Annotated in this window: 99 protein-coding genes, 2 rRNA genes and 1 riboswitch (2 of these 102 cut by a window edge); of the genes, 65 read left to right on the plus strand and 36 right to left on the minus strand. The window is 60.7% G+C overall.

What is annotated here, in order from left to right; genetic code table 11:
• The 5 genes from KP004_RS03435 to KP004_RS03455 form a co-directional block, all read left to right on the plus strand.
• A 23S ribosomal RNA gene (locus KP004_RS03435) occupies positions 1-2,599 on the plus strand; it begins 360 nt to the left of the window's first position.
• A gap of 123 nt (positions 2,600-2,722) precedes the next feature.
• Positions 2,723-2,839: ribosomal RNA gene (gene rrf / locus KP004_RS03440) — 5S ribosomal RNA — on the plus strand.
• Positions 2,840-3,124: 285 nt separating this feature from the next.
• Positions 3,125-4,816: a methyl-accepting chemotaxis protein gene (locus KP004_RS03445; protein ID WP_216800989.1), complete on the plus strand. Its 1,692-nt coding sequence runs from the start codon at positions 3,125-3,127 to the stop codon at positions 4,814-4,816.
• Positions 4,817-5,166: 350 nt separating this feature from the next.
• Positions 5,167-6,822, plus strand: a complete 1,656-nt coding sequence (locus KP004_RS03450; protein WP_216800990.1) for a DUF3943 domain-containing protein — start codon at positions 5,167-5,169, stop codon at positions 6,820-6,822.
• Positions 6,823-6,934: 112 nt separating this feature from the next.
• On the plus strand, positions 6,935-8,389 hold the full coding sequence (locus KP004_RS03455; protein WP_216800991.1) for an aminoacyl-histidine dipeptidase: 1,455 nt from the start codon (positions 6,935-6,937) through the stop codon (positions 8,387-8,389).
• A gap of 3 nt (positions 8,390-8,392) precedes the next feature.
• Here the strand turns inward: KP004_RS03455 and KP004_RS03460 are convergent, their stop codons facing one another.
• A complete protein-coding gene (locus KP004_RS03460) occupies positions 8,393-8,635 on the minus strand; it encodes a hypothetical protein (RefSeq protein ID WP_216800992.1) in 243 nt (80 codons plus the stop codon).
• Between the two features lie 110 nt (positions 8,636-8,745).
• A complete protein-coding gene (locus KP004_RS03465) occupies positions 8,746-10,422 on the minus strand; it encodes a B12-binding domain-containing radical SAM protein (RefSeq protein WP_216800993.1) in 1,677 nt (558 codons plus the stop codon).
• Between the two features lie 472 nt (positions 10,423-10,894).
• Between KP004_RS03465 and KP004_RS03470 the strand changes: the two genes are divergently transcribed.
• Complete coding sequence (locus tag KP004_RS03470) at positions 10,895-12,220, plus strand: radical SAM family protein (protein ID WP_216800994.1); 1,326 nt, start codon at positions 10,895-10,897, stop codon at positions 12,218-12,220.
• A 154-nt stretch (positions 12,221-12,374) separates the two neighbouring features.
• Here the strand turns inward: KP004_RS03470 and KP004_RS03475 are convergent, their stop codons facing one another.
• From KP004_RS03475 to proC, 3 genes are read right to left on the minus strand one after another with little or no spacing between them, the layout of a single operon-like run.
• Positions 12,375-12,878, minus strand: a complete 504-nt coding sequence (locus KP004_RS03475) for a DsbC family protein (RefSeq protein WP_216800995.1) — start codon at positions 12,876-12,878, stop codon at positions 12,375-12,377.
• Between the two features lie 2 nt (positions 12,879-12,880).
• Positions 12,881-13,156, minus strand: coding sequence for an acylphosphatase (locus KP004_RS03480; protein ID WP_216800996.1), 276 nt, complete (start codon positions 13,154-13,156; stop codon positions 12,881-12,883).
• The gene (gene proC, locus KP004_RS03485; RefSeq protein ID WP_216800997.1) at positions 13,153-13,956 is read right to left on the minus strand and encodes a pyrroline-5-carboxylate reductase; all 804 of its coding nucleotides are present in this window, start codon (positions 13,954-13,956) and stop codon (positions 13,153-13,155) included. Before proC ends, KP004_RS03480 begins: the two co-directional genes overlap by 4 nt.
• Positions 13,957-14,117: 161 nt before the next feature.
• On the opposite strand from proC, the gene KP004_RS03490 reads away from it, so the two are divergent.
• The 10 genes from KP004_RS03490 to KP004_RS03535 all read left to right on the plus strand — a co-directional run bounded on the left by KP004_RS03490 (position 14,118) and on the right by KP004_RS03535 (position 28,304).
• Positions 14,118-15,302, plus strand: coding sequence for an MFS transporter (locus KP004_RS03490; protein WP_216800998.1), 1,185 nt, complete (start codon positions 14,118-14,120; stop codon positions 15,300-15,302).
• An 899-nt stretch (positions 15,303-16,201) separates the two neighbouring features.
• On the plus strand, positions 16,202-17,536 hold the full coding sequence (locus tag KP004_RS03495; protein ID WP_216800999.1) for a hypothetical protein: 1,335 nt from the start codon (positions 16,202-16,204) through the stop codon (positions 17,534-17,536).
• Entirely contained in the window at positions 17,526-17,963 is a 438-nt protein-coding gene (locus KP004_RS03500; protein ID WP_216801000.1) for a cytochrome C, read from the plus strand. The genes KP004_RS03495 and KP004_RS03500 overlap by 11 nt, the downstream gene beginning before the upstream one ends.
• Entirely contained in the window at positions 17,951-18,598 is a 648-nt protein-coding gene (locus KP004_RS03505) for a hypothetical protein (protein WP_216801001.1), read from the plus strand. Before KP004_RS03500 ends, KP004_RS03505 begins: the two co-directional genes overlap by 13 nt.
• A gap of 51 nt (positions 18,599-18,649) precedes the next feature.
• Positions 18,650-20,143: a rhamnogalacturonan endolyase family protein gene (locus KP004_RS03510; protein ID WP_216801002.1), complete on the plus strand. Its 1,494-nt coding sequence runs from the start codon at positions 18,650-18,652 to the stop codon at positions 20,141-20,143.
• A 91-nt stretch (positions 20,144-20,234) separates the two neighbouring features.
• Positions 20,235-23,318 (plus strand): OmcA/MtrC family decaheme c-type cytochrome, encoded by a 3,084-nt coding sequence (locus KP004_RS03515; protein WP_216801003.1) that lies wholly within the window; start codon positions 20,235-20,237, stop codon positions 23,316-23,318.
• A gap of 129 nt (positions 23,319-23,447) precedes the next feature.
• Positions 23,448-24,068 (plus strand): hypothetical protein, encoded by a 621-nt coding sequence (locus KP004_RS03520; protein ID WP_216801004.1) that lies wholly within the window; start codon positions 23,448-23,450, stop codon positions 24,066-24,068.
• Positions 24,069-24,313: 245 nt separating this feature from the next.
• Positions 24,314-24,916, plus strand: coding sequence for a hypothetical protein (locus tag KP004_RS03525; RefSeq protein WP_216801005.1), 603 nt, complete (start codon positions 24,314-24,316; stop codon positions 24,914-24,916).
• A 93-nt stretch (positions 24,917-25,009) separates the two neighbouring features.
• The gene (gene glpK / locus KP004_RS03530) at positions 25,010-26,488 is read left to right on the plus strand and encodes a glycerol kinase GlpK (protein WP_216801006.1); all 1,479 of its coding nucleotides are present in this window, start codon (positions 25,010-25,012) and stop codon (positions 26,486-26,488) included.
• A 202-nt stretch (positions 26,489-26,690) separates the two neighbouring features.
• A complete protein-coding gene (locus KP004_RS03535; RefSeq protein WP_216801007.1) occupies positions 26,691-28,304 on the plus strand; it encodes a glycerol-3-phosphate dehydrogenase/oxidase in 1,614 nt (537 codons plus the stop codon).
• A 220-nt stretch (positions 28,305-28,524) separates the two neighbouring features.
• Here KP004_RS03535 and KP004_RS03540 read toward each other — a convergent pair whose 3' ends face one another.
• The 4 genes from KP004_RS03540 to KP004_RS03555 form a co-directional block, all read right to left on the minus strand.
• Positions 28,525-29,373, minus strand: coding sequence for a cytochrome C (locus tag KP004_RS03540; protein WP_216801008.1), 849 nt, complete (start codon positions 29,371-29,373; stop codon positions 28,525-28,527).
• Positions 29,361-29,795 (minus strand): cytochrome C, encoded by a 435-nt coding sequence (locus KP004_RS03545; RefSeq protein ID WP_216801009.1) that lies wholly within the window; start codon positions 29,793-29,795, stop codon positions 29,361-29,363. Before KP004_RS03545 ends, KP004_RS03540 begins: the two co-directional genes overlap by 13 nt.
• Positions 29,792-31,096 carry a porin family protein gene (locus KP004_RS03550; protein WP_216801010.1) on the minus strand — a complete coding sequence of 435 codons (1,305 nt, stop codon included), beginning with the start codon at positions 31,094-31,096 and terminating at the stop codon, positions 29,792-29,794. Before KP004_RS03550 ends, KP004_RS03545 begins: the two co-directional genes overlap by 4 nt.
• Positions 31,097-31,197: 101 nt before the next feature.
• Positions 31,198-33,945, minus strand: a complete 2,748-nt coding sequence (locus tag KP004_RS03555) for an OmcA/MtrC family decaheme c-type cytochrome (protein ID WP_216801011.1) — start codon at positions 33,943-33,945, stop codon at positions 31,198-31,200.
• A gap of 427 nt (positions 33,946-34,372) precedes the next feature.
• On the opposite strand from KP004_RS03555, the gene KP004_RS03560 reads away from it, so the two are divergent.
• Positions 34,373-34,588 (plus strand): GSU3473 family protein, encoded by a 216-nt coding sequence (locus KP004_RS03560; protein ID WP_216801012.1) that lies wholly within the window; start codon positions 34,373-34,375, stop codon positions 34,586-34,588.
• 7 nt (positions 34,589-34,595) lie between these two features.
• On the opposite strand, the gene KP004_RS03565 is transcribed toward KP004_RS03560, so the two are convergent.
• On the minus strand, positions 34,596-36,731 hold the full coding sequence (locus KP004_RS03565) for a coiled-coil domain-containing protein (RefSeq protein WP_216801013.1): 2,136 nt from the start codon (positions 36,729-36,731) through the stop codon (positions 34,596-34,598).
• Positions 36,732-36,794: 63 nt separating this feature from the next.
• Positions 36,795-36,871, minus strand: a riboswitch (cyclic di-GMP riboswitch).
• A 364-nt stretch (positions 36,872-37,235) separates the two neighbouring features.
• Between KP004_RS03565 and KP004_RS03570 the strand changes: the two genes are divergently transcribed.
• On the plus strand, positions 37,236-37,442 hold the full coding sequence (locus KP004_RS03570; protein WP_216801014.1) for a hypothetical protein: 207 nt from the start codon (positions 37,236-37,238) through the stop codon (positions 37,440-37,442).
• Between the two features lie 272 nt (positions 37,443-37,714).
• Positions 37,715-38,461, plus strand: coding sequence for a C40 family peptidase (locus tag KP004_RS03575; RefSeq protein ID WP_216801015.1), 747 nt, complete (start codon positions 37,715-37,717; stop codon positions 38,459-38,461).
• A 48-nt stretch (positions 38,462-38,509) separates the two neighbouring features.
• On the opposite strand, the gene KP004_RS03580 is transcribed toward KP004_RS03575, so the two are convergent.
• The 4 genes from KP004_RS03580 to KP004_RS03595 all read right to left on the minus strand — a co-directional run bounded on the left by KP004_RS03580 (position 38,510) and on the right by KP004_RS03595 (position 42,177).
• Complete coding sequence (locus KP004_RS03580; protein WP_239026921.1) at positions 38,510-39,085, minus strand: CHAP domain-containing protein; 576 nt, start codon at positions 39,083-39,085, stop codon at positions 38,510-38,512.
• A 751-nt stretch (positions 39,086-39,836) separates the two neighbouring features.
• Positions 39,837-40,391: an NADPH-dependent FMN reductase gene (locus KP004_RS03585; RefSeq protein ID WP_216801016.1), complete on the minus strand. Its 555-nt coding sequence runs from the start codon at positions 40,389-40,391 to the stop codon at positions 39,837-39,839.
• A gap of 144 nt (positions 40,392-40,535) precedes the next feature.
• Complete coding sequence (locus KP004_RS03590) at positions 40,536-41,657, minus strand: sensor histidine kinase (protein ID WP_216801017.1); 1,122 nt, start codon at positions 41,655-41,657, stop codon at positions 40,536-40,538.
• Positions 41,658-41,865: 208 nt separating this feature from the next.
• Positions 41,866-42,177, minus strand: a complete 312-nt coding sequence (locus KP004_RS03595) for an MGMT family protein (RefSeq protein ID WP_239026922.1) — start codon at positions 42,175-42,177, stop codon at positions 41,866-41,868.
• 212 nt (positions 42,178-42,389) lie between these two features.
• On the opposite strand from KP004_RS03595, the gene KP004_RS03600 reads away from it, so the two are divergent.
• Positions 42,390-42,740 carry a hypothetical protein gene (locus tag KP004_RS03600; RefSeq protein WP_239026923.1) on the plus strand — a complete coding sequence of 117 codons (351 nt, stop codon included), beginning with the start codon at positions 42,390-42,392 and terminating at the stop codon, positions 42,738-42,740.
• Between the two features lie 90 nt (positions 42,741-42,830).
• On the opposite strand, the gene KP004_RS21555 is transcribed toward KP004_RS03600, so the two are convergent.
• Positions 42,831-43,451: a DUF6944 family repetitive protein gene (locus tag KP004_RS21555; RefSeq protein WP_437178145.1), complete on the minus strand. Its 621-nt coding sequence runs from the start codon at positions 43,449-43,451 to the stop codon at positions 42,831-42,833.
• 174 nt (positions 43,452-43,625) lie between these two features.
• On the opposite strand from KP004_RS21555, the gene KP004_RS03610 reads away from it, so the two are divergent.
• The 3 genes from KP004_RS03610 (at position 43,626) to KP004_RS03620 (ending at position 45,506) form a co-directional block, all read left to right on the plus strand.
• Complete coding sequence (locus KP004_RS03610) at positions 43,626-44,042, plus strand: hypothetical protein (protein ID WP_239026924.1); 417 nt, start codon at positions 43,626-43,628, stop codon at positions 44,040-44,042.
• A 20-nt stretch (positions 44,043-44,062) separates the two neighbouring features.
• Positions 44,063-44,458, plus strand: coding sequence for a hypothetical protein (locus tag KP004_RS03615; RefSeq protein WP_216801022.1), 396 nt, complete (start codon positions 44,063-44,065; stop codon positions 44,456-44,458).
• A 130-nt stretch (positions 44,459-44,588) separates the two neighbouring features.
• The gene (locus KP004_RS03620) at positions 44,589-45,506 is read left to right on the plus strand and encodes an RDD family protein (protein ID WP_216801023.1); all 918 of its coding nucleotides are present in this window, start codon (positions 44,589-44,591) and stop codon (positions 45,504-45,506) included.
• 155 nt (positions 45,507-45,661) lie between these two features.
• Here the strand turns inward: KP004_RS03620 and KP004_RS03625 are convergent, their stop codons facing one another.
• The 3 genes from KP004_RS03625 to pdxR form a co-directional block, all read right to left on the minus strand.
• Entirely contained in the window at positions 45,662-46,018 is a 357-nt protein-coding gene (locus tag KP004_RS03625) for a helix-turn-helix domain-containing protein (protein ID WP_216801024.1), read from the minus strand.
• Entirely contained in the window at positions 45,987-46,331 is a 345-nt protein-coding gene (locus KP004_RS03630) for a type II toxin-antitoxin system RelE family toxin (protein WP_239026925.1), read from the minus strand. Before KP004_RS03630 ends, KP004_RS03625 begins: the two co-directional genes overlap by 32 nt.
• A gap of 150 nt (positions 46,332-46,481) precedes the next feature.
• Positions 46,482-47,873 carry a MocR-like pyridoxine biosynthesis transcription factor PdxR gene (gene pdxR / locus KP004_RS03635; RefSeq protein ID WP_216801025.1) on the minus strand — a complete coding sequence of 464 codons (1,392 nt, stop codon included), beginning with the start codon at positions 47,871-47,873 and terminating at the stop codon, positions 46,482-46,484.
• Between the two features lie 225 nt (positions 47,874-48,098).
• Between pdxR and KP004_RS03640 the strand changes: the two genes are divergently transcribed.
• Positions 48,099-49,280 (plus strand): hypothetical protein, encoded by a 1,182-nt coding sequence (locus KP004_RS03640; RefSeq protein WP_216801026.1) that lies wholly within the window; start codon positions 48,099-48,101, stop codon positions 49,278-49,280.
• Positions 49,281-49,615: 335 nt separating this feature from the next.
• Here the strand turns inward: KP004_RS03640 and KP004_RS03645 are convergent, their stop codons facing one another.
• Entirely contained in the window at positions 49,616-49,831 is a 216-nt protein-coding gene (locus KP004_RS03645; protein WP_216801027.1) for a hypothetical protein, read from the minus strand.
• A 265-nt stretch (positions 49,832-50,096) separates the two neighbouring features.
• Here KP004_RS03645 and KP004_RS03650 point away from each other — a divergent pair, with 265 nt between their 5' ends.
• From KP004_RS03650 to KP004_RS03700, 11 genes are all read left to right on the plus strand, one after another.
• Positions 50,097-50,324, plus strand: a complete 228-nt coding sequence (locus tag KP004_RS03650) for a hypothetical protein (RefSeq protein WP_239026926.1) — start codon at positions 50,097-50,099, stop codon at positions 50,322-50,324.
• A gap of 185 nt (positions 50,325-50,509) precedes the next feature.
• On the plus strand, positions 50,510-50,941 hold the full coding sequence (locus tag KP004_RS03655) for a hypothetical protein (protein ID WP_216801028.1): 432 nt from the start codon (positions 50,510-50,512) through the stop codon (positions 50,939-50,941).
• A 468-nt stretch (positions 50,942-51,409) separates the two neighbouring features.
• Positions 51,410-51,937 (plus strand): DUF3916 domain-containing protein, encoded by a 528-nt coding sequence (locus tag KP004_RS03660; protein WP_216801030.1) that lies wholly within the window; start codon positions 51,410-51,412, stop codon positions 51,935-51,937.
• 722 nt (positions 51,938-52,659) lie between these two features.
• Positions 52,660-53,004, plus strand: a complete 345-nt coding sequence (locus KP004_RS03665) for a hypothetical protein (RefSeq protein WP_216801031.1) — start codon at positions 52,660-52,662, stop codon at positions 53,002-53,004.
• 1,032 nt (positions 53,005-54,036) lie between these two features.
• Positions 54,037-54,555 carry a hypothetical protein gene (locus KP004_RS03670; protein ID WP_216801032.1) on the plus strand — a complete coding sequence of 173 codons (519 nt, stop codon included), beginning with the start codon at positions 54,037-54,039 and terminating at the stop codon, positions 54,553-54,555.
• Between the two features lie 152 nt (positions 54,556-54,707).
• The gene (locus KP004_RS03675; protein WP_216801033.1) at positions 54,708-55,064 is read left to right on the plus strand and encodes a hypothetical protein; all 357 of its coding nucleotides are present in this window, start codon (positions 54,708-54,710) and stop codon (positions 55,062-55,064) included.
• A 115-nt stretch (positions 55,065-55,179) separates the two neighbouring features.
• Complete coding sequence (locus tag KP004_RS03680; protein ID WP_216801035.1) at positions 55,180-55,488, plus strand: hypothetical protein; 309 nt, start codon at positions 55,180-55,182, stop codon at positions 55,486-55,488.
• A 169-nt stretch (positions 55,489-55,657) separates the two neighbouring features.
• Positions 55,658-56,095, plus strand: coding sequence for a DUF4826 family protein (locus KP004_RS03685; protein ID WP_216801036.1), 438 nt, complete (start codon positions 55,658-55,660; stop codon positions 56,093-56,095).
• Positions 56,096-56,129: 34 nt separating this feature from the next.
• Entirely contained in the window at positions 56,130-56,516 is a 387-nt protein-coding gene (locus KP004_RS03690; protein ID WP_216801038.1) for a hypothetical protein, read from the plus strand.
• Positions 56,517-56,804: 288 nt separating this feature from the next.
• Complete coding sequence (locus KP004_RS03695; protein ID WP_216801040.1) at positions 56,805-57,659, plus strand: hypothetical protein; 855 nt, start codon at positions 56,805-56,807, stop codon at positions 57,657-57,659.
• A 500-nt stretch (positions 57,660-58,159) separates the two neighbouring features.
• Positions 58,160-58,678 (plus strand): hypothetical protein, encoded by a 519-nt coding sequence (locus KP004_RS03700; protein WP_216801041.1) that lies wholly within the window; start codon positions 58,160-58,162, stop codon positions 58,676-58,678.
• 443 nt (positions 58,679-59,121) lie between these two features.
• On the opposite strand, the gene KP004_RS03705 is transcribed toward KP004_RS03700, so the two are convergent.
• The 5 genes from KP004_RS03705 to shc all read right to left on the minus strand — a co-directional run bounded on the left by KP004_RS03705 (position 59,122) and on the right by shc (position 65,725).
• Positions 59,122-59,352: a hypothetical protein gene (locus tag KP004_RS03705; RefSeq protein WP_216801042.1), complete on the minus strand. Its 231-nt coding sequence runs from the start codon at positions 59,350-59,352 to the stop codon at positions 59,122-59,124.
• 157 nt (positions 59,353-59,509) lie between these two features.
• Entirely contained in the window at positions 59,510-60,508 is a 999-nt protein-coding gene (hpnH, locus tag KP004_RS03710; protein ID WP_216801043.1) for an adenosyl-hopene transferase HpnH, read from the minus strand.
• Between the two features lie 121 nt (positions 60,509-60,629).
• On the minus strand, positions 60,630-62,537 hold the full coding sequence (gene dxs, locus KP004_RS03715; RefSeq protein ID WP_216801044.1) for a 1-deoxy-D-xylulose-5-phosphate synthase: 1,908 nt from the start codon (positions 62,535-62,537) through the stop codon (positions 60,630-60,632).
• Positions 62,538-62,734: 197 nt separating this feature from the next.
• Positions 62,735-63,727, minus strand: a complete 993-nt coding sequence (gene hpnA / locus KP004_RS03720) for a hopanoid-associated sugar epimerase (protein ID WP_216801045.1) — start codon at positions 63,725-63,727, stop codon at positions 62,735-62,737.
• A gap of 9 nt (positions 63,728-63,736) precedes the next feature.
• Positions 63,737-65,725, minus strand: a complete 1,989-nt coding sequence (shc, locus tag KP004_RS03725) for a squalene--hopene cyclase (RefSeq protein ID WP_239026928.1) — start codon at positions 65,723-65,725, stop codon at positions 63,737-63,739.
• A gap of 286 nt (positions 65,726-66,011) precedes the next feature.
• On the opposite strand from shc, the gene KP004_RS03730 reads away from it, so the two are divergent.
• From KP004_RS03730 to hpnI, 3 genes are all read left to right on the plus strand, one after another.
• Positions 66,012-68,663 (plus strand): MMPL family transporter, encoded by a 2,652-nt coding sequence (locus tag KP004_RS03730; protein ID WP_216801047.1) that lies wholly within the window; start codon positions 66,012-66,014, stop codon positions 68,661-68,663.
• Between the two features lie 197 nt (positions 68,664-68,860).
• Positions 68,861-69,448 (plus strand): tRNA 5-(aminomethyl)-2-thiouridylate-methyltransferase MnmM, encoded by a 588-nt coding sequence (mnmM, locus tag KP004_RS03735; RefSeq protein ID WP_216801049.1) that lies wholly within the window; start codon positions 68,861-68,863, stop codon positions 69,446-69,448.
• Positions 69,448-70,611 (plus strand): bacteriohopanetetrol glucosamine biosynthesis glycosyltransferase HpnI, encoded by a 1,164-nt coding sequence (hpnI, locus tag KP004_RS03740; protein ID WP_216801051.1) that lies wholly within the window; start codon positions 69,448-69,450, stop codon positions 70,609-70,611. Before mnmM ends, hpnI begins: the two co-directional genes overlap by 1 nt.
• A gap of 334 nt (positions 70,612-70,945) precedes the next feature.
• Here the strand turns inward: hpnI and KP004_RS03745 are convergent, their stop codons facing one another.
• The 3 genes from KP004_RS03745 to KP004_RS21245 all read right to left on the minus strand — a co-directional run bounded on the left by KP004_RS03745 (position 70,946) and on the right by KP004_RS21245 (position 73,773).
• Positions 70,946-71,158 (minus strand): DUF2905 domain-containing protein, encoded by a 213-nt coding sequence (locus KP004_RS03745; RefSeq protein ID WP_216801052.1) that lies wholly within the window; start codon positions 71,156-71,158, stop codon positions 70,946-70,948.
• Between the two features lie 236 nt (positions 71,159-71,394).
• Positions 71,395-71,925 (minus strand): epoxyqueuosine reductase QueH, encoded by a 531-nt coding sequence (locus KP004_RS03750; RefSeq protein ID WP_216801053.1) that lies wholly within the window; start codon positions 71,923-71,925, stop codon positions 71,395-71,397.
• A 9-nt stretch (positions 71,926-71,934) separates the two neighbouring features.
• Positions 71,935-73,773: a cytochrome c3 family protein gene (locus KP004_RS21245; RefSeq protein ID WP_216801054.1), complete on the minus strand. Its 1,839-nt coding sequence runs from the start codon at positions 73,771-73,773 to the stop codon at positions 71,935-71,937.
• 245 nt (positions 73,774-74,018) lie between these two features.
• Between KP004_RS21245 and KP004_RS03760 the strand changes: the two genes are divergently transcribed.
• The 16 genes from KP004_RS03760 to murJ all read left to right on the plus strand — a co-directional run bounded on the left by KP004_RS03760 (position 74,019) and on the right by murJ (position 94,270).
• On the plus strand, positions 74,019-75,323 hold the full coding sequence (locus tag KP004_RS03760; protein ID WP_216801055.1) for a cytochrome C: 1,305 nt from the start codon (positions 74,019-74,021) through the stop codon (positions 75,321-75,323).
• Positions 75,324-75,390: 67 nt separating this feature from the next.
• Positions 75,391-75,750, plus strand: a complete 360-nt coding sequence (locus KP004_RS03765) for a cytochrome C (protein ID WP_216801057.1) — start codon at positions 75,391-75,393, stop codon at positions 75,748-75,750.
• A gap of 5 nt (positions 75,751-75,755) precedes the next feature.
• Positions 75,756-77,960 carry a methyl-accepting chemotaxis protein gene (locus KP004_RS03770; protein ID WP_216801058.1) on the plus strand — a complete coding sequence of 735 codons (2,205 nt, stop codon included), beginning with the start codon at positions 75,756-75,758 and terminating at the stop codon, positions 77,958-77,960.
• A gap of 334 nt (positions 77,961-78,294) precedes the next feature.
• Positions 78,295-79,101 (plus strand): tryptophan synthase subunit alpha, encoded by an 807-nt coding sequence (gene trpA, locus KP004_RS03775; protein ID WP_216801060.1) that lies wholly within the window; start codon positions 78,295-78,297, stop codon positions 79,099-79,101.
• A gap of 134 nt (positions 79,102-79,235) precedes the next feature.
• A complete protein-coding gene (gene accD, locus KP004_RS03780) occupies positions 79,236-80,084 on the plus strand; it encodes an acetyl-CoA carboxylase, carboxyltransferase subunit beta (protein ID WP_216801061.1) in 849 nt (282 codons plus the stop codon).
• Between the two features lie 162 nt (positions 80,085-80,246).
• On the plus strand, positions 80,247-80,873 hold the full coding sequence (locus tag KP004_RS03785; RefSeq protein ID WP_216801063.1) for a LysE family translocator: 627 nt from the start codon (positions 80,247-80,249) through the stop codon (positions 80,871-80,873).
• 61 nt (positions 80,874-80,934) lie between these two features.
• Positions 80,935-82,209, plus strand: coding sequence for a bifunctional folylpolyglutamate synthase/dihydrofolate synthase (locus tag KP004_RS03790; RefSeq protein ID WP_216801065.1), 1,275 nt, complete (start codon positions 80,935-80,937; stop codon positions 82,207-82,209).
• Positions 82,210-82,354: 145 nt separating this feature from the next.
• Positions 82,355-84,484 (plus strand): LPS-assembly protein LptD, encoded by a 2,130-nt coding sequence (locus KP004_RS03795; protein WP_216801066.1) that lies wholly within the window; start codon positions 82,355-82,357, stop codon positions 84,482-84,484.
• A gap of 132 nt (positions 84,485-84,616) precedes the next feature.
• Positions 84,617-85,687, plus strand: coding sequence for a dTDP-glucose 4,6-dehydratase (gene rfbB, locus KP004_RS03800; RefSeq protein ID WP_216801067.1), 1,071 nt, complete (start codon positions 84,617-84,619; stop codon positions 85,685-85,687).
• Between the two features lie 190 nt (positions 85,688-85,877).
• Positions 85,878-86,711: a dTDP-4-dehydrorhamnose reductase gene (rfbD, locus tag KP004_RS03805; protein WP_216801068.1), complete on the plus strand. Its 834-nt coding sequence runs from the start codon at positions 85,878-85,880 to the stop codon at positions 86,709-86,711.
• A gap of 110 nt (positions 86,712-86,821) precedes the next feature.
• Positions 86,822-87,214 carry a phosphomannose isomerase type II C-terminal cupin domain gene (locus KP004_RS03810; RefSeq protein WP_216801069.1) on the plus strand — a complete coding sequence of 131 codons (393 nt, stop codon included), beginning with the start codon at positions 86,822-86,824 and terminating at the stop codon, positions 87,212-87,214.
• A complete protein-coding gene (locus KP004_RS03815) occupies positions 87,215-88,366 on the plus strand; it encodes a Na+/H+ antiporter NhaA (RefSeq protein ID WP_216801070.1) in 1,152 nt (383 codons plus the stop codon). It abuts the gene before it with no gap.
• Positions 88,367-88,390: 24 nt separating this feature from the next.
• On the plus strand, positions 88,391-89,464 hold the full coding sequence (locus tag KP004_RS03820; RefSeq protein WP_216801071.1) for a mannose-1-phosphate guanylyltransferase: 1,074 nt from the start codon (positions 88,391-88,393) through the stop codon (positions 89,462-89,464).
• 188 nt (positions 89,465-89,652) lie between these two features.
• Positions 89,653-91,392 carry an aldehyde ferredoxin oxidoreductase family protein gene (locus KP004_RS03825; protein ID WP_216801072.1) on the plus strand — a complete coding sequence of 580 codons (1,740 nt, stop codon included), beginning with the start codon at positions 89,653-89,655 and terminating at the stop codon, positions 91,390-91,392.
• A gap of 1 nt (position 91,393) precedes the next feature.
• Positions 91,394-92,563 carry a class II aldolase/adducin family protein gene (locus KP004_RS03830; protein ID WP_216801073.1) on the plus strand — a complete coding sequence of 390 codons (1,170 nt, stop codon included), beginning with the start codon at positions 91,394-91,396 and terminating at the stop codon, positions 92,561-92,563.
• 138 nt (positions 92,564-92,701) lie between these two features.
• Entirely contained in the window at positions 92,702-94,270 is a 1,569-nt protein-coding gene (gene murJ, locus KP004_RS03835) for a murein biosynthesis integral membrane protein MurJ (protein ID WP_216801074.1), read from the plus strand.
• Positions 94,271-94,651: 381 nt separating this feature from the next.
• On the opposite strand, the gene mazG is transcribed toward murJ, so the two are convergent.
• From mazG to tgt, 3 genes are all read right to left on the minus strand, one after another.
• Positions 94,652-95,452 (minus strand): nucleoside triphosphate pyrophosphohydrolase, encoded by an 801-nt coding sequence (gene mazG / locus KP004_RS03840; RefSeq protein ID WP_216801075.1) that lies wholly within the window; start codon positions 95,450-95,452, stop codon positions 94,652-94,654.
• 137 nt (positions 95,453-95,589) lie between these two features.
• Positions 95,590-95,946, minus strand: a complete 357-nt coding sequence (locus tag KP004_RS03845) for a c-type cytochrome (RefSeq protein ID WP_239026930.1) — start codon at positions 95,944-95,946, stop codon at positions 95,590-95,592.
• Positions 95,943-97,052: a tRNA guanosine(34) transglycosylase Tgt gene (tgt, locus tag KP004_RS03850; protein ID WP_199388936.1), complete on the minus strand. Its 1,110-nt coding sequence runs from the start codon at positions 97,050-97,052 to the stop codon at positions 95,943-95,945. The genes KP004_RS03845 and tgt overlap by 4 nt, the downstream gene beginning before the upstream one ends.
• A gap of 436 nt (positions 97,053-97,488) precedes the next feature.
• Here tgt and KP004_RS03855 point away from each other — a divergent pair, with 436 nt between their 5' ends.
• The 6 genes from KP004_RS03855 (at position 97,489) to KP004_RS03880 (ending at position 103,858) form a co-directional block, all read left to right on the plus strand.
• Entirely contained in the window at positions 97,489-98,154 is a 666-nt protein-coding gene (locus KP004_RS03855; protein WP_216801076.1) for a succinate dehydrogenase cytochrome b subunit, read from the plus strand.
• Positions 98,155-98,163: 9 nt separating this feature from the next.
• A complete protein-coding gene (locus KP004_RS03860) occupies positions 98,164-100,077 on the plus strand; it encodes a fumarate reductase/succinate dehydrogenase flavoprotein subunit (protein WP_216801077.1) in 1,914 nt (637 codons plus the stop codon).
• A complete protein-coding gene (locus KP004_RS03865) occupies positions 100,077-100,817 on the plus strand; it encodes a succinate dehydrogenase/fumarate reductase iron-sulfur subunit (protein WP_216801078.1) in 741 nt (246 codons plus the stop codon). The genes KP004_RS03860 and KP004_RS03865 overlap by 1 nt, the downstream gene beginning before the upstream one ends.
• A 137-nt stretch (positions 100,818-100,954) precedes the next feature.
• A complete protein-coding gene (locus tag KP004_RS03870) occupies positions 100,955-101,260 on the plus strand; it encodes a hypothetical protein (RefSeq protein WP_216801079.1) in 306 nt (101 codons plus the stop codon).
• Between the two features lie 97 nt (positions 101,261-101,357).
• The gene (locus KP004_RS03875; protein ID WP_239026931.1) at positions 101,358-103,109 is read left to right on the plus strand and encodes a sensor histidine kinase; all 1,752 of its coding nucleotides are present in this window, start codon (positions 101,358-101,360) and stop codon (positions 103,107-103,109) included.
• 11 nt (positions 103,110-103,120) lie between these two features.
• Positions 103,121-103,858: an alpha/beta hydrolase gene (locus KP004_RS03880; RefSeq protein WP_216801080.1), complete on the plus strand. Its 738-nt coding sequence runs from the start codon at positions 103,121-103,123 to the stop codon at positions 103,856-103,858.
• Between the two features lie 186 nt (positions 103,859-104,044).
• On the opposite strand, the gene KP004_RS03885 is transcribed toward KP004_RS03880, so the two are convergent.
• The gene (locus KP004_RS03885; protein ID WP_216801081.1) at positions 104,045-104,545 is read right to left on the minus strand and encodes a rubrerythrin family protein; all 501 of its coding nucleotides are present in this window, start codon (positions 104,543-104,545) and stop codon (positions 104,045-104,047) included.
• Positions 104,546-104,765: 220 nt separating this feature from the next.
• Between KP004_RS03885 and KP004_RS03890 the strand changes: the two genes are divergently transcribed.
• Positions 104,766-105,350 (plus strand): exopolysaccharide biosynthesis protein, encoded by a 585-nt coding sequence (locus KP004_RS03890; protein WP_216801082.1) that lies wholly within the window; start codon positions 104,766-104,768, stop codon positions 105,348-105,350.
• Positions 105,351-105,360: 10 nt separating this feature from the next.
• Here the strand turns inward: KP004_RS03890 and KP004_RS03895 are convergent, their stop codons facing one another.
• Together KP004_RS03895 and KP004_RS03900 are read right to left on the minus strand one after the other, a co-directional pair.
• Positions 105,361-105,684: a cupin domain-containing protein gene (locus KP004_RS03895; RefSeq protein WP_216801083.1), complete on the minus strand. Its 324-nt coding sequence runs from the start codon at positions 105,682-105,684 to the stop codon at positions 105,361-105,363.
• A gap of 101 nt (positions 105,685-105,785) precedes the next feature.
• Entirely contained in the window at positions 105,786-106,262 is a 477-nt protein-coding gene (locus KP004_RS03900) for a tRNA (cytidine(34)-2'-O)-methyltransferase (protein ID WP_216801084.1), read from the minus strand.
• A 264-nt stretch (positions 106,263-106,526) separates the two neighbouring features.
• On the opposite strand from KP004_RS03900, the gene trpB reads away from it, so the two are divergent.
• The 4 genes from trpB to KP004_RS03920 all read left to right on the plus strand — a co-directional run bounded on the left by trpB (position 106,527) and on the right by KP004_RS03920 (position 111,244).
• Positions 106,527-107,717, plus strand: a complete 1,191-nt coding sequence (gene trpB / locus KP004_RS03905) for a tryptophan synthase subunit beta (RefSeq protein WP_216801085.1) — start codon at positions 106,527-106,529, stop codon at positions 107,715-107,717.
• A gap of 239 nt (positions 107,718-107,956) precedes the next feature.
• A complete protein-coding gene (locus KP004_RS03910) occupies positions 107,957-108,649 on the plus strand; it encodes a transglycosylase SLT domain-containing protein (RefSeq protein ID WP_216801086.1) in 693 nt (230 codons plus the stop codon).
• Between the two features lie 100 nt (positions 108,650-108,749).
• Complete coding sequence (locus KP004_RS03915) at positions 108,750-109,244, plus strand: LEA/WHy family protein (protein ID WP_216801087.1); 495 nt, start codon at positions 108,750-108,752, stop codon at positions 109,242-109,244.
• Between the two features lie 101 nt (positions 109,245-109,345).
• Positions 109,346-111,244 carry an ABC-F family ATP-binding cassette domain-containing protein gene (locus KP004_RS03920; RefSeq protein WP_216801088.1) on the plus strand — a complete coding sequence of 633 codons (1,899 nt, stop codon included), beginning with the start codon at positions 109,346-109,348 and terminating at the stop codon, positions 111,242-111,244.
• A gap of 298 nt (positions 111,245-111,542) precedes the next feature.
• Here KP004_RS03920 and KP004_RS03925 read toward each other — a convergent pair whose 3' ends face one another.
• From KP004_RS03925 to KP004_RS03935, 3 genes are all read right to left on the minus strand, one after another.
• Positions 111,543-112,250 (minus strand): DnaA/Hda family protein, encoded by a 708-nt coding sequence (locus tag KP004_RS03925; protein ID WP_216801089.1) that lies wholly within the window; start codon positions 112,248-112,250, stop codon positions 111,543-111,545.
• A gap of 1 nt (position 112,251) precedes the next feature.
• Positions 112,252-113,265 (minus strand): Holliday junction branch migration DNA helicase RuvB, encoded by a 1,014-nt coding sequence (ruvB, locus tag KP004_RS03930; protein ID WP_216801090.1) that lies wholly within the window; start codon positions 113,263-113,265, stop codon positions 112,252-112,254.
• A gap of 86 nt (positions 113,266-113,351) precedes the next feature.
• On the minus strand, positions 113,352-115,343 hold the 3' portion of the coding sequence (locus KP004_RS03935) for an ATP-binding protein (protein ID WP_216801091.1). Its footprint extends 330 nt past the window's final position; the window shows 1,992 of its 2,322 coding nt (coding positions 331-2,322); the start codon falls outside the window, past its right edge; the stop codon is at positions 113,352-113,354.

Here is a 115,343-nt window from a genome sequence, read left to right on the forward strand (position 1 = left end):
TAGTGGGTGATAGCCCCTTATCCGAAACCATGACTCACCCTAGGGTGTCCCCGAGTACTGCGAGGCACGTGAAACCTCGTGGGAATCCGGGAGGACCATCTCCCAAGGCTAAATACTACTCTCTGACCGATAGTGAACCAGTACCGTGAGGGAAAGGTGAAAAGTACTCCAATGAGGAGGGTGAAATAGAACCTGAAACCGTATGCCTACAAGCAGTGGGAGCACTATGGAGCAATCCAGTGTGACCGCGTGCCTTTTGCATAATGAGTCAGCGAGTTACCCTCAGCAGCGAGGTTAAGTTCATAGAACGGAGCCGCAGCGAAAGCGAGTCTTAATAGGGCGAATTAGTTGCTGGGGGTAGACCCGAAACCGGGTGATCTATCCATGTCCAGGGTGAAAGGAAGGTAACACTTCGTGGAGGCCCGAACCCACTGGCGTTGAAAAGCCAGGGGATGAGGTGTGGATAGGAGTGAAAGGCTAATCAAACTCGGAGATAGCTGGTTCTCCCCGAAATATATTTAGGTATAGCCTCACAAAGTAAGTAGCGGGGGTAGAGCACTGGATGGGCTAGGGGCCTCACCAGGTTACCAAACCTAACCAAACTCCGAATACCGCTAACTGTTATTGTGGGAGTCAGACTGCGGGTGATAAGATCCGTAGTCAAAAGGGAAAGAGCCCAGACCGCCAGCTAAGGTCCCAAAATCTATGCTAAGTGGAAAACGATGTGGAAATGCCCAGACAACCAGGAGGTTGGCTTAGAAGCAGCCACCCTTTAAAGAAAGCGTAATAGCTCACTGGTCGAGTGGGTCTGCGCGGAAAATGTAACGGGGCTAAGCATAGTACCGAAGCTGCGGATTTGATCCTTAAGGATCAAGTGGTAGGGGAGCATTGTGTAAGCCTGCGAAGGTCGACCGTGAGGACGGCTGGAGGTATCACAAGAGATTATGCTGACATGAGTAGCGAAAAACAAGGTGAGAAACCTTGTCACCGAAAACCCAAGGTTTCCTACGTAAAGGTAATCTGCGTAGGGTTAGTCGGTCCCTAAGGCGAGGCCGAAAGGCGTAGTTGATGGGAAACAGGTTAATATTCCTGTACCACCTGTTGTTGCGATGGGGGGACGGAGAAGGGTAGACGATCCTGGCGCTGGTTGTCCAGGTTTAAGGTTGTAGGCGGGAAGAGGAGGCAAATCCCTTCTTCCATTCAACGCTGAGAACTGATGACGAGGGGGTATCCCCGCAAAGTCGTCGATCCCATGCTTCCAAGAAAAGCCTCTAAGCTTCAGACAGCAGGTGACCGTACCGTAAACCGACTCAGGTGGGTGAGGATAAATGTCCTAAGGTGCTTGAGAGAACACTGGTTAAGGAACTCGGCAAAATGATACCGTAACTTCGGGAGAAGGTATGCCCTTTTTGGTGAAGGCGATTCGCTCGCACAGCTGAAGAGGGTCGCAGAGAAATGGCGGTAGCGACTGTTTACTAAAAACATAGGACTCTGCAAAGTCGCAAGACGACGTATAGGGTCTGACGCCTGCCCGGTGCCGGAAGGTTAAGGGGATTTGTTAGCCGCAAGGTGAAGCTTTGAACCGAAGCCCCGGTAAACGGCGGCCGTAACTATAACGGTCCTAAGGTAGCGAAATTCCTTGTCGGGTAAGTTCCGACCTGCACGAATGGCGTAACGATTTCCGCGCTGTCTCAACCAGTGGCTCAGCGAAATTGAATTCTCGGTGAAGATGCCGAGTACCCGCGGTAAGACGGAAAGACCCCGTGCACCTTTACTACAGTTTGACAGTGACATTCGAATAAGCTTGTGTAGGATAGGTGGGAGGCTTTGAAGCTGGGACGCCAGTCTCGGTGGAGCCATCCTTGAAATACCACCCTGGTTTGTTTGGATGTCTAACCCAGGTCCGTCATCCGGATCGGGGACACTGTCTGATGGGTAGTTTGACTGGGGCGGTCGCCTCCCAAAGAGTAACGGAGGCGCGCGAAGGTTCCCTCAGGCTGATTGGAAACCAGCCGTAGAGTGTAAAGGCATAAGGGAGCTTGACTGCGAGACCAACAAGTCGAGCAGGTACGAAAGTAGGTCTTAGTGATCCGGCGGTTCTGTATGGAAGGGCCGTCGCTCAACGGATAAAAGGTACGCCGGGGATAACAGGCTGATCTCCCCCAAGAGTTCACATCGACGGGGAGGTTTGGCACCTCGATGTCGGCTCATCGCATCCTGGGGCTGAAGTAGGTCCCAAGGGTTTGGCTGTTCGCCAATTAAAGCGGTACGCGAGCTGGGTTTAAAACGTCGTGAGACAGTTTGGTCCCTATCTACCGTGGGCGTAGGATACTTGAGAAGAGTTGACCTTAGTACGAGAGGACCGGGTTGAACGTACCTCTGGTGTTCCAGTTGTTCCGCCAGGAGCAGTCGCTGGGTAGCTATGTACGGAAAGGATAACCGCTGAAAGCATCTAAGCGGGAAGCCTCCTTCAAGATTAGGTATCCCCGGGAGCAATCCCCTGAAGGCCCGTTGTAGACCACAACGTTGATAGGCCGGGTGTGTAAGCGCAGTAATGCGTTCAGCTTACCGGTACTAATCGGCCGTGAGGCTTGACCATAAAAAATTCTTAGAGAGGGGGGTGGTCCTCCACCCCCCGATCATATACTGCCAAAAATCCTACAGACACGAAATGCGATTGTGAGAAACATATTGCGCGGGCGAAAGCCCAAGCTACGAGTTTCTCTGTGGCTATGCCGAGAGGGTCACACCCGTTCCCATCCCGAACACGGAAGTTAAGCCTCTCAGGGCCGATGGTACTGCATTGGAAACGATGTGGGAGAGTAGGTCGCCGCAGGGAATTTAATAGAGAAAGCCCCGTCTGATTCCAGACGGGGCTTTTTCGCGTTCGCAGGCAGCGGTTCTTCCCTGTCGCGTCTGGATCAACGGCAAAATCCGTCGGCTCAATTCCTCCCGACCCCCTTCCTCCACTTGTTCAAACGAGACGCAGGTCGCGCCCAGATACTCACAGCATCTCTGGTCAACTGTCATAGATCCGCTCCTGTTGGGGTGATATACCTATTGGATTGACACTATGCTCTTTTTAATGTAGTAATTGGCATATTTGAATGCGATCGGGGCAACTATGTTTTTTAAGAAATATCTCTCTTCATTGCGCAGCACATACATATTCATGGTCTGTTTCGGCCTTCTCATGGGGGTCGTTTTCCCCTTCTATTCCTGGCTCTTCTTCGGAGCCAAGGCCTTCGCTCCCCTCTATGCTCTGGGCTGCCTGGCGGCTGGATTCATTGTCGGCACCTTCTGCTACCACATCATCAAGGAAGCCCTCAGGCTTTACATCGAACAGCAACTAAAAATCCTGGGGCGGATCACGGGTGAAACGTCCACTCTGTCACAGTCCGGCACCGGCGACGAACTGCAGCAGCTGATGGAGTGCAACGAGGCCCTTATGAATCGGGTCCTGGTGATGGTGGAAAACGTTTCCAAACTTGCCGCAGACATAACCACCCGGCACGGCCGCCTCACTGCCGACTTCAGCAAGACGGTGCACAACCACGAAAAACAGGCTGCCAGGGAGCAGGAAACCATCGGGGCGGTAGACGACATGAACGCCTTCTTCCGGGATCTGCTGAAGGAGATCGAGGACATCGCCGCGCGCACCGACCAGCGTGCCTCCATCTCAACGGAAATGAGCGCCGCCACCGACGCCATCGCCCTGAGCATCCAGGAGTATTCCGCATCGGTGATGGAAACCTCTGCTTCCATCGAGGAAATGGCCGTCAGCATCAAGGGAACGGCATCAAACATCGATGCCCTGACCACCTCCACGGAACAGACCTACAACTCCATCCTTGCCATCGGCAACTCCATCGGAGAGATACGTGACAATGCCCGCCGCTCCTCCGACTGCTCGGAACGGGTCCGCGTGGAGGCTGTCGAAGGAATGGAGGCCATGGCCGCGACCATAGCCGCCATGACCGCCATAGAGGAGCACAGCGACCGCTCCGTTGACGCGATCAACCGCCTGTCGCAGCACTCTTTGCGTGTCGGCGAATTCCTCGATGTCATCAAGGAGGTGGTTGCCCAGACGAACCTCCTCTCTCTCAATGCCTCCATCATCGCCGCCCAGGCAGGTGAGCGGGGCAAGGCCTTCGCCGTGGTGGCCGAAGAGGTCCGCGCGCTCGCCAAGAGAACATCCGCTTCCACGGAAGAGATCGAGGAACTGGTCGCGAACATCCAGAAAGAGACCGCCGCTGCCGAGAACGCTGCCCGCCTGGGTAAGGACAAAGTTGCCGAAGGGGTCATGGTGTCGGAGAAGGCCGACGAGGCGCTGCACAGGATAGAAGACAGCGCCGCTGAGGCATCACGCATGGTGCAGCAGATCGCCGCAGCCACCGACGAGCAGGCCTCGGGCAGCAAGCTGATTACCGAGGAAGCCGAGAAAAACCTGAGCCGGGTGAAACAGTTCAGCCGTGCCATCCAGGAGGAGGAAACGGGAGCCCAGCTCATCGTCCGCAGCCTGGAGCGCATGCGCGCCCTCTCGGGTAAGATAACCAGTTCCACCGATGAGCAGGTCCGCGGCAACCGCCTTTACATGCAGAGCGTGCAGGACGACAACGACAAGGTGAAGCGACTGAAGGAAACGTGCATGGAACAGATCGACATCGGGGACGTGCTGCGCAAAGACGTGGCCGAGGTCGATCGCCTGATCCAGGGGACCGCCCAGGAGGCCAAACAGATGCTCTGGGAGATCGAGACCATCAACGGACTCATCGTTGCCATGCACCGGGAGATGGAATCCTTTCGCAAGCTCTAGCTAGATTCCCCGCGCTAAAAAATTCAGCCCCGCCGGTTGCTCCGGACGGGGCTTTTTTTATGCGAAAGATGATGGGGGACTGACTCCGCCAGGTGCCTGTCCCCTTGGTGTTCTTAGTGCTCTGGGAAGTAGGCTGAGCCGAAAGGAGCGTCCCGCTAAAGGGACAGGCACCTGACGGAGCCTGTCCCTTCTGCCGCGCACCCTCTCTCTCTCTCCTGCCTTGACATAAAAAACAGGTCCGCTAGATTATAGTTTGTTAATTTTGCCGACGTTTTGCCGTCGTCTGCTGCCGGCCGCGCACCCACAGAACCCGGGGTGGCGCTTTGGCCCACGAAGTCACGGGAGGCGGTATGAGAAGCTTATCGACATCTGCTCCTATCCTGCTGCTCGCTGCGGTCGTGGCGCACCTGGTTCTGGCAGGGCCGGACTCGGTGTTTGCTACGACCGGGAGTGTAGCCGAGGTTCTCCCCGGTGCGGGGGCAGCCCCGACGGAGCCTGCCCCGCAACGGTTGAACCGGCTGGTCACGCTGGATGACGTCTCCCTTAACAACTGGAAAATCCTCCGCAGCCGGTCCGGCTATAACGTTGCCCAGGCCGACACCGTCCCCCTGCTTTACACGGATGAAGCACCGCAGCGGAACCTTTCCTGGGAGACGGGCGAGGGTAAAAGCTACCTCATCCCGGCGCTGGAAATTCCCGCCTTCATCGTCCTTCTCAATGCCTTCGACAGGGTGGCTTTGCATGACAAAATGACCCCGGAGGGGAAGAGAACCTATGCCACCAACCCCTCCACCTTCTGGCACCAGTTGTCCCATCAGGACTGGACCTTCGACCAGGACACCTTCAAGGTGAACCAGTTCGGGCACCCCTACGAGGGGGCCACCATGTACGGGCTGGCCCGCTCGGCCGGGCTGAACTTCTGGCAGTCGCTGGCCTACAGCAACGTCGGAAGCTTTTTGTGGGAAATGGGGGGGGAGAATTCCCGTCCGTCGAGCAACGACCTCATCACGACCGGCAATGCGGGAGCCCTGCTGGGCGAGGCGCTGTTCCGGATGGCGGACCTGGTCCTGGAAGAGGGGGGAAGGGGGAGCAACCCTCCTCTAGGGCACCGTCTGGCAGCAGCGGCAATATCGCCGCCAACGGCAGTAAATCGCCTGCTGTTCGGCAAGCGCTTCGATACCGTCTTCCCCAATCACAGCCCGGCGACGCTATGGTTGTGCCGTGGTGGCTTCAGCCTCGATGTCCACTCCAAGAACCTGAGCGCGCCTGTCAAGGAGCCCAGCAAGGAAAGCATCGGCGTCATCGAGTTCTCCATGGCCTACGGGCTTCCGGGAAAGCCGGGGTACGGCTACAGGCGGCCCCTGGACTACTTCAACTTCGAGATCTCTACGAGGGCACGGCAACACAACCTGGTGGACACCCTTACCGTCAGGGGACTGTTGAAGGGGACAACATACGAGGTGGGCAGGGATTATCGCGGCATCTGGGGGCTCTACGGCAGCTACGACTACATCTCTCCCTACCTGTTCAGGGTATCGAGTACGGCGCTGTCCGTTGGGACCACGGGGCAGTACTGGATCGGCCCCGGCGTGGCATTGCAGGGATCGTTACTCGGGGGGGTGGGATTCGGCGCGACCGGCCTGGAATCTGATGTCGTAGAGGAGCGGGGCTACCATTACGGCGCGACGCCGCAGGTACTGTTGGCGACTAACTTCCTCTTTGGCGACAGGGCAATGGTGGAGCTGACTGGTCGCTATTACTATGTAAGCAGCCTGGGGCCGGATCATGACGGATCAGAGAGTGTCTTCAACGGACATGGCGGCTTGACCATAAGGATCCACGGCAGCCATGCGATAGGGCTGCAATATTCGGAGTCGATACGCAACACGAACTATGCTAATATTCCCACAAAGTACCGGGCGGAAGGAACAATAAGTCTCGTCTATACCTTTATCAGTGACAGGGCGTTCGGTGCGGTAGAGTGGCGAGAACCTGGCGATCGTTGATTGCTGCGCTCACGAAGCCCGATGCCGCCTATCAGAAGCAGCCTGCCAAGACCAACTTCATCCCCTGCAAGTACAGAGACATTGCAGGGGAATTCTTTATTCGGGAGACGACATGACTGACGCTATCCGTGGCTTGGAACCGCAGATTTTCTGGAACTGCTTCGCCGCAATCGCGGGGATTCCCCGCCCCTCCGGGCGCGAGGAACGGATCGGGGAGTACATCCTGGAGCGCGCCGGGCAACTGGGACTGGAGCGGGCCAAGGACGACTGCGGCAACATCGTGGTGAAGCTCCCGGCCACCCCGGGGAAGGAGCGGGTGCGCAGCATCTGTCTGCAATCGCACCTGGACATGGTCTGCGAGAAGAATGCGGACAAGGTGCACGATTTTCTCAAGGACCCCATCGAACTGGTGCGCCAGGGGGAGGTGCTGACGGCCAACGGGACCACCCTCGGCGCCGACAACGGCATCGGCGTGGCCACCTCGCTTGCCGTCATGGAGGACCGAAGCGTCGAACATGGCCCTCTGGAGCTGCTCTTCACGGTCGAGGAGGAAACCGGGCTGCGCGGGGCGAAGAACCTGAGCCCCGAGCTGGTGCAAAGCAGGATCCTGTTGAACCTCGACTCGGAGGAGGAGGGGGCTTTGTACATCGGCTGCGCCGGCGGCAGGGATACCGTGGCGAGGTGGGCCTTGGCCCGCGACGCGGCACCGGCCGGTTCCCTGCCGTTTCGCCTCACCGTGAAGGGGCTCAAAGGGGGGCACTCCGGCCTCGAGATCGACAAGGGGCTGGGTAACGCCATCAAGCTGCTGAACAGGGCGCTCGTGGCGCTGTCCGGGCAGGGGGCGAGGCTCGCGGCCATCGACGGCGGCAACATGAGAAACGCCATCCCGAGGGAGTGCGGCGCCATCATCTACCTGGCGCCGGAGCAGGCGGCGAACGCCCAGGCGCTGGTCGCCGAGCTCGCGGCGACCTTTGCCGCGGAGCTGCCGACGGTCGATCCGGGAGTCCAGCTGACCCTGGAGCGCGCGGAGGCCGGGCCGGCAACGGTGATGGAGCCGCAACTGCAGCGGCTGGTGCTGAAGACCATCGCCGCCCTCCCCAGCGGGGTGCAGCGCATGAGCGCCGATATTGCCGGGCTGGTCGAGACCTCCACCAACGTGTCGGTTATCGGCACGGAGCGGGACGAATTGGTGCTCATCACCAGCCAGCGCAGTTCCAGCGCGTCCCGGTTGACCGAGGTGGTGGAGACGGTCCGGTCCATCATGGAGTTAGGTGGCGCCGTGGTCGAGGTGAGCGAGGGGTACCCGGGGTGGCAGCCCAACGTCGATTCGCCGGTATTGAAGCTGGCGCAAAGGTGCTACCGGGATCTGTACCGGAAGGAGCCGGAGGTGAAGGCGATCCATGCGGGGCTTGAATGCGGCATCATCGGAGAGCGCATACCCGGCATGGATATGGTCTCCTTCGGGCCGAACATGGAGAAGGTGCACTCGCCTGACGAGAGGGTCTACATCGAGAGCGTGGGCAGGTACTGGAGATTCGTGCTGGAGATCCTGAAGGCCGCTGAGTAGCCGCTACTCCTGTAGGTCGCAGAAGAAGCGGACCACCAGTGGAACGATGGCGTTGGTGCCGCAGATGGTGACCCGCTGGGTCATCTCCTTGCATTTGTGCCCCACGCGGCACTGCAGGGAGATGTCGTGCAGGCCCGCGTGGCACCGAAACACCCGTGGGGTGTCGCCGTCCTTGTTTTCACCCTGGTAATCCCCATCCAGTGAGACGCTTCCCCTGCGCTGGCAGCAAACCGTGAAGTATTCCATGGTCTCTCCGCTGCGGCATCGTTTGATTGGAAAATGCTAAGCGTCAAGTATCGCCTGCTGCGCCGATACTGCAAGGGCAAGGAGTGCGGCGGGACGCCTCATGGGCGGAACTACAGGATCTGCACCTGGAGTCCCGCACCCGGGGCGGAGCGGTAGACGAAGGTGAGCACGGCGGGCTCTTCGCGCCAGGGGATAGAGCGGTAATCCCTGGCGAAGCTGCGGCGGTAATAGCGGACGCGTTCGCCGGGTTTGGCCTCCAGGCGCGGTGGGGCGCAGGGTTCGACCTGCTCCTCCGTACGGGCAAAGAACCCGGGGAGGTTGCCCCCCGGGTAGCCGACCAGGCAGAAGTCGAAGCAGAGCGCGTCGCGCAGCCGCTCTCGTGCCGCCTCGTCGCTCCACCCGGCACCGAAGCGCCACAGGGCATCGAAGAGCGAGGCGAGGGAGAGGTTGTTGGCGAAGAGCCCGGCGGAGTCGAAGAACCGGGCCGCCTCGTCGAAGAGCTGGGCCAGGGGGCGTTCCGCAGCGAAGACCTGCAGCGTTGCCCTGAACCTGCCGCTGTTGTAGACCAGGTCCAAGAGCCGGCTGATGCCTTCGATGCGCCGGATCTCGTCGAAGCTGAGCCACGGGGTGCGCAGGATCTTGTAAGGCGCCGTCTCGGAATAGGCATACCCGTCCTTGCGCGCGATGCCCCGCATTGCCGTTCCCTTCAGGACCTTCAACGGCTCGACCTGGATGTGGTCCGCCTCGAGCGCGAAGAGTCCCTGCACCGAGGCGAGAAAACCTTGCAGCGATTCCCCCGGCAGCCCCGCCACCAGGTCGAGGTGCACGGTGATCCCGGTCGTCGACTGCAGCCGCCGCACCTTTTCGTACAGCTTTGCCAGGCTCGATTTCCGCTCCACCTTGGCCAGCGTCTCCTCTCCCCCCGACTGAACCCCTATCTCGAAACGGAAGATCCCCGCCGGCACCTGGGTGAGCAGGGCCAGGTTCTCCTCGGTCAAAAGCTCCGCCGCTATTTCGAAATGAAACTTGCTGCCGCGGTTGTGCTCCAGGATGAAACGCCAGATCTCGTCGGCCCGCTTCGCGTCGTAGTTGAAGGTGCGGTCGGCGAGTTTCACGGTCTGCACCCCGGCCTCCATGAGCAGCCGGAGATCCGCCTTGATCCTCTCCATGGAAAAGGAGCGGACGCCGCTTTCGATGGAGGACATGCAAAAGGCGCAGGAGAATGGGCAGCCGCGCGAGGTCTCGTAGTACACCAGCGGCTTTTTCAGGTCGACGAGCCCGACAGCAAAGGGCGAGGGGATACGGTCCAGCTCGGCCAGCGCCGCACGCTCGGGATTGGCGATGACCTCTTCGCCCTGGCGATAGGTGATCCCGGCAATGTCGTCCAGCGGCACCTCTTCGGCCAGGGCCTGGAGCAGTTCCCGGCAGCTTTGCTCCCCTTCGCCGCGCACGATGCAGTCGATGGCGCCGTTGCGCACCATCATGTCGAAGGAGCCGAAGGAAACCTCCGGGCCGCCCAGGACGATGAAGGTATCCGGGGCCAGCTGCTTCAGATCCGAGGCCAGCTTCAGTGTCAGTTCGGTGTTCCAGATGTAGCAAGAGAACATCACCACATCCGCCCGCTCGGCGTAGAGCTTTGCCAGCAACTGGTCCGGTTGTTCGTTGATGGTCAGCTCCAGGATGCCGCACTCAAGGCCCGGCAGATTCGCGGCAGTCGAGGCGAGATAGGGGAGGGCCAGGGAGGCGTGGACGTACTTGGCGTGCAGGGTGGCGAGCAGGATCTTCATGGGCGGGGATTGTAGCCGATTAGAGGAGGCGTTGCCAGAAAAATGGTGCCGGGAGTTCAGCGGCCCCCAGAGCGGCATGGGACGCATCCCTTGCCCGCGCCACGGTTTTTTGTTACTGTAAGCGGCTGCAAAAACAAAACCCAACACTGTTGGCCACGGAGAAGATCTGAGAAAATCTGAGCGCTGCGAAAGCAGGGTTAAAGACCAGGGCAAAGACTTTCTAGCTTGAACGAAGCCTTTACGCTTGCGGATCAGTGACGAGCTTCCGCCGGTAAAGGTCCCCCTTTGGCAAAGGGGGATTCAGGGGGATTTGCTTTTGGTTGAGAAGAGGCAAATCCCCCCCGCCCCCCTTTGCAAAAGGGGGGGGAGCTGAAGGTAGGTAGCTGATAGATAGTTGCTCATCGGTTTAAGTTTCGTGTGAGCTCCGATGTTCTCAGATTTTCTCCGTGGCCAACGGTTTCAAAGGATAAACATGAAAAGCAAGAAACTGCCGAAACTACTCTACGCCGACAGCCAGGGCAACATCTACGACCACCCCTACCTCACCATGGCGGGGATGAGCGCCGACGAGGCTGTTTTGCCGGAGTCGGTCGAGCTGATCCCGCTGCCGGACGACAGCCGCCTGTTCACCATACCCGACACGCCTCCCATCGCCTGGGACGAGGACCAGGGGAGCTTCGTGACCCTGAGCCAAGTCAGGGAGGGACGGCGCAGCATGAAGATCCAGGCCGTTTCCGCCTTCATGGCCCCGGGGTACATGCGCACCCTGCTCCCGGCCTGCGACTACAGCAAGAAGAAGGTGCATCTCCCGCTTTGGTCTTACACCGCCGTAGGGTGGGACGAGGAGCGGGAGTGCTTCGTGGTGGCGGCGACCCGCGTCGACGACAACGAGAACTGGCTCCCCAAGAACTACGACGACAGGAAGCTCGATCCGCTGGTGCGCAAGATGCTGGCCGAGTTCCCCAAGAACCGGCTCATCGAACAGCTGTCGCGCTGCGCCGTCGACTACCACTGTTTCGCGGCCAAGAACCTCTTCTTTCGCAGGTGGGAAGCTCCCATCCCGACTTCGCCGGTCTGCAACTCGCGCTGCCTGGGGTGCATCAGCCTCCAGCCTTCCGACTGCTGCCCGTCCAACCACGAGCGCATCCCGTTCGTCCCGACACCGGAGGAGATCGTGGAGCTGATGCTGCCGCACCTTAGGCAGGCGCCGGAGCCGATCGTCTCCTACGGCCAGGGGTGCGAGGGGGACCCGATCATGCAGGCGGACACCATCGCGGAGGCGACCAGGAGGCTCAAGGCCGGGACCTCGCGCGGCACGGTCAACTTCAACTCCAACGGTTCCATGCCTGACCGGGTCCGCATGCTCTGCGATGCCGGCATGGACTCCATGCGTTTCTCCATGAATTCGGTGCAGGAGGGGTTCTACAACAGCTACTACCGCCCCAAGGGGTACCGTTTCGCCGACGTGGTCGAGTCGGTCCAGGCGGCGAAGCAGAAGGGGCTCTTCACCATGATCAACTACCTCGTCTCTCCGGGCGTCACCGACAGCCCTTCCGAACTGGAGGCGCTTTTGAAGTTCATCGAGAAGACCGGGGTGGACATGCTGCAGATGCGCAACCTCTCCATCGATCCCGCCTTCTACAACGAGAGGATGGGCGTGCAAAAGCGCGGCGTCGGCATGTACCGGATGCTGCAGGAGGTGAAGAAGGCGTTCCCGAAGATCCAGTATGGCTACTTCAACCGCACCAAGGAGCGCTTCTTTCCCGACGGATTCGAGAAGGGATGGCCGATTAAATAACGGCAAGGACTGACAGTTGACAGTTGACAGTTGACAATTGACAATTGACGACGAAAACCAAAACAGTCGCTTTGTTACTATGAGGAGCCGCCATGTACCACTGGCGGCTCCTCGTTTTTCTACATCACAGTTAAGGCTAACGGGTCCTCCTCTGTTACTTCAACAGCGGCAACAGCTTGTTCAAGTCGAAGCCTCGCACGACGCTGCCGTAGACCATGAAAATGGGGGTCGCGTTCATGCCGTGCTCCCTGGCTATCTGTTCGTGCTCCTGTTGCAGCGCGATCCCCTCGGGGGTGATCTCCGACAGTTTCCACCTGTCAGCCGTGCCCGCCGCCACCTCCAGGTAGGCTTTCTCTTTGTCTTTCGCAGACAGGATGTACTGCACCTTACCCTTGGAGGCGGGGTGGCTTTTCAGGGGGAGAAAGAAGATATAGCGGGTGACGTCACTGCGCTTTTGGAAATACGCCTCCGCTTTCCTGCAGAAGGGGCACTCCGGATCGGTGAACTCTATCACCATGATCTTGCCGTTCCCTACTTTAACCGCCTTGCTGAGATCGAGGTCTTTGGCGGAGGCTGCCGAGACAAGAACCATCAGAAGTAACGGTGCTATGAGCCAAAGGCCCAGGCGCCTGAAAAAACAACTGTCTGCTTTACGCATCACTATCCCCTCACCTCGAAACCGGTAAACTCACCGGTGTACTCGGCCAGTTTCTCAATCAGCTCATCCACCCTGGCCAACTCCGGCCCCCTGCGGCACCACTGCACCATCGCCAACACGTCGGCTTCCTCGCCTTCGAAACAGGCCTCGACGGCGCCGTCGGCGAGGTTGCGGACCCAACCGCTCACCCCGAGTTGTTGCGCGGTGCGGGCGGTGTGGTGACGAAAAGCCACCCCCTGGACCCTCCCGCGCACGATCAGGCTCGCCCTTATTTTCATTTCTCCCCCAGTTCCTTGGACCGGGCCACACAGACGTCGACGGCGTTGATGGTGGCGGCGCGGAAACCGTCGCGATCCAGCGAGTGCATGGCGGCGATGGTGGTTCCCCCCGGCGAGGCGACGTTGCTTTTCAGGACCGCCGGGTGCTCGTGGCTCTCCAGGAGCAGCTTCGCGGTGCCGTACACGGTCTGGGCGGCCAGCGCGGTGGCGACGTCCCGGGTGAGGCCGTGCTTCACGCCTGCGTCGCTCAGCGCCTCGATGAAGGTGAGCACATAGGCCGGGCCGCTGCCGGAAACGCCGGTGACGGCGTCGAGCAGCTTTTCGTCGACCACGCAGGTGGTGCCGACCAGGTCGAAGATCCTGCGGGTGAGGACGAGGTCGTCCTCGGTGGCGTTGTAGCCGCGGGAGATGGCGGAAGCCCCCTGCAGAACCAGGGCGGGTGTGTTGGGCATGACGCGGACCACGCGGGCCCCGGAGCCGAGCATCCCTTCGATGGCGGCACTTTTGACCCCTGCCATGATGGAGATGAAGAGCTTCTCGGTGAGTCCTGCGCCCAGCGCGCCGAGCACCTGCGGGGCGACCTGGGGCTTGACGGCGAGGACGATGGTATCGCTCATCCTGCACAGCTCCACGTTGTCGGAGAGGACCTGCACGCCGTAGCGCTCCGCCAAAAGGTTGCGGCGCGACTCGGATGGCTCGGACACGGCGAGTTCGGCCGCCGGCACGCCCCCGGCCAGAAGCCCCTTGATGATCGCCTCCGCCATGTTGCCGCCGCCGATGAACCCTGTTTTCTTGTCCATGTCTTTGCCTCCGTTTTCCTAAAGGTTTTTGGTTCAAAGATAGGTAATAAATCCGTCCGCAAATGTCAATAGAATTGATTTGTTTTAATTATGATTGCGTCTGCTGCCGGCGTGTTGTATCGGGCCCCGACAGGGATTAGACTGATCCGTGGAGGTGCGGCATGTTCAAAGGCATAACGGGAAACGTATTCATACTCGGGCTGGTCAGCTTCTTCACCGACGTTTCCAGCGAGATGATCTACCCGCTGCTGCCCCTGTTTCTCACCGGCCTGCTCGGTGCAGGTCCTGCCTTTCTGGGCGTCATCGAAGGCGTTGCCGAATCCACCGCCGCCTTGTTGAAGCTTTTGTCAGGGATCATGTCGGACCGGGTACGCCGCAGAAAGAGGCTCGTCCTCGCGGGATACTCCCTGTCGGCGATCATGCGTCCGCTGATAGGGAGCGCGTCCTCGCCCCTGGCGGTGTTGCTGATCCGCACCGGCGACCGGGTCGGCAAGGGGATCCGCACCTCGCCGCGGGACGCGCTCATAGCCGACTCCGTCGATCCTTCCCTTAGGGGCAAGGCCTACGGTTTTCACCGCTCCATGGATCATGCCGGCGCCCTGGTGGGGCCGCTTGTGGCCACCTTCCTGCTCGCCTACTTCGTCACCGACCTGCGCCACCTGTTCTGGCTGGCGGGAATACCGGGCCTCGCCGCCGTGCTGCTCATCATGTGGAAGGTGACCGAGACCGAGCGCACGCCGCTGCAAAAGACCGGACTGCGGCTGGCCGCGCTCCCCCCGGGCCGACTGAGGAGGTACCTGCTGGTCCTGTTTCTCTTCACCCTGGGCAACTCCTCGGACGCCTTTTTGCTGCTCAAAGCCGGCGCCGTCGGCACCCCCTCCTACCGGTTGCCGCTTTTGTGGGCCTTCTTTCACCTGGTCAAGATGCTTTCCTCCATGCCTTTCGGCGCGCTCTCGGACCGCATCGGCAGACGGTCCGTGATCGTGGCGGGCTGGAGTGTCTATTCCCTTTCCTACCTGGGATTCGGCGTCGCGACCACGGAGTGGCAGATCTGGCTCCTCTTTGCCGTGTACGGCCTGTTCTTCGGGCTCACCGAGGGGGTGGAGAAGGCGTTTCTGGCGGACATGGCGCCACCGGCGCAGCGCGGTGCCGCTTTTGGCTGGTACAACTTCGCCGTCGGTGCCGGCGCCCTGCCGGCCAGCCTTCTTTTCGGCGGCATCTGGCAACTGGAAGGAAACGTGGCGCCCTTTTTTTTCGGGGCCGCGCTCGCCGCCGTAGCAGCAGTTCTGCTGCTCATGCTGGTGCCGTCTCAGCAGCAGCCAGACGCTGATGCGAGAAGGACATGAACCCCATCATGTTGTTCCGATTCTGTCATAGCGTTCGGTGTTGTCACTGTCCTGTCTAGCAATACTCACACAACTTTCCTACGCACTGTCACTGCCTTAGGAAGATTTGCCCGCCAACGTCGATTTTCTCCTAAAGTCTCCTATCAGCCCGCCGATTAGCCTCCAGTATGTCGCAGTAAAAGTTATTGTTATGTCAAAAATACTAATATTGGCTGTCAACATTTTGATTCCAGGAAGCCGAGTACTGCATCAGTGAGTTTGAATCCGACGCTGCTTCAGTGGTTTATACAGTTGGTAAGGATTCTGCAAAAAGCACAGCCTGCTGCAGTGAGAGAAGTTCATCCTGCAGCGTGCGAGATCAGGGGAATGTGCATTGATCTGTAACGTGCTGTTTGTTCGTTGGTGCTTCGCGAGCGGAAACAGGAGTCCACTGTACCAACCGTCATGTCACTGACAGATGCCTGGCATGAGTGAATCCTAACATTGTCTCAGGCTGCTGTATCCGCAAACGCTACACTTTGTAAAATATTACTCATGCTGTGAGCGCCGGGTGTCCGCCAGCAGCGGCAGTAATAAAATCCTTTTACTGAAATAATTTTTTTGGGGGCAACTTGCACTGCTGCAAAACTGTTGTAACTTTAGCGAAGATCCCAACAGTCGAGCACATCCGTACAGACTCTTTGTTAAGTTAAAAACTTCTTAATATAGAATGGCGGCTGATGTGTAAGCACGTCTAGAAGTATTCCCAGTTTTTCTTTTCGAATAAAAGACCGGCATAAACACAGAAATGATCAAGAGGCGAGCAGGGCTGACCCGTGCCTACTCTGCCCCACGGTATCGGTCAACACAGCAGCTGTTTCCTTGGATAACGATTCACACTACGAAAAGGAGGGGATGTCTTGATAAGCCACCAAAAGAAAGGTTCAGGACGCGAACAACGCAATCTGCCGAAGATTGCGTGGGTGGTGCTGGCGGCCGCGTCTTCGGTGATGCTGGCCCAGCCGGTCATGGCTGCGGATTACACCATCACCGGCAGCTCCAACACCTACCTGCGCATGACCAGGTCCATCAACAAGGACGACATCTATCCGCTGTACGAGTACCTGCGCTTCTCGGTATCCGCGGCGGAGAAAGACGGCAGCGCCACCTCGCTCCACCTGGGCGCCTGGGGGCGCCTCGACCTGGTTGACAAGTCCACCGATCACCACACCGACGGCGACATCCAGTACGGGTATCTCAGCTACCAGGGCGCCAAGAACAACCTGGTGGTCAACGCCGGGCGCCAGTTCATCACCGAGGGTGTCGCCACCGAGCGGGTGGATGGCCTCTACGCCCGCAGCGACTTCGCGGCCGGCATCACGGCGGCGGCCTTCGTCGGCACGCCGGTGGTCACCACCCCGAACTACAAGGGGGGTGACTTCATCTACGGCGGTCGTGTGGCCCAGGGCAAGCCGGGGCTGTACTCGATCGGCGTGAGCGCCCTCAGAAACGAAAGCGACAACGCGCGCGACCGCGAGGAAGAGGGGATCGACCTCTGGGTGCACCCGGTGAAGCAGGTCGACCTGACCGGGCGTTCCTCCTACAACTCGATCACCGACGGCTGGATGGAGCACGCCTACACCCTCTCCGTCGCCCCGATCGACGCCGTGACCGTCAGTGCCGACTTCTCCAGGATCAACTACCAGGACTACTTCTACAACGTGACCACCACCGCATTTGCGCTCAGCAACAACGGCGGGCTGCTCGACCCGAGGGAACAGGTAACTGCGGCCGGCGTCAGCGCGGCCTGGACCCCGGTGAAGAACCTGACCGTGGCGGCGGAGTACAAGAACTACGGTTACGAGATCCTGGGCTCCGCGGACTACGTCGGGGGCAAGCTGGCCTACACCACGGCAGACGCGCTGTCCCTCGGGGCCTCCGGCCACCGGATGGATGGTTCCAGCGACCGCACCCGCTACTACGATTACCGACTCTACGCCCTGAAGAAGACCGGGCACACCGAATTCGGCGTCGATTTCTACAACGTCATCTTCGACCGCCCCATCGACGGCGTGAAGAGCAGCTACGCGCTCACCGGCATCGCCGGCTACGAGTTCACCGAAAAGCTCAATGTGGGCGGGGAAATCGAGTATTCCCAGAGCCCGGATTTCAACAGGGAGTGGAGAGCGCTCGTGAAGGTCGCCTACGCTTTCGACATGAAGTGCGGCGAAAAGGGGGGCAAGAGTGAAAAGTAAAGTTCTGATTATGTTGATGGTGCCGCTTATGGCGCTTCTTCTTGTTGCCTGCGCCAACACCAAAAGCGGCGCGCGGATCCACCCGGAGGCGGTGACCGGCACGCCCAACTGTAACGAGTGCCACACCGACGCCTATGCGGCCATGAATCACCAGGCCGTCGACTTCTTCAAAAAGCACAGCGTCTTCGCCAGCAATGCCAGGATGGCCTGTGCTTCCTGCCACGCCGAATCCTTCTGCTCCGACTGCCATGCGCACAAGGAAGAGCTCAAGCCCAGCGTGAAATACACGCAGCAGGTCGAGCGCACCCTGCCGCACCGCGGTGATTACATGAGCCAGCACAGGATCGACGGCAAGATCAACCCTGCGTCGTGCGCCAAGTGCCACGCACGTACCAACAACGAGAGGTGCCTGACATGCCACAAATAACGACCAAAGTTCTGTCTTTTGCGGTTCTTGGCGTGCTGGCGCTGGCCCTGTCGGGGTGCGGGGACGCGAACCCGCAGGCGACGTTCGACCCTGCCGCGGGCAAGCACCCGGCCAACTGGCTCCCGAGCGGTCACAGCGACGCCGCCGAGGAAGATATCAACGGCTGCGCGGAGTGTCACGGCCAGGACCTCAGGGGCGGCATCGCCAAGGTTTCCTGCGTGCAATGCCACGTCGAGGTTCCGACCTCGGTGCACCCGGTGCTGTGGGGACAGGTCGCCTACGCCCTGCACCCGGGCTACGTCCAGGCGCACGGCAGCACCTCCTGCGCCGTCGCCGAGTGCCACGGCACCAACCTTTTGGGCGGCGCCAGTGCGCCTTCCTGCGGCATCAACTGCCACCAGGGAGGGAACGCGGCCGCACCCCAGATCCACGCGTGGGGGGGCGTCAGCGCGACCACCGCAGCCGACATCACGGGGCACATCCAATGGATGACCAACGTGGCCAACCAGGTGAACGGCCACTTCAATTACGCGACCTGCCGCAACGACGTCTGCCATGGCGCCACGCTGCAGGGGGTGTGGTTGAGCGGGCCCGCCTGCACCAAGTGCCACAACAGCGGCCCGCCGGCGGAGTAACCACCCGATCGTGCCTTCAATTACCTGAAAAAAGCAGAAGGAGAACATAACATGTGTATCCCCTGGAAGAAACACATAGCTGCGGCTTTGCTGCTCCTTGTCCTGCCGTTGTTGCTCATCGGCTGCGGTGGGGGCGGTGGCGGCGGTGCAACTAGGATAGTCTCCGGCATCGCGACCAAGGGGCCCATCGTCGGCGGGCTGGTCTCGGTATACCGGTTGGCGCTCGACGGCACCCGCGGTGGCCTGCTCGGCTCCGGAGTGACCGGTGCGGACGGCAGTTACGCCGTAAGGATCCCGGCCGTCACCGGACCGATCGTGGTCACCGTTACCGGCCAGCCCGGCGCTACCTACCTGAGCGAGACCACCGGGCTGCCCAGGCCTTTCACGGCAGCTGATTCCTTCAGCGCGGTCGTGGACAATGCGAACCCCGGCGCTTCCGTCACGGTGAGCCCGCTCACCGAGGCCGCCTTCCAGAAGCTGCCGCTGATCCTGGCCCAGAAGCCGGCGCCCATCACCACCTCCGTGCTGCAAAGCGCGGTCGTTGCCGCCAACGCACGGGTGGGCGTCCTCTTCAACGTGACCGACATCCTGGCCCCGCCGGCTTCCAACCCGGCCTACGTGGCGGCACTCACCGTCATCGACCAGATGATCGTGGACTCGCAGGCTGGCGGAGCGGTCACCGACACCACCGCCGTGACCACCATCATCAACCAGGCCGTCGCGGACGTCACAAGCCCGGCCTACGCCACCTTCAAGCAGCTGTTCATCACCGCGGCCACCGAGGTCCTGACCGCGAAACCGGAGCTGACCAACCTGGTCAACAGCCTGGTCCAGCAGATCAGCAACCCGCCGGCCGAGCCGAACTACAGCGACGTGACGGCGCCTTCCGTGGTGACCGGCCTCACCGCCACCACCTATGCGCTCGACTCGACCACCAGCGCCGTGGTCCTGAGCTGGAACCCCTCCACCGACAACATCGCCGTGGCGGGCTACAACATCTACCGTGACGGCGCGAAGATCGGCACCTCGACCACCACGAGCTTCACCGACGCCGCGGTGACCTCCAACGTCACCTATTCCTACACCGTGGTCGCCTTCGACGCAGCCGGCAACTTCGCCGCCGCCAGCGCACCGCTTTCGGTGAAACCGAACCAGGCTTCGCTGAACGTCACGGTAAGCGGAACCCTCTCCGGCGATCTCCTGACGCAGCTGGACCTCGCGGCGCCCGCCGCACCGACCGGCCTGAGCGCGGTAGCAACCGCGATTACCGGCACCACCAGCTCGGTTGCCCTGAGCTGGACGGCAGCCACCGACAACGTCGGCGTGACCGGCTACGAGGTGTACCGCGACGGCGTCAAGCTCGCTACGGTCGCCTCGACCAGCTACACCGACCCGGCCGTCACCTCGGCCACCACCTATTCCTACACCGTGAAGGCGTTCGATGCGGCCGGCAACCGCTCCGCTTTCAGCACGGCACTATCGGTGACTCCGAACCGTCCGTCCCTCGGGGTGACCGTCAGCGGCCAGGTGAACACCGGTCCGTAACGGAACAACGATTGATACAAAGGGGGAAAATCTGAAGTCAGCATTAAGAGAAGGAACTCTCGGAGCAGGACACAAACAACAGGAGGAAACTATGATTGGCAGAAACTTAAGGTACCTCGTAGCACTCGTAGTATGCGTGCTGTTGCCTCTCGCAGGCTGCAGCGGAGGGGGATCCACCACCAAGCTCACCAGCAAGGGCACCGAAGTGACCGTCGGCGGTAAAGTCGACGTTGCCAAGGCCGCCGCCAAGACCGCGTTCCTGTCATCGACCTCGGCCACCGCAGTGAACCACGTGTTCGTCTACAACGCCCAGGACGGCGCCCAGCTCGGTACCGCTACCATCGGCAGCGACGGCAGCTTCTCCGGCCTCACCTTCACCCTGCCGGCCGCCAAGACCGTGCTGGTATTCAAGGCCGTCGTGGCCCAGGGTACCTTCCGCTCCCTGGTGCCGGTCGACCTGAGCAATCCTCCGACCGCCGGCGGGATCAGCGCCAGCAACCCGATCAGCATCGTGATCAGCCAGCAGAGCACCGACATCACCGCTGCGACCTCCGCGATGCTGGGCCTCTCGGGCGTGCTCGGCGATGCCAACCAGACCCTCGCTTCTGTAGGCAAGACCTACACCGACTGTGCGACCCAGGTCGTCAACGCAGGCGGCCAGGTTCTCGCTTACACCAGCGCCGGTCTTGCCCTGTCGGGTTCCGTTACCAATGCCAACATGCTTCCTGCTGCCGACGCTTCCACCCTGACCGTCGACGATCTGAACAACATCCAGCTCTCCGGCGCCGTTACCAGCGCCTTCATCCCGGGTAAGAAACCGATCGTCAACTTCACCGTCACCAACAAGGCCACCGGCAAGGGCATCAAGGGTCTCAGGACCTTCGCCCTGCACGTCGCCAAACTGGTGCCGGCAAATGCGACGACCGGCGCCAACTCCTACTGGCAGAACTACATCAGCAACGGCCTGCCGCTGGCCTCCATCCCGGCCTTCGTCAACAGGGGCAGCTCCACCCCGGTCGCTCCGAGCGTACCGAGCGCCGACGCCGCCGACCTCTACGTGAACGGCGTGAAGATCGCCGACGGTTACAAGGTCATCGACCACGGCGACGGCAGCTACACCGTCACCTTCGGCGCCGACATCACCGCCAACACCACCGTCGCTTACGACGCCACCGCTACCCACCGCATCGGCATCTCCGTGCGCTCCGTCGCGGTCCCGGGCGGCTACGCCGGCCCGCTCAACCCGGCCACCAACGCAGTCCAGGCCGTGTTCACCACCCCGAACACCACCAACATGTTCTACGACTTCACCCCGAGCACCGCAGTTGCTCTTACCAGCTACGCCCGCGACATCGTCGCCACCAGCACCTGCGACAACTGCCACTACAAGCTCGGCCTTGCCGCCGGCAACATGCTCTCCGGCCACACCGGCTCCAGGGTTGACACCAGGCTCTGCGTAATGTGCCACACCGACCAGTTCGACAGCGGCGAAGGCGAGTTCGTGACCTTCATCCACCGCATCCACATGGGCGAGACCTTCAACGACACCAACTCTTCCTGGACCGTGCCCACCGCGGGTCTGGTGACCTACGGCGAGCAGACCTACCCGCAGGACATCAGGAACTGCAGGTTCTGCCACAAAGGTACCGACGTCAACGCGTGGATGTCCAACCCGAGCCGCAAGGCCTGCGGTTCCTGCCACAACGCCATGACCTGGACCTCCCACGCGGGCGGCCAGACCGACGATTCCTCCTGCAAAGGCTGCCACGCCAGCGGCAACACCACCATCGAGATCTCCAACGCTCACCTCCCGGTGCAGGCTCCGGACCCGGCCGCTCCTGAACTGGGCGGTACCAACACCCACACCTACGCTGGCTGGCTCCCGGCCGCAGGCGTCGCCGTTCCGGGCGCAGCAGCGGTTACCTGGGACGTGAAGAGCGTTGGCCTCGACGGCAGCCGTCATCCGTCCATCACCTTCCGCTTCATCAAGAACGGTACCCCGGTGGTGTTCAACACCTACCAGGCTGGCGTCGTGACCGAGATGATGACCGGCTTCACCGGCGCGCCGAGCGCATACTTCGCTTATGCGGTCACCCAGGACGGCGTCACCGCTCCGGCCGACTTCAACGCCACCGCCAGCGCCTGGATCAAGGCGGTCTGGAACGGCACCAACACCAACGCAACCCTTAGCGCGCCCGACACCAACGGCTACTACACCTTGGTGATCACCAACCAGACCATCCCGACCTCCGCCAAGATGTTGACCGGCGGCATCGGCTACAGCTACGGCTCCGGCAGCACCCCGCTCACCCAGACCGACCTGACCAGCCTGACGGTACCGTCGCAGTTCAAGACTGACTGGGCCTACGATGCGAACACCAACGTCGGCGGCCTCATGGTGGTGACCCCGAACGTCTGGAAAACCGCTACCGGCTTCACCGCACGCCGCACCATCGTCAGCAACGCGAAGTGCAACGCCTGCCATGCAGCCCTGGGCATCGCACCGACCTTCCACTCCGGCCAGAGAAACGACGCGCCGACCTGCGTCTTCTGCCACAACGTGAACCGCGTGAACTCCGGTTGGGGCGTCAACATCAAGGATGCCGTCCACGCCATCCACGCCGCCGCCAAGCGCACCAACAAGTTCTCTTGGGAAGCGACCGCCGGCGACAAGTACTGGAACACCACCTATCCTGGCTACCTGCAGGATTGCGAGCAGTGCCACGTCTCCGGTACTTACGACTTCAGCGCCACAGCTTCGGCCAGCGCCGTCACCAACCTGCTGCCGACCACCGTCGCGACCGGCACCATCAGCGCCTCGGCTTACTCGATCGTAACCGGCAACGAGACCGTGCTTTCGACCGACAGCGTGATCTCGCCGTTTATCACTGCGGGAGCGGCTTACGGTTCCGGTTTCTCCTACAACGGCAACACCGGCGTCACCACGACTCCGGCCACGACCACGCTGATCGTTTCGCCGATCACCGCGGCCTGCTTCTCCTGCCATGACACCACCCAGGCGCAGGCGCACATGAAGCAGTTCGGCGGCGCGATCTACGAAGCACGCAGCACGGCTCTGGGCAAGGCCGAGACCTGCCTGGTCTGCCACGGCACCGCATCGAGCCAGTTGAACGAGCGCGTACCGACCATCAAGGCCGTACACCGCTGGTGGTAACCTGACGTACCCCGCCGGGGGAAGGGAAACCTTCCCCCGACGGATCTTGACAAGCAAAAGGCATCATGATAACCCGGGGGAGGCTCCTCCCCCGGGCTGTTTTCTATCCACTTCCATCCAGGAGATGCTATGAGAGATGTAGTTCGGCTGGCGTTAATCACTGTTCTTATGGCCGCGCTGGCGGCATGTAATGGAAAACCTGCGGACCAGACGGCCCCGAAGGCCCAGTCCGGGCAGAGCTCCGCCAAGGAAATCGCCAGCAGCCAGAAGTTGGCCGCCGATTTCATGGCAGGGGTGCAAAGCGGGGACAAGAAGAAGATGTACCAGGCCGCCAACCTGACCCCGGAGCAGGTCAAAGCCTGCCTGGACAAGCTGGTACATATCAAGCAGAACAAGATGGATGACACGCAGCGCAAGGCCTGCGAAGCCGCCCTGAAGATTTCCGGTGATATCGACTTCTTCGCCGCGAAGATGCAGAAGATCATACCTGCGTCCGCCACCTTGAAAGTGGTGCAGACACAGGAGGCCGGTGCCCCGTCAAAGCATCTGGTGCACGCCGTGTCCATCACCTACACCGATCACGCTTCCGCCGTTTCGGACAAATCGGGGAAAGCCGTCAAGGAACTGAGGCTCCCGCTGCAGCAGTTTGACCACCGGCTCGACAACGCGCTGGTGCACGAATTCGCCTTTACCAGTCAGGACTTCGAGAAGATCGCCAGCAGGGAGTTTGAAGTGGTTTCCTACTTCTGACACTGCCCTTCTCGCCACTGGCAAAGGAATAGCTCACACAGACAAAAAGGCCCCGGATCTCCCGGGGCTTTTCTTTTGGGGACTGGCTCCGCCAGGTGCCTGTCCCCCTTTGCTTTGCGAAGGGGGTGCGCTGATAGTAGCGTTCCGCCACAGGGACAGGCACCTGACGGAGCCTGTCCCTTCAGCAATAACTCCCACCGTTAAACTAAGAGAAAGTAATCTTCTTTTTTGCTACACTGTCGCACATGAAGGGACTGCTGCTGTTCATAGTACTTTTCTGTTGCGACACCGCCGTTGCCGGTGCCGGGGGACTTGACGCGCCCACCCTGTCGGGCCCGATGGACACCCTGACCCCTGTCGAACACGCGGCGACCGCCAAATTCTTCGACCCTGACCGCTTCCTCACCAACGCAGGCCTAAGCTACAGTCCCAGCTACCAGTTGACGCTGGAGCCGGAACTGGGGGTGGGCTACCGGGGAATCGGGCAGGAGCTGCACGGGGGGATCGAACAGTCGACCCACCGCCTGCACGCCCAGGCCGGCTGGCGCCTGTCGCTGTCCGAGAGCCTCTACCTGTCTGCCGCGGCCAAGTTTTCCATTGTGACCGTGGCGACCAAGGGACTCGCCGGCGGCGCGGAACTGGGAGGTCGGCTCGAGCCGGGCTACCGCACCGGTTACGACTTCACCATCGGGCGCTCGCCGCGCTGGACCGGCGAGGTGGGGGTCCATCTCACGCCGCGCACCGATCTCATGCTCTACTACGACCAAGACCAGGTCATGGGGTGGTCCTCCACCGGTCAGCACCAGGAAGAGCGGGTCGGCACCCGGTTCATCTTCAGGTTCAAATAGGGGACTGGCTCCGCCAGGTCACGCACCCCATTGACCAACAGGGGACTGGCTCCGCCAGGTGCCTGTCCCCTTTAACCCTTTACAGGAGGACTCGTGAGCCGGCTCCTATCCATCGACCAGGGCACAACCAGCAGCAGGGCCACCCTCTACGGCAACGACGGCGCGACTCTCGCCACCTATGCGCAGCCGCTCACCCAGCACTACCCGAACCCGGGGTGGGTGGAACACGACCCGGAGGAGATCTGGCTCGGCCAGCTCGACTGCGTGCGCCGGGTGCTGTCCGTGGCGGGCAAGGGGGAGGTGGCCGGCATCGGCATCACCAACCAGCGCGAGACCACGGTGATCTGGGAGCGCGCCACCGGCAGACCGCTGCAGCGCGCCATCGTCTGGCAGGACCGGCGCACGGCGGAGTTCACGGAGGCCTTGAGGCGGGAGGGGGCGGAGCCGATGGTGCGGCAGCGGACCGGGCTGCTGCTTGATCCCTATTTCTCGGCCAGCAAGCTCGCCTGGCTTCTGGACACCGTGCCGGGACTCCGGGCGCGCTGCGAGCGGGGGGAGGTCTGCTTCGGCACCGTCGATTCCTGGCTCATCTTCCGGCTGACCGGCGGCAAAAGCCATGTGACCGACCTCTCCAACGCGAGCCGCACCATGCTCTTCAACATCCACACCCTGGAGTGGGACGAGGAACTGTTGCGGCTGTTCAGGGTCCCGCGCGCCATGCTCCCCGAGGTGCTGGGGAGTGCCGCCCGCTTCGGCAGCACCAGCGCCGAGGTCGTGGGGGCGGAGATCCCCATCACCGGCGTGGCGGGGGACCAGCAGGCGGCTCTGTTCGGGCAGGGATGCTTCGCGCCGGGGATGGCCAAGGCGACCTTCGGCACCGGAGCCTTCGTGGTGATGAATTGCGGTGCCCGGCCGGCCAGCGGGGAAGGGGTTCTCGCCACCATCGCCTGGCAGCTCCCGGGAGAGCCGGTGCAGTACGCCCTGGAGGGCTCAATCTTCATCGCCGGCGCCGCGGTGCAGTGGCTCGAGGAGGGGCTGGGGATGATAAAAGGCCCGGCGGAGGTCGAGGCGCTGGCCCGAAGCGTGGCCGACACCGGCGGCGTCTATTTCGTGCCGGCCCTCTCGGGGCTGGGCACCCCCTACTGGGACCCCTATGCCAGGGGAGTGATCGCCGGTCTTACCCGCGGCAGCGGCAGGGCGCATCTGGCGCGCGCCGCCCTGGAGGCCATCGCATTCCAGACCGTGGATGCCATACGTGCCATGGAAGCGGCCAGCGGCATCCCCCTGAGCGAGCTGAGGGTGGACGGCGGTGCGACGCGCAACGATCTCCTGCTGGAGATCCAGGCCGACCTTTTGGGGACTCCGGTATTGAGGCCCCGCTGTACCGAGAGCACCTCGCTTGGCGCCGCCTTCCTGGCGGGAATCGGCGCGGGGGTGCTGGATACCGGGCGTATCGGGCGGCAGTGGGCGCTGGACAAGCGTTTCGAGCCGGCCCTTCCGCCCGAGCGCCGCGAAGAAATGTGCCGCGGCTGGAAAAAATGCGTGCAACTCTCCCTTGGTTGGGCTAAGTAAGAAAGGCACAGCAGCAATGGCGCTAGAGGCAAAGGCCTCAACGCAAAGACGCCAAGGCGCAGAGACGCAAAGAACTTTAGACAGGGGAACACCAAACTCAAACGGTGACACCTCCCCGGCAAACGCCGAGAACTAGAGATATACCTTGCGCCTTTGCGGCTTTGCGCCTTTGCGTTAAAGATTTAAGGTTTTGGAGGCGGTAGTGACGGACCGGAACGCGAATCTGGACATACTGAAAAGCGGACGCACCTTCGACATGCTGGTGATCGGCGGTGGCGCGACGGGATGCGGCATCGCGGTCGACGCGGCCAGCCGCGGGCTGTCGGTGGCGCTGGTGGAGCGGGGCGACTTCGGCTGCGGCACCAGCAGCAAGAGCACCAAGCTGCTCCACGGCGGCGTGCGCTACCTCGAGTCGGCGGTGCTGCACCGGGACCGGGTGCAGTTCAACCTGGTCCGCGACGGTCTGCACGAGCGCAACATCCTCTTGAAGATCGCACCGCACCTTTCCCACCGGCTCACCCTGGTCACCCCTCTCTACGGCCTGCTCCAGGTCCCCTACGTCTGGGCCGGGCTCAAGCTCTACGACCTTCTGGCAGGCGAGGCGGGGCTTGGCCACAGCCGCTTCGTCGGTCGCGGCGAGATGCTGCGCCGCTTCCCCATGATCAGGGGTGAGGGGCTGAAGGGAGGGGTGCAGTATTACGACGGCCAGTTCAACGATGTGCGCATGAACGTCGCCCTGGCCCAGACCGCCACCGGGGAAGGGGCGGTTATCGCCAACTACGTGGAAGTCGTGGCGCTCATGCGGGAGAAGGGACGGGTGGCCGGCGCCGTGGTGCGGGATCCGCTGGTGGGGGCCTCCTGGCAGATCCGCGCCCGCTGCGTGGTCAACGCCTGCGGTTCCTCCGCCGACATCGTGCGCCGCCTGGACGACCCTACCGCCGCCTCCCTGCTCAGGGTGAGCCGCGGCATCCACATCATCCTCCCCGGGCGCTTCGCCCCCGTCGGGGCCGGCGTCATGATCCCCAAGACCGACGACGGCCGGGTGCTGTTCGTCCTTCCCTGGGAGGGGAATTGCCTGGTGGGGACCACCGAGGAGCCGGCGGAGGCGGGTGAGGTGCCGATGGCGCGGGAAAAGGACGTCGACTACCTGCTGCGCCACCTGCGGCGCTACTTCAAACTGGGCGCCAAGCCCGGAGACATCACCGCATCCTGGGCGGGGCTGAGACCTCTGGTGCATGACCCCTTCACCGCCGACACCGCCGAACTCGCCCGCGACCATGTGGTCAGTTGCTCCCCGACCGGGCTCATCACCATCGTCGGCGGCAAATGGACCTCCTATCGGAAGATGGCGCTGGACGCGGTGAACTTCGCGGTGAACAAGGCGGGGCTGACCCCGCAGCACCCCTGCCACACCGACCGCATCATGCTGGCCGGCGGGGAGCACTTCGGGGAAGCACTGCTGCAGGAACTGGAGCGCAAACACGGCTTCCCTCCCGACGTTACCCAGCACCTGTACCATTCCTACGGCGACCGGTCCCTGGACGTGGCCCTGTACTGCCAGGGGGCCTTCGGAGGAAGGTTGCTCCAGGGACACCCCTACCTGAAGGGCGAGGTGCTCTACGCCGCGCACCACGAGATGGCGCTGCGGGCGCTCGACTTCCTGGAGCGGCGCGTCCCGTTGGCCCTTCTGGACAGAAGGGGCGCCCGTGCGGCGGCCCCGGAGGTGGTCGCGTTGATGGCGGCGGAGCTCGGCTGGAACACCGAGCGGCAAAAGCGCGAGCTCGAGGAGGTCGCCGACGCCCTGCGCGAGGCGTGACCCGGGAAGGGACCGGCTCCGTCAGGTGCCTGTCCCTCTAGCGGAACGCTCCTTTCTGCTTAACCCGCTTCGACAAGCGCTAAGGTGAAGCAGTAAGTGGGCTGGCACTTGGCGGCAAAAAACAAGGGGACTGGCACCTGGCGGAGCCAGTCCCCTTAAGAAAAAAGGGGGCTCCTGTCTGTGGACAGGGCCCCCTTTCTCGTTTCCGGCTCCGGGACGGCTAGATGTGGCAGGCCGCGCAGAGGCGTCCGGTGTTGGTGACCGTGACCTGGGTGCGCCCGGTGGTGAAGCCGACGAAGCCCTGGTAGCCGAAGTTCTGCGGGTTCGGTGTCGTCGGAGTGGTGCCGGTGATCCTGGTGCTCCCGACGCCGACGCTGATGGTCGGGGGGGACCCGTTGCCGTGGCAGACCGGGATGATGCACTCGGCCGCGCCGTAGGTCTGGACGTAGGGGCCGTGGGCCGGGAGGATGGTCGGCATAGCGATCCCCGCCTGCACCGTGAAGCGCGCCGGGAACCAGTTCAGGGGGTGAACGGAGAAGGCGTTGCCGGCGTGGCAGCTCGAATCGACGACGCCTGGCTGGTCGTCGAAGCACGACGGCCCCGAATTGCGCACGCCGCGGTAATCGGCGCCGTGGCACAGGGCCGTGGCGCAGCTTTGGGTAGCCGCCCGGGCCTGGTCCGGGAAGGTGGTCGCCAGGGCTCCGGTGGTGAGGAGGCCGGGATTGATCCCGGTCGCGGCCACCCGCTGCCTGATCCACTGGCCGTGCAGCGCATAGTCGCGCCCGTCCCATTCCACCGGGTGTACGTCGACCTGGTTGCCCAGGTGGCATTGGGTGCAGGCGACCTTGGAGATGCCGCCGCTGAAATCGGTGCCGTGGCACGGCGCGCAGTCCTCGAGGTGCCCGATGGCCGCTACCGCATGCCGGGCCGGGAGCCAGTCACCGGGGTGGGCACCCTTGTCGGGATCGAAGGTGGCGTGGTTGTTGTTATCCCCGCAGCCGACAAGCGACAGGACCAAAAGGCACCAAAGCATGGCAAGAGCTTGAGTTGGTCTGGTTACTTGTGACATGTTTTGCACCTCTCATTGTTTTGCCGCCCGTGGCATTTCAGGCAGGAAGCGGGGTTGATCCTCCCCTCAACCCTGTGACGGCTGAGGTAGTCGCCCCGGTGAGGCAGCGACAGTTCGGGCCGGTCCTTGTACTTGTCGCTGGGCTTGATCTCTTCCTTGTGCGCGTGGCACCGGACACAGAAGGATTCCTTGTGACAGGTGTTGCACGCGTCGCGCTGCTGGGCCGCGTAGATCTTGTGCTTGAGGTAGAAGTCCTGGGTCTGGTGGCTGAGCGCGGTCCACTGGTCGTTGTGGCATTCGGCGCACCTGGGGAGCCCCTTCACCTCTTCCGGATGGACGCGGGCGATGCTGTTGGTGTTGGCGCAGGCGTAAAGGAAGGAGAGCATGATTCCCATTACCATTACATAAGCTGTCTTTTTCACTGTTTCCCCTCCTTTCCAACGCCGAAGGCATAGCTGAGCCTGATCAGGCCGCGCAGCTCGTTGTCGAAGTCGGCGCTGCGGATGTAGTCGACGTCGGCTGCGACCCTGAGGTTTCGGCTGAAATCATACCCGGCGGCGGCCGCCAGGGAAAAGGTGTTCTCACGCCCGCTGATGCTGCCGTCGAAATCGACGTCGAAGAAGTCGAGGGTGAGGTCGGCGGGACCGAACTTCTGCGTGGCCCAGGCGCGGTACTGGTTGTAGCGCAGTCGGTCGTTGGACCCGTCCATGCGGTGGAACGATGCCCCGGCCGCAAACCCGGTGGTCGTGCCGAAGTTGCCGGTGACCCCGTAGTAGTCTGCCCCTCCGGCCAGGTCGTACTCGTAGTGGTTGTACTCGGCGGAGAGGCCGATGTTTTTGGTGGCGTTGAAGCCGACGCTGCCGCCCACGTTCCACATCTCCTCACCGGGGGCGATGAAGCCGTTGGTGAGGCTCAGCGTGTTGGTGGTGACCTGGTAGAAGTAGTCCTCGTAGTGGACGTTTTGCAGCGATGCGGAGACGTGCAGCGCGTCGGTCGGGGTGAAGCTGGCCGTGTAGGCATGCTCCATCCACCCCCTGGTGAGCGAGTTGTAGGTGGAGCGACCGGTGACGTCGAGCATGGCCACCGGGTGCAGCCACAGGTCCACCCCCTCCTCCTCGCGGATACCTTCGCCGCTCGTCTCGGTTCTCAGGGCGCTTATCCCCAGCGAGTAGTACTTCGGCATGGTATGGGCCAGCCGCCCGCCGTAGATGAGGTCGCCGCCGTTGAAGTCGGTCTGGATCACCGCCGGGTTGCCGACGTATGCCGCCGCGGTGAATCCCCCGAGCAGGTCGGTCCTCAGGTAGAGCCCGTCGATGCGCTCGGTCGCCACCCCCTCGACCACCCACTGCCGCCCCGCGTTGGCGGTGAAGTTGCCGCGGTTGGCGCGATAGCTCAGGAAGCCGTACTGGACGTCCCCCTCGGTGCGATGCTCGAAGCTGCGGTCGCCCAGGTCGACGCGCCCCCAGCCGCCGATTTCCAGGGAGATCGTCCCGGGACCGGCGCTGTCGCTGGCGGCGAGGTTCAGGTATTCGTAGAGCGGGAACAGGTGATCGTCGAAGACCCCTTCCCTCATGCGCAGGATGGTCTCCGAACTTCCGTTTATGGCGGTGGCGTCGGCACTTTGGTGCCCCAGGATGACCAGCGAGCAGCCCAAGAGGATGCTCGCCACCGCCTTGCGTGCGCCTGGGGGCGCCGGTGTCGTTTTTCTCTCTTTGATTTTCAAGACATTTCCTCCTTTCTTGGTTCGATCTGGTTACCGTGGGGAAATGCAGTTGCAAATGAAACCGGGGGCGCGAACGCCCCCGGCGGGTCGGAAGTGGAACATCACCAGTTCAGCAGCAGCTTCACCATCCGGGCGGCGGAGCTCCCCGTGGTGAGGCTGGTCGGCACCAGCACCGGGCGGTTCTGCCCGTGCATCGGGATCACGTCGGCGATCCTGCCTTGGCCGTGGCACAGGGTGCACTGTTCGGTGCCCGACGGCAGGGTCGAGCGTGCGACACCCATGTCGGTGAAGGACGGTCCCGCCAGCGCCGCACCCAGCTGTGCCCCGTTGGCCTGCATGTGCGCCTTGGCCAGCGGGGTGTCGTGGCAGGCCACGCAGGCAGCCGTCACCGGAGCCACTACCAGGTCCTCGGGGTTGGGTACCGAGGCACGCGCAGCCGTCAGGGTGGCGGTGGTCGGGGTGGCTACCGACGCGGCGCTCCTGGTCACCTGGGTCGACGGCAGTACTCGCGGACGCAGCGCCTCGATCACGTCCGGGGTGTAGCTCTGCTGGGTGACGTGGCAGGCGTCGCAGTTACCCAGCATGTTCGGGAAGGTGATTTCGGAGCCCTCGATCAGGGTGATGCCGGTGCCCGGGCCGTTCCGGACGTCGCGGATCGGGTTGGTGCGGGTCGCGCCGGCGTGGATGCCGTGGATCAGGTCCTTGAAGTTGTTGGAGAACTCGGGGAAGGTGAGCGCGTATCCCGGAGTCGCCTTGTTGAAGGCCGGGTCCCAGGTGGTCAGGATGCCCAGCTGGATCGGCGTGAAGGCAAAGCCGGCGAGCTTGGCGTCGCTGATGGTACGGCCCGAGGTGGTCAGGTTCGGGTTGTGGCATGTCACGCAGAGCTGCGTCTGGTAGACGCGCTGACCGCCGTGGGCTTCGAAGAACTCGTGGCAGTTCCGGCACTTGTCCGGATCGACCACAGTGCGGCGCACGGCGTCGCCTGTGACCGGGATGATCACCGCCTTGGTATGGCGCCCCACGTTGACGCCGCCGATGTTCAACTGTGTGAAGTAGCTTTGCATCCCGACCGCGCGCATCTTTGCCCCCGCCGGGAAGGCGAACGCGGAGTTGATGGTGGCGGTATAGTAGCCGCTGCCGTCAGGACCGGTAATATTGCCGGTCGCCGCGTTGTTGGTGTTAAGCAGCGTGGAGATCGACACGAGGTCAGGCTGCGCTGCGATCTTGCCGAGATTGTTGTAGTCGGCCGGGACGGCGGCGCCGGTCTCGAGCTGCGGCATGGCGTACGCCAGCAGGAAGCTTGGGCTGCCGCTGAAGCCGGGAAGCGCGGTGGTGAGCCCCGCCGCCGGGGTCGCCAACGTGATCGGTGTGTTGGTGTCCTGGTTCAGGATGCGGAACCTGACGGTGAGGTTGTTGCTTCCGTCCACGGAGGCGCTGGCGAGCTCGTACGTGAAGTTGGTAAGGCCGGCGGCAGCCGCCGGGTTGAGCGGGGTTACCAGTTCCTGGGCATGCGACTCCGTGATCGCCGTCGGCGTGTGGCACGCGTTGCAGCTCGCATCGTTGGTGTAGACCGGATGGGCCGCGCCGGTGGTGTTGGTGCCGGTGGCGAAGTGGATGTTGTCGTGGCAGCTGCCGCACGCCTTGCGGCTGGGCATGGTGCGCCAGTTGTCACCCTGCGGGGTGACCGCCAGCTGCTGCGCGGTCTCACCGCGGTGGCACTTGCGGCAGAGGGCGGCGCTTTCCGGGTAGGCGATCTCGTTGAAGTTGATGCCGGCGTAGTTGTAGCCGGTCTGGGTCAGGTTTTCACCCATGTGCAGCTTGTGGATCAGGGTGACGAACTCGCCCAGGACCTGTGCCTCGCCGGTAGTCGGGTCCGTGACGCCGGCGTCGGCGGTCACGTAGGTGGTACCGGTGAAGGCGCCGTTGGTCGGGTTGGAGATGGCCCGGCCGTAGGCGCGCTGGCTGGTATGGCAGACTACGCAGTAGCGGGTATCGACCCGGCCGGCGTGCGGGGTGGTGATGCCCAGGCCCCACCCCTGCTGGTTGAGATCGTTGGGGTCACCCGGGTTGCCGTGGCACTCGTTGCAGTACTTGGTGAGCACGATGTTGCGCTCGGCAGCACCCGTGGTCGACGAGGTCACCCTGGCGCCGGTGGCGGGGATGAAATCGTAGACGATGTTGATGGCGTTCTTGTAGATCAGCTGCGGCGAGGTGTTGGCGATGTTACCGCCGTACTCGATCACCAGGCGGTGGGTGAGGCTCGGCTCGTAGGTGAGGTCGCCCAGATCGTTTCTGCGGTTGTTGCCGCTGAAGGTCATGGCGTCGACCTGACTCTGGATCAGCTTGATGTCGCGCGCGAAGGTGTAGCGGTACTGACCGTTGCCCAGGTACACCAGCGTCCCCTCCCGGTCCCTGGTCGGCCTGGTGGCGGTGGGTGCCGAACCGTCGGTGGGGGCGGTGGTCACGATGTAGCTGACCCAGTGCGACGGGGTTCCGTTGCTGGCCGGGATCAGCTTTGCGATGGTAAAGGCGAGGTTGGTGAGCTGCCCCGACGCGTTCCTTCTGCCGATCCCTTCCACCGGCTGGCCGCTGGCGGTCTTCAAGGTGAAGGTCACTACCGGCGGGCTCTGGATGGTGACGCTGTTGACGGTGCTGTTTTGCTGATCGAAGGTGATGTTCGCCTGCTGGTCGGCAGTCGAGGAACTCAGGTTGGTGAAGACACCGGTTCCGGCAGGTCCCTGAGCCCCCCTGGGCCCCCGGTCCCCTTCGCAGCCGCCCAGCAACAGAGCGGTGGCCGCGGTCGATGCAATCAAGAAAGCGGAAAACCTTTTCAAAAGCTTGTCTTGCATAAATCCTCCTTGTCTCTGGTATCGCAGGAAGGCTGCTTCCGGGCCTGGAAAGAAAGCCACAGCAGATGTGCGTTACGGGGGAATCGGCGCCGGCGGGATTTATGAGCTGTCGTAGTCCGTCACAATCATGTGAACACCTCCTGGATATTATTAGAGTTTTCAAACACAATGTAGAAACTTAGCAGTTGTTCATGAAATATCAAGAGGCGATGACGATTTTTAAGGGACGCTTCGGGCTCTGTTGATACCCGGCAGGAGAGGGGAGAATGGGGACGGTGTCGCGGTCCGCCCCGGAATAACAGCTTGAATCGGAGTGGGGCGTGGGATAGAATGCTTACTGGGCTGGCATGGTTTATGAAAAAGGGAGGTGGGTGTCGAATTCGACTATACTGGTAGGCACGTGAAGGGCATCGCAACGGAGAACAGAATGGGCATCACGGTGATTTTTCACAACGGGGACGAGAAGAAGGTCCCTTCTTATATGCTTGATTACCTGATCCGGGAGAACAAGATCGTGGCCTTTCAGCGGTCATCCGGGTGGGTGCACATCGGGCGTGACCCGATACGGAAGTCCCAACAGCCTCTCACCAGGGCAGGGGAGAGGTGGAGCGACTTCCTTTTCAAGAGAAAGCAGCAGGCTTGATGCTGCGTCATTTGGCTTCGGCCACCCTCAATGCCGGGCACCGCTTGAGGCTTTCCTGCCGTTTCTGTCCGGTGGTCTCAAGCGGGACCCGCTCCATCATCAACCCCACCTCTTCGGCAAAGTTAATCGCGCTACGCACCGTCCTTGCGTAGGACTCATCATCCTTAGGTTGGCTCTCCGGGAGATAGACCCGGGTCCGATGGCTCTTGGTGCCGTAGATGGCGGCGAAAACCTGTTTTTTCTTCTCTTTCAGGACGCAGCAGATGTACCCCTGGCAGCTTTCCTGCCCGCCGGTTCCTTCCGGCGAGAGGTAGGCGTTGTTGATCGACTGGTGCAGTTCGAGGACGTCTTCCGCGGCCGGGCAGTCGATGGCGTCCAGCCCGGTTTCCAGCAGGAAACGGACCGGTTCGTCGTCATCGGCTGCGGAAAAGAAGCCGGCATCATGCAGATCCCCCAACGGCACGAAGGAGTTTTCCACTCCTCCGAAAGAAAAGCCCGCTCCCGTTTCGGCCGGTGCGGCAACCTCCAAAGCGCCTGTGGCGGTATCCCAGGGGCCCATGTCAGGCGGCGTCTCCAACTCGGCGAACGGGGGGAGGGTGCTTTCCGTGAAGGCCGGAAACGGCTCCGAGGCTGCATCCTGGAGGCCTGGCAGGATCGGGCTCGGCTCATTTCCGTGATCCGCAGCAGTAGCTGGTGCGGCATCCTCCGCCGGTTCCGGCATTCCCTGTTGGGGGCGCTCCAGTTCCGGTTCGTGCCCCGGCTTCTCGACCTGTCCCGCCTCACGGTCTTCCCGCGCTGCAATCCGCCGCAGGGCGGCATCACGTTCGGCCTCCAGCCGCACCAGCTCTTGCCGCAGGTGCGCCACCTCACCCTGGTCAGATTTGGCATCCCTTTCGGCGCGGACCTGCTCCAGCTCCTTGCGCAGCAGAACCACTTCGGCCTCGGCACTCTCCTTCGTTCCGTCTTGAGCCGCGAGGCCCTGCCGCGCCTCATCCCTTTCCGATGTCACGCCTGTAAGGTCCAGCCGCAGGGTAGTCAGCTCCTGCTCCTGTTTCCTGACTGTTGCTTCCAGGGTCTCGATCCGCAGCCGGGCCTGGGCGGTTTCCACGACCGTCCTTTCCAGTTCGTGGCGGGTCTCTTCCAGCTGCGCGGCCGTCTCCTGGTGCTGCTGCGTTGCCGCCCCCGCACCCGCCAATGCCGCGTCACGTTCGGCGCACAACGCGGCGAGATCCTGCCGGGCCTGAGCGAGGTTTTCCACCATCGCGTCGTGCTCGCGCGACATCTCGGCATATTTGTCGGAGAGGGCTTTGGATTCCAGGCGGAGCTCGGCGGCCTGCTTCTTCAGCTGCGAGATCTCGGTCTCTTTTCCCGCTACGTCCTCGTCGACCTGCCGTTGCCGGGAAAGCAGCGCGTCTCTTGCACCGGCCAGTTCCTCGCCGCTCTTTCGCGCGGCCGCAAGTTGGGTTACCGCATCGTGGTGCTGTGCCGAGAGCTGCTGCAATTTTTTGCTCAGGTCGTCGCGTTCGGTCACCAGGGTGCGCAGTTCGTGTTGGAACTGGGTCAGGGCGTTTTCCAGTTCAGCGACACGGGAGCCTTCAGCAGCAGGCGTACCGACCGTAGCGGCGATAGGAGCGGCGATAGGAGCGGCAGCGGGTGTCGGGGCGGAAATTGGTATATCGGCAGGCGGTTCAGGAATGTCGATTTCGTTGTGGCGGAGCATGGGAAGGACGGGCGCGCCGGCCAGGCCGTGCTTGAGGCCGCCGCTTCCCTTGGTCCCGGCCAGGCGTAGCACCTTGGTGTTACGCACCACGACCTCGCGCATCGCAGGGCTGTAGCTTAGGTCGACCCGCTCCGGGGCGAACCCCATGGCCTTGGCGTAGCTGATGGCTTTCTCGACATCCTTGGGATATTCCGCCTCGCTCTTCCCCTTGCCGGGAGTGGAGTAGACGTAGATCTTGTGGTCGTTTACCACCAGCGCGAAGTACACCTTCACCAGCGTTTTCTTTTTGATCGCGCAGATATAGGCTTCGGTGGTTTCGGCGCGCTTGTCGGAGCTCCGGGTGATGGGGGCGGAGCGATAGATGTCGACGACATCTGATTCGGATACTTCGATACAGCCGATGGTGCTATCGAGTGCCAGCATGTGACCTCCAGTATCCGCTAGTCGGTTACCGAACAAAAAAAACCGGATTGCCTAATATGATATTTCGGCAACCCGGCTGTCTTCGTGAGACCCAATGGGCTTTCCGCCCCACCCTCGCGGGTGGTTTAGTATTATCGTGTATCGATCTGTATGAGCTCGCGCTCCGGTTGTGCCGGGCGCTATGTCTATGGCGTTGAATATATTACACTATTTCCAGGCAATAAAGCAACTGGCAATTGCCGTCCGGCACCGTCCCGACTGCCGGCCGGAGACTGGCTTGCCGGCCCGCAGGGGGAGCAGGGAGTTTTGCCTTTTGCCCCATGCGGCAAGTTGACTTTCATGTGAAGCTGCATAGAATCGTATACAGAAAAAACCGGTACCCTTTTAATGGGGGCGACGGCATGTTGTTCGTGATAAAATGGTTGATATGACGAAGAAAAAACTGCGGACTTGATGTTGTGCTGACATCTTCATTATATTGTTGTGGCGGGGCAGGGGGACTTCATGGCGAATATAGAGCACGACGAGAACGGGTTTACCTGCGAGTGCGGCCTGCGTAACGAGTATCCCGGGTACGTCCAGGCCCATTGGAGCGTAAGGTTGTCATATTCCTGCGCTTGTCAAAGGCAATACATCCTCTACCGCGGCACGGTAGTGAAGACTTCGCGGGAATCGGCGGAGATCTACGACAGCGAAGCCTTCGGCGACTGAGCCTGCGCCTCCCGTCATCAGCCAAGCATCAGCATATACTCACCTTCGGCATCTTCCCCATTTTATCTTGGCTGTTAAATTGCAAGTCACACCACAGTCGTTCCACTTCCTTTGACGAAGCAGCTGAAGCCGGCGCTGCCACGCCCGATGGGGACTGGCTCCGCGGGTGCATGTCCCGGGTAACCGACGGGTGACGGAGCGTTGACTCGCGTCAAAAATGCACCTGTGGCGCCCCGATGTACCGGGGAGAAGGTCCCGGACCGAGAAAGAAAATGACCATAAATCCATTGCAGGCAACAACCACCGCAGCGTCGCTGCGCGACACGTACCCGGAAAAGAAGGTCGCGGACGCCCCTTCAGGTTTCGATTCCCTGCTGCAGGCCCTCGGCGCCGCGCCGGGCAGGGAGGCGGTTTCTCCCAAGGTCGCGGCCGAGATACTGCGTATCCAGATGATGCAAAGCACGCTGGCCCTGTCCGTTTCAGAATCCGGAGCCAACGCCTCTTCTTTCCAGCCTCAACCGGCACCCGGCGGGCGCGACTTCGGGCTCGGCCTCCCCACTGCGTATCGCGGCACCGCCGCCCTTGAGACGGCAGAGGCGGAGGGCGAACCGGTGCCAGTGACTCCATCACCCATGAGCCGTATCGCGTCAGACGAGGTAAAGCAGGTCGAGGAAACGGCGGCACAGTACATCGGCACCCCCTATCGGTTTGGCGGTGAGGGGGCGGATGGCATCGACTGCTCCAGCTTTGTGCAGCAGGTATTCCACGCCAACCGGATCGATCTGCCGCGCACGGCCCGGGAGCAGATCAACGTAGGCAGCGATGTCGCTCCGGGCGACCTGCGCAAGGGGGACCTGGTTTTCTTCCAGACCTACGCCGAATACCCGTCCCACGTCGGGATCTACCTGGGTGACGGCAAGATGATCCATGCCTCCTCCGGGAAGGGTGAGGTGACCATCTCGGACATGAACAGCGACTATTACCGTCCGCGCTACCTGGGCGCAAAACGCGTCATCTGATCCTGCTGTCTGTCGCCCCCAAACCTCTCGCTCTGCGATGACTCGCTGCTAGATGTCCGCAAGCTCGCAGAAGCGGTTTATTACTTCCTTCACCCTTCCCAGCAGCGCCTTGAGGCGCCTCCGGGCGGTCCCGTCGCGTGCGGCATCGTCGGGAGACCAGATCTGGTGGACGGTTTCTATGGCCACGTTCTTCCGCGTGGTGATCTCGTTGTAGTTGTCGGTGATGCCACAACAAAGGGCTCGGCTCCACTCCTCCCGGTTCGCCGATTTCCACCTGGACCTGAATTCAGCAAAGGTAGGCTCGTCGCCGAAATTCATCTCGCTCACATCTATCGTTACCGGTTCGTCCTGCGCATTGCGGAGCACCCGCTCCACGTAGGCGACATGCCAGTAGCTCTTGATGGTGAATATGGCGACATCCCCCTCGGTGACGTCGGCTATGTCGGCATTTTTGAGGGTCGGCATATCGTCACGCATCGGCAAGGGAAACGAGGGGATCCTTGATTTGACGTAATCAACGCAATACCCTCCCTTGTCCATCCAGTCCTCGCAGTTGCAGGTGGCGTAAGAGGTCCGGATCCCGGAAATCATCAGAAAAATAAACAGCAAAATACTGCTTTTCATGCGGTTCTCCATAAAGCGTAGCTTACCGGCCCCAGGAAAGGCGCAGGGCAATACCTGGGCGCTGACCGCTGGACGTGGCAGATGCAGGGCACCCTGGCGCACCGGCGCAGTGGATGGCTGCGCTGGTGGGTAGTAGATGCGCGGCGCGGTGCCGGTGCGATGGTCGAAGCGGTGCGCGTACGCATGCCGCGGCGCAGGCCGGAGATTGTTACACCGAGGTGGTCGGCGCAGCATCAATTGTGGGGTATTGATCAGCCTTGGACTTCGGGTGGAGCGCGGCCGGAGTGGGGGATTGCTGTGGGGAAGCAGTGCTTCGTTGGGGCGGACTGGCTAACGGTGCCATAATAGGGCCCGGAAACGGGTTGGACCACCTTGGGCAACACGGCGACCAGGTCGTGATGGTGCTTTGCTTGGCTGGAGAAATTCTTCTGTTGGAATTCGAAGGTTACTCGATGGAGCGGCTTGGGGCGATGGGGACGCGAAATGTCGGGTACCCGGGCGCCCGCGCAGAGCAGGGCGAGGGTGACCAGGAATATCACGAAGGTCCGGGGGCGAATATGAGCGGCGTGACGGAGTCTCATAGGGGGGCTCGATGGCGCTCATTAATAGCACGTTTGCCGATAAAAGGAAACCGGGTATGTTGCACCCTCCAGGAGCGTGCCCCCCAGCCCCAGCTGTATCGCCCCGGCAAAGAAGAGGCCCCCGACTGAAGCCGGGGGCCTTTGGTAAGCATGCGTTGCTGCCGCGACGGTCATGCAGCGTGGCGCTTCACCCACTGGACGTAGCGGTCCATCCACCCCTGCAAAAAATTTATGGCGTCGGGGCTGGTGATGTTCCCCGCGGCATCGAAGAAACCTTCCTTGACCTGGATGAACACCTCCGGCTGCCCCATGGTCGGCACATCGAGATACGCCAGCGTGTTGCGCAGGTGCTGCTGGGCGAGCGCCGTTCCAATCTGGCCGATGGAAGCCCCGAGGATCCCCGCGGGTTTCCCGGCCCAGGCGCTGGTCCCGTAGGGGCGCGAGGCGTTGTCGAGCGCGTTCTTCAGCACGCCGGGCATGGAACGGTTGTACTCGGGTGTTACGAAGATGAGCCCTGCGGACGCCTTGACCTCGCTTTTCAGGCGCACGACAGACTGTGCCTGGTTGTCATCGTCATCCTGGTTGTACAGCGGCAGGTCACCTATCTCCAGAAGCTTGAAAGAGAAATCGGCAGGCCCCAACTTGATCAATGCATTGGCAAGCTTGCGGTTGATCGAGTCGCGCCGCAGGCTCCCCACAATAACCCCTATCTGGTACTGACTCATAACCTTCTCCTCCCTTGATAGCGGAATAATTACAGCTATGACTATAGCACCGTGTCATCTGTTTGCTATCAAGGAGGGCGGGCCTGCATCACACCGGGAGCAGAAACAATCTCCCAGGGTGGGAAACGCTATCGAGGCGGGCGGTCAGTCAATCGGTATCTGGAACTTGAACAGGGTTCCTTGGGCCGTGGAGGAGGAGAAACTCACCTTTCCTCCCAGCAGCTTCTCGCCGATCAGCTGCATCGAGAAGGTCCCCACCCCCCGGCCGGCCCCCTCCTTGGTGCTGAAACTGCGCTGGAAGATGCGGCACTGCACCTCCTCGGGGATGGGCTTTTCATTCCAGACACAGAAGCGCAAGGCATCCGGCTCCTGCTCGAACCAGAGCTTCACCTCGCCGTGCTCCTCCGTTGCCTCGAGGGCGTTCATGACCATGTTGGCCATGACCCGCAACGCCAGTGACTTGTCGGTCTTCACGCTGAGTAACGGCAGCGAGTCGGGGAGCAGCATGGACTTGTCGGCGGCGGCGTCGTGCTTGGCGAATATCCCCTTGAGCTCGGCGAGCAGTTCGCCCGCGGTCGTATCGTCCCGCGACGGGCGGTACTCCAGGAAGTCGTTCTTGAAGAGGCACCTCTGGATCTCCAGCTCCTTGTGCAACCTCAGGGCGGCCCGATGGATCATCGCCGCCATTTCCGACTTGTCTTCCCGGACCAGGTACTGGCTCGCGCCCAAGAGACCCGTGAACATGTTGCCCATGTCATGGAAAAAGGTCCTCTCCAGGGCGGCGCGCAGATGCTCCAGGGTGACGTCGTGCAGAAAGAGCAGGATGAAGGTTTGCGCCTCCAGGTTCAGCGTACTGGCGCGGACCATTATCGCGTACTCCGCCGTCATGTCACCCTTGCTGGTGCTGAGCGAGCAGAGCTCTTCCACCGGTCCCTCACCGTTCAGCGCAGCAACCATGGCGATCACCGCACCGCAGGTACTGCAGAACCGCGTAGTCCCGCAGCCATGTGGTTCGTCCTTGCTGTGCACGCACCCCAGCACCTCGCCCAGGCGCAGCCCCAGCACCGGACCGGGATCATCGATGCCCAGCGTCTTCAGAAAAGAGTCGTTGAGCCCGACAACCTGTCGATGCTCGTCCAGCACCGCTATCAGGCCGCCGATCGAATGCAGCAGTTCCTGGACCACCGCGCTGGTGGTGACCTTTACAATTTCTTCCTGCAGTTGATCGTTAGTGGTGCGTTCGGCGGGAGCGAAATGGGTATCCACAGCAGCCTCCAAGGGAGAGATCCGATCAGAACAAGCTGGTTTTGCCAATGCCAATGGTGCGTGCGGGAGATGGTGGGGAGTACGATGGGACTAATCTAATTATTTTTGTCTATGATGTCAATTGCTTGTTGCACTATGCATTTTTCCCGATTGCGGCGGAGGCTGGAAAAAGGCCGGCGCGAGCAACCGCTGCGTGGCGCAGACTCTGTTAAGGTTGCCACCGGTAGATATGGAGCGGGATCCGGCCGTGGGAGTCGAAGCCGACGCCCTCTTCTTCCAGTCGCAAGCGCTGCAGTTCATCCCCTGCGCTGCCTCCGGAGCGGAGGCTGATCTCCCCCTTGGCGTTGATAACGCGGTGCCAGGGGATCGAAGGGTCATTAAGGGCGCTCAGGGCATAGCCGACCTGGCGTGCCCGTCCCGGCAGTCCGGCCAGAGCCGCTACCTGGCCGTAGGTGGCCACCTGTCCCCTGGGGATCCGGGAAACGACGGCATAGATGTGCTGGTAGGTAGATGATGCCACTGTGTCCCGGTAACGGTTTTGCTGAGTCGGTTCCACTTTTTTCTCCCACTCGGGTTGCGCAGCTTTCTGCGCCATTGTATATTTCTGCCTGGCGGAAATTAGTTTACTTTAACCAGTCAGGGGCCTTCGTAGAGCGAAGGAAGGAGGTTAAGTTGACATCTCAACGGATATTGCGAAACTACCGCAGCATTGGGCCAACTAAGTTTCATCACTTGAACCAGAAAATCAGAAACTCTCTCCTGGATTACAACAAGATTCCTGAGTCGTTTTGGGCCGCGCATCCCCAACTGCGAGAGGAGTATCGCGAGGCCTCGGAAAAGTACGACCTAATTTACCACGAGTCGATGCTGGGGGGCAAACTGGCTATTGCCGAGCGCGAGCGCCGCCAGGGAGAACTCGTTGGGTTACTGGATGAGATCGCGTCTCTGCTGGAAATGGCCGCGGTGCGCACTCCGGAACTTCTCATACTTTCCGGTTTCGATCTCGCCAAAGAAAGAAGGACCCACTCCAGGGCCAAGAAAGCTGCTGCATCGCAGAACGACCAAGACAGTATCCCTGCTTGATCCACCCCAATTTCCGCCAAGAGCCGCTGCACCCAAAAGAACGGGGGGTATCGCAAGATCCCCCCGTTCTTTATTGTTCTCCCGCCCGTCTTACCTGAAAAGCAGGCCAGTCACATACTCCTCATTCCTGTTTCTTTGCTCTCCGAGCTCCTCGAATGCATCGTGGGAGTCACCGGACGCGTCGTGGGAGTCACCGGACGCGTCGAGCGAGTCACCGGACGCGCCGAGCGAGTCACCGGACGCGCCGAGCGAGTCACCGGACGCGCCGAGCGAGTCACCGGACGCGTCGAGCGAGTCACCGGACGCGCCGAGTGAGTCACCGGACGCGTCGAGCGAGTCACCGGACGCGTCGAGCGAGTCACCGGACGCGTCGAGCGAGTCACCGGACGCGCCGAGTGAGTCACCGGACGCGTCGAGCGAGTCACCGGACGCGTCGAGCGAGTCACCGGACGCGTCGAGCGAGTCACCGGACGCGTCGAGCGAGTCACCGGACGCGTCGAGCGAGTCACCGGACGCGTCGAGCGAGTCACCGGACGCGTCGAGCGAGTCACCGGACGCGACGAGCGAGTCGCCGGCCGCGCCGAGTGAGTCACCGGACGCGCCGAGCGAGTCACCGGACGCGTCGAGTGAGTCACCGGACGCGTCGAGCGAGTCGCCGGCCGCCCAGGGAGGTTCGAACTGGTCGATGATGGGAAGATTTAACTTGAACAGGAGGTGGCGTTAATTTACAGTGGCTAACTGCAGTGGTTTCTTGACTCTCCACAGCTTACCATCCAGGAGGTGTTTCCGCTCATGTCGTTTCGTGGTCTTTCTCTGCTGCTCATTGTTCCTGTTGTCGCAGGCTGCGCCATAGGTGTTCCACAAAGCCGCCAAGAGTTCGTGGACATGTACAAGGATGCCAAGGTATTCGGCAAGGCGGAGCACTATACCATCAACCGCTCCGCCAAATCCGTCACCTCCGATGTAAAAGCCTATGCTCAAAAGTGTCTCAACGTGAGGGTCGTCGATCCGCCGAATTACGCTTTGAAGGAGACGGGAGGCTCGACAACGTTCCGGCCGCGTTTTGAGACCCTTGGCAAGGACACCACCGCGCTCACGCTGCAGGAGGAGTACAACGACAGCCAGATGTCAGGAGCGCCTAAGGACGGTATCTACACCCTCGTGGCCGAGATTCGTCCGGCGGGCAAAAACAAGACGGAGCTCGACATCTACCACGCCAGGCGCGGCAAGATTTCGGACCCGCTCAAACAGTGGGCCGATGGCGACAAGTGCTCCTGCCCGTCGCTTAATCGAGGGTGGTGAAATAGGAGAGGGTAGATTCCTTGGAAGCCATTTTTGAGCTGATTTTCGGTCTGCTGTGGGAGTTGTTTGCCAACATCATATTTCAGCTGCTGGTGGAGTTGGGGTTGCGGTCGCTTGTCGAGCCATTCCGCAAAAGCGATCGCAGGCATCCCGTCTTGGCGTTCATCGGCAGCATCCTGCTGGGTAGTTTGGCCGGGTTGGTCAGCCTGTGGATCGTTCCCAACCACATGATTCATTTCAAACACCTGCAAGGGTACGGGCTTCTTTTCGTGCCGCTACTCTGCGGAGTAACCATGGCTGGTTTGCGGCGGCTAAAGGAGAGCAGGGGACGGCAAGTCTTTTTCATGGACAGCTTCACCTACGGCTACACCTTCGCGCTTTTCATGTCCCTCGTCAGGTTTTACAGAGCCGGGTGAGTGGGAGATGAAACCGGAGCCGCCGGAGCAGTGCCAAGGTCTTGAATTATAAGTTTTTTGACTAAAAGTGGTTTTTCAAGACATGGCGCCGTATCTGTATTTCTATCTTTAAAAGTGTAGAGGACAAAACATGACCAAATCATCGCAAATAGTGGTTGGCTTTTGGCGTCGGTTCTTTGCGGATTTCTTGGACGCGATGGTTCTTGCCATTCCTGGGTACGGTGTCGGATACCTTTTTAGGTACTCTTTCAGTGAAATGGGGCTGCGTGCCGTTTGGATTGGGGTCGTATGCAGTCTTCTTTACTACGGGCTTTTGCACACCCGTCTTGGCGGGGGGCAGACTCCCGGCAAGCGCTTGCTTGGCATCCAGGTGCTGCGTCGGGATGGACAGTATTTGGATTTTGGAAGGTCATTCCTTAGATACTTGGTAGTCTCATTCATTTTTTACAACGGACTCTATGGCAGTCTTCTCAATCATCTTCCTCCGTCCGCAATGATGGCAGTAGGCTCAGTATATATTCTGGTGATTATCTGGGCCTTCTTTGCCTGTTTCCTCATGATTCCGTTCCATCCGCTCAAGCGTGGTTTGCATGACCTTGCCGCGGACAGCGTGGTCGTCTACAAAGATTGTTTCGACAGCGATGAGTTGGACCGCCTGGATGATCCCTCCAAAGCGAGGCGCGCCTTGGCTGTTCTGAGTGTGGGGTCCTGTCTATTCGCGGGGGCTTGCGTATTCGGCCTGTTAAAGCTCACCTCTGGCTCAGAAGATATGGCGAAGCTAACCGAAATTCAGAAATTCGTTGGCACTGAATACGACGTACCACAGGTCACAGTCAACCACTTTAATGGCAAAGCTACGTCATTGGCAGTTGTTCTTCATGTCCCGTTGGCCAGCTTTGAGAATAAGGCTGAAAAAGAGCGAATCAGGCAGGAGGTCTTCAACAAAACAAAAGCCAGATTCAACGACCTGGAGCGGTTCGGTACCCTGAAAATTGTCATGTCCTCGGGGTATGACATCGGAATTGCAAGCTACTTTATAAGGGACTGACCAGCTATGCGGAGGATAGGAGCGCAGGAGCAGTGCCAGGTCTTGAATAACAAGGTTTTTGAGTAAAAGTGATTTTTCAAGACCTGGCACCGCAGGGCACCGCAGGAGGGCACCGCAGGAGCACCGCAGGAGTGGGGTGGAGGGACAGAGGTGGACTACAGGAACACCCTGTAGTCACTCACATTCAGCACTACCGCCAGCTTTCGGGCCCATTCCCTTCCCATCTGCCGTTTTCCGCTTTCCAGCTCGGAAATGTGTCTTTGGGAGATACCTGTCAACTCAGCAAGCTGCCGCTGGGTCATCCCTTCACGGTGGCGTGCACCTCTCAGTGCCATCCCTTGAGCATTTTCCGCGTAGCCGGGAAAGGCTTCTTCAACGGTAAAGTGTTCGCTTGCCTCAATCACTCCGATCTCCTTGGCGTAATGTCGAAGCATGCTGATCTTGTCATGGCTGCCGATGAAGCGAACCTCTGCTTTTTTGTCAGTAAGGGGCTTTTTCGTGCGTTCCAACATAAGTTAGCTCCACAAGTCGAATTTCTCCATCTTTCTCTTCCCAAACTGCTACGTAAGTAGGTTTTCCTTTTTTGATATGGCAGTGATGTCGTTTGGGGGCCAGCTTTCCATAATTGGGCCAGTCGCCTCGGATCGGGCCATTTCTGGCTATCTCGTGTAACAGGAAGAGAAGGGCAGCTTTGACCTTTTCCGGCAGCTTCTCCTTCTGCTTATTTGCTTGACGAGTTAGCCTTACCGTATAGCTCATAATATACCTTATTTGTGTATCAAAACCCACAGTAGAAATGAAGCCTGCCGTGGTGGTATAGGACAAGGAGCAGGGTGTGCAGGGGCCATTTGGGATTATAGAGTGACGTGCCCACAGTGCAAATGCAGAAGGAGCAGCCGCATGGCTACCCTTTCTAATATCTCAGGAACCTCAGGTCCACGGCGGTGGAAGATGCGGACGCGATTTCTGGAATGTTCAGCAGATCTGGGATAGCAAGGTTATGCCTTGCTCGATCTCGCTGCCGGTCATGCCGCCAAAGCCGAGCATCAGTGTCACCGCTTCCGGTTGGCCGGTAGCATGGAAATCGGAAAAACGGATCAGCCGAATACCTTTTTGCCCCGCCCTCTCTATGATGTCTGCTTCGCTGTAAGGGGTTTCGGGCAACCTGATGACGACATGGAGCCCGGCACCCTGGCCGATAACGACGGCCCGTTGGCCGAAGCAGGTTTCCACCGACCGCAGCAGTATGTCGTGTTTCTTTTTATAAACCGTGCGCATGCGCCGGATATGCCGCTCCCAGTGCCCCTGCTCCATGAAACATGCCATGGCTTTCTGTTCAACCAGCGACACGGAGCAGTTATAGCTTCGGTAGAGTCGGCGGTACTTGTCCAGTAAAGGGTAGGGGAGTACCAGGTAGCTCAAACGGAGCTCGGGAGAGAGTATCTTGGAAAAGGTCCCGGAGTAGATGATGTTCCCCGTCGGACGCAGCCCCTGCAAGGAGGGAATGGGTTTCCCCTGGTAGCGAAGCTCACTGTCATAGTCGTCTTCGATGATGAACCTGCCACCGGATTCCGCCCATTCTATCAATGCCAGCCGGTTGGCCACCGGCATCACGTAGCCAAGTGGCAACTGGTGCGACGGGGTGACGTAGGCGATGGTGGCGCTGCCGGCCTTGAGCCGGGTTAATTCGATCCCGCTGGTGCCGACGGAAACAGGACAGACCGTGTAGCCATGGTTCTCGAAGACGGCACGGGGCAGGTGGTAGCCGGGATTCTCGACGGCTACCATCGTGTGATTCTCTTGCAGCAGGTGCGCGATGATCTCGAGACTGTGGTGCAGGCCGGCGCTGACGATGACCTGGTCCGGGTGGCATGCCACGCCGCGCGACTTCTCCAGGTAAGCCTGAATGGAGCCGCGAAGTCCCCAGTCTCCCTGGAGGTCGCCATAGTGGCTGAATTCCTCGCTGTTGCGGCGCAGCCCCTCTGTCAGGCATTTTCGCCATAGTTCGGTGGGGAAACTTCCCGGATCGAGGCGGGCAGGATGGAAATCATAGGCAAAGCGGGACTGGGAGGGGGGGACGAAGTTGCTTTTGCCCTTCTTGCCGGACAGGGATTGCGGTGCGACCTCCTGGTCGAGTGTCGACACGAAATAGCCGCTGCGCGGCTTGCTGTAGATGTACCCCTCGGCATAAAGCTCCTGGTAGGCACCGTCGACCGTGTTGCAACTGGCAGAAAGTTCTGCGGCCATCTGCCTCACCGACGGGAGCTTGCTCTCGGCAGGGAGTTTGCCTGACAGGATGTGCTCTCTAAGCTGGTTGTAGAGCTGTTTGTACAGCGGCACCGGATCACTGCTATTCAGGATGAACATGCTGCCCCGTCACCTCCAAGGTTCGGCTGGCCGTTAAGCAGGATCTGCCTTCCAACGCGATGCACCAACCGTCACTGCATACTCGCATACTATCCAATCTGCTCCCATAAAAAAAATAAAAACTGCAGCTGTGAATGGTTGCACATTGGGCCTATGCTCCTCTCACTGATGTCAGTCCCGGAAAAGCGCAGCCGGGAAATTCACACAAACATCGAGAGGATACCTATGAAAAGAAGTCTGAGGCTTTTGGGCACGGCGTGCACCGTGCTTATGTCAATCTCGACCATCGCTGTTGCGGAATCGGTGACCTTTCCCATGGGGGCCGCAACCCCGTCGGAGACCTGCGGAGAGTGTCACCAGGTGCTCTTTAAGGAGTACGCCCTGGGCGTCGGCAGCGATAATCATTCCGCGAATCACTCGATACCCGCGACGGTTTCCTCCGCGGCGACCGCCCATGCCACCTCGAAATTCACGCCGCTTGCCTCCGGCGGAGATGTGGAATGGTGCCGTTCCTGCCATTTTGCAGGGTCTTTCAACATCCCGGGCAAGACTGAGGTCGGGAAGCAGCTGCCCAACGTGGTAAATGCGGGAGAGATCTCCATCACCTGTGCCACCTGCCACCTGACGCCCGAGGGGAAAGTACGAAGCGTGCGCACGTCGAAAAACGCACCCCATGCCTCGGTTGTCGAGCCTGCGCTGCAAACCTCGGCGGTATGCGCCCACTGTCATGTCGAAACCACGAACACCAGGATCGTCGGGGGGCAGTACCAGACCTACATGGAGTGGCGTGAGGACTTTCATAAGCCGGGCCTCGGTGCACAAGAGTGCCAGGACTGCCACATGCCGCGTACCTTGCGTAAGGTTGCCGAGGACTCGGATGGTGCTCCCGTCGCGGTCGGGCGGCACCTCTGGACCGGTGGCCACTCGGCGCAGCGTCTGGGCGGCTCGTTGAGCCTCTCGATCATCCAGCGCGACCAGGACAAAGCCGCCCTTTCTTTCAGCGTGACCAACATCGGCGCCGGACATTCGGTCCCGACCGGTACCAATGCCCGCGGTGTATATCTCACTGTGGATGTGCTGGATCGTCAGGGGGTAAGCCGCGCCCGGAAAGAATGGCTCTTCGCGCCCAATTTCAGTGCCCGTCCCGACGACAAGGCCTTCCTGGAACAAGACAAGAAGCTTTCCGGTTATGAGGGGTACGCGCAGACAAGGGCCGACGCACAGGGGGCGCATGAACCTCCGGTGCGAGCCGGCGAAGAAAGGCTGCTGAACTGGGACCCCGCTTTGGCCCCTGGTTTGTACACTGTCAAGGCGAGGCTGAGGTATACCACCGATCGCTTCAGGACACCCGTAGCCGACGACGAGAAAGAGATGGGGAGTGCGGCCCTGCTGATAACGAACAAGTAAAGCAAGGACCGGGAACAGGCACTACAAACTAGAAGGGGCAGCCGTATGGCTGCCCCTTCTCTTTATTTAGCGTTGGTGGGAGATACAAATCTCAGGTCGGTTCCACAGGAACATCTCACGATATTGTAAAATCAATAACTTATGACCAGGCCGTCGTCCCATTCCGGCGATTGCGAGGAAACCTGGTACCCAGCCTCACAGAACTGGGAGGCGCGGCCGGGATAAACGGGGGGGCAGGGCTTTGGTTCGGAAGTCTGCTGCGGCATGCTCGACGGTGGGGCGGCATCGTCGGGTGCCAGGAGCGTCCCGGAGTAAAGGGAAACGGCATGGGTGGCCTAATCCCTGCGCTTCTGTGGCTGCCTTTTCTCGCCGAGCTTAGCCAGGAAGCGCCGGAGCCGTAGAGGCTCTGGGCCCACAACGGCGTATTTATCACAGAAATCGAGGTAATAGCGGAGCCACATGACGAAGTTGGGGCGTTCCTCGTCCGGTATCCCGTGCTCCTCAAGGACGACCGCATACCGCTCGACGAGCTGCTCTGGTAACTGCATCATATGCGCCTCCGTTTGAGCCCTTCACAGATTGTGGCAATGCGGTAATCTTCCAACGCATTAAGAAAAAAAATACATTGATAGTGGCTAACGGCGCATGCTAACCTGCTGCAGCGCCATCGGGCCTTCAGGCCGGAGGTGCCTATGTTGAGGGACATGAAGACGCAGGCCCATCTGAAACCGGGGCAAAAGGGGACCAAGCGGCTGGTCGCCCAAGTACGGCCAGGCACTGCTTTGCGTACGTTACCGTTACGACAGGGTTCGCGGCGTGCGTCTTAAGACGGTCGAACTCGTCTTGGAGGAAAAGGCGTGGCCGATGCCACCCCGCCACGGCGATACGGCCGTTGTCGCCTTGCAGGTTGCCTATACGGAAAGGGCTCTGCGCGAAAAGCTGAAGGCTGCAGGGGCGAGGTGGGACCCCGTGGAGAAGGTCTGGCGCGTGCCGTTCAGTTCCATCCAGGGTACGGAGCTGGAGGCGCGGGTGCTGAAGGATTAGCAACTCCAATGAGCCCTCCGGCACTCGTTCTAATACGGTTGTTTCTTATATAGGCAACCAAGATTGGCTACCTATACAGGAAGCAAGTTACCCATATAGGTAGCCAGCTTCCTATATGGGTAACTTATCTAACCGTTCAATAACAAATGTTGGCAGAGAAGGAATGAAATCAAAAAAGGGTGCGAATGGATAGCATTACAATAATTTCGTATGAATCGGTTGGACCGATCCGCTTTAAAGATACCACTGAAGATGTCGTTTTATCATGCGGGACTCCGAATACTACGACCGCAGCTAGAAATGGTGATTTTATCCATCATTATAATTGGGGGTTAGTACGTTTCTCTCACGAGAAGGGAACGGTCCAAGAAATAACCTTGTTCAGCAACACAAAACCAGTCATTCATGGCATTGACTTGTTCAATGACCGTGAAGCCCTTCAAAAAATCACCAAGCTTGAAAAGAATTTATATGAATTCGTGGGCTTTCTCTTTTTGTTGGATCTCGGCATCAGTTTGAGTGGATTCCATAAGGAAGAATCAGAGCGAGTTGTTGCTGCCTTTTCTAAGGGCGCAGCTGATCATCTTAAACCCAAATTCGCGCGGTACGAGCTATAAAGAACTGCCAACAACACGGCGGCAGACCGTCTCCGCTTTGCTCCGCGGCTGCGCCTCGCCACCGTTGCTGATCAGGATGCTCGATATATGGGAGCATTTATCAGATGAAGAGCTTACATCTGAAGTTAAAACAGAACTCTTTGGTAGGGGCTGGAACTCCAGTACATCTCACTTCACGTTTGTTAGAGATTTATATCCCAAAATAGTAAGCGAAAAGTTGAGAAAGCGAGTTGACTGCGTTTTGCTGTCACTCATGGATCCAAGAAAACCAATTGACAGTGACATGGCACTATATGTGTGTAGTCATCTGGATATCGCTGGTACTGTTGAGGCATATCAAGAGCTAGTTCGCCAGATGAAGCAAGAGTCAAAGAATAACCAGTGATGAATTCCAACAAGGCGGCGACACACAGGCGCTGACGCGCTGGTGCGCCCCCACGCCGTTAGATGCAAAATAAGAGGCGAGCAATGAATGGGCTGACAGGAAAAAAGAAGATTCGCGGAGCACGCAGGAAAATGACCGGCTTCATTTCCCGGTTGATGAGCGAAACGGAAAGGTTTCCAGAAGAAGACAGACCAGGCTGTGGCTATTGGCATCTCCACATGCCTGTGTCGAAGTTATTCATTGATTCCACTTCAACACCACTGTCAACACGGCACGTTTTTATTCAGGCCGTTTTGGACGCAGCAGGAAAGCTGAGAGATTTAAAGTCAACCGACGAAAAGAGAAAAATCAGGATAGTCACCTCAATCAGCCTACCCTGCCTCTTTGACTCCCAGATCACAGTTTTTTTCGACGACAAATACTTCAGTACATTTTTCGACCGAGACTCATCGGAACAGCGTTGGACTGCCCTTCCGGCGAATAGAGACCTTCAGAAGGAGTTATCGTTGAAAATGCCCGAAGGCTTGCAACAGAAGGGATTCCACGAGTCGGTTTCGGATGAGGATTATAGCTTTGAAGGTGAAGTTTGGTTCTTCGGTGAGCTTGCGTGAAAAGTAACATCTAACAATCGGCTAGACCAGTCGGCGATAAATCCGCCTCTGGTCAGCCTCAAGCCGTTGTTGAACCCTAAAACTTGAATCGCGGAGACGCAGAGACCGCAAATAACTCCAATTAAATGACGAGGTTTGAGTATGGCTAGAAGACTAATGAAATGGGGACGCCCATGAAATTATGCGTTTCTCATTGCCATGACGTCCGAAGAAACGCATGAAATCATGGGCGTCCCCATGTCCCCCGAAGAAACGCATGAAATCATGGGCGTCCCCATGTCCCCCTGGGCGTCCCCATGTCCCCCGGACGGGTCACCGCCCACGACGTTGGCCGGAAGCCATTCTAAAGATAAGTGAAGAGGTCTCAAGCGAGGCGGAGATTGTGATGGGGCAGCAGGGGGACGGTCATAAGATTATAAGATTCTAGGCGATGTTACGACGTTATGAGGATCGGCATGCCACGACAGGCTCTCAACCAGCGGTGAGCCAAGCTTTTGAGCGAGGCGAGCGGCTAAGGACTGAAAGACGATGGGCATTGAGGGATTTGCTTCAGAGAAACTTATAAACTTATGACCGTCCCCCTGTTCCCCTAGTAAAAAACGGGCCGGTCAGCCTCACCGCGTTGGGCGTGAAAAAGAAGAAGAGGGAGTAACGAATTGGTCGCGAGGTTTCTAAGGCGTATCTTGGGTAGGCTGACTTCTGCAATATTGCACTTTAAGGCCATGCTACAGATTAACCCTGGTTTCGATCCCAAGAAGCAATATGAAGTAGACTTGTGGCTCAAAATTCTTGGAAGGTCTTACGATTTTCAGTCCGATTATAAGAGATATTATGAACGGATTGCGACAGATGAGGAAAAGCAAAGAGTTCATACGACTTTGGCGTCAATGGTGATATCGGAGAGCTACTCCATTTCCAACAAGACCTTAATAGCCTACGTATGTGCGGATATAGGTGTTGAGGAGTCGTTAGAGGAGATAAGAAGGCTGAGCGTGTCGCCCGATTGCACGGATGCTGAGAGATTTGCTTTCGTATTAGCTTGCGAAAAGCTGTCACAACGCCGGTAAAATCAGCATAATCCCCTTATAAGGCCCCCGTCCGTCAATAGGCAAAATGGTGCCCGGACGATTTTGAGGTCGCTCTATCAAGTAAATCGCTGCTCCAGTTTCTCGGTTCCGACTCGTATTTCTCATTCCGGCATCAGGTTTTTCTCTTAGGAAAAAAGGCCTGCACCAAACACTTATCGAGGTTCACACCGCTGCCCTTTTACACTGGCAACGGTTGCGCGGGCATCACCCGCGCGACCTGGAAACTATATCGTACCCTCATGCCGTCCCATTCAAAGATCGGGCTCGTACATGCGCACGGCGCAGTTGGTTCCGGGCTCGGCGAGGGGCAGAACACATATGAAATTGAAGGCAGTCAATTCGTCTATGTAAGGAGCGGAACGGGGCTCCCAATCAACGCCTCAGTTCCCGGAGTATCGGCATAGCGACCGCGCCGCGCTCGATTCGGCGCACTGTTAGATTGCCGGTCGCAGGTCATGCTCACCCATGTCGGCCCTAGTTGGAATTCGGGGCAGCAGGGGGACGGTCATAAGATTATAAGATTCTAGGCGATGTTACGACGTTATGAGGATCGGCATGCCACGACAGGCTCTCAACCAGCGGTGAGCCAAGCTTTTGAGCGAGGCGAGCGGCTAAGGACTGAAAGACGATGGGCATTGAGGGATTTGCTTCAGAGAAACTTATAAACTTATGACCGTCCCCCTGTTCCCCCTGTTCCCCCTGTTCCCAGGTTGCCTATACGGAAAGGGCTCTGCGCGAAAAGCTGAAGGCTGCAGGGGCGAGGTGGGACCCCGTGGAGAAGGTGTGGCGCGTGCCGTTCAGTTCCATCCAGGGTACGGAGCTGGAGGCGCGGGTGCTGAAGGATTAGCAACTCCAATGAGCCCTCCGGCACTCGTTCTAATACGGTTGTTTCTTATATAGGCAACCAAGATTGGCTACCTATACAGGAAGCAAGTTACCCATATAGGTAGCCAGCTTCCTATATGGGTAACTTATCTAACCGTTCAATAACAAATGTTGGCTGGAAAGATTATGTACTACAAAGTAATCGAAAAATTTGGGCCGAATGATGGCAACAGATGGAACGACTATCTCAAATGGAGAGGACTCCACCTCACCAGGTTTGAGTCGGTAGATGGTGTACTAAGAGGCGACATCTTTGATCCTAAATCCGACGAGGACTGGCAAAACTGCATTCAAGAAGATTACAAGATCTCACTGATCACAAATCTTGAGTATGCGAAAAAAGTTCTTGGGCAGCACGATAATGCTGAAATAGTTGGAATTGATTTCCCTGAGGATCATCACTATCAACCGAGTGCAGGACTGCTGGGATTTGATGTGCTGGACTCGCATTGGGATGTCTCGATGCTCACTGATTGGGGGACTGACGAGGAGAGGCTCTTTTCGCATCTGATCATGGAAAATGGTTTGATAGGTGATATAGCAGAAGCATTTAGAATCAGAGACCTCCTCCGCTCGCAATTCCCTGAAGATCACCATGCCCGAGAGTGTCACGTTTGTGCCATCTACAGAATTACTCCTAATTAGGCGGCAACAGACATCAATTAGTGGTGGAAATGGCAGGAGCCAACAAAACGGGTGGAGGCGGACTTCACGGGGCGGGGAAGTTGCAAGGGCGTGTAAAAGCTCAGCCGTTCCGCCGCTCACCCTACAAGCGTTGGCCAAACAAGGGATAACTGATGCACAAGGATGAAGAAATATTTGCGAGAATCGCGCTGGTGATCTCAGGATTGTGCATCATCTTGCTCTTCGCACTAAAACCTAGGTCACCATCCGAACTGTTAGACTTAATTAGCCGCCCCACGATTGCTTTCCTGCCAACATGGTACGTGATTCAAAAGCACCAGCTTTTTAAAAAATTAAAGAACAGTACGCAATCACAAGCTGGAGCACTTTTGGGGCTAGTTGTTGGAGCAATGGTTACAAGGAAATTTTCAACGCATTATCAAATCTATCTGGTCATCTACGGGTTTGAAGTTTTGTGCTTGTATTACTTCATCAGGGCCAAGGGCAAAATAAGGGCAGAAAACAGCTAGCCCAACCAGGACGGGTGGAGACGGACTTCGCGAGTCTTGGAAAGCGGGTGTGTGCTTGGGAAAGCTAAGCCGCTCCGCCGCTCACCCTTAAGCCGTTGGCCAAGAAGGATTTGTCATGAGTAACAAACCAAGCGAATCTGAAAAACCAATTTTACGTTCCACTAAGATTGCTGGAGCCTTGCTCATGTTCTGCATCGGGTTAGCACCAATGGGGTTTGCAGCTTGCTTTAAACCTGCCCATTGGCTGGATTCAGCTTTCATTCCGTTCTGGGGGGTGATTCTTGTATCCACCGCTTACGCATTGGTGACCAAAGACGAGAGACGTGCCTCAATTGTTATTAGAGTGATGTGGGCCGTTGGCCTGATGAATCTTGCTGGTTGCGCTGATATATTGTGCGGGATAGGCCGTGCTACAAATGGATGACATCGAAATGTAGCGTGGAGACTTTTCAGTTGAACCCTGTGAAGTAAAGGAACCTCAAGGGGGCAGGCACTTTTTAATCGTGGGGAATGGCAGATGCCAACCAACGCCCTTAGACGCGGACGGCTGACGCCGCCGGTCAAGGCCGCCCCCGTTGACAGGAAGAGAAACCATGACTGACGATTTCGAAAATCCAGAGATAGAGGAGCGGTGGTGTACTGAGCAGCGTTCCGAAGTTCAAGATTACCTCCTCGGGCAAAATGTTGACTACGGAGAGATTGGAGAATGGCCGGCCTGGCACGTAGCACCCATGGTAGCGATATGGGCAATCGAGAGTAAGGTAAACCCGGGATGGGTGGGGTGGTGGGCCATCTCAGGAGACGTGCCGACAGACTACATATCAGCAGAAAAGGTAAAAAATCCAAGAGAAGCCATGCGCGTGTTTGCCAAAGTATGGGCAGAAGTTTCGGGGGGCATGTTACGAGGTGAATCTCACCCCACCATCAAGATTGGAAACCCAGAGAACTGGCCCGAGCTGGGAAATCTTTTGAAAAGACGTTCCGATTTACTCGCACAATTTGCAGAGGATGATTCAGTTTGGGAAGAATGACCGCCAACCAGGCGGGTAGAGACGGTCTTCGCGGATGCTGGTAGTGCTGATAGGGGCCAATGTAAGCTTGGCCGCTCCGCTGCTCACCCGCGCGAGCCGTTGGCCAAGAATTGAAGACATGGCAGCCGTAAGGATAGCAAGCATGTTCACATCCCTCATCATTACCATCATAGTAGGAAACTTGGCATTTTACCTTACCATGTTCAGATTGAACACAAAGCATAAGTGGCTTCTCGATCAGTTGCAGTTGGATGGCCGGCTGTATTGTTATTCAATTCCTCAAACAGCGAAACTTATTGAGTTTATTTTACGCGACCTTGTCAATTTAAAGGACCTTTTCTTACTGTTTGCTGGTTACACGATGGTAGCCTGTCTGCTGTTAACATTTGTACAAATAATTTATATGGTACTTTGGCACTAACAGCACCTCCACTCACGATTCAGATCGGACGCTGGAAAAAATACTCGAACACCAAAAACATGATCCACCCATATCGGGCGGGCAGATTTAATGGACAAGCACGTGGGATTGCGTAGGTGCCAACCACACGGATAGACGCGGTCTCCGCGGTGAGTAAAGAGTGGAAGGACGCCGGTACAAGTTGAACGCTCCGCCGGTCATCCGTAACCCGTTGGCGGGGGAGACTATAGATGTCCACCATGGGGGGCAAAGGGAATCGAGATGCAATGTGACTTGTGCGGAGAGGAGTTGTCCGAGACCGACAAGGCGAAGGGGGCGGACCTTTGCCGGGAGTGCGAGGCAAAAGTTTTCGAGAAAGACGGCAGTCAGCGCGAGGAGATGGCGAGACCTGCCGACTCCGCAGGTAAGAAAAAGGAAATATGGTGGGTGGTGTCGGTAGGCTCCCTGTTGGGATTTACCGGCATCGGATTTCTGACCTGCTTCCTGTTGCCACGCAGTGAGTCAGACTGGTTCGGGATCAGGTACCTTCTAGTGATAGGCGGGGCGGGCCTCGTCGGATGCCTACTTTGTGTGATTTTCGCCATCATCTCCCTGAACAGAAGGGAAAAACGAAGCTTATGGGCTGTGGGAGCGGCGTTTCCGAGCTCTTTGATCCTGATGGTTTGTTTCACCTTTGCAATGAACCAACACGCGAAGCAGGAGAACTACCAGAACTGGGCCACGAGCTACAAAAATTACAAACAAGAGATCATCGCCAATCCCGAAATTGTGCTCAGCGAGCATTGGGCCACCACGGCTGATGCCACCAAGGAGACCGCGTTCCGGGAATCGTTCGGAGACCCAGCCGTGTATTACGATCTGCGGTTGCTGAAGCGGATTTACAACGAGGTGCCACGCATGAGGGAGTATGTCTTCCTTCATCCCGCGTGCGACAGAGAATTCATCGAGGAGCACTTTGACGAGGCTTTCAAGCGAGCCGAGAAGGTCAATTACACCATGCTCGCAAGCATGATGAAGAATCCCAACACCCCTATCGAACTCGTTGAAAAGGTCGCGAGCAGTAAGGGGATGGTAATGGGCGCCGTCGAGCCGGCGAGATATGCGTTGCAAAAGAGAAAGGGAGGGAATGAGGACGGGCAATGATAACTCAGACATTCTGAGAACGAGAAAGGATTCCAACCAGAACGGGTGGAGTCGGACTCCGCGGTTGATGAGAGCGGGAAAAGCAAACCATAGGAATTGCCGCTCCGCCGCTCACCCGCTATCCGTTGGACAAGTTCCAAAACTAATATATAACCGAGGTCGCCTCATACCTGTTGGCCGCGATATCTTTTGGGTGGTAATTTGAGATCAGCTACCAAGAAATTTGTTTATGTAATCTTCTTTTTATTACCAGTGCTAAGTGTAACAGGCTGTGCCACAATTAATTATAGGGAAGATGTTGTTAGAAATGATTACGCAGGTGACACATTCCGGCTACAAGATCCTAGCCATTCAAAGCCAGTACAACTGGCGTCTTCTTAGGAAAGTTCAATATCAACCATACAGCTTATTTTAAATATCAATTCAATGACTTATTATGGGATGGCGGCCACTCAGTTATTGAGTTGCTGATACCGCAAGATCCAAAAGAAAAGGCTAAAATGAAGAGAATTAAGGGGCCAATGGAACTGGGTAATATAGCATATTTCAGCTTTAAGCAGAAAACCCTGCATAGTCCTTATCTATTTCACCTTTCACCATCTCAACTTCTTCAGGAGTCAGGCAAAGTACCTCAGAATACAAAAGGGTTTGACGACGCTAGCCAAGCTTTGTTTCCGACTGAATATCCGGCGATGGTAACTATGGAGGTAACTGAAAATGGGCCTGGAACATTACTTGCCTTTGGGCGGCAACTCAAGCAGGATGAACTCCCAAGTCAAGAGGATCTAAAAAAGGACCACGCCCACAGATTCATCTCAGAGAGATCTTACGACCCAAACTGCAAATGGTGGTCCCTCTGGAGTGAAACCTATGAGGTAGATTCCTATTTATTTCCTATTTCTCTGAACATGAGAAGAGCATTGTTGAGCCCCGGGTATATCCTCGCAGGAGCCATAGACATTATTACACTGCCTGTGATGTGGCCGATGTATATGGTCGGTATATATGGGAGCCCGTAATGAATAGTCTCCCCATCCGCACATAGGAATATAAGTTTCTGGTGGAAGAATTTGTCCGTCCTGCTATGCGACGCGTAAAAAGAGCGATCCCAACCACCGCATCCCCGCATCCGCATTATATTCGCTGCTGGTATGGTACCCAAAATTGGCATCGACAAAATCAGTCCGCGACTCAGATTCACTGTACTTACGCTATGCACACTACTCATCGTGCTCATCATCTTTGCGTTTATTGCTGTGGCAAATAACTAAGGTCGGGGGGCAATTCAAGTTGCAACTCCCATCTGACCCAACCAAAACGGGTGGAGACGGACTCCGCGGGTCAGCGTAAGCAAGAGGGAGCGGAAGAAAGTAAAGCCGCTCCGCCGCTCACCCGCCAGCCGTTGCGACATGGCCTATTCTCCTGCGGCAAGCGCATTGATCGGGATCATCTTCACCCCGGTTCATGTTTCATCAACCGTTCCATTTCGTTCGCTACGCGCTGCAGGATCGGCCGCAGGTCGTCTGCGGTGAGCCTGGTGTAGTGCCTGCGGGACCTGGTCGAATACGTCGATCTGCACGAAGAAGGTCTTCACGTCCCGCCCCACCCGCAGCGCCAACCCCTTCAGCTCCGTGTCGAAGTAGTCCACCTGTCCCTTGGGCGGGAATGGGAGGGTAGGAGTTAGGTAGGACATAGGTAGGTCTAGGTAGGAAAAAGGTAGGTCCAGAACTAAAAAACCCGCTAAATCTGGCTTAAAGATTAGCGGGTTTCTGGTGCCGTGTAAAGGCTTAACTATCTGAAAATATTGCGTATCAGCTGTAGCGACAAACAGGTATTAATAATAAAAAAATCTAAGTCAGATTCCACAGGAACATTTCCCACATCTCTTTCCAGCTCTTGCCGATCTCCTCGACGACGGTGGGCTCGAAGCCGCAGTGCATCATGCATTGGGCGCAGCGCGGGTCCTTGCCGACGCCGTACTTGTCCCACTGGGTCTTCTCCATCATCTCGGCGAAACTGCCGTAGTGCTCGTCGGTGATGAGATAGCACGGCGCCTTCCAGCCGCGCGGGTTCCGGGTCGGGTTGCCCCACGGGGTGCACTGGAGCTCCTTGTCGCCTTTCAGGAACCTCAGATACATCGGGGTGGAGAAGAAACGGAAGCGCTTGCTCATCTCATACACGGCCTCGAACTTCTTCTGGATCTCGCGCCGCTCCAGGAAGAGCTTCTCGCCTACCGCCTCGTAACCGAAGCCGGGGGCTACCAGGAAACCGTCGACGCCGATGTCCTTCAGGTGGGAGAAGAGCATCTCGATCTCGATCAGATCGGTCTCCTTGAAGATGGTGGTGTTGGTGCAGAGCCTGAAGCCGAGCTGCTTGGCCTTCTTGATGGCGGACATGGCGATCTTGAAGGTGCCGGGACGCTCCAGGATGCGGTCGTGGGTCTCTTCCATGCCGTCCAGGTGGACGTTGAGCACGAAGTTCGGGTGCGGCTTCAGCGTGTCCAGCGCCTTCTCCAGGAGCAGGGCGTTGGTGCACAGATAGATGTGCTTCCCTCTCTTCAACACCGCGTCGATCAGTTCGAAGATATGGGGGTACAAAAACGGTTCGCCGCCGGTGATGGTGACGACCGGTGCCGGACACTGGTCCACGGAGTCCAGGCACTCCTGGAGGCTCATCATCTCCTGGATGGTGTCTGCATACTCCCTGATGCGGCCGCAGCCGGAGCAGGCGAGATTGCACAGATGGGTCGGCTCCAGCATGAGGACCAGGGGATACTTCTCCTGCTTCTTCATCTTGTTGCCCATGATGTAACGGGTGAGATCGTAATTCAATCGCATCGGAAAACGCATTGTAGAGTATCCTTCCGGCTTTTCTTTGGTTGACGGCTGATAAAGACGACTGCGGGACAGGCCGAGAGATGAAGCTTTCAGCCTGTCCCGCGTGAGCTGCCTGAGTGTAACGAAAACGCTGCTACTTTACCACGGTTAGTTGCGGATGAACGCTGCCGGCTCCCTTCAAAAAGGCCTGGCAGGTGGCGGCGATGCCGGCGCCGTCGAGCCCCAGGTCGGCACGCAGCTGGGCTTGGCTCCCCTGTTCGATGAAGCTGTCGGGGATGCCAATCCGCTTCACCCGCACGCCGGTCAGCCCCGCATCGGCGACCGCTTCCAGTACGGCGCTGCCGAAGCCCCCGAGGAGGGCGTTCTCCTCGACGGTGACGACGCAGCCGGTGCGCCCGGCCTCGGCGAGGATCAGCTCGCGGTCCAAAGGCTTAACGAAGCGCGCGTTGACCACGGAGGCGAAGATCCCTTTCTGCTTCAACAGTGCGGCGGCTTCCAGCGCGGGGTAGACGGTGGAGCCGACGGCGACCAGGGTCAGGTCGGTTCCCTGGACCAAGAGTTCCCCCTTGCCGATCTCGAGCGACTTCAGCTCCTTGTCCATTGCCACGCCGAATCCGGCGCCGCGCGGGTAGCGCAGCGAAACGGGGCGGCCGTGATAGATGGCGGTCTTCAGCATGTGCTGCAGCTCGTTCTCGTCCTTGGGGGCCATCACGGTGAGCTCGGGGAGGTGGCGCAGGTACGAGATGTCGAAGGCGCCGTGATGGGTCGGGCCGTCGTCGCCGACGAGGCCGGCACGGTCCAGGGCCATGGTCACCGGCAGCTTCTGCAGGCAGATGTCGTGGAAGACCTGGTCGTAGGCACGCTGGGTGAAGGTCGAGTAGATGGCGGCGACCGGGCGGAACCCTTCCACGGCGAGCCCCGCCGCGAAGGTCAGGGCGTGCTGCTCGGCGATGCCGACGTCGAAGAAGCGCTCCGGGAACCTCTCGGCGAATGGGGTGAGGCCGGTGCCGTCGGGCATGGCCGCGGTGATGGCCAGGATCTTCTCGTCCTTTTCGCCCAGCTTCACCAGGGTGTTGCCGAAGACGCTGGTGTAGGAGGGGGGAGCCTGCTTGCTCGCGGTGGTGCTGGCGGGCTTGGTGGGGGCGACGCCGTGGTACTTGTCCGGCATGTCCTCGGCCGGGCCGTGGCCTTTCCCCTTCTTGGTCATCACGTGCAGCAGGATCGGGCCTTCCAGCCGCTTCACGTTCTCCAAAACACCCAAGAGGGTGGGGATGTCGTGCCCGGCGATGGGGCCTACATACTCGAAGCCGAGCGCCTCGAAGAGCGTGCCCGGGGTGAGGAAGCCCTTGAGCGAGTTCTCCGCTTTCTTGGCGAAGTGGAGGATGTTGCCGCCGATGGCCGGGATTCCCGCCAAGAGCCCCTCCATCTCCTTCTTCAGGCTCCGGTAATAGGAGCCGGTCATCTTCCTGGAGATGAAGGAGGAGAGGGCGCCTACATTCTTGGAGATGGACATCTCGTTGTCGTTTAAGACGACGATCAGGTTTTTCTTCAGGTGGCCGGCCTGGTTAAGCGCCTCCAGCGCCATCCCGCCGGTAAGCGAGCCGTCGCCGATCACCGAGATGACCCGGGCGTCGTCCCCCTTGAGGGTGTGGGCTACCGCCAGGCCGAGGCCGGCGGAAATCGAGGTGGAGGAGTGCCCGGCGCCGAAGGCGTCGTGGGGGGACTCGGAGCGCTTGGGAAAGCCGCTGATCCCCTTGTAGCAGCGCTGGGTGTGGAAGCTGTCGCGCCGCCCGGTGAGGATCTTGTGGGTGTAGGCCTGGTGGCCGACGTCCCAGACGATGTTGTCCTTGGGGGAGTCGAAACAGTAATGGAGCGCGATGCTGAGCTCGACCACACCCAGGTTGGAAGCCAGGTGTCCGCCGGTCTTTGCCACCGTATCCATGAGGAAGCCGCGCACCTCGTCAGCGAGCAGCACCAGCTCCTCGGCATCCAGCTTCTTCAGGTCGTCGGGACCGTTTATCTTGCTTAGCAGTGTGTACATGGATCTCCTTGAGAACCCTACGATTAAAAACCAAAACCATTGGCCACGGAGAACATCTAAACTTCTGAGAAAACCTAAAGCTAAACCATTGGCCACGGAGATAATCTGAGAACTTCGGAGAAAACCAAATCTTTTGGGTTTAAAACCTTTAGAATCCGTTTTTGCCTTTCTCAGATTTCCTCAGATTTTCTCCGTGGCTAACGGTTCTGAATGTAGCCGTTGTCTTGGAACCATTTCACCGCACGCTCCAGTGCGTCTTCCACGGGAGTCTGCGGCAGACCCAGCTCGGCCTGCGCCTTGCCGGAGTCGAAAAACATGAACTTCCTGGCCATCTGCACCCCGGCCAGCGGGATGAGCGGCTCGCGCCCGGTGACCACGGAGAGCGCATGGTTGGCGTAGGCCGCCATGAGGACCGGGTAGTAGGGGAGTTTCACCCGCGGCGCCTTGAGCCCGGTGAGCGCGGAGAGCATCTCGAAGATCTGCGCCATGGTGAGGTTGCGGTTCCCCAGGATGTACTTCTCTCCGATCCGCCCCTTCCCGGCCGCCAAGAGGTGCCCCCGCGCGCAGGCCTCGACGTCGATAAGGTTCAGGCCGGTATCGAGGTAGGCCGGCATCTTGCCGTTCAAAAAGTCGACGATGATCTTCCCGGTCGGGGTCGGCTTCACGTCCATCGGCCCGACCGGTGTGGACGGGTTCACGATCACCAGCGGCAGCCCCTTGTCCAGGTACGATTCGGCGGCGCGCTCGGCCAAAAACTTGCTCTTCTTGTAATCCCCGACCATGTCGACGAAGTCGACCGGCGTGTCCTCGGTGCCGGGGGTGCCGTCGCCGGGGTTGCCCAGGGTCCCCACGCTGCTGGTGTAGACCACCTTGGCGACGCCGGCGGCCAGCGCCGCCGAGAGTATGTTACGGGTGCCGAGCACGTTGGCGTCGTACATCGCCTGGGGCGTCCGGGTCCAGAGCCGGTAGTCCGCCGCGGCGTGGAACAGTGCGTCACACCCCGACAGCGCCCGGACCAGCGGCTGGCGTTCGGAGAGATCCCCCTCGTGCAACTCCAGGTCGAGTCCCGCCAGGTTGCGCCGGTCCGAGCCGGGACGCACCAGCACGCGCACCTGCCACCCGTCCTTCAAAAGCTCGCGCACGATGCTCGCGCCGATGAAACCGGTCGCCCCGGTGACGAAGGCCTTCATAGCCGCCCGTTACTCCAGGCCGCCGGTGAGGGTGCGATAGGTACCCAGCGCCATGAGCGGGAAACAGTTGCGGTAGATGTGGTACTTGATCATGAAGTACTTGGGGAAGCCGGTCCCCGTGTACTGGGTCTCGTCCCAGGTCCCGTCCTGTCTCTGGGTGGAGATCAGGTACTGGATGCCGCGCACCACCGTGGAGGAATCCGCCTCGCCGGCCGCCATGAGGCCCAACAGCGCCCAGCCGGTTTGCGACGCGGTGCTCTCCCCCATGCCGGCCAGGGTGGCGTCGTGGTAGGACTCGCAGGTCTCGCCCCAGCCGCCGTCGATGTTCTGGCGCGACTTGATCCAGTTGACCGCCTTCTTGATGTAGGGCTGCTGCATGTCCTCGCCGATGGCGGCAAGCCCGCAGAGCACGCTCCAGGTGCCGTAGAGGTAGTTCACCCCCCAGCGTCCCCACCACGGCCCTTCCGGCTCCTGGTTCTTCTTCAGGAACTCCAGGGCGCGCTGCGCCGCCGGGTAGGTCTTGGCGTAGCCGAAGGTCCCCATGAGCTCCAGCATCCGGCCGGTGAGGTCGGCGGTGGGGGGGTCGATGAGCGCCTCAAGGTCGGCGAACGGGATCTTGTTCAGGATGTGCTTGGTGTTGTCCTTGTCGAAGGCGCCCCAGCCGCCGTTTTTGCTCTGCATCCCCAGGCACCAGTTGATGCCCCTTTTCACCGCTTCGTTCATCGCCCTGCGGTCCTTCACCTCGATCCCTTTCAGGGCGATCATGACGAAGCCGGAGTCGTCGACGTCGGGGTACCAGTCGTTCAGGAACTCGAAAGCCCACCCTCCCGGCTCGAGCTCGGGCGACTTGATCTTCCAGTCCCCGGGCCTTCTCACCTCGCGCTCCAGGAGCCACTGGGCTCCCTTGACCAGGGAGGGATGGTCGGAGGGGACCCCGGCGTCGACCAGCGCCTTGAGGGCCAGTGCCGTGTCCCACACCGGCGAGACGCAGGACTGCAGCACGAGCTGCTCGTCGGTCTCGATGCAGAAGTGTTCCAGCGCCTTCAGGCCCTGGGCCACCGCCGGGTGCTCGTTGTCGTAGCCCAAAACGCTCAGCGCCAGGACCGCGTTCAGCATGGCGGGCTGGATGCCGCCCCAGTCACCGGACTCCTCCTCGTGCTCCAGCACCCACTCCTCCGCCTTGGCCATGGCCCGCTTCCGGAAGGGGCGGATCGGGCTTCTCTCGTAGACCTTGAGCATGTGGTCCAGGCCGATGAAGAAGTTCTTCCAGGTGAAGATCCCTTCTTCCTTGGTGAAGGTGTAGTCGATGGCGCGCGGCGGCCGCACGAAAAGTTCCTGCACCCTCTGCGCGGGGGGGAGTTTGTGCACCGGCCGCTTGTACATCACGATGGAGAGCGGGATGATGGTGGCCCTGGCCCAGCTGGAGAACTCGTAGATGTTGATGTAGGTCCAGTTCGGAAGCAGGTTGAGCTCCACCGGCATGCTGGGCACGCCGAGCCAGTCGAACTCCCCGAAGAGCGCCAGGAAGATCTTCGTGAAGACCCGCGACTTGATCACGCCCCCCTTGGAGAGGATGAAGGCCCGCGCTTTCTCGAGCGCCGGGTGCTCGGCGGGATAGCCGGCGAGCTTCAAGGCGAAGTAGGCTTCGATGGTGGTGGAAAGGTCGCCCGGGCCGCCGTAATAGATGGTCCAGAATCCTTCCTCGGTCTGCTTGGAGAGGAGGTAGTTGCTCATCTTGCGCTGGCGCTCGTGATCGACCAGCCCAAGGAAGTGATGCAGCATTATATATTCTGCGGTTATGGTGACATTGGATTCCAGCTCGGCCCACCAATAACCTTTGGGGAGCTGTTCGCGGAAGAAGAAATCGCGACTACCTTCAATGGCGACATCGAGGGGGCTTTTTGCCTTGCCCGGCTTACTCTTCCAAAGAGCAGGGGGGAACTGGTGAACAGTTGCCCCTGCCTTGTGTTCGACGTTCAGCTCCGGCTCACTAACCATGCCGTTGAATGAGGTGAGTGCATGTGATATGGGGTGTTTGAAGGGGGAAGTCACCACATACTCCTTTCTGCCGGATTGGGACGGATTAACTCAGTGTAGCTGCTTTGTACATAGTTACAAGGCTGGAAATCTATCACGGATTTGACAAAAGGTACACTGTTTTTTCCAGATGTGTCTTTTTTTTCTTAATGAAAACAATGATTTGCTCTGGTGCTGTTGATTGTGCGCCCGGGGTGTGCTAGGTTGCTTGCGCTTAATTATTTGTCCGGAAAAGGCCAATGATCTTATGAATGAAGCCCCCAAAACAAGCATGCTGTTCTCCCTGGCGGCGCGCCGCCCCTGGCTGGTGCTGACCCTGGCGCTGCTGCTGTCCGTGCTCTCCATCTGGCTCACCGCCCAGCGCATGGAGTTTCTCACCGGCCGCGACGATCTGATGCCGCAGAACACCTCCTTCAACCGCGACTACCGCGCCTTCCGAACCGAGTTCGGCAGCATGGAGGACATCGTGGTGGTGATCGAGGGGCAGGATGCCGAGAAGGTGGGGGCCTTCGGCAGTCGGCTGCACGACGCGCTGGCAAAGGACAAGGCCCACTTCTCGGACGTGTTCTATCCCTTCGCGCTCCCGTATTTCCGGGACAACGGCCTGCTGTTCATGCCCCTGGAGGACATAAAGGAGCTGCGCCGCAACCTGACCCTGGCGGCGCCGGCCCTGCGGGCGCTCTCCGCGTCGCCTTCGGTGCAGACGCTCTTCACCCACATGACAGGCAGCATCGAGCGCTACCTCGCCGGCGACGAAAAACAGCTGCCGGGCATCATGTTCATGCTGGACAAGCTGGGGGCCGGCTTCACCAGTTTCGGAACCGGGAAGGGGAGCGTTCCCTCCATGGAGAGCGTCTTCATGAACCCCGATTCCGCCTTCGCCCGCGCCGGGCGTCAGCAGATACTGACCGCGCTCCCGGTGCGGGATATGACAGGTTTCGTCCCGGCCAAGGCTGCGATAGCCGTGGTCCGTACCGAGGTGGCCCGCCTGAAGGCCCTTCCCGAGTTCAAGGGGGTGAGCGCTGGGCTGACCGGGACCCCGGTCCTTGAGCACGAGGAGATGACCACCAGCGAGAAGGACATCACCCTGGCGACGGTGGTGTCCCTGGCGCTGACCGTGGTCCTGCTCCTGTTCGCCTTCCGCGGCGTCCTGAACGTGGCTGCGGCCATGGTGTCGCTGCTGGTGGCGATCTCGCTCTCCTTTGGTTTCGCGACCGTGGCGGTGGGTCATCTGAACATACTTTCCATGGTGTTCGCCGTGATGCTGATCGGCATCGGCATCGAGTACGGCATCCAGGTGGTGCTGCGCTACCAGGAGGAGTTGAGGCTGGGGGCGGGTGAGATGGTCGCCCTGGAAACGGGGGTGACCAGGAACATCTGGGCCATCGTCATGGCCGCGGCCACCGTCGCCGCCGCCTTCCTCACCTTCGTCTTCACCGACTTCCGCGGCATCGCCGAGCTTGGTGTCATCGCGGCCGGCGGGGTGGTCATCTGCGTGCTGGTCACCTTTACCGTGCTCCCCGCTTTGCTGGTGCTTCTTGCCCGGTACCGCCCGGTGCGCACGGGCGCGGCGACGGCAGGCCCCGCGGAGCATGGCGTGCTGTCCCGGCTCATCTTCGGTCGTCCCCGGCTGGTGATCGGCGTCAGCCTGGTCCTGTGCGTCGCCTCGCTCTACCCCCTGTCCCGGGTCTCCTTCGACTACAACCTCATGAACCTGCAGGCCAAGGGGCTGGAGTCGGTCACCTACGCCTACAAGCTGATGAGAAGCAAGGAGAACAGCGGCTACTTCGCCGTGGTGATGGCCGACAACGCCGCGGAAGCGCAGGCGAAGACGGCAAAGCTTGAGCGTCTGCCCAGCGTGGACCACGTGGTGAGCCTGAACACGCTGGTGCCGGACCACCAGCAGGAAAAACTGGCGGAGCTGGCGGCGCTGCAGCGCGAGCTTGCCGACGTGAAGCCCGTCCCGTACGAGGAAAGCCTCTCGCTCATGGAGCTCCCCAAGGTGTTCGAGGCGTTCAGAAACGCGGCCGTCGCGCTCAAGGAGCGGCTGGATAAGGAGCGGCGCCCGGAGGCGAAACAGGCCGCGGCCTTCGTGGCGACCCTGGACAAGTTCTTCGCGGGGCTGGAGAAGGAGCGCGACAAGAACGCGGTGGGGATGCTCCAGGACTTCCAGGGAGGGATGTTCAAGGAGCTTCCCGGCAAGATCGAGCTCCTGAAGCAGAGCCTGGCGGCGAAGCCGGTCACCGAGGCGGACGTGCCCAAGGAACTCCGTTCGCGTTTCGTGGGCAAGACCGGGAAGCTGATGCTGCAGGTGGCGCCCAAGGGAGAGATCTTTAACCGGGAGCCGCTCAAGGCCTTCGTGGACGAGGTGAGGAGCGTCGATCCGCATGCGACCGGGGAGCCGGTGATGGTGTACGAATCCATGACCATCATGCGCGACTCCTACCGTCTCGCCTTCATCTACGCCTTCGTCGCCATCGTCGGCATCCTGCTCATTGCCTTCCGGAGCGTGAAGTTCGCCCTGATCGGGCTGGTGCCGCTGCTGGTGGGGCTTTTGTTTATGGTGAGCGGCATGTGGCTCTTCGGCATCAGCTTCAACTCGGCCAACATCATCGTCATGCCGCTGGTCTTGGGGATAGCGGTCGACTCGGGGATCTACATCATCAACCGGTACCGGCGCGAGGAGGGGAGCGCGGCGGGCGTGATCCTGAGCTCCACCGGTGTCGGGGTTCTGCTGAACACCCTGACCATCATGGCCAGCTTCGGCGCGCTCATGGTGGCGCGCCACCAGGGAGTCTTCAGCATCGGAGCCGTGATGTCCCTGGGGATGGTCGCCTGCCAGATCGCCTTCATGGTCACGCTGCCGGCGGTCTTGACGCTGGCGGCGAAAAAACCTTAAACCATTGGCCACGGAGAAAATCTGAGGACTTCTGAGACAACCTGAAACCGTTTCTGCACCTGTAGGGGCGAAAAGCATTCACTCTGCACACTCTTCAGGAAATCAATCGTCCGACGAGGGCGGCCTTCGCGGCAAGGCCCTCACCCCTGTCCCTCTCCCGGAGGGCGAGGGGGAACTCGAGCGATTTTGGGGGGCAATTGGTCAAGGCTGGTAACAAGGCTGAATCGTTGCGCGGCGCCGTGCCGCTGTCGCATTACTTCCTGAGGGAGCGGGTGCAGCCGGGGGACCTGGTGGTCGATGCCACCTGCGGGAACGGCTTCGACACGCTGCTGCTGGCCCAGCTCGTCGGGGAGACCGGCCGCGTCTGGGCCTTCGACGTACAGCCGCGCGCCATCGCCGCCACGCGCGAACTCCTGGAGCGGGAAGGATGCCGGGCAAGGGTGGAACTGGTCGAGACGGGACACGAACGGCTCGCCGAATCGGTGCCGCCCGGGGTGCGCGCGGTAGCGTTCAACTTGGGCTACCTTCCTGGCGGGGACAGCACCCTGATCACCGATCCCGGCAATACAGTCCTCGCGCTTTCTCAGGCGGCGGAACTTCTGACACCCGGCGGCTTCATCACCATCGCCCTCTACACCGGCCACGCCGGAGGCCCCGAGGAAGCGTCCGCGGTCGAAGGGTGGGCCGCCTTGCTGCACCCGGGTCGCTTCAACGTCTGGCGCCACCGGCAACTAAACCGCCCCGACACGGCACCGTACCTGGTGCTGGTGGAAAGGATCCGCTGATGCTGCGCGAACTCCTCCCGTTTCTTGCCGTCGCACCTTCCCTCGCCTACGCCGCGATCACGCTCTACTGCGGGCGCAGCTTCTTCGCCGCCCCTGCGGCGCTTGCCGACCACGCGCCGCCGGTCTCGATCCTGAAACCGGTCCGCGGCGTGGACGGCGACAGCTTCGAAAACTTCGCCTCTTTCTGCCGACAGGACTATCCGAAGTACCAGATCGTCTTCGCGGTTGCCTCTGAGGACGATCCCGCGCTTCCCATCATCAGGCGGCTGATGCAGCGCTTTCCGGAAACCGATATCGAGCTGGTGGTCGATCCTGCCGTGCACGGCGCCAACTACAAGGTCTGCAACCTGATGCACGCCTACGCCAAGGCGAAACACCCGCTGCTGGTGGTCTGCGACAGCGACATCCGGGTGGGCGAACAGTACCTGCGCCAGGTCTGCGCACCGTTCGCCGATCCCAAGGTGGGGCTGGTTACATCGCTGTACCGCAGTTCGCAGGTGCGGGGTACCGGCTGCGCCATCGAGGCGCTGGGCTTTTGCTGCGAGATGATACCCAACGTGATGGCGGCACTGAAGCTTGAGGGGCTTTCCTTCGCCCTGGGGGCGTCGATGGCGGTGCGCCGGGAGGCGCTGGAGCGGATCGGCGGCTTCGAGGCGCTGGTCGACTACCTCGCCGACGACTACCAGTTGGGCAACATGATCCACAGGGCGGGGTACCGGTTGGAGCTCTCGCCGTACTTCGTGGAGAGCATGATGCGGGGGGACGAGAAGCTGTCAGAGCTCCTGTCGCGGCAGCTGCGCTGGGGGCGCACCATGCGGGTCTCGCGCCCGGGAGGGTATCTCGCCTCCGGGATCACGCTCCCTTTTCCGGGAGCGCTCCTTGCGCTGCTGGTTGCAGGGTTCGCCGCTTGGGGGTGGCTGGCTGCGGCGCTGCTCTACCTGGTGCGCTCGCTTGTCTGCACCACCTACAGCCAACTGCTGGTCAAGGATCGGCTGCTGCCGCGCTGGCTTTGGCTTCTGCCGCTGCGGGACGCGCTTTCCTTCGGCGTGTGGGGGCTGTCGCTCGTCGGCAACCGGGTGCGCTGGCGCGGCGATCTGTTTCTCTTGGAGAAGGGGGGGAAGATTGTGGAGATGGGAGACAAAGGGGGCGCCGGGGCGAGCTGATCCCTATGTCCGGCATCAGTAGAAGCAGTTACGCAAAGTACGCTGAGAATCCGCGACGGACGCAAAGAAAGGCTTTTGATGGTAGACAGCAAAAGATTTCATTGCGGTCTTCGCGCCTACTTTGGGTTCTTTGCTAACGGCTTTTCAAAGCGGTTACGCAAAGTACGGACAGAAAGTAGGCGCGAAGGACGCTATGGGGAGGCTGGGGCGAGGTGATCCTTTGGTTCGACTTTGGTGTAGGGGGGGGCTGTTGTTTCTGGTTTAACCCGAAAGTCTTCTCTGCGTTCTCTGCGGATACCCGGCGTTCTTTGCGAAACAGCTTTTGTCCTTCTGCTTATTTGCGGAAGAGCCAGAGGATGAAGGAGAGTACCAAAGAGATGATGATGCTGGTGGCGAGCGGGAAGTAGAAGGTGAAGTTTTCTTTCTTCACGTAGATGTCGCCGGGCAGCCGCCCGAGCCACGGGATACGCCCGGCTAGGGTGAAGAGGGCGCCGATGGCGGCGATGATGAGGCCCAGGATGATGAGCGATTTGCCGAAGGATGGCATGGCGGTAGTCCTGTATTTGGGAAGATATGGCCTTGGCGGGGGCGACGTCTGCTCATGGCGACGTCATCCAATCCCTGCGTGAAATCCTGCAGGGGCGAATAATCATTCGCCCTCGTGCCGCAGCGTCTATTTTGCCACAACGGCAATCGGGGCGCGAGCGGCTGAAAAAAGGAGACAGAAAAAAAGGGGACTGGCACCTGCGGAGCCAGTCCCCCTTTTACATTGCGCCTGGCTCGTTACTTCCTGACGTAGCGTTCCTTCTCGCTGTAGATGCAGCCGCAGTACTTCTGGCGGTACAGCCCCATCTCCTTGGAGAGGTTGATCCCCTCCTGCCAGCCGGTACGGAAGTCCTGGTAGTGAAACTCGACGCCGTAACGCTCGCCAAGCTTGATACCGAACTCCCGGATCATCTGCTGGTTCTGGTACCGGCTGTAGAGCAGGGTGGAGGTGAACCTCTTGAAGCCCTGTTCGGCGGCGGTTCGCGCGGCTTCCTCCAACCTGGAGCGGTAACAGTAAGCACAGCGCCCTTCCGGCTCGCCGGACACGTTGGTCAGGAATTCCTCCAGGAGATATTCATCCCGGTAGAGCACCTCCAACTCCACCATTTGCGCGTAGGTCTTCAACGCCTCCATGCGCAGCTTGTACTCGGTGTACGGGTGGATGTTGTGGTTGAAGAAGAGCCCCGTGACATCGAGTCCGGCCGATCTCAGTTCCTTGACCGGATAGATGGCACAGGGCGCGCAGCATATGTGCAGCAGTATCTTCATGCTCTTCCCTTACGGGCGTCCTCCGTTCGGGCCGCCCAACAACCAGTTGATGGCGTCCGCCTTTACCTGGGCGAAGACCGCTGCGTATGCGGGACCGGGGAGCTGCGCAGTGATATAGTACCCACCCATGATGGGATTGCTGAGCGAGACCTTCCCGGTGTTGCTGTTCACGGCCAGGGTCGCATTGTTGATGGCTGCTTCGACGTCGTTGTCCATGACCCCGTTGTTGAGCCAGTCGATGGAGTCGTAGATGAGCCGCTTGGTGTACTGGGGGTTGTGCGCGAAGGCACAAGGCTCGTTTTGCAGCAGACTCGCGTTATAGAAGGCACCCATCGTGTTGGCACCGCCGCCGGGGAAGGCCGCGTTGTAGTCGGAGTTCCTGTTCGCCAAGGGGCGTACCTTGGAACGCGAAGGGTTGAGCGAGTTGGCCGGCAGCGTCGGATCTGTCTTGAGGACGTTCAGCATGGCTATCGCAGCGGCGTAGCCTTGCTTCTTGGCTTGCAGGACTGCCGGGGTGAGCAGCAGCGGGTCGCCGTTGTGGCAGTGGGCACACGCCGTGCTGGCGATGGAGATAATGTTGCCGGCACGGTCCCTCTGCACCGGCTGGAAGCCGTGCGGCGTCGGAGTCTTCATGTGGCAGGTCGCGCAGGGGCCGGCGTTGCCGGTACCATGCTCGTTGGCCACGCCGATCCTGTTGTGGAGGAACCTGGCCGGGACATAGTTCCTGCCCTGGAACTCGTACCCGCCGGTACGGAAGACCAGGGTGGCGGCGGCACGGTCGTGGGCGCTCGGTGTGTTGGTGTTGCTGAAGTCCATGCCGGCAGCCTGCGCGTCATAGATCATGGAGCCGATGGCGCGGCCGGAGTGGCAGGGGATGCAGACGTTGGAGTCGTTGACGTCGGGATAGACGGTGACCTTGTTGTTGAGCTTCACCGTCGGGGAGCTGTTGGAGGAGGAGAAGTTATAGTAGCCGCGGTAAGCTCCCACCGCGCGGGTGGCCCAGTTGTAGGCCCGGCCGGCTCCGTTGTCGTGGCAGACGTTGCAGGCGGTAACTTCTTTGGTCTTGTCCGGGGAGGGGGCATCCGCAGGCTGCGCGGCGCCGGCTGCGACCTTGACCGGGGCGTTTTGCACCACGGCGTATCCCGGGCCCGCAAAAGGTCTCACATCGGTGAAGCCGCTGGTCACGAAGTTGATATAGCCGGTGGAGGTGTGGCAACGAACGCAGTAGTACTCATAGGTCAGGTTGTACGGTACGTAGCTGCCGCGGGTCTTGAACTCGTAGCGGGTCCTCGCGCCGGAGAGGACGTCGCCGTGACCGGACTCGGCCCACTCGGCGTTGGCCGCCATCGCCGTGGTCGGGTCGTGCGGGTTATGACACTTGCGGCAGTTGCCGATGTAGTTGGAACTCAGGTACGAGGCGCGGTAGGTGTTGTTGTTGATGCTCGCGGTCATGTTGCCGAAGTGCTGCGGTGCGAGCCTGACCTGGATGTCGTCGGGGTGCGCGAGCCCGTGGCACTTGTTGCATTTGTGGGCGGCATCGGGGTTCTGCGTCGCCACGCCGCTTCCTCCGCCGTGACATTTGGAACAGGACTCCGGATGGCCGGGATGGGGCTCGTGGCAGTCGGCGCATCCCGCGCCGTTGTTGAGGTTGTGCGTGGAATTCAGCCACTCCTTGACGATCAGAGCGCCGGTTCCCGGGGAGACGGAGCCGCCGTGACAGCTTGCATCCATGCACTTCTGGGACTGGGCCAGTTTCGAGACTCCTGTTGTGTTGTCGGCGGAACCACCTCCGCAACCCGCCACAAGGAGCGTAGTGAGAATGAGGAAAACAAGGCTTTTTAGCAGCATAGCACGCCCTCCCTGAGATTTAAGACGCTACCTTATAACATTTTCTACAGCAAAAAAGTAGAGAAAAATGAGTGTTAGCTCACAGCTGGGCACTCTTCCTTTTTGTTAAGTTGACTTCACTTCTGCAATATTGTATTAATCATCCGTCGGACTGCGCCAAGTATGCATTCGGTGGGGAATTGAGCCACTCTAATAGTGTTAATGTTCTTTAATTTAAGTACTGACTGCCATATAGGAGATCAACGATGTTTCTCAAAAAGCATACTGCAGCGGTCATGTTCCTTCTCGGCATCTCCTCCGCTCCCTTGCTGACCCCCGGCACGGCCAACGCCATCCCGGCTTTCAGCCGGCAGCACAAGACCGAATGTTCCACCTGCCACACCATCTACCCCGAGCTCAACGAGTTCGGCGATGCCTTCCTGAAGAACGGTTACGTCTACCCGCACAAGAAAGAGGGGGCGAAAGCCGCGACCCAGGCCGAATCTGCGGGCAACGAGTGGTCGGTCATCTCCGGTCTGCCCCAGCAGATCCCGATCTCGCTCACCGCGAGCGCCGACCTTGCCTATGACGAAGATGCCGTAGACGGCAACAAGGTCGATCTTTCCACGAGGTCGATCACGCTGCAGGCCGGCGGCTCCTTCCGCGACCTGGCAGGCTTCTTCGCCACTTACAATCTGTATTCGCAGGGGATGCAGCGGGCCTCGTCGCTCCCCACCCCCGCCAACAACAGCAACGTCCCCTCCGGCAACAGTCCGGACCTCGACGAGCTGTTCCTGGTCTGGCGCCAGGCGCTGGGCACTCCGGTCAACGTGAAGCTGGGGCGCTTCGAGCCGAAACTTTCCCTCTGGAAGAAGAGCAACCGCATCCTGCCGGTCCCCTCCTATGCGTCCACCACATACCGGGTCGGCCTCTCCCCCTTCAGCAGCGATGCCACTGAGGACGGAGTGGAGCTGAACGCCCTGCTGGGCAACCGCCTCTTCGTCGCTGGCGGCGTCGTCGACCGCAACGGCCAGGACCGCAAAGACGGCTACGGGCACATCTCCCTGAAGATCGGCGGGACCGACTTCAAGGGGCAGGAACCGGAAGTCGACCTGGAGAAGGACAGCCTGTGGGACTTCCTGAGCGTTACCCTGGGCGGCTTTGGTTACTGGGGGCAAAACGGCGAGTTCGACGCCAACGGCGTCGCGCAGAACCTGAACAGTTTCCGCCGCATCGGCGCGGAGGCCGACATCCTCTACAAACGGCTGCACCTGAAGGGAAGCGGCAGCTTCGGTCACGATTCGAACCCGGACTTCGGAGTCTTCAAGACAGCCGTCGACAGCAAGGCCTACACCCTCGAGGGTGAGTACTACCTGGGGGCGCCGGTGAACCTCGTCCCGCTGTTCCGCTACGAGTACCTGAACGCAGGCGACGGCGCCATCAAGCGCCTGACCCCGGCCATCGCCTATTCTCCGCTGCAGAACCTGCGGCTGTCGGTTGAATACACACACAGCATTGCTCCGGAGGGGACGGGCAACATCGCCTTCGCTTCCATCGCCTTCAGCCTGTAGCTCGCGGTCGGGCAATGCCCAAACGGCGGCCGTCGCCGTCGACAAAACCTGGAGGACTCACCGTACTATGAAAAAGCTCGTTGTCACCATGCTCCTCGTTGCAGCAACCGCTACCACCGCCCATGCCGGGCTCAAGGTCATCGGCAAAGGCGACGCCATGCGCCTCGATCCTTCCGCCTTCCCCCCGAACATGAAGGCCAACTACGAGATCATGCGCGTCAAGTGCGTGAAGTGCCATACCCTGGAGCGCACCATCGTCGCCATCCAGACCGGCGTGGCCCCCATCTCCGGCCAGCCCTTCGACCGTAACGCCACCAAGGCCTACGGCATCAAGATGCTGAGAAAGCCTGACTCCAACATGAACAAGGCCGAAGTGAAGGCCTCCGTGGACCTGATGAACTACCTCCTGTCTGAAGCGGAGAAGTAATCATAATGAAAGACCTGACCTTGCGTACCCGCCTGATCGGGTCCTTCCTGATCATGGCCTTGTTGGTCGCTTTCACCGGCGGTTTCGGCGCCCTCAACATCAAGAGGGTAGGCGGCCAGATCCAGAACATCCTCGAGCAGCTCTCGAAGCAGCAAAAACTGGTGCTCCTCATGGGGGTTACCCAGAAGTACTGCCACGTGAGCCTGATGCAGGCGGCCCTGGTTCCGAACGACCCGGAGAAACTCCAGGAGTACATCGACGACTACCAGATGAAGCGGGACACCCTCTTGAGCCAGGCCCAGATCATCCTGGACGGGAACAAGAAGCTCGGTGTACTCCCCGCTGCCAAGGGGAGCGTGGTCGAGAAGAGAACCCGCAACTTCCTGGCGAGTTTCGCCGAGTTCGAGAAGGTTGCCGATGAGCTGATCGAGCGCAAGCAGACGCTCATGAAGGGTGTGCCGGCGGGGGCGATCAGCCAGGCGGCGAAGGATGCGCTGGCCGACCAGCGGCTGAACCAGCTGGCCAACGAGGAGATCGCCACGGCCAACGACAAGGCCAAAGAGGATCTGGACGACATCCTCCTCGAGGTCGGCAACCGGATGACGGCGGCGAACAAGCAGGTCACCGAGATCCAGCAGTCGGCCGGGATCACGTTCGCCGCGGTAATCCTGGTGGCGGTGGCGTTGGCCATCCTGCTCGGTCTTCTCATCACGCGCAACATCGTTTCCCGGCTGTCGGTGATGGCTGAGGCGGTGAACAGCGGCGCCGAGGGAGACCTGACCGCACGGGTCGAGATGCGCAACCACGACGAGATCGGCAAGCTCGGCAGCGACTTCAACGAGATGGTCGGCAAGCTCTCCGGGATGATCGGCAAGGTTTCCCGCTCGTCCAACGAGCTGGCGGGAATCTCCGATACCATGGCGAAGGCCTCCCACTCGGTGGTCGGCTCCGCGAAGACCCAGGCCGAGAGCGTCTCCAAGACCTCCGCGGCGATCGTGCAGATCAACACCTCGGTGAAGGGAGTAGCGCAGGGGGTCGATTCCCTCTCCATTTCCGCCTCCGAAAGTTCCTCCTCCATCCTGGAGATGGCCTCCAGCGTCGAGGAGGTGGTGCAGAACATGGAGAACCTGGCCCTGTCCGTCAACGAGGTGAGCTCCTCCATCGTCGAGATGGGGGCGTCGATCAAGCAGGTCGGCAACGGCGTGGTGAGCCTCATGGAGGTCTCCACCGCCACCGCTTCCTCGGTCATGGAGATGGACAGCTCCATCAAGCAGGTGGAAAGAAACGCCAACGAGACCGCCGCCATATCCAAGGCGGTGCGCATCGACGCCGAGACCGGGCGCGAGGCGGTCGACGCGGTGATCAACGGCATGCAGGAGATCAAGCGCGCCTCCCAGATCACCAGCGAGGTCGTCACCACCCTCTCCGAGCGGGCCGCCGATATCGGCGACATCCTCTCGGTGATCGACGAGGTGGCCGAGCAGACCAACCTGCTGGCCTTGAACGCAGCCATCATCGCGGCCCAGGCCGGCGAGCACGGCAAGGGTTTTGCCGTGGTGGCCGATGAGATCAAGGAACTGGCGGAACGAACCTCCAGTTCCACCCGCGAGATCTCCCAGGTGATCCGGGGCGTGCAGGAGGAAACCCAGCGCGCCGTCGAAGCCATCGACCAGGCCGAGCGTTCCATCGCCGACGGCGAGTTGCTGTCCCAGAAGTCGGGCGAGGCGCTGACCAAGATCGTCGTCGGCGTCACCGAGGCGACCGCCCAGGTGACCGAGATCGCCCGCACCACCGTCGAGCAGGCCAAGGGCAGCCAGATGATCCGCGAGGCGATGGAGCAGGTGTCCGAGATGGTGGCCCAGATCGCCAAGGCGACCCGGGAGCAGGGTCAGGGGAGCGAGCTGATCATGGCCGCGGTCGAGAACATGAAGAGCCTGACCTCCCAGGTGCTTTCCTCCACCCGCGAGCAGAACAAGGTGGGGAACCTGATTGCCCAGTCCACCGAGAGCATCACCGAGATGATCCGTCACATAAAGCGTGCCTGCGACGAGCAGACCCGCGGGTCGGAGCAGATCGTCATGTCGGTCGAAGACATCCAGCAGGCCACCGACGCGAACCTGGAAGCCACCCGCGTCATGGACGAGGCGGTTTACAAGCTGTTCCGCCAGACCGAGATGCTGAAGCAGGAGATGGACGCGTTCAAGATCTAGGACGCGCCGCAGCGAATTATTTGCAGCACCGACCAAATCCCCCTCTCCCCGAGGGGGACTTTTTTTGTTATAAGGGGAGGTCGGCTTGGCGGAAGGGACTGGCTCCGTGAGGTGCCTGTCCCTCTAGCGGGACGCTTCTTTCAGCTCAGCCCACTTGCACAGGCACTAAGGGGACAGGCACCTGGCGGAGCCAGTCCCCTCCTAAATCCCCCCTGTCCCCCCTTCGCAAAGGGGGGGACGTAATGACGAAGTTTTATGTTTTTACGTTTCAGGTTTTACGTAGAACGTAGAACGTAGAACGGTTGTTAAAGTAAACGATTGTTAAGGAGTCGTTATGAGCAGGATTGCCGATAGATTCGCAGCATTGAAGGCACGCGGGGAAAAGGCGCTGGTGACGTTCGTCACCGCCGGCGACCCGGACCTCGCCAGCACGGAACAGGTGGTCTTGAGACTGGAACAGGCGGGCGCCGACCTGATCGAGCTGGGGGTTCCCTTCTCCGACCCGATGGCCGACGGACCGACCATCCAGCTCTCCTCCGACCGCGCGCTGGCGGCCGGGACCACCCTGCCGGGCATCCTTGAGCTGGTGACCCGGCTCAGGACCCGGACCCAGATCCCTATCGTCCTCATGGGGTACTTCAACCCGATCTTCGCCTACGGCGCCGAGCGCTTCGCCTGCGACGCGGCCCAGGCCGGCGTGGATGCCCTGCTGGTGGTCGACCTGCCTCCGGAGGAGGCGGCGGAACTGAAGCAACATACCGACCGCTGCGGGCTGGACCTGATCTTCCTGCTCACGCCCACCTCCGATACCTCGCGCGTCGATTCCGTCGCCCGCCAGGGCTCCGGCTTCATCTACTACGTCTCCGTCACCGGCGTGACCGGGGCCCGGACCGCGGTCGCCGATACGCTGGCCGACCGCGTCACCGAGGTGCGCAACGCCCTGAACCTCCCCCTCGTGGTGGGCTTCGGCATCTCCACCCCGGAGCAGGCGGGCCAGGTCGCCCGGGTCGCCGACGGCGTGGTGGTGGGGAGCGCGCTCGTGAAGTATTTCGAGAAGTACCAGGGGGAGGAGCTGCTGCGCGAGCTTTCTTCCTTCGTCTCTTCTTTAAAACAAGGGGTGCTGCAGGGCGCTCAGAAATAATAGGAAATCTTTCAACGGCTTAGCGGCGTCGCCGCACCGTTTTGTTTGACATAGCAGGTTCGATCTGCTAAGAATCAGCGCTGTTTTACGGCTTAATAAAACAGCTTGGGGCATTCCCCCAAAAGAGGGCACATATGGCTTGGTTCAAAAGGGATAATCCGCCGATGGCGAAGGCTGGCGAGCACAAGGTGAAGGTTCCGGAAGGGCTCTGGACGAAGTGCGTCAGCTGCAACGAGACCATCTATACGAAGGACATCGAGAGCAACCTGAACGTCTGCCCGAAGTGCGGCCATCACTACCGCATCTCGACCAAGAAGCGGATCGAGCTGCTCATCGACGAGGGGACCTTCAAGGAGTTCGACGCCGGCATGGTTTCCGTCGACTTCCTCGAGTTCAAGGACAGCAAGAGCTACCAGGATCGCATCGACCAGGCCGTGGCAAAGGGGGGCAGCAAGGATGCCATCGTCTGCGGCTCCGGCAAGATCGAAGGGACTCCGGTGGAGATCTGCGTCTTCGACTTCGCCTTCATGGGCGGCTCCATGGGTAGCGTCGTCGGCGAGAAGATCACCCGCGGCATCGAGCGCGCCCTGGAGCAGGGCACCCCGTGCATCATCGTCTCCGCCTCCGGCGGCGCCAGGATGCAGGAGAGCATCCTTTCCCTGATGCAGATGGCGAAGACCTCGGCGGCGCTGGCCAAGCTGCGCGAAGCGGGGCTTCCGTTCGTCTCCATCCTGACCGACCCGACCACCGGCGGCGTCACCGCGAGCTTTGCGATGCTGGGCGACATCAACATGGCCGAGCCCAAGGCGCTGATCGGCTTTGCCGGTCCCCGCGTCATCGAGCAGACCATCCGCCAGAAGCTGCCGCAGGGCTTCCAGCGCTCCGAGTACCTCCTCGACCACGGCATGGTGGACGTCATCGTGGAGCGCGCCAAGATGAAGTCGCAGCTCTCCAGCATCCTGAAGATGCTCTACAGAAACTAAAAGCAGGTTGAGGTCAAGGTTGAGGTTAAGGTTAAGAAAAACCTGACCGCCGCTAACAACGAGGGGTTAAGGCAGAGGAGGTCTCACTCCCAAGCCTTAGCCCCTCTTTTTTCTTCTCAACCTTAACCTCAACCTTAACCTTGATCTAAGCCTGAGGTCTCTATGGTTTCCTTTTCCCAGTTGGCCCTGTTTGCCATCACCTCCACCGTTCTTATCTTCACCCCCGGCCCCGACATCATCTACGTAATGACCCGCGGCGTGGCGCAGGGGCGAAAGGCGGGCCTCGCCGCGGCGGCGGGCTTCGCGCTCGGGAACTTCGCCCATACCTTCTTCGCCATCGTCGGCCTCTCCGCTCTCATCACCTCCTCCGCCGCCGCGTTTGCCTGCGTCAGGTACGCCGGGGCGGCCTACCTGATGTACATCGGCTTCAAAATGCTGCGCAGCAAGGCCTCTTTCGTTCAGGAAGGGGGGGCTGGGGAGCTCGCGGGCTGGGTCATCTTCCGGCAGAGCATCCTGGCCAACATCATGAACCCCAAGGTGGCGCTCTTCTTCCTCGCCTTCTTCCCGCAGTTCGTGGACCGTACCCGCGGCGGCGTCCCGATGCAGATGCTCATCCTGGGGAGCACCTTCGTCGTCCTCACCATGCTCGGCTTCGGCGTGGTCGCCCTCCTCTCCGGCGAGATCGGGCGCTGGCTCAACCGCAGCGCCGGTGCCGGGAACAGGATAGGTCAGGTTGCCGGCTGCATCCTGGTCGGTCTCGGCATGCGTCTCGCGTGGCCGGAACGCTAGGCCCGGGCGCCGGGATTAATATGGACTTTTTCACCTTCTTTACCTATAATTCCGGCCTGTCATGACCTACGCCGAAACGCTTGCGCACATCTATGCTCTCGGTCGCTTCGGCATCAAGCCCGGGCTCGAAAGGATCACGGCGCTGCTTGCCGCCCTGGGCAACCCGCAGGACGCCTTCAAGACGATCCACGTAGTCGGGACCAACGGCAAAGGGTCGACGGCTTCCTTCCTCTGCTCCATTCTCAAGGCCGGCGGCTACCGGACTGGACTCTTCACCTCTCCGCACCTGATATCCTTCACCGAGCGCATCCAGATCAACGGCGCCGAAATAGGGGAGGCGGATGTGGTGCGTCTTGCCGAGTCGGTGATGGCCGCAGCTCCTGAGGAGACCACCTTCTTCGAGATCGTCACGGCCCTCGCGATCCTCTATTTCGCTGAAGCAGGGGTGGAGGTCGCCGTCTTCGAGGCGGGGATGGGGGGGCGGCTCGACGCCACCAACGTTTTGCAGGGGGTGCTGTGTGCCATCGCACCGATCACCCTTGAGCATACCGATTACCTCGGTAAAACTATCGAGGACATCGCCGCGGAGAAGGCCGGCATCTGCAAGCCGGGCGCTCCCATCCTGTCGGCGCGCCAGCTGCACGACGCGCAGTTCATCATCGAGCACCAGGCGGCCCAGCTCGACGCGCCGCTTTACCGCCAGGGGGAATCCTTCGATGCCTTCTGGCTGGACGGTCTGCTCAACTACCGCGGTGTCGGTGTCACGCTGGACGCCCTTTCCTGCGGGCTTTTCGGCCGCTACCAAAGCGGCAATGCGGCCCTCGCCCTCGCCTGTGCGGAACTATTGCGGGCGGTGGGATTCCCGGTCACTCCCCAGGCGATGATCGCCGGTGTGGCCAATGCCCGCTGGCCCGGAAGGATGGAGCTTTTCCCCGGGCCGCCCCGGCTGCTGCTCGACGGTGCCCATAACCCTGCGGGGGCGGCCGCCCTGGCCGAGGCCCTGGCCGATGTCCCGCGCCGGCAGCTCTTCCTGGTGGCCGGTGTCATGGCCGACAAGGAGCTTGCCGGGATACTGTCGCCGCTTTTGCCGCTGGTCGATCGTGTTTTCGCCGTCGCTCCCGCCCTGGAACGGGCCCTTCCCGCCGGCGAGCTTGCCACCTACTGTTTCGGTGCCGGTGTCGAGGCGATGGAGGCGGGGAGCGTGGCCGAGGGGATCGAGTTGGCCCGGAACCTGGCGCAGGATGACGACCTGATCCTGGTTTGCGGCTCCCTGTTCACCGTGGGAGAAGCGCGCAGTCACCTGAAATCGCGAAGCTTCGAGGCGTTCAGAGGGTGAGAAACCGTTCAACGTTCAACGTTCAACGTTGATCGGGGGCAACCGTATCGCCTGCTCTAGAAGTACTATCAACGAGGTCATTAAGCTGACCGCCCGTGGACGTTGAACCTTGAACGTTGAACATTTTTTGTTTTTCCGGAGTCCGATGAAACCTGCAAGAGCCGTGTGGCTCCTTACCTATCTGCTGTTGTCAGCTACGCTTGCCCATGGCAAGGATAAGGCGATGTCTTTCAGCAAGGCGCCCCCTGCCGAGAAGGCGGCCTCTGCCGATGTTGTGAGCACGCCGGACAAGGCGCCCTCGCCCGACAAGGAGGCCACCCTGAAGGCCGACTCCTTGTTCGTCGACACCCCCACCGACAGCTACCACGCCACGGGTAACGTGCAGATCCTGCAGCAGGGCGCCTCTTTGCTCGCCGACAGCGTCATCTACCACCGCCTGACCGGTGACGCCCTGGCCGAGGGTGACGTACTGCTGGAGCGCGGCGGTGACACGATGAAAGGGGACAAGCTCTCCCTGAACCTGCTCACCCAGAAAGGGGAGCTCCTGAACGGGGAGCTCTTCGTCAAGAAATCCAATTTCAGGCTGCGCGCCCCGCGGCTTCTGAAGACCGGCGACGAGGACTACGTCGTCGAGCGGGGGGCCTTCACCACCTGCGACGGCGACCACCCGAGCTGGCGCTTCGAGGCGAAGAAGGTCGATGTCACCCTCGACGAGTACGCCACGGCGAAGAATGCGGTTTTCTATGTCGACGACGTCCCCGTCTTTTACACGCCCTACCTCGTGTTCCCGGCCAACACGGAGCGGCAGTCCGGTCTCATGATCCCGAAACTCGGCTTCTCCTCCAAGAAAGGGTTCTATCTCGACCAGCCCTTCTACTGGGCCATCGATCCGAGCCAGGAGGCCACCTTCGACCTCGACCTCGAGAGTTCGCGCGGCGTCGGCACCGGGGTCGACTACCGCTACCTGCGCCCCAACGACAGCCAGGGGCGCCTGCGCGCCTTCGGCATCTACGACACCAACGAATCCAAATTCCGCGGCGAGCTGCAGCAAAAGCACCTGGAGCTGCTGACCCCGGAGTTGACCCTCGCCTCCACGGTCCACCTGGTCTCCGACCGCAAGTACTACCTCGACTACGGCGAGTTCTCCGGAGAATACAACCGTCAGCTCCTGGAGTCGTCGGTCTCCTTCGACCGGCGCTGGCAGCGCTACGGCCTGAGCGGCGCGCTGCGCTACGACCAGGACCTGGAAGCCCCCAACAACCGCGCCACGCTGCAGCGTCTGCCCGCCTTCGAGTTCGTCGCAGCCGGTGACAAGGTGGGTCCCGTCTTCTTCTCCATGGACTCCAGCCTGACCAATTTCGAGCACGCCGTGGGGCCGACCGGGCAGCGTCTGGTCCTGCACCCGCGGGTGAGCTATTACGCCAAGCCGGCGGGGATCCTGGACTTCTCCATGTTCGGGGCGTTCCAGCAACGCCTGTACAATGCGCGCGGCGACAGCCCCGAGGCCGGTTGGCGCCAGATCGGGCAGGCCGACGGCGGTGGAACACTCTCCATGCCGTTGGAGCGGATCTACGACGGGACCTTGCGGCACCTGCTGGTACCGTCGCTGCAATACAGTTTCGTACAGCGGCGCAGCGACGAGGAACTCCCTTTCTACGACTACGGCGACCGGGTGCTCGGTCAGAGCATCGCCTACTGGTCCGTCGCCAATACCTTCACCCGCAAGTACGTGAGGGAAGGTATGCCGGACGAGTACCGGGACCTCCTCTACCTGAAGCTTTCCCAGGGGTACCAGTTCTCCGGGCAGCGCCGCGACCTGCTCACCCTGGTGGACGAGGGGAACCGCCTCACCGACCTGATGCTGGAGAGTGTGATCACCCCGGTGAAGGACCTGTCCCTGCTGATCGACGGTCGGTACAACACCAACGACAACCTCATTTCCACGGCGAACCTCGGCCTGCAGGTGAAGGGAGAGGGACGCAACCAGGCCAGCGTCACTTACCGGTACAGCCGCGATGAGCTGGACTACCTGGGCGCCGGGGTTACCTTCCCGCTCTCCAGCCAGTGGACCGCCGATGTCCTGGGGCGCTACTCCTTCGACAGGGGGGGCTTCCTGGAATCGCGCTACGCGTTGGAGTACCGCCAGCAGTGCTGGAGCGTGGTTCTTGCCTACTCCGACCGGGTGAGCAGTCACCAGGTAAGCGGCGAAAAGCAGTTCACCGTCAACTTCTCCCTGGCCGGACTGGGGGCGCTGGGTCCGATTCAGACCTTCTGACGAGGGTGAGGCGGTCGTGCCCGGAAGCGCTAAGAAGTTGACACTTTTTCTTTTTCCGGTGTATCTACAATAGTCGGCTGAAAAGAAAGGGGCGCCCGCGGCGCCCCAGAGCAAGAGCCGGCCGGAGGTCATATGCAGGATACGTTCACCCCCACCTCTTTACTGGTTACCGGAGGGGCGGGATTCATCGGTTCCAACTTCATCAACCACTTCATGGCGGGGAACCCGCAGTGCCGGGTGATCAACCTGGACCTGCTGACCTACGCCGGGAATCTGAAGAACCTGACCGCGGTGGAGGGAAACCCCAACTACCGCTTCGTGAAGGGTGACATCTGCGACGGCGAGCTGGTCGCGCGTCTGCTTGCCGAGGAAAAGGTCGATGCCGTGGCCCATTTCGCCGCCGAATCGCACGTCGACCGCTCCATCACCGGCCCCGAAATTTTCGTGAAAACGAACGTGCTGGGGACCCAGACCCTCCTGGAGGCGAGCCGCCTGCACGCCGAGAAGCTTCCCGATTTCCGCTTCCTGCAGGTTTCCACCGACGAGGTGTACGGCAGCCTCGGCCCGGAGGGGTATTTCACCGAGGAGACGCCGCTGGCGCCCAACTCCCCGTATTCCGCGAGCAAGGCCGGTGCCGACCTCCTGGTGCGTGCCTACTTCGAGACCTTCGGCCTGCCGACCTTGAATACCCGCTGCTCCAACAACTACGGTCCCTATCACTTCCCCGAGAAGCTGATTCCGCTCATGATCCACAACATCCTGAAGAAACGCTCGCTGCCGGTGTATGGCGACGGGCTGAACGTGCGCGACTGGCTGCACGTGAAGGACCATTCAGCCGCCATCGAGCGGGTGCTGAAACAGGGGAGGCCGGGCGAGATCTTCAACGTGGGCGGCAACAACGAGTGGAAGAACATCGACATCGTGAAGCTGGTCTGCGACCTGATGGACGAGCGCCTGGGGCGCGCGCCGGGGGAGAGCCGTGAATTGATCACCTTCGTCAAGGACCGCAAGGGGCACGACCGGCGCTATGCCATCGACGCCTCCAAGCTGAAGCGCGAGTTGTCCTGGGAGCCGAGTTACACCTTCGAGCGCGGCATCGCCGAGACCATCGACTGGTACCTGGCCAACCAGGGATGGGTCGAGGAAGTGGTGAGCGGCGCCTACCGGGAATACTACGAGATGCAGTACGGAGCGACGGCTTAAACGGCCGTTCAACGTTCAAAGTTCAAAGTTCAAAGTTAGGCACATCGGCAGGGTTCACTAATCATCGTTCTCGGCTATTATCTTTCCTTGTTGCCGTTTGTCGGAGCCGCCACGCTGTCGGTGGCCGAAGCGGCACTCCGGGCGAACGTTGAACGTTGAACCTTGAACGGGTTTTGCTTTTGGAGGTTTGATGATTCTGGTTGTCGGCAGCAAAGGGATGCTGGGGCAGGAGTTGATGGCGCTGTACGGTGACGCGGCGCGCGGGGTCGACGTCGACGAGATCGACATCACGGACCTCGAATCGGTGCAGCGGGTGCTTCTCACCCTGAAACCCTCCGTGGTGATCAACGCCGCTGCCTACACGGACGTGGACGGCTGCCAGTCCAACAGCGAGCAGGCCATGATGGTCAACAGCGAAGGGGCGGGCTTTCTGGCCATGATCACCAAGGAGATCGGCGCAAAGCTGGTCCAGGTGAGCACGGACTACATCTTCGACGGTCAAAAGGGCTCCCCCTACGTGGAGGACGACCTCGCGGGTCCGCTGAGCGTCTACGGCGAGAGTAAGCTTGGTGGCGAGATGAACACCTGGTTCAACCCCGACCACCTGATCGTGCGCACCCAGTGGCTCTACGGCCACAACGGCAAGAACTTCGTGGAAACCATGCTGAAGCTGGGCGCTGAGAAAAAGGAACTGACCGTGGTGGACGACCAGATCGGCTCCCCCACCTGGACCCGCGACCTCGCTCTGGCCATCAAGGCACTGCTGGACAAGGGGTGCCAGGGGACCTACCACGCGGCCAACTCCGGGTTCGTATCCTGGAACGGCTTCGCGAAGGAGATCTTCCGCCTGGCCGGGCTCGATGTCGCCGTCTTGCCCATGACTACCGAGCAGCTCAACCGCCCGGCGCCGCGGCCGCTCTATTCCACCCTGGACTGCGGGAAGCTGCAGCGGGACACCGGGTTCGTTCCGCAGCCCTGGCAGGAAGCGCTCAAGCGGTACCTGGAGTCGAGGCCGGCTAAATAAATCCGAAGGGGGGCGAATGATGATTCGCCCCTACGTCGACCGCCCCCCCTCCCTTGACGGGAGGGGGGATTTGACGTGAACCGGTATCTACAACAAACACGGAGGTCATCATGGAACGCGGAGAGCGTCCGTGGGGAACATACACCGTCCTGGACGAGCACAACGGCTACAAGATCAAGCGCATCGAGGTGCTGCCGGGACAGAGGCTTTCGCTGCAGATGCACCACCACCGCAGCGAGCACTGGATCGTCGTTTCAGGTACGGCCAAGGTCACCTGCGGCGAAATCGTCAAGATCGTCAACATCAACGAGTCCACCTTTATCCCCATCGGCTCGACGCACCGGCTGGAGAACCCCGGCGTGATCCCCCTCGTGATCATCGAGGTGCAAAGCGGCGAGTACCTGGGCGAGGACGACATCGTCCGGTTCCAGGACGACTACCACCGCGCGGAGGCTCCTACCGTTGAGAACGCCGTCGAGGCCGCTGTGGAGCCGATCGGGTAGATGAAAAAACAACTGAACCTGCTCAGGGAATTCTCGGTTCCCCTGGCAGCCGGCGTGATCGCCGCGCTGCTGTGGGCGAACCTGGCTCCTGAGCAGTACCACCACTTCCTGCACGACCCGCTTTTTGCGGGTCTTTCTGTTCACTTCGTCACCAACGATCTCTTCATGGCGTTCTTCTTCGGCATCGCCGCCGTCGAGATCACCCAGAGCTGTCTCCCCGGCGGAGACCTGCACCCGCTGCGACGTGCCGCCAACCCGCTGTTGGCGACGCTTGGGGGGATAGTCGGGCCGGTCCTGGCCTACCTGGTGTTGAACGCCGGTTTCGGGGACCCCGCACTGGCCCGCGGCTGGGGCATCCCGACCGCGACCGATATCGCGCTCGCCTGGCTTGCAGCGCGGTCCATCTTCGGCAAGGGGCATCCCGCCATCTCGTTCCTGCTCCTGCTGGCGATAGCGGACGACGCCGTGGGACTGGTCATCATAGCCCTTTTTTACGGGGATCCGCTGGCGCCGGTGCAGCCTGCATGGCTGCTGTTGTGCGGTGCGGCGCTGGGGCTTTGTTACCTGTTGCGCAGGCGCAGGGTCACCAGTTACTGGCCCTATCTCCTGTTCGGCGGGCCGCTCAGTTGGTCCGGGCTGCACCTGGCCCACCTGCACCCGGCCCTGGCGCTGACCCTCGTGGTCCCCTTTCTGCCGCACCCGCCGGTGGAGAAGCGCCATATGTTCGACATCGATCCGGAGGACCTCACCCCGCTCTCGCGTTTCGAACACGACTGGAAGCTCTTTGTCGACCTGGGGCTTTTCATCTTCGGACTCGTCAACGCCGGTGTCGCCTTCGGCTCTCTCGGCACCGCCACCTGGCTGGTGCTGGCGTCACTTATCTGCGGCAAGATGTGCGGCATCGTTGCTTTCGGGCTTTTGGGGCGCAAGCTTGGTTTCCCGCTTCCAGTTGGCGTAGGGCTGCGGGAATTGTTCGTCACCGGCCTGGTCGCCGGCATCGGCTTTACGGTGGCACTGTTCGTTGCGGGCGAGGCGTTTTCCGATCCGGCAACCAGCTCGGCGGCCAAGATGGGAGCCATGTTCAGTCTGCTGGCCGCCATTCCCGCGGTGCTGGTCATGAAAGTGGGCAGGCACAAGCGCGCGACAGCCTGATTTTTAAAGTTCCTGGAGGAAACCATGTACATTGTCATTCTGGCGGGCGGTTCCGGCACCAGGTTCTGGCCGCTGTCCCGCAAGAGCACGCCCAAACAGCTCATGTCGGTCTTCGGTGGCAAATCGATGCTGCAAAGGACGGTGGAACGCGTCCTGCCGCTCGACCCCAAGCGGGTAATGGTGATCACCAACGCCTTGCAGGCGGCCGAGACCAGGAACCAGTTGGCCTATATCGACGGGGTCCCGGTCGACGTGATCGAGGAGCCGGTGGGGCGCAACACCGCTCCCGCCATCGGCCTGGCCGCCTCCATCATCGCCCGCTTCGATCCGGACGGGATCATGGTGGTGCTCCCCGCCGACCACTACATCGTCGACGAGGAGACCTTCCGCGCCACCTTGGCTAGTGCACGCTCGGTAGCCGTGAGCGGAGCGCTGGTGACCCTGGGCATCACCCCGACCAGGCCCGAGACCGGCTACGGCTACATCGAGGCCGCGGCCCCGGCCGATTCCGGTGCCGCACCGGTGCAGCGGTTCGTGGAAAAGCCGAACCTGGAGCGCGCCATGGAGTTCCTGGCATCCGGGCGTTTTTACTGGAACAGCGGCATGTTCGTCTGGGGCGCCTGCGCGATACTGGATCAGATCGCGCAGCACATGCCCGAGCTCTCCCAGGCCCTGGCCAAACTCAGCTTCGAGTCCGACGTGTGGGAGATCTCCGATCTGAAGCCCCAGATAGCCGACATTTACCGCGGCATCAAGGGGGAATCGATCGATTTCGGCGTCATGGAGAAGGCCAAGGACGTGCAGGTGATTCCGGCGTCGTTTGGCTGGAGCGACGTAGGGAGTTGGAGCGCGTTGCCCGAGGTGATGGACGCGGACGCGGCTGGGCACGTCGTGATCAACTCCGCGGGCGCGGTGTCGGTCGGTGCCAAGGAGTGTCTTGCCTATGGCAACGGTAAAGTGGTAGCCTTTGTCGGCGTCAGCGATCTGATCGTCGTGGACACCCCCGATGCGCTGCTGGTCTGCTCCAAGGGTGCCGCGCAGGACGTGAAGAAGGTAGTCGAGGAGCTGGAAAGGCAGGGGAAAACGGAACTGCTTTAGAAGCTGTTCAACGTTCAAGGTTCAACGTTACCCATACTCCCTGTGGGCCGCGTAGTCGCTACGGTTGACTGGTCACTCCGACACTTTTGGAAATGTGCCCCTGCCGCCACGTCGCGCTTGGCCGTAGGGGGGGAAGTAACGAACGTTGAACGTTGAACGTTGAACGTTGAACGGATGTTGAGGTTTTTATGTTTGGCTGGACCGGAAAGTTGCTGCACGTCGATCTCACCCGCGGCACCTGCGAGCGCAGGGAGATCCCCATCGATATCCTGCACGCTTACCTCGGGGGACGCGGGCTGGGCGTCCGGCTGATGCGGGACTACTTCCGCCTGGGCCCCTTCGACCCGGACCTGCCGCTCATCTTCGCCGTCGGCCCCCTGTGCGGCACCAATTCCCCCACCGCGGCGCGCCTTGCCTGCGTTTCCCGGTCGCCGCTCACCGGCACCATCTACGACTGCTCGGCCGGCGGGCGCTTCGCCTGGCGGCTCAAGGCGGCCGGGCTGGACGCACTCTTCATCACCGGCAAGAGCCAGCAGCCGGTCTTTCTCTCCATCCAAGGGGAGCGGGCCGAACTGCATCCGGCCCAGTCGCTGTGGGGCAAGGGGGTGAAGGAGACGGTCGCGGCTCTCAAGGAACACGGCTCGGTCACCACCATCGGTCCCGCCGGCGAAAACGGCGTCCTCTTCGCCAACATCATGATGGGAGAGGGGAACTCGATCGGCCGCGGCGGCCTGGGCGCGGTCATGGGGGCCAAGGGATTGAAGGCGATCACCGTGCAGGGTGACGGCGTGACCGGGGTCGCCGACAAGGACCGCTTCGACGCCGCCCGCGGCGACGTCATGCGCCTGTTCCGGGCCTCGCCGGTCATCTTCGGTGAGTTGGGCATCGCCGAGTACGGCACACCGGCCCTGGTCGACTTGATGGCGCAGCGGCGCATGGCGCCCACCGAAAACTTCCGCTCCACGTTCTTCGCCGAGTCCGGCAACTACTCGGGGCCTGCCATCCGCAAGGAGTGCGGCGCTAAGAAGGAGGGGTGCTACGGCTGCCCCATCCAGTGCAAGAAGGCGAGCGCCGCCGGGGAACCGCTGCCGGAATACGAAACGGTGAACCATTTCGGCGCTCTCAACGGTATCTCGGATCTGCACGCCATCGTCAAGGCGAACTCGCTGTGCAACGAGCTCGGGCTGGACACCATCTCCGCCGCGGCGACCCTGTCTGCCTTCGGAGAGGCGCGCGGGCGTTTCCCGGATGCCGCGGAAGTGGCGAGCCTCCTGGCCGACATCGCCTACCGTCACGACCAGGGAGAGCTGCTGAGCCTCGGATCCCGGCGGGTGGCGGAACTCTTGGGCAAACCTGAGCTCTCCATGAGCGTCAAGTCCCTGGAGTTGCCGGCCTACGACCCGCGCGGCGCTTACGGCATGGCGCTCGCCTACGTCACCTCGAACCGCGGCGGCTGCCATCTGCGCGCCTATCCCATCTCGCACGAGATCCTGAGAAAGCCGGTTCCCACCGACCGCTTTTCCTTCTCCGGCAAGGCCCGCATCATCAAGATCGCCGAGGACGTCAACGCCGCGGTCGACTCCCTGGTCGCCTGCAAGTTCGCCTTCTTCGGCGCGACGCTTGAGGAGTACGGCGAGCTCCTCTCGGCGGTGACCGGCGTGGAGTACGGTCCGGAATCGCTCAAGGCGATCGGCGAGCGGATCTACCTCACCGAGCGATTCTACAACTGCGAGAACGGGTTCAGCCGCTCCCACGACACGCTGCCGCAGCGCTTCTTCGAAGAGGCCGGCAGCGCCGGCGAGGGGATCGACGTCCCCCCCATCGACCGGGCCCGCTTCGACGAGGAGCTGCAGAAGTATTACCGGATCCGCGGTCTCGACGTCGAAGGCGGCTTCGCTGGCCGCAACCTCCTTGCGGAGCTGCCCTGACATGCGAGACCAGATCACTAAATATACGGGAAAACTCCTAGCCGACCGCTCGGCCAGTGCCGACGGCATTGCCTTCGCGGCGCAGGACGACACGCTCATCACGGCAGGCGCCCCGGAACTGGCGGCCCTGGCCGGGAACACGCTTTCGCGTCTGAACTCCCTGGCGCTGGTGGCCGCGCGCCCGTCGCTTCCCTTTGCCGATTTCCTGATCGCACGGGCGGGGCAGGGGGAAGAGTGCATCGTGCCGCAGGACACCGAGACGCGGACCTTCCTGCACGACATACCCTTCCTGCGCCGGCAGGACCTTGTCGACGATCCCGCGCCCGTCCTCGCCAAGCTGCTCGGCAACAGGAAAGGTGTCATCGTCGAGGGAGTCGGCATCGTCGCCGTCGGCGCCATCACCGTGGAGCAGGCGTTCATCAACTACTCCTCCGTGTTTCATTCCACCTTCGTAAAGTACCTGCAGGATGTCCTCGCCGACGGTTTCCGCCTGCCCGGGGAGCGTGAGGCGTTCGACTCCTTCCGCAGGGAATGGCTGAGGCCGCTCACGGCCGCGGGGCTGGACTTCATCGGCGCGCTTTCCCTGGAGAAGGAGGAGATCTTAGCCGAGATCGAGCGGGTGGGGCGCTACACCGTGGAGCGGGGCCTGGTCGATTCCTTCTTTGGAAACATCTCCGCAACGGCGGGGGAGCTGATCTACATCTCCCAGACCGCCGCGAGCCTGGACGAACTGAAGGGGTGCATCGATCCGGTACCGGCCGACAATTCCTCCACCACGGGGATCACCGCCTCCAGCGAGCTTTTGGCGCACCGGAAGGTGTACGAGCAGACCGGCGCCCGCGTCATCCTGCATGGGCATCCAAAGTTCTCCGTCGTGATGAGCATGCTCTGCGACCGGAAGCGGGAGTGTGCCATCAAGGACTGCTGGAAGGACTGCCCCCATGTGCGGAACTTGGGCGGGACCCCCGTGGTCGCGGGAGAGATCGGGGCCGGGGGGCTGGCCAAGCGGGTGCCGCCGGTGATCGGCGCCAGCGGTACCGCCATCGTCTACGGCCACGGCGTGTTCACGCTGGGGCGGGAAGGCTTCGGCGAGGCCTTCGCCGCCATGGTGGACGTGGAGAATTTCTGCCGTGAAGAATACTTCCGGCAGGTGGACAGGATAAAGGCGTAAAAGCCATTAACGCAAAGGCGCTAAGCCCCAGAGGGCCTTCAGGTTTTAAAACCCGTTGTATGTCTGTTTTCTTTGCGCCACAGCGGCTTTGCGTGTTTGCGTTGAAGCTTTTGATGGTTTCACTTTTTAGGAGGTTGTTTGTCTGAAAAGAAGAACATAGCCCGCGCCGCAGGCGTTTTGGGCGCCGCCACCATGCTGTCGCGCATCATGGGCATGATCCGCGACATGGTGGTATCCCGCCTCTTCGGCGCCGGCCTCTACACGGACGCGTTCTTCGCGGCCTTCCAGATCCCCAACATGCTGCGCCGCTTCTTCGCCGAGGGGGCACTTACCTCCGCCTTCGTTCCCACCTTCTCCGAATGGCACACCAACAAGGGGGAGGAAGAGACCCGGGCGCTGGCCAACGTCTGCTTCACCGCCCTCACCATGGTCATGGCCGCCATCACCGTGGTGGGCATCATCTTCTCGCCCCAACTCGTGCACCTGATGTTTCCCGGCTTCTCCTCCAACCCGGAGAAGCTGTCGGTGACCATCCTTTTGAACAGGCTCATGTTCCCCTATATCTTCTTCGTGAGCCTGGTCGCCCTGTGCATGGGGATACTGAACACGTTGCGCCACTTCTTCACCCCGGCCATCTCCACGGTGTTCCTGAACATCTCCATGATCCTGGCCGCGCTGCTGCTGCACGACCGGTTCCAGGTTCCCATCGTCTCCCTGGCAATCGGGGTGCTGATCGGCGGCGTGCTGCAACTGCTCCTGCAACTGCCGGTGCTGTCCCGGATGGGATTCCCGCTCAGGCCCAACTTCAACCTGGATCACCCGGCCCTGAAGAGGATCACGCTGCTCATGGGCCCCTCCGTGTTCGGGGTAGGGGTCTACTACCTCAACATAACGGTCGGCTCGATCCTGGCGTCCATGCTCCCCGAGGGAAGCGTTTCCTACCTCTATTACGCGCAGCGGCTCTTCGAGTTCCCCCAGGGGATCTTCACCGTGTCGGTCGCCCAGGCGGTGCTCCCCTCCATGAGCCGGCAGGCGGCGACGGGGGACATGGATGCGCTCAAGGAATCGCTTTCCTACGGCGTCCGGCTCACCCTGTTCATCACCATCCCCGCCATGGTCGGGCTCATCTTCTGCGCCACCCCCATCTTCTCGCTGCTGTTCATGGGCGGCGCCTTCGACTACGCCAAGGCGGTGAACTGCGGCGTCGCCCTCTTGTACTACTCCCTGGGGCTCTCCTTCGTGGCGCTGGTGCGCGTGCTGGTCCCGGCGTTCTACGCCCTCAAAGACACCAGGACCCCCGTGGTTACGGCCTTCGCCGCTTTCCTGCTGAACCTCCTGTTCAGCCTGCTGTTGATGGGGCCGATGAAGCACGGCGGGCTGGCGCTGGCCTCGTCTCTTTCCGCCTTGGGCAACATGCTGCTCCTGCTCTGGTTTTTGCGAAAGAAGATCGGTCCCTTCGGCGGCAGGGCCATCTCCGTTGCCGGAGTGAAAGGGATCATCGCCTCCATCCCGATGGCAGTGGTGGTCTATTGGATCATGCGTCTCATCGACTGGTCGCCGGCCGGGAAGCGGCTGCTCAAAGGCGGCGTGCTGGGGGGGGCGGTGCTGGCGGGGATGGCCATCTTCCTCGTGTCGGCGCACCTGCTGCGCTGCGAGGAGGCCGGAGATGTGATCGGTCTCGCCAAGAGAAAGCTGCTGAAAAAATAGAGCGGGTTGGCCGGGAGACGAGGGCGGCGTGAACGAGGTCACCGCCCCCGGAGGTCGAAGCCTGGGCTGCTGTCGATGGAAGGGGCGAATGCTGATGCCAGAGGGGCGGGAGACGGGCGAAAATCGGGTAGTTATGCACAGGATTTCCACCGGGGTTGCCACCTAATTAGGTATAGCTAATATATCGTGTGGTCGATAGACCACGTTTGTATACAATCCGCTGTAAATAGTTGATTTTTCGTTCGAATATCGTTGTGGCCAATATTTATGCAGAACGCGGAAAGTGCTTAAAAGCCGTAGGTTTCTCAGTTTGTCAACATCGTTATCCACATCTTATCCACATAAAATGTGGATAAGCCGCTGGTCTCCTAAAAACATTAATTAGATTGAACCTTTCTCTAATTTCTTGGCCTCTTCCCAAATGAGATCCATCTCCTCGAGGGTGGCATCCTGCAGCTTGCGACCGCGGCCGTGCAGGGTCTCCTCGACGTGACTGAAACGCCGGGTGAAGCGCTGGATGGTCTTTCTGAGGGCTTCCTCCGGGTCGAGCGACAGGAAGCGTCCCAGGTTGACGATGGCGAAGATGAGATCGCCCAGTTCGGCCTCCATCTCCTGCTGGTCCCCGGCGGCCATCGCCTCCTGAAATTCGTGCAACTCCTCCATCACCTTGGCGAACACTTGGTCGGTGTGTTCCCAGTCGAAACCGACGCGGGCCGCTTTTTCCGTGATCTTCTGCGCCTTCATGAGGGCTGGGAGGTGCGGCGGGATGCCCGAAAGCGCCGACTTGCGCTCGTCCCCCTTCTCCGTTTTCTTGATCTTCTCCCAGTTCTCCACCTGTGCCGCGCTGTTTTCAATCACCTGGTCCCCGAAAACGTGGGGGTGGCGCCGCACCAGCTTGTCGTTGATGGCATCCAGCACCTGGTCCATGGTGAAGGCCCCGCGCTCCTCGGCCACCGCGGCGTGAAAGACCGGCTGCAGGATGAGGTCCCCGAGTTCTTCCTTGAGGAGCGCGTCATCCTTGGCATCGATGGCCTCGATCACCTCGTAGGACTCTTCCAGAAGGTAGCGTTTGAGCGACTCGTGGCTCTGTTCGGCGTCCCAGGGGCACCCCCCCGGCGCGCGCAGTTTGCGCATGATCTCCATGAGGCGGTCGAAGCGGTCTTGGGTGGTTTCTGTGGACATGGTGCATCTCCGGAAGGATTTCTCCCTCCCCCGGAGGGGGAGGGGCAGGGGAGGGGGATCATCTACGGTAGCTATGGCTGTTCCCCCCTCCCGGCCTCCCCCCTCCGGGGGGAGGAGCGCAAAGGAAGGAGCGGGAACTATTTAAGCCCGCTCAGGTAGTCGACCAGGGAGTCGATCTGCTTCTTCGAGAAGGTGTCGTAGGGGGGCATGGCGGTGCCGGGGTAGACCTTCGCCGGCTCGCGGATCACCTGCTCCAGGAAACGCCGGTCCCTCTTGCTCCCGACGTGCGACAGTTCGGGGCCGACCACGCCCCCCTTGTCCTTGACGATGTGACAGTCGCGGCAGCGCTCGTTGAAGAGTTCCTCGCCGAAAAGTTCCAGCCGGGCCGGTGACTGCTTCGGTGCCGGTGCCTGCGCCTCCTCGTGCTTGGAACAGCCGGAAAAGAGCGCCAAGGCCATTGCTGCGACTATGAAGCGTTCTCGGGTGCGGATCACTTATTCCCCTTCATATAGGCGGCAAGGAACTGCTGCTTGTATTCGACGAAGCGCCCCTCTTCGATGGAGGTCCTGATCTCGGCCATCATATTCAGGTAGAAGTGCACGTTGTGGATGCTGGCCAGGATCGCCGACAGCACCTCGTTCGAGGTGAACAGGTGGTGCAGGTACGCCCTGGTGAAGTTGCGGCAGGTGTAGCAGGTGCAGTTGGGCTCGACCGGGTAGAAGTCGCGCCGGTAGTTCTTGTTGGTGAGCCGGATGCGGCCGCGGTTGGTGAACAGGGTCGCACTCCTCGCGTACCGGGTCGGGATGACGCAGTCGAACATGTCGATGCCGCGCTCGACGCTCTCCAGGATGTCCTCGGGAAGCCCCACCCCCATCAGGTAGCGCGGCTTGTCCTCGGGGAGGTGCGGTGCGGTGTAGCCGACCACCTGCTTCAAAAGCTCGAGCCCTTCACCCACGGAAACCCCGCCGATGGCGTAGCCGGGGAAGTCCATCTTCACCAGCGCCTTGGCGCAGCGCTTCCTCAGGTCCTCGAACACGCTCCCCTGCACGATGCCGAACAGGTACTGGTTCTCGCGCGAGTGCGCGTCGATGCACTGCTTGGCCCAGCGGATGGTCTTCTCGGTGGAGCGCTCCGCGTACGCCTTGTCGCAGGGGTAGGGGATGCACTCGTCGAAGTTCATGATGATGTCGGCGCCCAGGGCCTCCTGGATGGCGATCGCCTTGGCCGGGTCGAGGAAGATCTCCTCGCCGGTGTCCTCGTGGCGGAAGAAGACGCCCTCCTCGGTGATGCGCTTTTTCGGGAGCGAAAAGACCTGGAACCCGCCGGAGTCTGTCAGGATGGGGCCGTCCCAGCACATGAACTTGTGCAGCCCGCCCGCCTTCTGCACCAGGGCCTCGCCGGGGTGCAGGTGCAGGTGGTAGGTGTTGGAGAGGATGATTTGGGCGCCGGTCTCCTTGACCTGTGCCGGCGTCATCGCCTTCATGGCGGCATGGGTGGCCACCGGCATGAATATCGGGGTCTGGATCTCGCCGTGGGCGGTGGTAACCACGCCGCGGCGCGCTCCGGACTTGGGGTCCTTCTTGAGCAGTTTATAAATCATGAACCTTCCTGACTTTAATGTTTTACTGAGGGTGCCTATCCTAATTAGCAGAGCGGGGTAAAAAATGCAACAATGCGGCCGCGTAAGCGTTATTTCAAAACAGGGTTACTGCACTTTAGAGGGGGCTAAGGTGTCTGAACCATTAATTGTATGCTGTATACAAAAAACTGTTGCATTTTCGTATAACGGCATTTAATATGCGCGTCTATCAACCCGCCGATTTTTATGTTATAGATACCATCCACTGTTGCTAATGTGAGTTCAATAAAGGAGAGATCGAATGCAGACACTGAGCCCGTGGCGCGGTCCCCCATCCCCCTCAAGCGGAAGCCGCGAGTCCGCCCCGTGATCGGGTCTTCGGGACTTGTACTCCTCCGGTGTACGCAAGCAATCCAACCCAACTGATTAATCGAAAAAAGGCAAAGGGACAAAAAACATGCGAATCTTATCTAGCTCTGTGGGAAGAAAGATCCTGATGTCCATCACGGGTCAGCTCCTGATCATCTTCATCCTGATACACCTGATCGGAAACTCCACCATCTTCTTTGGCCCCAACGGCATCAACGCTTATGCTGAGCACCTGCATAGCCTGCCGCCGCTGGTCTGGGCCTTCCGCCTGTTCATGCTGGCAGCCATCGCCATCCACATCTGCTACGGCGTTACGCTGACCCTGGAGAACAAGGCCGCCAACCCGGGCGCTTACGCAGTGAAGAGGAACCTGAAGGCGAGCTTCGCCTCCGAGAACATGATCTGGACCGGTCTGCTGGTCCTGGGCTTCATCCTGTACCACCTGCTCCAGTTCACCATTCACGGGACCCCCGACGTCGTGGTCGGCCTCGACTCCGCCAACCGTCCGGACGTGTTCAGGATGGTGGTGACCAGCTTCGGCAACGCGCTGATCTCCCTGGCCTACATGTTCGCGATGCTGATGCTGTTCCTGCACCTCTCCCACGGCATCCCGAGCTTCCTGCAGACCATGGGGTGGAACAACGAGAAGACCATCCCGGCCTTCGGTACCGGTGGCAAGGTCATCTCCGCCATCCTCATGCTTGCTTACATCTCGATTCCTGCGGTCATCCTGGCCGGCTTATTGAAACTTTAGGGGGTTCAAGTGATACTCGACGGAAAATGTCCGAAAGGACCGATTCAGACCTCGTGGGACAGGCACCGCTTCGATCTGAAGCTGGTTAACCCCGCCAACAAGCGTAAGTACAAGGTTCTCGTTGTCGGCACCGGCCTGGCCGGTGGCGCAGCCGCAGCCTCCCTGGGTGAGCTCGGCTACAACGTCGAAGCCTTCTGCTATCAGGACAGCGCACGCCGCGCCCACTCCATCGCAGCGCAGGGCGGCATCAACGCAGCGAAAAACTACCCCAACGACGGCGACAGCATCTACCGTCTGTTCTACGACACCATCAAGGGCGGCGACTTCCGTGCCCGCGAGGCGGACGTGTGGCGTCTGGCCCAGGTGTCCAACAACATCATCGACCAGTGCGTGGCCCAGGGCGTTCCGTTCGCCCGCGACTACGCAGGCTACCTGGACAACCGCTCCTTCGGCGGCGCCCAGGTTTCCCGTACCTTCTACGCCCGCGGCCAAACGGGTCAGCAGCTCCTTCTGGGCGCTTACTCGGCTCTGTCCCGCCAGGTGAAAGCCGGCACCGTCAAGCTCTTCGCCCGCACCGAGATGCTGGACCTCGTGGTGGTCGACGGCGAGGCCAAAGGCATCACCGTGCGCGACCTGATCACCGGTGAGATCCGCACCCATGTGGGTGACGCGGTTGTCCTTGCTACCGGCGGCTACGTGAACGTCTTCTACCTCTCCACCAACGCGATGGGCTGCTCGGTCACCGCGAACTGGCGTGCCCACAAAAAAGGCGCCTTCTTCGCGAACCCCTGCTACACCCAGATCCACCCGACCTGCATCCCGCAGTCCGGCGACCACCAGTCGAAACTGACCCTCATGTCCGAGTCCCTCAGAAACGACGGCCGCTGCTGGGCACCGAAGAAAAAGGGCGACAACCGTCACCCCAACGACATCCCGGAAGAAGAGCGCGACTACTACCTGGAGCGTAAGTACCCCTCCTTCGGTAACCTCGCTCCCCGCGACATCGCCTCCCGCGCAGCCAAAGAGCAGTGCGACGACGGCCGCGGCGTCGGCCCCGGCGGCCGCGGTGTGAACCTCGACTTCTCCGCCGCCATCAAGCGCGTGGGCGAGCACACCATCCGCGAGCGCTACGGCAACCTCTTCGAGATGTACGAGAAGATCACCGACGAGAACGCGTACAAACAGCCGATGCGCATGTACCCGGCACCGCACTACTCCATGGGCGGCCTCTGGGTCGACTACAACTGCGAGAGCAACGTCCCGGGCCTCTTCGTCCTGGGCGAGGCAAACTTCTCCGTTCACGGCGCGAACCGCCTCGGTGCTTCCGCGCTGATGCAGGGTCTGGCCGACGGCTACTTCGTTATCCCCTACACCATCGCCAACTACCTGGCCAAGACCAAGCCGGGCACCGTCAGCGCCGACCACCCCGAGTGCAAGAAGTCGGTCGAGGACGTCAAGGCCTACAACAACCGCCTCCTGAACATCAACGGCAAGAAGACCGTGTCCGAGTTCCACCGCGAACTGGGCAAGATCATGTGGGAAAACGTTGGCATGGCGAGGAGCGAAGAGAGCCTCAAGGACGCCATCAAGCGTATCCCGGTCCTGCGCGAGGAGTTCTGGAACAACGTCAAGGTCACCGGCAAAGGCGAGGAGCTCAACCAGCAGCTCGAGAACGCCGGCCGCGTGGCGGACTTCCTCGAGTTCGGCGAGCTGATGGCGAAGGACGCCCTGCACAGGAACGAGTCCTGCGGCGGCCACTTCCGCGTCGAGCACCAGATGCCGGACGGCGAGGCAAAGCGCGACGACGAGAACTACTGCTACGTTGGAGCCTGGGAGTTCAAAGGTGTCGACAAGGAGCCCGAACTGCACAAGGAGCCGTTGACGTTCGAAAACGTTCATCTGGCGGTAAGGAGTTATAAATAATGAACCTCACACTACACGTATGGCGCCAAAGTGGCCCCAAAGCTCCGGGCAAGCTCGAGCAGTACGAGGCCAAAAACGTAAGCCCCGACCAGTCCTTCCTGGAGATGCTCGACGAAGTGAACGAGCACCTGATCAAAGAAGGCAAAGACCCGATCGCATTCGACCACGACTGCCGCGAAGGGATCTGCGGGATGTGCTCCCAGGTCATCAACGGCGTGCCGCACGGCGGCCAGGAGCGCACCACCGTCTGCCAGCTGCACATGAGGCGCTTCAACGACGGCGACACCATCTACATCGAGCCGTGGCGTGCGCTCGCTTTCCCGGTCCAGAAGGACCTGATCGTGGACAGAAACGCCCTTGAGAAGATCATGCAGGCCGGTGGCTACACCTCCTGCCACACCGGCGGTGTTGCCGACGGCAATGCCATCCTGGTGCCCAAGCAGGACGCCGATTACGCCATGGACGCCGCCGAGTGCATCGGCTGCGGCGCCTGCGTCGCCGCCTGCCCCAACGGCTCCGCGATGCTGTACACCTCGGCCAAGGTTGCCCAGCTGGCAGCCCTGCCGCAGGGCCAGGCGGAGGCCGCCGAGCGCGTCTGCGCCATGACCGAGGCGATGCAGGAAGCCGGCTTCGGCAACTGCTCCAACCACTACGAGTGCATGGCGGCGTGCCCGAAAGGGATCAACGTCAAGTTCATCGCGAAGCTGAACCGCGAGTACCAGAAAGCGCTCTTCAAGTAACAAGGGGCGCACCAGCAGTAAAACGGGGCGGAAGGGAAACCTTCCGCCCTTTTTGCGTCTGCGCGCCCCTTTATTCCTTGATTCAGACGGGGAATTGGCTTAATTTCTGGCGCAGCCGACTTCAGCCGGGGAGTGATATGGAACTTTTGACCTATGTCTTCGTAGCCAACATATTTCTGACCTTCATCGACGCCACCATAGGGTACTACGCCGCACCGGCAATCGCCGCGCTGGCGGGGAGCGATCAAGAGGAGGCCGAGGGATCGGTCAGGGGCATCCGCAGCCTCTTGTCCTTCGTGGTGGCCCTGTACATGTTCTTCAACTGCCTGGCCTTCTTCGACCGAACCCCGTGGCTTTTGTATCTCACCACGGCCGTCCTCGTCGTCGACGTCACGGCACAACTGGTCATTATTCGCAAGGTGACCGGGGCCAGGGGGCGCTGAGGTGGAGGGGGCTGAAAAAAGTGTTTATCAGTCCTTGCTAATGTGTTATTTTTAGCGCTCTGCTTCAGCTTTAGCTGGCAGCAGCGCGCGAGGTAACATGAGCGAGATGCGATCTCTCATTGCGACACTCAAATCCAACATCTGGCAAAGGGGGAGCTCTACCATGGAGCAACACCTCTTTGTACTGCTGTGTCTGACGGCAGCCGCCGCCTCGTTTTTTGTCGTCATCCCGACCAACTATCTGCAGCACCTCCCTGTCTATATAAACGTCTGTGTCGCCGTCTTCGGTGCACTCACACTGTTGCTCCTGCTTGAGACCCGCCGGGATCGCTACCACACGACCATGCTCTTTTTCCTGTTCATGGCCCTGCTTAACCTGATCTGGTTTCCCAACGGCGCCTCCGAGGGGAGTCTCCCGAGCTACTTTTTCTGCCTGTTGATGTATCTTCCCATCTTCTTCAGGGGGCGGACTCGTTGGCTCCCTTTGCTGCTGACGGTGCTCGATGCGGTGGCCTTGATGGTGCTGGAGTTGCAGTTCCCTGAGTGGGCGACACCGTTTCGGACCGAGCAAGACCGCATCGCCGACAACATTATCGGATTCGCCGTCACCGCCCTTTGTTGTACGGTGATGCTCTGGACGCTGCTGAGAAGCTACGAAACGGAACAGAACCGGCTGGTCGGGCTTAACGAAGAGCTGCAGCGCCTGGTCGTTGAACGTGCCGCGGTGGAAGGGGCCTTGCTGCAGAATCGGGAGTTGCTCAACTCGGTGATCGACGGCACGACCGATGCGGTTTTCGTAAAAGACATCAGCGGACGCTACCTCCTGTTTAATGCGGCGGCCTGCCACATGACGGGGAAGAGCCTCGACCAGGTGCTGGGCAGGGACGACAACGAGGTGTTCCCGCAGGAGGTGGCACGCGCGGTCATGGAGATGGACCGGGAGGTCTTGCAGGGCAACCAGGCGATGACGGTGGAGCGGGAGTTGAAGACCGGCAGCGGTGCCCCCTGGGTCCTGGAGGTGATCAAGGGCCCCCTGCACAACAAGCAGGGAGATGTCGTAGGGCTTTTCGGCATCGCCCGTGACGTGACGCAGAGCCGGCGCATGGCCGAGGAACTGCGACTTTTGAACCAGGAGCTCGAGCGGCGGGTGGTCGAGCGGACGGAGCGGCTGGAATCGGCGATGCAGGAGCAGGAAGCCTTCAGCTACTCGGTCTCCCACGATCTGCGCGGCCCTTTGCGGCACATCAACAGCTACGGCTCGATATTGCTGGAGGAATTCGGTCCCTCCCTGGCACCCGAGGCGAAGGGGTACCTGGAGCGGATCCGCACCTCCAGCAAGAGGATGGGGGACCTGATCGACGACCTGCTGGAGCTGTCGCGCATCGGGCGTTCCGACCTGAAGAAGGTGGAGGTGAGCCTGAGCGACCTCGCCTTCGGCATCGGCTGCAAGCTGCAGGACGCCGAGCCGGCACGCCGGGTCGACTTCCTGATCGAGCCGGGCTTGCAGGTGGAGGGGGACCGGCTGCTCCTTGAGCTGATGCTGGAGAACCTGGTCGGCAACGCCTGGAAGTACTCGAGCGTCCGGGCACGTGCCCGAATCGAGTTCGGGTGCTGCCGCCACGACGGCAAGGGCGCCTTTTTCATAAAAGACAACGGCGTCGGGTTCGACATGGCCTACCAGGACAAGCTGTTTGGGGCGTTCCAACGCCTGCACGGCGCTGAATTCGAGGGGACGGGCATTGGGCTCGCAACGGTGAAGCGGATTGTGGAACGCCATGGCGGGGCGGTCTGGGCCAACGGGGTGGTGGATCAGGGGGCGACCGTTTACTTCACTTTGCCGCGGTGCTAGGAGGGGATGCCATGTCACGGCTTCGCCTCTTGTTACTGGTGTGCCTGGCGGCTCTCGTTATGAGTGCGGCGGCGTGGCAGCGGCAGCTCCTGTATTTCCCGACCCACCACGACCGTAGCAACGGGTTGACGCCGTGGCGCGACGGTGGAGAGGTAGTCGGCTTTGCGCGGATCGTTGCCTCGCCTCGAAATGTCTGGCTCATGTTGCATGGCAACGGCGGCCAGGCCAGCGACCGCGCCTACGCGCTCCCCTCGTTTGCCGCCGAAGACAGCGTCTATATCCTGGAATACCCGGGGTACGGCCGGCGCCCCGGTACGCCTTCCAAAGAGGCGCTGAACCGTGCGGCGCAGCAGGGGTACCAGCTGCTGCGGCAGCAGTATCCGGCGACGCCGGTATGCGTCGTTGGCGAGTCCCTGGGGAGCGGCCCCGCCTGTTCCCTGGCCGCCATGGTTCCGCCGCCGGACAAGATCGTGCTGGTGGCACCGTTCGACAAACTGCACCGGGTGGCGCAGTACCACTACTGGTTCCTGCCGGTGCGCCTGCTCCTTTCCGACGATTGGGACAACATCAAGGCACTCAAGGGGTATTGGGGCAGGGTGGAGATCTTCGGCGCCAGAGAGGACGAGGTGATTCCGGAGAAGTTCGCCAAAAGCTTAGCCGACAGCAGGCCGGGCACAATGTTCCGGGAGATCGAAGGTGGGCACAACGACTGGTCGACGCCGGGGCGGGTGAGCATCAGGAACCCATAGAACCTGGAGTCATTAACGCAAAGACGCAAAGGCGCAGAGGCGCAAAGAAAGGCTTTGAGGGGTGAAAACCTCTACGACTTTCTCTGCGGCTTAGCGCCTTTGCGTCTTTGCGTCTTTGCGTCTTTGCGTGAGTTTTTCCAGGGGTAAAGGAAGGGCGCTGCCGATTTCGGCAGCGCCCTTTTCGCATCAGGCGATCCTGGTGAACTTGTCTTTCGGCACCAGACACACCTCGCACTTGTCGGGCGCCTCGTCGTAGACCGTGTTGCCGCAAACTTCGCAGACGTAGATGGGGCGGTCGGCGAGATCGACGCCGTTTTGCACCGCTGCCAGGGCCTGCTGGTACAGGTCATGATGGACTTCCTCCACCGCCAGGGCGAACTTGAAGGAGTTCTCCGCGGCACGGTGCCCCTCCTGTTTCGCCTGCTCGAGGAAGGGGGGGTACATCTTCTGGAACTCGAACCCTTCTCCCTCGATGGCTTCTTTCAGGTTGTCGACGGTGCTCTTGATCCCGTCCATGGCGCGCAGATGCGCGTGGGCATGAACCGTCTCGGCATGTGCCGCAGCGCGGAACAGCTTCGCTACCTGCGGCAGCCCCTCCGCCTCGGCCTTCTTGGCAAATGCAAGGTATTTACGGTTGGCTTGGCTCTCTCCGGCAAACGCCTCGGCAAGGTTATCCCTGGTAGACATCTCTTCCTCCTCGTTATGTGAAAATGTGCAGTTGAATATAACGAGGCATCTGTCCCAGTCAAGGCGGGTAGCACATTATATTTATCTGATATGTATACCTTTTTTGGCTATAGCAGGCGAGGGGTCAGTGTTCTTGACATTAACATATGCCAATGTACTCTTCGTGGGTGTCGCCGAAAGAGTGTCGGTAGCGCTTTCGGCGGCACCAGAGAGGGGCGGCATGGCGCGAGAGATTACCACTCTTCAGGAGATGCTGGACCGGATCGGAGATTCAGCGGACGACACGGGGCGCGTTTCTTTGGGGAAAATAGTGGAGTCGGTGGGGAACAGGTCCTTCGGGCCGCTGCTGCTCATGGTGGGGATCATCGCCGCTTCACCCTTGAGCGGCATGCCGGGCGTGCCGACCGCCACCGGGGTCCTGATCCTGTTGATCGCGGCGCAGCTTTTCTTCCGTAGGGACCATTTCTGGCTCCCAAAGTGGTTGCTGCGACGCTCTCTGGCCCAGGAGAAGGTCCATAAGGCGGTCAGGTGGCTGCGTCCCGCGGCGCGGTTCATCGACCGGGTGTTGCGCCCACGCATGCCCGCGTTAATCCGGGGGGGGAGCATCTACCTGATCTCGTTCGCCTGCGCGTCCATCGCGGTCGTCATGCCGGTCATGGAACTGGTCCCGTTCTCGGCGCACGGCGCGGGGCTCGCGCTGACGGCGTTCGGGCTGGCCCTGATCTCGCGCGACGGGCTCCTGGCGCTGATCGCGTTCACGGTGACAGCAGTCAGTTTTGCCCTGGTGATCTACCAGTTCAGCTGAAACGCAAAGGCTAGGGGAGGTACTCCTTGCGCACCGGGGAGAACACCTCGATGGCCACAGAATCTTCAAGTATTTCTGCGTTGTGCTCAGCGCCACCCGCGATGCACCAGCTGTCCCCCGGCAGCACCTCCTGTTTGTTCTCACCGATGCTGAGCCTGATCCGGCCGCTTACCAGATAACCCGTCTGTTCGTGCGGGTGGCTGTGCACCGGCAGCAGCGCCCCCTTATCCAGCAGGAATTCCACCATCAGCGTTTTCTCCCCGTGTACCAGGGTCTTCTGGCGGATCCCCGGGAGTACCTGCCGGTAACCCGCATCGCTTTTCCTTTCGAACATGCACTTCTCCTTTTGGTTCATTCCCCCTCCACAGCTTGCGGCTTCACTCACCCCCCGGCCCCCTCCCGTCAAGGGAGGGGGGGGCGCAATCGTTGTCCCGCTTACGCGCCTTCGAGCGCGCCGGTCTGGCGCAGCGCCTCGTAGAGTACGATCCCCGCGGAGGTGGAGAGGTTCAGGCTGCGCACCTTCCCGATGATCGGGATGCGCACCGCGGTCTCCGGGTTGGCCTCGATGAGCTCCTCAGGGAGCCCTTTGGTTTCCTTGCCGAAAACGATGAAGTCGCCGGGGCGGAAGCCGAACTCAAGGTAGCTTTTGGGGGCCTTCTTGCTGGTGTAGATGAACCGCCCTTCGGGGAAGGCACGTTGCAGGGACTCCAGGTCGTCCCAGTAGCGGATGTCGACTTCGCTCCAGTAGTCCAGCCCGGCGCGCTTTAGGTAGCGGTCGTCGGTGGAGAAGCCGAGTTTGCCGACCAGGTGCAGGACGGTGCCGGTGGCGCCGCAAAGCCGGGCGATGTTGCCAGTGTTGGGGGGAATCTCGGGTTCCACCAGCACTATGTGAAAAGGTTGTTGCAAGGACATCGTTGACCTCGTGAAGGCGGTTTTTCGGGAAGCGAAAAAGACCTCTGTCAGAGAAAAAAATGGCACTGGATGAGGCCGATTTGGGCCTCGAAAAAGAGCTTCCGAGGCTGGTGATATTTGTAGCTCAAAGCAAAAAATAAGGCAAAGATAAACGGCTAAAAGTGAGTAACGGCGGGGGGTTGTCTGAAGGGTGGGCTCTGTAAGCTTGCAATTTATCGACAGATAGTCTATAATCCTTCCCTCACACACCTACCGGAGGCAACTTTGGATACGCCTGACAACAGTGGTCACTTCGGCCGTTTCGGCGGCAGATACGTCTCGGAAACGCTCATGCCGGCGCTGCTCGAACTCGAGAAAGCCTACAACCATTTTCGCAACGAAAAGGGGTTTCAGGAGGAGTTCGCCTACTACCTGCGCCAGTACGTCGGGCGTCCCAACCCGCTCTATTTCGCCGAGAAACTGAGTCGGAAAATGGGGGGCGCGAAGATCTATCTGAAGCGCGAGGACCTGAACCACACCGGCGCGCACAAGGTGAACAACACCATCGGCCAGGCGCTGCTCGCCAAGCGGATGGGCAAGAAAAAGGTGATCGCCGAGACCGGCGCCGGCCAGCACGGTGTGGCGACGGCGACCGTCGCGGCGCTGTTCGGGATGGAGTGCGAGGTGTTCATGGGCGAGGAGGATATCCGTCGCCAGTCCCTGAACGTGTTCCGCATGAAGCTTCTGGGCGCCAAGGTCAACCCGGTCAGTTCCGGCACCGCGACCCTGAAGGACGCCATGAACGAGGCAATGCGCCAGTGGGTGACCAACGTGGAGGATACCTTCTACATCATAGGCACCGTCGCAGGCCCCCATCCCTACCCGGTCATGGTGCGCGACTTCCAGGCCATCATCGGCCAGGAGGCGAGGGCGCAGCACCTGGAGGCCGAGGGGAGGCTCCCCGACTACCTGGTCGCCGCGGTCGGCGGAGGAAGCAACGCCATCGGGCTGTTCCATCCTTTCGTCAACGATGAGTCGGTGCAGATGATCGGCGTCGAGGCTGCCGGCTACGGTATCGACAGCGGCAAGCATGCCGCACCGCTTTCCGCCGGCACCGTCGGCGTGCTGCACGGCAACAAAACGTACCTTCTGCAGGACGAGTTCGGTCAGATCGCCCATGCCCATTCCATTTCCGCCGGACTGGACTACCCGGGCGTGGGACCGGAGCACTCGTACCTGAAGGAGATCGGACGGGCCAGCTACGTCTCCGTCACCGATGACGAGGCCCTGGACGCGTTCCAGGTGTTGACCCGTGAAGAGGGGATCATCCCCGCACTGGAGTCTTCCCACGCAGTGGCCCATGCGCTGCGTCTGGCTCCGACACTTTCCGCCAATGAGAGCATCGTCGTCTGTCTGTCGGGCAGGGGCGATAAGGACATCCATACCGTGGCTGATGTTATGGGGGTGCAGCTTTAATATAGAAAATTCGAGGCTTTAGTGGGGGAGCTCCGCTGGGCGGGGCTCCCTTTTTATTCGGTGAGATTGTTAAAATCTAATGTGCGGGTTGCAATGTTAGTCGGATTTGATTACACTAATAACCTCAGATTGGCGACGAGCCAATGTGATTCCAATGAAAGGAGATGATTGGCGCGGGCTTCACTACCGACATTTAGTATCTCTACCTAAAGCCGGCAAAAGCCATTCAACAACGATTTATGAAACGAAAAATTGTAGTGCTGGTCGCGGTGCTCATGATGACGGCATCGTGCGACCAGTCCCACCTGCAGCAGGCGCAGGTCCCGGTGACTCCCTCGGTGTCGGAGTCGGACCGGGCGCTGCTCACCTGGGCGGAGGGGAGCGAGAAGCAGGGTGAGAAATCTCCCGCCTCGGCCCCCGTCGTGCAGATGGATCTGCCCAAGGCGGCAGAGCTGGACGGGAGGAAGAAACTGGTTCCCGCCATTTACGCCACGTTTGCCCGCCGGACTACACCGGCCCGGGCCAAGTGGCTCGCCGAGATCTGCTACGAGAAAACGGAGGGAACGAAATTCACGCCGCTGGACCTGGCTGAGATAGCTCTGGCGGAAACAGGCGGACACAAGCTCTCATCGAGAGCGGTATCCCCCAAGGGTGCTCTGGGGGTCTGGCAGTTGATGCCGGAGCGGGCGGAAAGCCATGGCTACACGCCGCAGGACATGTGGGACGACGAGAAGTGCGCGGAAGCGGCCGTGAAGGAACTGTACGAGAAGCTGGACATGGCCAAGGGGAACATGGGCCGCGCCAAGCGGCTCTACTGCGGAACCGGGCCGGCGGCAAGGGCCTACGACAAGATCCGCAAGCGCTTCAGGACGGAGATACTGCGGGAGATGCAAAGAGGCATGCTGATGCAGCAGGTCGCTGTCAACGGATAGTCCTTTTGCTGTTTGAGGTTTGGTTGTGCTATAGTGGGCGGGTTCTTTCGGGGACCCGCCCGCTTTGTTTTCGGGCTACCGCCTTTTCAGGAGTCAGGTTGTGAGAAAAATCTTTGCCCTTTTGTTAGTCGTCGTCCTTCTTTCCGGGTGCACCAAGCTGGTCAATGCGCCGCTGGTCACCGTTCAGGACCTGAACGTGGTTTCGGTGGATCCAACCGGTGCAGGAATGGAGCTGGACCTCAGGGTGCAGAACACCAACAGTTTCGATGTGAAGCTGCAGGGATACAGCTATGACATCAAGATCATGGCGCTGCCGCTGGCCAAGGGGGGCGCGCGGGAGGAGATAAACTTCCCCGCCCACGAGGAAACCGACGTCCGCATCCCGATCCGCATCACCTATGCAGACCTTCTGGAGATCCTGAAGCGCAGGCCGGACCCGGACAAGATCCCGTACCAGCTCGCGGCGGGGCTCGACCTGGAGACCCCGGTGGGCCAGATGACGGTCCCGGTCAAAAAGAGCGGCACCTACGCCATTCCCAAGAAGTACCGCCCGGCAGCCATCTTCGGCAAGCTCGCCGACTTCCTCAAATTCTAAAACCGTTGGCCACGGAGAAAATCTGAGGACATCTGAGAGAGCCTTTTTGAGGGTTCTTGGATATCCACTTTCCCCCGTGGCTTGGCTTTGATGGAGATGTTATGAACGTAGTTGATATCACGGGGCTTTCCAAGAGCTTCGGCTCCCGCGTCCTGATGGACGGCGTCACCTTCGCGGTGGGGGAGGACGAGCGGGTCGGGCTGATCGGCGCCAACGGCGCCGGCAAGTCGACGCTACTTACCATTCTGGCCGGCGCCGAGGACCGTGACGGCGGCTCCATCGCCATGAAACGCGGCGCCTCGGTCGGCTACCTGAGCCAGGAGCCGGTGCTGGACGAGACGGCCACCGTCGCCGCCGAGATCGAGAGCGGCCTCACCGCCATCCGTGCCGCCATGGCGAGCTTCAACGAGCTCTCCGAGAAGATGGCGGCAAACCCGCCGGACATGGACCGGCTGCTGGCCCGCCAGGGGGAGCTCTCGGTCTGGATCGAGCACCACGGCGGCTGGAACACGGACCACCGCGTGCTGGAGATGATGACCCACCTGCAGCTCCCCGACCCGCACCAGGTGATCGGCACCCTTTCCGGCGGGACCAAGCGCCGCGTCGCGCTGGCGAAGCTCTTGTTGCAGGCGCCCGAGCTGCTGCTTTTGGACGAGCCGACCAACCACCTGGACGCGGACACCACCCAGTGGCTCCAGGAGCACCTGAAGGCGTACCCGGGCGCGGTCATGCTGATCACCCACGACCGCTATTTCCTGGACCAGGTGGTGACCCGGATGCTGGAACTGGAGCGTGGCGCCCTCATCTCCTACCAGGGGGGGTACTCGACCTACCTCACCCTCCGGGAAGAGCGGCTCATGGGCGAGGCGAGCCGCCGCTCGCGCCTTTTGAACCTGCTGCGTGTCGAAACCGACTGGATCCGTCGCGGTCCCCCGGCGCGCTCCACCAAGCAGAAGGCGAGGATCGACCGCTACCATGCGCTCGAAGAGAGCCTGTCCGGCCCGGGGCGCCGGGATCTCAAGATCGGCTTCAACACCGACGAAGGGTTGGGCGGCACCATCCTCGAGTTGGATGGCGTGGCTAAAGGGTTCGGAGCGAGGAAGCTGCTGAACCGCCTCAGTTTCGGGATGAAGCGCGGCGACCGGATCGGCGTGATCGGTCCCAACGGCTGCGGCAAGACGACGCTGATCCGGATGATCATGGGCGAGGAGGAGCCCGACCAGGGAAAGGTCGTGGTCGGCAAGAAGACCAAGATCTCCTACTTCGACCAGCTGCGCGAGGTGCTCGACCCCGACCAGACCATCTACGACTTTTTCGGCGAGGGGGACTATGTGACCACCGCCAACGGGGAGAAGCGGCACAAGATCGGCTACCTGGAGGACTTCCTGTTCTCGGGTGAGGACCGCAGGCGCCCGGTGGGGAGCCTGTCCGGCGGCGAGAAGAGCCGTCTGATCCTGGCGAGGCTCATGCTGCAGGACTCGAACCTGCTGGTGCTTGACGAGCCTACCAACGACCTGGATATCCCGACCCTGCAGTTGCTCGACGCCTCCATCTCTGCCTTTCCCGGCTGCGTCCTCATGGTGACCCACGACCGCTTCTTCCTGGACAAGGTGGCGACCGGCATCCTGGCCTTCGAAGGAGACGGAGAGGTGATCTTCTACGAGGGGAACTACAGCAACTACCGCGAGCGCAAGGAGGCGGACCGTGCCGCGGCGTCGGCGCTGCGGGTCGAGAAGAAGGAGGCCCAGGCGGCCAAGGTGGAGAAGCCCAAGAAGGGGCTCACCTACGCCGAGCGGATCGAGCTGGAAAAGCTGGAGGGGAGCATCGAGGTGCTGGAGCAGGAGTTCGCCCGGGTGCAGGAACTCTTGGGGGATCCTTCCCGCTACGATACGGTCGAGGGCGGCATCGCCGCCATTACCGCCGACTACGGCAGGCTCGAGGGTGAACTGGCCACTGCCTACGGGCGGTGGGAGGAGCTGGAGACGAAGAAGGGAGGTTGATCAATTGACAATGGACAATGGACAATTGACAACTAAAACCGGTGAGGCAAGCAATCGATGCTAGGCACTTATGTACACAGTTGACAATTTAAACCCGTGAGGGGAGCAATCGCTGCTGATGACAAAGGCTTCTGGAGAAAGATCTCTCAGAAGCCTTTTTCTTTTTCCTGTGCGGCAACGTGCCTACTGGAGTGAAGGAAGAGAAGGGGGACAGGCACCTGGCGGAGCCAGTCCCCTGGTCGGGCCTTGTCAGATGCAAGGGGCACAGACACCGTTGTCAATTGTCCATTGTCAATTGTCAATTGCCTTTGAAGATTTCCTTGGCCAGCCTGAGACTCACCTTCCTCTTGGTGGCGATGGCGGTGCGGTTGATGGTCTCCAGCGCGTAGACGAGCGACGGGATGTCGCGCCGCACCTTCAGAAGCATCTCGTCGATCACCTCGTCGGGCAGGGTCATCTGCCGGTCTTCGGCGAGCTTCTTCAGGATCATGCGCCGGGATTCGTCATCTGATACGTCCATGCGCGCCACCAGCCCCCACAGTAGCCGGCTGGTCAGGTGCCCGTCCAGGTGCGGCAGCTCCTTGGGGGGGGTGAGGCCGGAGATGGCAATCTTTTTCCCCGCACTGTAAAAGGCGTTGAACAGCTCCCATAGCTCCACCCGCAACTCCTGGCGGTCCGGAAGCAGGTTCAGATCGTCCAGGATGAGGGCCTTGGCGCCGGCGAAGTGCTCGGCCAGACGCGAGGGCCCTTCGCTGGGGTAGCTTTTACCGTAGAGGGCGTCGGCGTCGCGGAAGGAAAAGTACCTGCCGTCGATGGCGCTCGCGAGGGCGGTCAAGAGGTGGGTCTTGCCGGAACCTTCGGGGCCGTAGATGTAGAGGAGATTTTCGGCGTCGCTGCCGCCGGCGAGCCTCTGGGCGAACTGGTAGGCGGTCTTGTTGCCGCCGCAGACCACGAAGTTCTCGAAGCAAAAGCGCGGCACGACCGGGAAGTCGAAGATCATCTGCATGCTAGAACAACCTTCCCTGCGGCGGATCAGGCGCGATCCGGCCGAAATGGCTGTAGGCTGCGGCGGTGGCCACGCGTCCCCTCGGGGTGCGGTTCAGGAAACCGTTCTGGATCAGGAAGGGCTCGTAGACGTCCTCGATGGTGTCGCTCTCTTCGCTGATGGCTGCCGCAATGGTGTCCAGCCCCACCGGGCCACCCCCGAACTTGTCGATGATGGTCAACAGGATGGCGCGGTCCATGGTGTCGAAGCCCATGTCGTCGATCTCCAAGAGCGCCAGCGCCTGGTCCGCCACCTCGCGGGTGATGACGCCGTCGGCGCGCACCTGGGCGAAGTCGCGCACGCGGCGCAGCAGGCGGTTGGCGATCCTCGGCGTGCCGCGGCTTCTGCGCGCCAGTTCCAGGGCACCGTCGGCCGCGATGTCCATCCCGAAGATGCGCGCGGAACGGGTGATGATGAAGGCGAGCTCGTCGTGGGTGTAGAATTCGAGCCGCGAGATCACCCCGAAGCGGTCCCTGAGCGGGGACGACAGGAGCCCGGCACGGGTGGTGGCGCCGACCAGGGTGAACTTGGGGAGGTCGAGCTTGATGGTGCGCGCGCTCGGCCCCTGGCCGATGATGATGTCGAGCTGGAAGTCCTCCATGGCGGGGTAGAGGATCTCCTCCACCACGTGGGAGAGACGGTGGATCTCGTCGATGAAGAGGACGTCGTGCGGCTCGAGGTTGGTGAGGATGGCGGCCAGGTCGCCCGGCCGCTCGATCACCGGGCCGGAGGTGGACTTGATGTTCACCCCCATCTCGCAGGCGATGATGTTGGCCAGGGTGGTCTTCCCCAGGCCCGGGGGGCCGTAGAGCAGTACGTGGTCCAGCGCCTCGCCCCTGCCGCGCGCGGCGTCGATGAAGAGCCCGAGGTTCCCCTTGGCCTTTTCCTGTCCCACATAGTCCGCCAACGCGCGGGGGCGCAGCGATGCTTCAAGGAGGTCGTCTTCGGATCTCTCGGCGCTGATAAAGCGGGTCATACTTCTCCTTGCCGGCGGCTCATGCCGCCCGAATGCAGGGAGCCAAATTATAACAGTTGAAGGTAAAGGTCAAGGGGCATGCCCGGTTAGCTCGCCGACTGCAGCAGCTCGTGGGTCTTGGCCAAAAGGGTGGTGGCGGAGAACGGTTTGGCGAGAAACGGGGCGTCCCAGTCGAGGAGGTCCTGCAGTGATCCCGACTTGGCCGGATAGCCGGAGATGAACATCACCTTGAGCTGCGGCTGCTGCTCACGGATTGCCTGGTACAGCTGCGGGCCGCTCATGCCGGGCATGACCACGTCGGATACCATGAGGTCGAAGCTGGTACGGGAACATGCCTCGATCGCCTCGGTGCCGTTCCCCACGCTGGTCACGTCGTAACCCTGGTCCTGCAGCGCGCTCTCGAGGAAATCCCGCACGGCTTGCTCGTCCTCGACCACGAGGATCCGGCCCCGTCCGCGCGGGATGGTCTTGGTTTCCTGTGGCGCCTTGGCCGCTTCCATCCCTTCGATGCGGGGCAGATAGATCCTGAACGTGGTCCCCTTGCCCGGCTCGCTGTACACCGACACGCTTCCCTGGTGCTGCTTGACCACCCCGTGCACCGTGGAGAGACCGAGGCCGGTCCCTTCGCCGGGCCCCTTGGTGGTGAAGAAGGGCTCGAAGATGCGGGTCTTGGTTTCCTCGTTCATCCCCTTGCCGGTATCGCTCACTGAAATCACGACGTAGCGCCCGGGAAGCATCCCTTCCTCGAGCCAGCGGTCCGAGCCCTGCAGCACCACGGCTGCCGTCTCGATGGTGAGAGTGCCCCCGGGAGGCATGGCGTCCCGGGCGTTGACGGCGAGGTTGAGCAGGACCTGCTGCAGTTGTCCGGCGTCGGCCCTGATGCAGAGCTCCTCGGAGGCCAGCTTGACCTGGAACTTGATGTCCTCGCTGATCAGGCGCCTCAGCATCTTGGTTTGAGACAGCACCTCGTCGTTCAGGTTCAGCTCCTTCATGGAGAGGACCTGCTTGCGGCTGAAGGCGAGGATCTGCCGGGTCAGATCGGCGGCGCGGGTGGCGGCGTCCATCACGCCGTGGATCGCTTTCGCCCCCTTGGAGTCCGGCGCCACGTCGTTGAGGGCTATCTCGGCACCGCCGATGATGGCGGTGAGCAGGTTGTTGAAGTCGTGTGCTATGCCCCCTGCCAGTACCCCGATCCCTTCCAGTTTCTGTGCCTGGAGCAGTTGTCTCTCCAGCATGGTGCGCTGGGAGATGTCGAGGAAGGTGACCACGCCGCCCACCAGTTCTTCATCACGCAGGATGGGGTGGGACCAGTACTCCACGGGGAAGGAGGTCCCGTCCTTTCTCCGGAAGGTCTCGTTCACGGTGTGGTTGCCGCGGCCGTCGTTGAGCATGCGGCAGATGGGGCAGTCGGCTTCAGCCAGCGCGCTTCCGTCCGAGGCCGCGTGCCCGAGGAACCGGTGCATCCGGCTGCCGACGATCTCCTCGGGGAGGTCGTAGCCGAGGAGTCTCACGCAGGCGGGGTTGCAGAAGGTGCAGGTGCCCTCACGGCTGACGGCGAAGATCGCCTCGGCGGTTGAATTGAACAGGAGCCGGATGTGCTCCTCCCGTTCCGCCAGCGTTTCGCGCACCCGGATCTGGTCCTCCAGGGCCTGCTGCAACTGTGCGGTGCGCCTCGCCACCGTCTCCTCCAATTCGTGCTTGAACATGAGAGTCGAGGAAAAGCGTTCCGCCATCTCGTTGAAGGCCGCGGCAATTTCCGCGATCTCCCGGTGCGGGTCCGGCTGCACACGGCTGGAAAAATCGCCGGAGCTGATCTCTCGGATGCCATCGAGCAGGGGAGTGATGGAGCGGTTCAGCAGCCTGCGCACGATGGCGAGACCAAGGGAGAGTGCGACCACCGATCCCACTACCACCGCCATCGCGGTTCTGATGATCAGTACCCGCTCCGTTTTGGTGATCGGGTCCAGGTCGACGCCCACTGCGACCACGGCGATCTGTTCCCCGCCGGCGAGGGAGGTTATGGTTCCGAAGGTCATCTCGCTTCGGGCGACGCTCTCCTTGGACTGGGCGCGCACGGG

The sequence above is a fragment of the Geomonas oryzisoli genome, assembly GCF_018986915.1.
GTDB lineage: Bacteria > Desulfobacterota > Desulfuromonadia > Geobacterales > Geobacteraceae > Geomonas > Geomonas oryzisoli.

Excerpts from the sequence above, each read along its gene's own strand:
- KP004_RS03505 (WP_216801001.1), top strand. The coding sequence starts at position 17,951 with ATGCCACAAATAACGACCAAAGTTCTGTCTTTTGCGGTTCTTGGCGTG.
- KP004_RS03470 (WP_216800994.1), top strand. The coding sequence starts at position 10,895 with ATGAAAAGCAAGAAACTGCCGAAACTACTCTACGCCGACAGCCAGGGC.
- pdxR (WP_216801025.1), bottom strand. The coding sequence starts at position 47,873 with ATGTTCATCCTGAATAGCAGTGATCCGGTGCCGCTGTACAAACAGCTC.
- KP004_RS03625 (WP_216801024.1), bottom strand. The coding sequence starts at position 46,018 with ATGTTGGAACGCACGAAAAAGCCCCTTACTGACAAAAAAGCAGAGGTT.
- KP004_RS03890 (WP_216801082.1), top strand. The coding sequence starts at position 104,766 with ATGGCGCGAGAGATTACCACTCTTCAGGAGATGCTGGACCGGATCGGA.
- KP004_RS03520 (WP_216801004.1), top strand. The coding sequence starts at position 23,448 with ATGAGAGATGTAGTTCGGCTGGCGTTAATCACTGTTCTTATGGCCGCG.
- KP004_RS03585 (WP_216801016.1), bottom strand. The coding sequence starts at position 40,391 with ATGAGTCAGTACCAGATAGGGGTTATTGTGGGGAGCCTGCGGCGCGAC.
- KP004_RS03810 (WP_216801069.1), top strand. The coding sequence starts at position 86,822 with ATGGAACGCGGAGAGCGTCCGTGGGGAACATACACCGTCCTGGACGAG.
- KP004_RS03570 (WP_216801014.1), top strand. The coding sequence starts at position 37,236 with ATGGCGAATATAGAGCACGACGAGAACGGGTTTACCTGCGAGTGCGGC.
- accD (WP_216801061.1), top strand. The coding sequence starts at position 79,236 with ATGGCTTGGTTCAAAAGGGATAATCCGCCGATGGCGAAGGCTGGCGAG.
- ruvB (WP_216801090.1), bottom strand. The coding sequence starts at position 113,265 with ATGACCCGCTTTATCAGCGCCGAGAGATCCGAAGACGACCTCCTTGAA.
- KP004_RS03640 (WP_216801026.1), top strand. The coding sequence starts at position 48,099 with ATGAAAAGAAGTCTGAGGCTTTTGGGCACGGCGTGCACCGTGCTTATG.
- KP004_RS03700 (WP_216801041.1), top strand. The coding sequence starts at position 58,160 with ATGAAGAGAATTAAGGGGCCAATGGAACTGGGTAATATAGCATATTTC.
- shc (WP_239026928.1), bottom strand. The coding sequence starts at position 65,725 with ATGGTTAGTGAGCCGGAGCTGAACGTCGAACACAAGGCAGGGGCAACT.
- tgt (WP_199388936.1), bottom strand. The coding sequence starts at position 97,052 with ATGATTTATAAACTGCTCAAGAAGGACCCCAAGTCCGGAGCGCGCCGC.
- KP004_RS03690 (WP_216801038.1), top strand. The coding sequence starts at position 56,130 with ATGCTGGTAGTGCTGATAGGGGCCAATGTAAGCTTGGCCGCTCCGCTG.
- KP004_RS03575 (WP_216801015.1), top strand. The coding sequence starts at position 37,715 with ATGACCATAAATCCATTGCAGGCAACAACCACCGCAGCGTCGCTGCGC.
- KP004_RS21245 (WP_216801054.1), bottom strand. The coding sequence starts at position 73,773 with ATGCTGCTAAAAAGCCTTGTTTTCCTCATTCTCACTACGCTCCTTGTG.
- KP004_RS03610 (WP_239026924.1), top strand. The coding sequence starts at position 43,626 with ATGTACAAGGATGCCAAGGTATTCGGCAAGGCGGAGCACTATACCATC.
- rfbD (WP_216801068.1), top strand. The coding sequence starts at position 85,878 with ATGATTCTGGTTGTCGGCAGCAAAGGGATGCTGGGGCAGGAGTTGATG.
- KP004_RS03445 (WP_216800989.1), top strand. The coding sequence starts at position 3,125 with ATGTTTTTTAAGAAATATCTCTCTTCATTGCGCAGCACATACATATTC.
- KP004_RS03660 (WP_216801030.1), top strand. The coding sequence starts at position 51,410 with ATGAATGGGCTGACAGGAAAAAAGAAGATTCGCGGAGCACGCAGGAAA.
- dxs (WP_216801044.1), bottom strand. The coding sequence starts at position 62,537 with ATGTACACACTGCTAAGCAAGATAAACGGTCCCGACGACCTGAAGAAG.
- KP004_RS03540 (WP_216801008.1), bottom strand. The coding sequence starts at position 29,373 with ATGTCACAAGTAACCAGACCAACTCAAGCTCTTGCCATGCTTTGGTGC.
- KP004_RS03865 (WP_216801078.1), top strand. The coding sequence starts at position 100,077 with ATGAACCTCACACTACACGTATGGCGCCAAAGTGGCCCCAAAGCTCCG.
- KP004_RS03825 (WP_216801072.1), top strand. The coding sequence starts at position 89,653 with ATGTTTGGCTGGACCGGAAAGTTGCTGCACGTCGATCTCACCCGCGGC.
- rfbB (WP_216801067.1), top strand. The coding sequence starts at position 84,617 with ATGCAGGATACGTTCACCCCCACCTCTTTACTGGTTACCGGAGGGGCG.
- KP004_RS03815 (WP_216801070.1), top strand. The coding sequence starts at position 87,215 with ATGAAAAAACAACTGAACCTGCTCAGGGAATTCTCGGTTCCCCTGGCA.
- KP004_RS03895 (WP_216801083.1), bottom strand. The coding sequence starts at position 105,684 with ATGTTCGAAAGGAAAAGCGATGCGGGTTACCGGCAGGTACTCCCGGGG.
- KP004_RS03870 (WP_216801079.1), top strand. The coding sequence starts at position 100,955 with ATGGAACTTTTGACCTATGTCTTCGTAGCCAACATATTTCTGACCTTC.
- KP004_RS03525 (WP_216801005.1), top strand. The coding sequence starts at position 24,314 with ATGAAGGGACTGCTGCTGTTCATAGTACTTTTCTGTTGCGACACCGCC.
- mazG (WP_216801075.1), bottom strand. The coding sequence starts at position 95,452 with ATGTCCACAGAAACCACCCAAGACCGCTTCGACCGCCTCATGGAGATC.
- KP004_RS03655 (WP_216801028.1), top strand. The coding sequence starts at position 50,510 with ATGGATAGCATTACAATAATTTCGTATGAATCGGTTGGACCGATCCGC.
- KP004_RS03490 (WP_216800998.1), top strand. The coding sequence starts at position 14,118 with ATGTTCAAAGGCATAACGGGAAACGTATTCATACTCGGGCTGGTCAGC.
- KP004_RS03785 (WP_216801063.1), top strand. The coding sequence starts at position 80,247 with ATGGTTTCCTTTTCCCAGTTGGCCCTGTTTGCCATCACCTCCACCGTT.
- KP004_RS03665 (WP_216801031.1), top strand. The coding sequence starts at position 52,660 with ATGCTACAGATTAACCCTGGTTTCGATCCCAAGAAGCAATATGAAGTA.
- KP004_RS03880 (WP_216801080.1), top strand. The coding sequence starts at position 103,121 with ATGTCACGGCTTCGCCTCTTGTTACTGGTGTGCCTGGCGGCTCTCGTT.
- KP004_RS03560 (WP_216801012.1), top strand. The coding sequence starts at position 34,373 with ATGGGCATCACGGTGATTTTTCACAACGGGGACGAGAAGAAGGTCCCT.
- KP004_RS03790 (WP_216801065.1), top strand. The coding sequence starts at position 80,935 with ATGACCTACGCCGAAACGCTTGCGCACATCTATGCTCTCGGTCGCTTC.
- KP004_RS03760 (WP_216801055.1), top strand. The coding sequence starts at position 74,019 with ATGTTTCTCAAAAAGCATACTGCAGCGGTCATGTTCCTTCTCGGCATC.
- KP004_RS03670 (WP_216801032.1), top strand. The coding sequence starts at position 54,037 with ATGTACTACAAAGTAATCGAAAAATTTGGGCCGAATGATGGCAACAGA.
- KP004_RS03875 (WP_239026931.1), top strand. The coding sequence starts at position 101,358 with ATGAGCGAGATGCGATCTCTCATTGCGACACTCAAATCCAACATCTGG.
- KP004_RS03855 (WP_216801076.1), top strand. The coding sequence starts at position 97,489 with ATGCGAATCTTATCTAGCTCTGTGGGAAGAAAGATCCTGATGTCCATC.
- KP004_RS03795 (WP_216801066.1), top strand. The coding sequence starts at position 82,355 with ATGAAACCTGCAAGAGCCGTGTGGCTCCTTACCTATCTGCTGTTGTCA.
- KP004_RS03460 (WP_216800992.1), bottom strand. The coding sequence starts at position 8,635 with ATGGAATACTTCACGGTTTGCTGCCAGCGCAGGGGAAGCGTCTCACTG.
- trpA (WP_216801060.1), top strand. The coding sequence starts at position 78,295 with ATGAGCAGGATTGCCGATAGATTCGCAGCATTGAAGGCACGCGGGGAA.
- KP004_RS03705 (WP_216801042.1), bottom strand. The coding sequence starts at position 59,352 with ATGTCCTACCTAACTCCTACCCTCCCATTCCCGCCCAAGGGACAGGTG.
- KP004_RS03685 (WP_216801036.1), top strand. The coding sequence starts at position 55,658 with ATGACTGACGATTTCGAAAATCCAGAGATAGAGGAGCGGTGGTGTACT.
- KP004_RS03510 (WP_216801002.1), top strand. The coding sequence starts at position 18,650 with ATGTGTATCCCCTGGAAGAAACACATAGCTGCGGCTTTGCTGCTCCTT.
- KP004_RS03770 (WP_216801058.1), top strand. The coding sequence starts at position 75,756 with ATGAAAGACCTGACCTTGCGTACCCGCCTGATCGGGTCCTTCCTGATC.
- KP004_RS03680 (WP_216801035.1), top strand. The coding sequence starts at position 55,180 with ATGAGTAACAAACCAAGCGAATCTGAAAAACCAATTTTACGTTCCACT.
- KP004_RS03455 (WP_216800991.1), top strand. The coding sequence starts at position 6,935 with ATGACTGACGCTATCCGTGGCTTGGAACCGCAGATTTTCTGGAACTGC.
- KP004_RS03900 (WP_216801084.1), bottom strand. The coding sequence starts at position 106,262 with ATGTCCTTGCAACAACCTTTTCACATAGTGCTGGTGGAACCCGAGATT.
- KP004_RS03765 (WP_216801057.1), top strand. The coding sequence starts at position 75,391 with ATGAAAAAGCTCGTTGTCACCATGCTCCTCGTTGCAGCAACCGCTACC.
- KP004_RS03565 (WP_216801013.1), bottom strand. The coding sequence starts at position 36,731 with ATGCTGGCACTCGATAGCACCATCGGCTGTATCGAAGTATCCGAATCA.
- KP004_RS03450 (WP_216800990.1), top strand. The coding sequence starts at position 5,167 with ATGAGAAGCTTATCGACATCTGCTCCTATCCTGCTGCTCGCTGCGGTC.
- KP004_RS03645 (WP_216801027.1), bottom strand. The coding sequence starts at position 49,831 with ATGATGCAGTTACCAGAGCAGCTCGTCGAGCGGTATGCGGTCGTCCTT.
- proC (WP_216800997.1), bottom strand. The coding sequence starts at position 13,956 with ATGGACAAGAAAACAGGGTTCATCGGCGGCGGCAACATGGCGGAGGCG.
- KP004_RS03925 (WP_216801089.1), bottom strand. The coding sequence starts at position 112,250 with ATGCAGATGATCTTCGACTTCCCGGTCGTGCCGCGCTTTTGCTTCGAG.
- KP004_RS03580 (WP_239026921.1), bottom strand. The coding sequence starts at position 39,085 with ATGAAAAGCAGTATTTTGCTGTTTATTTTTCTGATGATTTCCGGGATC.
- KP004_RS03515 (WP_216801003.1), top strand. The coding sequence starts at position 20,235 with ATGATTGGCAGAAACTTAAGGTACCTCGTAGCACTCGTAGTATGCGTG.
- KP004_RS03480 (WP_216800996.1), bottom strand. The coding sequence starts at position 13,156 with ATGAAAATAAGGGCGAGCCTGATCGTGCGCGGGAGGGTCCAGGGGGTG.
- KP004_RS03475 (WP_216800995.1), bottom strand. The coding sequence starts at position 12,878 with ATGCGTAAAGCAGACAGTTGTTTTTTCAGGCGCCTGGGCCTTTGGCTC.
- KP004_RS03750 (WP_216801053.1), bottom strand. The coding sequence starts at position 71,925 with ATGAAGATACTGCTGCACATATGCTGCGCGCCCTGTGCCATCTATCCG.
- hpnH (WP_216801043.1), bottom strand. The coding sequence starts at position 60,508 with ATGCGTTTTCCGATGCGATTGAATTACGATCTCACCCGTTACATCATG.
- KP004_RS03675 (WP_216801033.1), top strand. The coding sequence starts at position 54,708 with ATGCACAAGGATGAAGAAATATTTGCGAGAATCGCGCTGGTGATCTCA.
- KP004_RS03555 (WP_216801011.1), bottom strand. The coding sequence starts at position 33,945 with ATGCAAGACAAGCTTTTGAAAAGGTTTTCCGCTTTCTTGATTGCATCG.
- KP004_RS03920 (WP_216801088.1), top strand. The coding sequence starts at position 109,346 with ATGAACGTAGTTGATATCACGGGGCTTTCCAAGAGCTTCGGCTCCCGC.
- KP004_RS03820 (WP_216801071.1), top strand. The coding sequence starts at position 88,391 with ATGTACATTGTCATTCTGGCGGGCGGTTCCGGCACCAGGTTCTGGCCG.
- KP004_RS03885 (WP_216801081.1), bottom strand. The coding sequence starts at position 104,545 with ATGTCTACCAGGGATAACCTTGCCGAGGCGTTTGCCGGAGAGAGCCAA.
- KP004_RS03730 (WP_216801047.1), top strand. The coding sequence starts at position 66,012 with ATGAATGAAGCCCCCAAAACAAGCATGCTGTTCTCCCTGGCGGCGCGC.
- hpnI (WP_216801051.1), top strand. The coding sequence starts at position 69,448 with ATGCTGCGCGAACTCCTCCCGTTTCTTGCCGTCGCACCTTCCCTCGCC.
- KP004_RS03745 (WP_216801052.1), bottom strand. The coding sequence starts at position 71,158 with ATGCCATCCTTCGGCAAATCGCTCATCATCCTGGGCCTCATCATCGCC.
- KP004_RS03910 (WP_216801086.1), top strand. The coding sequence starts at position 107,957 with ATGAAACGAAAAATTGTAGTGCTGGTCGCGGTGCTCATGATGACGGCA.
- KP004_RS03465 (WP_216800993.1), bottom strand. The coding sequence starts at position 10,422 with ATGAAGATCCTGCTCGCCACCCTGCACGCCAAGTACGTCCACGCCTCC.
- hpnA (WP_216801045.1), bottom strand. The coding sequence starts at position 63,727 with ATGAAGGCCTTCGTCACCGGGGCGACCGGTTTCATCGGCGCGAGCATC.
- KP004_RS03830 (WP_216801073.1), top strand. The coding sequence starts at position 91,394 with ATGCGAGACCAGATCACTAAATATACGGGAAAACTCCTAGCCGACCGC.
- KP004_RS03620 (WP_216801023.1), top strand. The coding sequence starts at position 44,589 with ATGACCAAATCATCGCAAATAGTGGTTGGCTTTTGGCGTCGGTTCTTT.